The 115,343-nt window shown below is 49.3% G+C and carries 96 protein-coding genes and 1 tRNA gene (2 of these 97 cut by a window edge); 60 read left to right on the top strand and 37 right to left on the bottom strand.

Annotated features, from left to right (window positions below):
* On the top strand, positions 1-1,043 hold the 3' portion of the coding sequence (locus METLU_RS0111760) for an adenylosuccinate synthase (protein WP_027158382.1). 250 nt of this gene lie to the left of the window's left edge; 1,043 of the gene's 1,293 nt are visible here — the last part of the coding sequence; its start codon lies beyond the left edge, outside the window; its stop codon occupies positions 1,041-1,043.
* 1,200 nt (positions 1,044-2,243) lie between these two features.
* On the opposite strand, the gene METLU_RS0111750 is transcribed toward METLU_RS0111760, so the two are convergent.
* A tRNA-Leu gene (locus tag METLU_RS0111750) sits at positions 2,244-2,330 on the bottom strand.
* 363 nt (positions 2,331-2,693) lie between these two features.
* Between METLU_RS0111750 and rnr the strand changes: the two genes are divergently transcribed.
* From rnr to hemN, 13 genes are all read left to right on the top strand, one after another.
* A complete protein-coding gene (gene rnr / locus METLU_RS0111745) occupies positions 2,694-4,937 on the top strand; it encodes a ribonuclease R (RefSeq protein WP_027158380.1) in 2,244 nt (747 codons plus the stop codon).
* Entirely contained in the window at positions 4,934-5,674 is a 741-nt protein-coding gene (rlmB, locus tag METLU_RS0111740; RefSeq protein ID WP_027158379.1) for a 23S rRNA (guanosine(2251)-2'-O)-methyltransferase RlmB, read from the top strand. Before rnr ends, rlmB begins: the two co-directional genes overlap by 4 nt.
* 7 nt (positions 5,675-5,681) lie before the next feature.
* The gene (ccmA, locus tag METLU_RS0111735; RefSeq protein WP_027158378.1) at positions 5,682-6,305 is read left to right on the top strand and encodes a cytochrome c biogenesis heme-transporting ATPase CcmA; all 624 of its coding nucleotides are present in this window, start codon (positions 5,682-5,684) and stop codon (positions 6,303-6,305) included.
* Positions 6,305-6,979, top strand: coding sequence for a heme exporter protein CcmB (gene ccmB, locus METLU_RS0111730; protein WP_027158377.1), 675 nt, complete (start codon positions 6,305-6,307; stop codon positions 6,977-6,979). The genes ccmA and ccmB overlap by 1 nt, the downstream gene beginning before the upstream one ends.
* A 112-nt stretch (positions 6,980-7,091) precedes the next feature.
* Positions 7,092-7,253, top strand: coding sequence for a hypothetical protein (locus tag METLU_RS28665; protein WP_231383592.1), 162 nt, complete (start codon positions 7,092-7,094; stop codon positions 7,251-7,253).
* A 265-nt stretch (positions 7,254-7,518) separates the two neighbouring features.
* Positions 7,519-8,286 (top strand): heme ABC transporter permease, encoded by a 768-nt coding sequence (locus tag METLU_RS0111720; RefSeq protein ID WP_036243074.1) that lies wholly within the window; start codon positions 7,519-7,521, stop codon positions 8,284-8,286.
* Positions 8,283-8,450 (top strand): heme exporter protein CcmD, encoded by a 168-nt coding sequence (gene ccmD, locus METLU_RS0111715; protein ID WP_027158375.1) that lies wholly within the window; start codon positions 8,283-8,285, stop codon positions 8,448-8,450. The genes METLU_RS0111720 and ccmD overlap by 4 nt, the downstream gene beginning before the upstream one ends.
* On the top strand, positions 8,447-8,893 hold the full coding sequence (gene ccmE, locus METLU_RS0111710) for a cytochrome c maturation protein CcmE (protein ID WP_027158374.1): 447 nt from the start codon (positions 8,447-8,449) through the stop codon (positions 8,891-8,893). The genes ccmD and ccmE overlap by 4 nt, the downstream gene beginning before the upstream one ends.
* Positions 8,893-10,836, top strand: a complete 1,944-nt coding sequence (locus METLU_RS0111705) for a heme lyase CcmF/NrfE family subunit (protein WP_027158373.1) — start codon at positions 8,893-8,895, stop codon at positions 10,834-10,836. Before ccmE ends, METLU_RS0111705 begins: the two co-directional genes overlap by 1 nt.
* Positions 10,837-10,870: 34 nt before the next feature.
* Positions 10,871-11,404, top strand: coding sequence for a DsbE family thiol:disulfide interchange protein (locus tag METLU_RS0111700; protein WP_027158372.1), 534 nt, complete (start codon positions 10,871-10,873; stop codon positions 11,402-11,404).
* Positions 11,401-11,859, top strand: a complete 459-nt coding sequence (locus METLU_RS0111695) for a cytochrome c-type biogenesis protein (protein ID WP_027158371.1) — start codon at positions 11,401-11,403, stop codon at positions 11,857-11,859. The genes METLU_RS0111700 and METLU_RS0111695 overlap by 4 nt, the downstream gene beginning before the upstream one ends.
* Entirely contained in the window at positions 11,856-13,055 is a 1,200-nt protein-coding gene (ccmI, locus tag METLU_RS0111690) for a c-type cytochrome biogenesis protein CcmI (protein WP_027158370.1), read from the top strand. Before METLU_RS0111695 ends, ccmI begins: the two co-directional genes overlap by 4 nt.
* Positions 13,055-14,434 (top strand): oxygen-independent coproporphyrinogen III oxidase, encoded by a 1,380-nt coding sequence (hemN, locus tag METLU_RS0111685; RefSeq protein ID WP_027158369.1) that lies wholly within the window; start codon positions 13,055-13,057, stop codon positions 14,432-14,434. The genes ccmI and hemN overlap by 1 nt, the downstream gene beginning before the upstream one ends.
* Positions 14,435-14,664: 230 nt before the next feature.
* On the opposite strand, the gene METLU_RS0111680 is transcribed toward hemN, so the two are convergent.
* The 9 genes from METLU_RS0111680 to METLU_RS0111635 all read right to left on the bottom strand — a co-directional run bounded on the left by METLU_RS0111680 (position 14,665) and on the right by METLU_RS0111635 (position 23,688).
* Positions 14,665-15,789, bottom strand: coding sequence for an AI-2E family transporter (locus METLU_RS0111680; protein WP_027158368.1), 1,125 nt, complete (start codon positions 15,787-15,789; stop codon positions 14,665-14,667).
* A gap of 98 nt (positions 15,790-15,887) precedes the next feature.
* The gene (locus METLU_RS0111675; RefSeq protein ID WP_027158367.1) at positions 15,888-17,819 is read right to left on the bottom strand and encodes an aconitate hydratase; all 1,932 of its coding nucleotides are present in this window, start codon (positions 17,817-17,819) and stop codon (positions 15,888-15,890) included.
* A gap of 131 nt (positions 17,820-17,950) precedes the next feature.
* Positions 17,951-18,376 carry a YqaA family protein gene (locus METLU_RS0111670; protein ID WP_027158366.1) on the bottom strand — a complete coding sequence of 142 codons (426 nt, stop codon included), beginning with the start codon at positions 18,374-18,376 and terminating at the stop codon, positions 17,951-17,953.
* A gap of 3 nt (positions 18,377-18,379) precedes the next feature.
* Entirely contained in the window at positions 18,380-19,069 is a 690-nt protein-coding gene (locus METLU_RS0111665; protein WP_027158365.1) for a gamma-glutamyl-gamma-aminobutyrate hydrolase family protein, read from the bottom strand.
* Entirely contained in the window at positions 19,042-19,989 is a 948-nt protein-coding gene (locus tag METLU_RS0111660) for an amidoligase family protein (RefSeq protein WP_196806535.1), read from the bottom strand. The genes METLU_RS0111665 and METLU_RS0111660 overlap by 28 nt, the downstream gene beginning before the upstream one ends.
* Before the next feature lie 270 nt (positions 19,990-20,259).
* Positions 20,260-20,700, bottom strand: a complete 441-nt coding sequence (locus tag METLU_RS0111650) for a DUF1772 domain-containing protein (RefSeq protein WP_196806534.1) — start codon at positions 20,698-20,700, stop codon at positions 20,260-20,262.
* A 90-nt stretch (positions 20,701-20,790) separates the two neighbouring features.
* Positions 20,791-22,401 (bottom strand): di-heme oxidoredictase family protein, encoded by a 1,611-nt coding sequence (locus METLU_RS25220; protein WP_081679088.1) that lies wholly within the window; start codon positions 22,399-22,401, stop codon positions 20,791-20,793.
* Positions 22,402-22,846: 445 nt separating this feature from the next.
* Positions 22,847-23,233, bottom strand: a complete 387-nt coding sequence (locus METLU_RS0111640; protein WP_027158362.1) for a VOC family protein — start codon at positions 23,231-23,233, stop codon at positions 22,847-22,849.
* Positions 23,234-23,286: 53 nt separating this feature from the next.
* Positions 23,287-23,688, bottom strand: a complete 402-nt coding sequence (locus tag METLU_RS0111635) for a GNAT family N-acetyltransferase (RefSeq protein WP_027158361.1) — start codon at positions 23,686-23,688, stop codon at positions 23,287-23,289.
* A 716-nt stretch (positions 23,689-24,404) separates the two neighbouring features.
* Here METLU_RS0111635 and METLU_RS0111630 point away from each other — a divergent pair.
* The 4 genes from METLU_RS0111630 (at position 24,405) to METLU_RS0111615 (ending at position 26,706) form a co-directional block, all read left to right on the top strand.
* Positions 24,405-24,710 carry a hypothetical protein gene (locus METLU_RS0111630; protein WP_027158360.1) on the top strand — a complete coding sequence of 102 codons (306 nt, stop codon included), beginning with the start codon at positions 24,405-24,407 and terminating at the stop codon, positions 24,708-24,710.
* Between the two features lie 352 nt (positions 24,711-25,062).
* Positions 25,063-25,890, top strand: a complete 828-nt coding sequence (locus tag METLU_RS0111625) for a hypothetical protein (RefSeq protein ID WP_027158359.1) — start codon at positions 25,063-25,065, stop codon at positions 25,888-25,890.
* Positions 25,887-26,390: a siphovirus Gp157 family protein gene (locus METLU_RS0111620; RefSeq protein ID WP_027158358.1), complete on the top strand. Its 504-nt coding sequence runs from the start codon at positions 25,887-25,889 to the stop codon at positions 26,388-26,390. Before METLU_RS0111625 ends, METLU_RS0111620 begins: the two co-directional genes overlap by 4 nt.
* Before the next feature lie 100 nt (positions 26,391-26,490).
* The gene (locus tag METLU_RS0111615) at positions 26,491-26,706 is read left to right on the top strand and encodes a helix-turn-helix domain-containing protein (RefSeq protein WP_027158357.1); all 216 of its coding nucleotides are present in this window, start codon (positions 26,491-26,493) and stop codon (positions 26,704-26,706) included.
* 1,098 nt (positions 26,707-27,804) lie between these two features.
* On the opposite strand, the gene METLU_RS0111610 is transcribed toward METLU_RS0111615, so the two are convergent.
* Positions 27,805-30,447, bottom strand: coding sequence for a COG1470 family protein (locus tag METLU_RS0111610; protein ID WP_027158356.1), 2,643 nt, complete (start codon positions 30,445-30,447; stop codon positions 27,805-27,807).
* Positions 30,448-30,575: 128 nt separating this feature from the next.
* Between METLU_RS0111610 and METLU_RS0111605 the strand changes: the two genes are divergently transcribed.
* Positions 30,576-31,928, top strand: coding sequence for an IS1182 family transposase (locus METLU_RS0111605; protein WP_027158166.1), 1,353 nt, complete (start codon positions 30,576-30,578; stop codon positions 31,926-31,928).
* A 360-nt stretch (positions 31,929-32,288) separates the two neighbouring features.
* Here the strand turns inward: METLU_RS0111605 and METLU_RS0111600 are convergent, their stop codons facing one another.
* On the bottom strand, positions 32,289-33,689 hold the full coding sequence (locus METLU_RS0111600; RefSeq protein ID WP_027158355.1) for a hypothetical protein: 1,401 nt from the start codon (positions 33,687-33,689) through the stop codon (positions 32,289-32,291).
* A gap of 312 nt (positions 33,690-34,001) precedes the next feature.
* Between METLU_RS0111600 and METLU_RS0111595 the strand changes: the two genes are divergently transcribed.
* The 10 genes from METLU_RS0111595 to METLU_RS27330 all read left to right on the top strand — a co-directional run bounded on the left by METLU_RS0111595 (position 34,002) and on the right by METLU_RS27330 (position 46,274).
* On the top strand, positions 34,002-35,267 hold the full coding sequence (locus METLU_RS0111595) for an ABC transporter substrate-binding protein (protein WP_027158354.1): 1,266 nt from the start codon (positions 34,002-34,004) through the stop codon (positions 35,265-35,267).
* On the top strand, positions 35,264-36,139 hold the full coding sequence (locus METLU_RS0111590; protein WP_027158353.1) for a carbohydrate ABC transporter permease: 876 nt from the start codon (positions 35,264-35,266) through the stop codon (positions 36,137-36,139). Before METLU_RS0111595 ends, METLU_RS0111590 begins: the two co-directional genes overlap by 4 nt.
* Positions 36,140-36,141: 2 nt before the next feature.
* Positions 36,142-36,978 carry a carbohydrate ABC transporter permease gene (locus METLU_RS0111585; protein WP_036243068.1) on the top strand — a complete coding sequence of 279 codons (837 nt, stop codon included), beginning with the start codon at positions 36,142-36,144 and terminating at the stop codon, positions 36,976-36,978.
* Positions 36,979-36,986: 8 nt separating this feature from the next.
* Entirely contained in the window at positions 36,987-38,126 is a 1,140-nt protein-coding gene (locus METLU_RS0111580) for an ABC transporter ATP-binding protein (protein ID WP_027158351.1), read from the top strand.
* A 185-nt stretch (positions 38,127-38,311) separates the two neighbouring features.
* Positions 38,312-40,039 carry a circadian clock protein KaiC gene (kaiC, locus tag METLU_RS0111575; RefSeq protein WP_027158350.1) on the top strand — a complete coding sequence of 576 codons (1,728 nt, stop codon included), beginning with the start codon at positions 38,312-38,314 and terminating at the stop codon, positions 40,037-40,039.
* 15 nt (positions 40,040-40,054) lie between these two features.
* Entirely contained in the window at positions 40,055-40,390 is a 336-nt protein-coding gene (locus tag METLU_RS0111570) for a circadian clock KaiB family protein (protein ID WP_027158349.1), read from the top strand.
* Positions 40,387-40,791: a circadian clock KaiB family protein gene (locus METLU_RS0111565; protein WP_027158348.1), complete on the top strand. Its 405-nt coding sequence runs from the start codon at positions 40,387-40,389 to the stop codon at positions 40,789-40,791. The genes METLU_RS0111570 and METLU_RS0111565 overlap by 4 nt, the downstream gene beginning before the upstream one ends.
* On the top strand, positions 40,772-42,520 hold the full coding sequence (locus METLU_RS25215) for a hybrid sensor histidine kinase/response regulator (RefSeq protein ID WP_051299887.1): 1,749 nt from the start codon (positions 40,772-40,774) through the stop codon (positions 42,518-42,520). Before METLU_RS0111565 ends, METLU_RS25215 begins: the two co-directional genes overlap by 20 nt.
* A gap of 857 nt (positions 42,521-43,377) precedes the next feature.
* Positions 43,378-43,998, top strand: coding sequence for an MEDS domain-containing protein (locus METLU_RS0111555; RefSeq protein ID WP_027158347.1), 621 nt, complete (start codon positions 43,378-43,380; stop codon positions 43,996-43,998).
* Between the two features lie 98 nt (positions 43,999-44,096).
* The gene (locus tag METLU_RS27330; RefSeq protein ID WP_081679087.1) at positions 44,097-46,274 is read left to right on the top strand and encodes a hybrid sensor histidine kinase/response regulator; all 2,178 of its coding nucleotides are present in this window, start codon (positions 44,097-44,099) and stop codon (positions 46,272-46,274) included.
* Between the two features lie 375 nt (positions 46,275-46,649).
* On the opposite strand, the gene METLU_RS0111545 is transcribed toward METLU_RS27330, so the two are convergent.
* Positions 46,650-49,304 (bottom strand): PAS domain S-box protein, encoded by a 2,655-nt coding sequence (locus METLU_RS0111545; RefSeq protein ID WP_027158346.1) that lies wholly within the window; start codon positions 49,302-49,304, stop codon positions 46,650-46,652.
* Between the two features lie 324 nt (positions 49,305-49,628).
* Here METLU_RS0111545 and ssb point away from each other — a divergent pair, with 324 nt between their 5' ends.
* Together ssb and METLU_RS0111535 are read left to right on the top strand one after the other, a co-directional pair.
* Complete coding sequence (gene ssb, locus METLU_RS0111540; protein ID WP_027158345.1) at positions 49,629-50,105, top strand: single-stranded DNA-binding protein; 477 nt, start codon at positions 49,629-49,631, stop codon at positions 50,103-50,105.
* Between the two features lie 213 nt (positions 50,106-50,318).
* Positions 50,319-50,768, top strand: a complete 450-nt coding sequence (locus tag METLU_RS0111535) for a CBS domain-containing protein (protein WP_027158344.1) — start codon at positions 50,319-50,321, stop codon at positions 50,766-50,768.
* 3 nt (positions 50,769-50,771) lie between these two features.
* Here the strand turns inward: METLU_RS0111535 and METLU_RS0111530 are convergent, their stop codons facing one another.
* A complete protein-coding gene (locus METLU_RS0111530; RefSeq protein ID WP_027158343.1) occupies positions 50,772-52,151 on the bottom strand; it encodes a serine aminopeptidase domain-containing protein in 1,380 nt (459 codons plus the stop codon).
* Positions 52,152-52,235: 84 nt separating this feature from the next.
* Positions 52,236-52,805 (bottom strand): YbhB/YbcL family Raf kinase inhibitor-like protein, encoded by a 570-nt coding sequence (locus METLU_RS0111525; RefSeq protein ID WP_027158342.1) that lies wholly within the window; start codon positions 52,803-52,805, stop codon positions 52,236-52,238.
* Positions 52,806-52,974: 169 nt separating this feature from the next.
* Here METLU_RS0111525 and METLU_RS0111520 point away from each other — a divergent pair, with 169 nt between their 5' ends.
* Positions 52,975-54,591 (top strand): bifunctional aminoglycoside phosphotransferase/ATP-binding protein, encoded by a 1,617-nt coding sequence (locus tag METLU_RS0111520; RefSeq protein ID WP_036243724.1) that lies wholly within the window; start codon positions 52,975-52,977, stop codon positions 54,589-54,591.
* Positions 54,592-54,720: 129 nt separating this feature from the next.
* Complete coding sequence (locus METLU_RS0111515) at positions 54,721-55,824, top strand: AI-2E family transporter (protein ID WP_051299886.1); 1,104 nt, start codon at positions 54,721-54,723, stop codon at positions 55,822-55,824.
* A 57-nt stretch (positions 55,825-55,881) separates the two neighbouring features.
* Here METLU_RS0111515 and METLU_RS0111510 read toward each other — a convergent pair whose 3' ends face one another.
* Genes METLU_RS0111510 through METLU_RS0111500 form a run of 3 tightly spaced genes read right to left on the bottom strand, consistent with a single transcriptional unit; the run spans position 55,882 to position 58,309 of the window.
* Positions 55,882-57,297, bottom strand: coding sequence for a PhoH family protein (locus METLU_RS0111510; protein ID WP_027158339.1), 1,416 nt, complete (start codon positions 57,295-57,297; stop codon positions 55,882-55,884).
* Positions 57,294-57,776, bottom strand: coding sequence for a peroxiredoxin (locus tag METLU_RS0111505; protein WP_027158338.1), 483 nt, complete (start codon positions 57,774-57,776; stop codon positions 57,294-57,296). The genes METLU_RS0111510 and METLU_RS0111505 overlap by 4 nt, the downstream gene beginning before the upstream one ends.
* Before the next feature lie 8 nt (positions 57,777-57,784).
* Positions 57,785-58,309: a glycine cleavage system protein R gene (locus METLU_RS0111500; RefSeq protein ID WP_027158337.1), complete on the bottom strand. Its 525-nt coding sequence runs from the start codon at positions 58,307-58,309 to the stop codon at positions 57,785-57,787.
* Between the two features lie 164 nt (positions 58,310-58,473).
* Here METLU_RS0111500 and METLU_RS26735 point away from each other — a divergent pair, with 164 nt between their 5' ends.
* Complete coding sequence (locus METLU_RS26735) at positions 58,474-59,991, top strand: SPOR domain-containing protein (RefSeq protein WP_051299885.1); 1,518 nt, start codon at positions 58,474-58,476, stop codon at positions 59,989-59,991.
* A gap of 25 nt (positions 59,992-60,016) precedes the next feature.
* A complete protein-coding gene (locus METLU_RS0111485) occupies positions 60,017-60,919 on the top strand; it encodes a 5'-nucleotidase (RefSeq protein ID WP_027158336.1) in 903 nt (300 codons plus the stop codon).
* Positions 60,920-60,954: 35 nt separating this feature from the next.
* Here the strand turns inward: METLU_RS0111485 and epmB are convergent, their stop codons facing one another.
* Positions 60,955-61,986, bottom strand: a complete 1,032-nt coding sequence (gene epmB, locus METLU_RS0111480; protein ID WP_027158335.1) for an EF-P beta-lysylation protein EpmB — start codon at positions 61,984-61,986, stop codon at positions 60,955-60,957.
* Positions 61,987-62,073: 87 nt separating this feature from the next.
* Here epmB and efp point away from each other — a divergent pair, with 87 nt between their 5' ends.
* The 7 genes from efp (at position 62,074) to rnhB (ending at position 68,580) form a co-directional block, all read left to right on the top strand.
* Positions 62,074-62,643, top strand: coding sequence for an elongation factor P (gene efp, locus METLU_RS0111475; protein WP_027158334.1), 570 nt, complete (start codon positions 62,074-62,076; stop codon positions 62,641-62,643).
* Positions 62,643-63,623 (top strand): EF-P lysine aminoacylase EpmA, encoded by a 981-nt coding sequence (epmA, locus tag METLU_RS0111470; protein ID WP_027158333.1) that lies wholly within the window; start codon positions 62,643-62,645, stop codon positions 63,621-63,623. Before efp ends, epmA begins: the two co-directional genes overlap by 1 nt.
* A gap of 74 nt (positions 63,624-63,697) precedes the next feature.
* Positions 63,698-66,019, top strand: a complete 2,322-nt coding sequence (gene bamA, locus METLU_RS0111465) for an outer membrane protein assembly factor BamA (protein WP_027158332.1) — start codon at positions 63,698-63,700, stop codon at positions 66,017-66,019.
* Between the two features lie 102 nt (positions 66,020-66,121).
* Positions 66,122-66,622 (top strand): OmpH family outer membrane protein, encoded by a 501-nt coding sequence (locus METLU_RS0111460; protein WP_027158331.1) that lies wholly within the window; start codon positions 66,122-66,124, stop codon positions 66,620-66,622.
* A 56-nt stretch (positions 66,623-66,678) separates the two neighbouring features.
* Positions 66,679-67,125 carry a 3-hydroxyacyl-ACP dehydratase FabZ gene (fabZ, locus tag METLU_RS0111455; RefSeq protein ID WP_027158330.1) on the top strand — a complete coding sequence of 149 codons (447 nt, stop codon included), beginning with the start codon at positions 66,679-66,681 and terminating at the stop codon, positions 67,123-67,125.
* Positions 67,126-67,127: 2 nt separating this feature from the next.
* On the top strand, positions 67,128-67,898 hold the full coding sequence (gene lpxA, locus METLU_RS0111450) for an acyl-ACP--UDP-N-acetylglucosamine O-acyltransferase (RefSeq protein ID WP_027158329.1): 771 nt from the start codon (positions 67,128-67,130) through the stop codon (positions 67,896-67,898).
* Positions 67,899-67,968: 70 nt separating this feature from the next.
* Positions 67,969-68,580, top strand: coding sequence for a ribonuclease HII (gene rnhB / locus METLU_RS0111445; RefSeq protein WP_051299884.1), 612 nt, complete (start codon positions 67,969-67,971; stop codon positions 68,578-68,580).
* Between the two features lie 26 nt (positions 68,581-68,606).
* Here rnhB and METLU_RS0111440 read toward each other — a convergent pair whose 3' ends face one another.
* From METLU_RS0111440 to aceE, 5 genes are all read right to left on the bottom strand, one after another.
* A complete protein-coding gene (locus tag METLU_RS0111440) occupies positions 68,607-69,596 on the bottom strand; it encodes a serine/threonine protein kinase (protein WP_027158327.1) in 990 nt (329 codons plus the stop codon).
* 190 nt (positions 69,597-69,786) lie between these two features.
* Positions 69,787-72,417, bottom strand: coding sequence for a glycosyltransferase (locus tag METLU_RS0111435; RefSeq protein ID WP_027158326.1), 2,631 nt, complete (start codon positions 72,415-72,417; stop codon positions 69,787-69,789).
* A gap of 680 nt (positions 72,418-73,097) precedes the next feature.
* Positions 73,098-74,534: a dihydrolipoyl dehydrogenase gene (gene lpdA, locus METLU_RS0111420; protein ID WP_036243060.1), complete on the bottom strand. Its 1,437-nt coding sequence runs from the start codon at positions 74,532-74,534 to the stop codon at positions 73,098-73,100.
* A gap of 14 nt (positions 74,535-74,548) precedes the next feature.
* The gene (aceF, locus tag METLU_RS0111415) at positions 74,549-75,865 is read right to left on the bottom strand and encodes a dihydrolipoyllysine-residue acetyltransferase (RefSeq protein ID WP_027158322.1); all 1,317 of its coding nucleotides are present in this window, start codon (positions 75,863-75,865) and stop codon (positions 74,549-74,551) included.
* 14 nt (positions 75,866-75,879) lie between these two features.
* On the bottom strand, positions 75,880-78,564 hold the full coding sequence (gene aceE, locus METLU_RS0111410; RefSeq protein ID WP_027158321.1) for a pyruvate dehydrogenase (acetyl-transferring), homodimeric type: 2,685 nt from the start codon (positions 78,562-78,564) through the stop codon (positions 75,880-75,882).
* A gap of 538 nt (positions 78,565-79,102) precedes the next feature.
* On the opposite strand from aceE, the gene METLU_RS0111405 reads away from it, so the two are divergent.
* From METLU_RS0111405 to METLU_RS0111390, 4 genes are all read left to right on the top strand, one after another.
* A complete protein-coding gene (locus METLU_RS0111405; protein WP_027158320.1) occupies positions 79,103-80,377 on the top strand; it encodes an NAD(P)/FAD-dependent oxidoreductase in 1,275 nt (424 codons plus the stop codon).
* A gap of 10 nt (positions 80,378-80,387) precedes the next feature.
* A complete protein-coding gene (locus METLU_RS0111400) occupies positions 80,388-80,588 on the top strand; it encodes a YgaP family membrane protein (protein ID WP_027158319.1) in 201 nt (66 codons plus the stop codon).
* A gap of 113 nt (positions 80,589-80,701) precedes the next feature.
* On the top strand, positions 80,702-81,913 hold the full coding sequence (locus METLU_RS0111395) for an argininosuccinate synthase (RefSeq protein ID WP_027158318.1): 1,212 nt from the start codon (positions 80,702-80,704) through the stop codon (positions 81,911-81,913).
* Between the two features lie 213 nt (positions 81,914-82,126).
* On the top strand, positions 82,127-82,738 hold the full coding sequence (locus METLU_RS0111390) for a hypothetical protein (RefSeq protein ID WP_027158317.1): 612 nt from the start codon (positions 82,127-82,129) through the stop codon (positions 82,736-82,738).
* Positions 82,739-82,828: 90 nt separating this feature from the next.
* Here the strand turns inward: METLU_RS0111390 and METLU_RS0111385 are convergent, their stop codons facing one another.
* Positions 82,829-83,167, bottom strand: coding sequence for a c-type cytochrome (locus tag METLU_RS0111385; RefSeq protein ID WP_027158316.1), 339 nt, complete (start codon positions 83,165-83,167; stop codon positions 82,829-82,831).
* Positions 83,168-83,649: 482 nt separating this feature from the next.
* On the bottom strand, positions 83,650-85,041 hold the full coding sequence (cysG, locus tag METLU_RS0111380; protein WP_027158315.1) for a siroheme synthase CysG: 1,392 nt from the start codon (positions 85,039-85,041) through the stop codon (positions 83,650-83,652).
* An 82-nt stretch (positions 85,042-85,123) separates the two neighbouring features.
* Between cysG and METLU_RS0111375 the strand changes: the two genes are divergently transcribed.
* The 5 genes from METLU_RS0111375 to METLU_RS0111355 all read left to right on the top strand — a co-directional run bounded on the left by METLU_RS0111375 (position 85,124) and on the right by METLU_RS0111355 (position 93,727).
* Complete coding sequence (locus tag METLU_RS0111375; protein ID WP_027158314.1) at positions 85,124-85,354, top strand: sulfurtransferase TusA family protein; 231 nt, start codon at positions 85,124-85,126, stop codon at positions 85,352-85,354.
* A 237-nt stretch (positions 85,355-85,591) separates the two neighbouring features.
* On the top strand, positions 85,592-86,494 hold the full coding sequence (locus METLU_RS0111370) for a PhnD/SsuA/transferrin family substrate-binding protein (protein WP_081679086.1): 903 nt from the start codon (positions 85,592-85,594) through the stop codon (positions 86,492-86,494).
* Between the two features lies 1 nt (position 86,495).
* Positions 86,496-87,476 (top strand): ABC transporter substrate-binding protein, encoded by a 981-nt coding sequence (locus tag METLU_RS0111365; protein ID WP_051299883.1) that lies wholly within the window; start codon positions 86,496-86,498, stop codon positions 87,474-87,476.
* 32 nt (positions 87,477-87,508) lie between these two features.
* Positions 87,509-91,594, top strand: coding sequence for a response regulator (locus METLU_RS26730; protein WP_081679084.1), 4,086 nt, complete (start codon positions 87,509-87,511; stop codon positions 91,592-91,594).
* 45 nt (positions 91,595-91,639) lie between these two features.
* Entirely contained in the window at positions 91,640-93,727 is a 2,088-nt protein-coding gene (locus METLU_RS0111355) for a TonB-dependent receptor plug domain-containing protein (protein WP_081679083.1), read from the top strand.
* Between the two features lie 75 nt (positions 93,728-93,802).
* Here the strand turns inward: METLU_RS0111355 and METLU_RS0111350 are convergent, their stop codons facing one another.
* The gene (locus METLU_RS0111350) at positions 93,803-94,768 is read right to left on the bottom strand and encodes a hypothetical protein (RefSeq protein ID WP_027158310.1); all 966 of its coding nucleotides are present in this window, start codon (positions 94,766-94,768) and stop codon (positions 93,803-93,805) included.
* A gap of 553 nt (positions 94,769-95,321) precedes the next feature.
* Positions 95,322-96,008 (bottom strand): histidinol-phosphatase, encoded by a 687-nt coding sequence (locus tag METLU_RS0111345; protein WP_027158309.1) that lies wholly within the window; start codon positions 96,006-96,008, stop codon positions 95,322-95,324.
* Positions 96,009-96,168: 160 nt separating this feature from the next.
* On the opposite strand from METLU_RS0111345, the gene METLU_RS0111340 reads away from it, so the two are divergent.
* Positions 96,169-96,711, top strand: coding sequence for an RNA pyrophosphohydrolase (locus tag METLU_RS0111340; protein WP_027158308.1), 543 nt, complete (start codon positions 96,169-96,171; stop codon positions 96,709-96,711).
* Here the strand turns inward: METLU_RS0111340 and cpdA are convergent.
* From cpdA to METLU_RS0111310, 6 genes are all read right to left on the bottom strand, one after another.
* Positions 96,705-97,508 carry a 3',5'-cyclic-AMP phosphodiesterase gene (gene cpdA, locus METLU_RS0111335; protein WP_027158307.1) on the bottom strand — a complete coding sequence of 268 codons (804 nt, stop codon included), beginning with the start codon at positions 97,506-97,508 and terminating at the stop codon, positions 96,705-96,707. The genes METLU_RS0111340 and cpdA overlap by 7 nt on opposite strands.
* A gap of 10 nt (positions 97,509-97,518) precedes the next feature.
* Entirely contained in the window at positions 97,519-98,835 is a 1,317-nt protein-coding gene (gene argA / locus METLU_RS0111330) for an amino-acid N-acetyltransferase (protein ID WP_027158306.1), read from the bottom strand.
* 79 nt (positions 98,836-98,914) lie between these two features.
* Positions 98,915-100,612 carry a dihydroxy-acid dehydratase gene (gene ilvD / locus METLU_RS0111325; RefSeq protein ID WP_027158305.1) on the bottom strand — a complete coding sequence of 566 codons (1,698 nt, stop codon included), beginning with the start codon at positions 100,610-100,612 and terminating at the stop codon, positions 98,915-98,917.
* 66 nt (positions 100,613-100,678) lie between these two features.
* Positions 100,679-101,350 (bottom strand): TIGR04211 family SH3 domain-containing protein, encoded by a 672-nt coding sequence (locus tag METLU_RS0111320; RefSeq protein WP_027158304.1) that lies wholly within the window; start codon positions 101,348-101,350, stop codon positions 100,679-100,681.
* A 43-nt stretch (positions 101,351-101,393) separates the two neighbouring features.
* Positions 101,394-102,296: an ornithine carbamoyltransferase gene (argF, locus tag METLU_RS0111315; protein WP_027158303.1), complete on the bottom strand. Its 903-nt coding sequence runs from the start codon at positions 102,294-102,296 to the stop codon at positions 101,394-101,396.
* Complete coding sequence (locus METLU_RS0111310) at positions 102,293-103,474, bottom strand: acetylornithine transaminase (RefSeq protein ID WP_027158302.1); 1,182 nt, start codon at positions 103,472-103,474, stop codon at positions 102,293-102,295. The genes argF and METLU_RS0111310 overlap by 4 nt, the downstream gene beginning before the upstream one ends.
* Positions 103,475-103,647: 173 nt before the next feature.
* On the opposite strand from METLU_RS0111310, the gene grxD reads away from it, so the two are divergent.
* Positions 103,648-103,971, top strand: coding sequence for a Grx4 family monothiol glutaredoxin (gene grxD / locus METLU_RS0111305; RefSeq protein ID WP_027158301.1), 324 nt, complete (start codon positions 103,648-103,650; stop codon positions 103,969-103,971).
* Positions 103,972-104,018: 47 nt separating this feature from the next.
* Here grxD and rnt read toward each other — a convergent pair whose 3' ends face one another.
* Positions 104,019-104,645 (bottom strand): ribonuclease T, encoded by a 627-nt coding sequence (rnt, locus tag METLU_RS0111300; protein ID WP_027158300.1) that lies wholly within the window; start codon positions 104,643-104,645, stop codon positions 104,019-104,021.
* A 137-nt stretch (positions 104,646-104,782) separates the two neighbouring features.
* On the opposite strand from rnt, the gene METLU_RS0111295 reads away from it, so the two are divergent.
* Complete coding sequence (locus tag METLU_RS0111295; RefSeq protein WP_027158299.1) at positions 104,783-105,544, top strand: MlaA family lipoprotein; 762 nt, start codon at positions 104,783-104,785, stop codon at positions 105,542-105,544.
* A 57-nt stretch (positions 105,545-105,601) separates the two neighbouring features.
* Here METLU_RS0111295 and pyrC read toward each other — a convergent pair whose 3' ends face one another.
* Complete coding sequence (gene pyrC / locus METLU_RS0111290; protein WP_027158298.1) at positions 105,602-106,636, bottom strand: dihydroorotase; 1,035 nt, start codon at positions 106,634-106,636, stop codon at positions 105,602-105,604.
* A 109-nt stretch (positions 106,637-106,745) separates the two neighbouring features.
* Here pyrC and METLU_RS27325 point away from each other — a divergent pair, with 109 nt between their 5' ends.
* The 3 genes from METLU_RS27325 to nadA all read left to right on the top strand — a co-directional run bounded on the left by METLU_RS27325 (position 106,746) and on the right by nadA (position 110,117).
* Positions 106,746-107,024, top strand: coding sequence for an FmdB family zinc ribbon protein (locus tag METLU_RS27325; RefSeq protein WP_036243056.1), 279 nt, complete (start codon positions 106,746-106,748; stop codon positions 107,022-107,024).
* Positions 107,025-107,092: 68 nt separating this feature from the next.
* Positions 107,093-108,871, top strand: coding sequence for an aspartate--tRNA ligase (aspS, locus tag METLU_RS0111280; protein WP_027158296.1), 1,779 nt, complete (start codon positions 107,093-107,095; stop codon positions 108,869-108,871).
* Positions 108,872-109,019: 148 nt separating this feature from the next.
* Positions 109,020-110,117 carry a quinolinate synthase NadA gene (gene nadA, locus METLU_RS0111275; protein ID WP_027158295.1) on the top strand — a complete coding sequence of 366 codons (1,098 nt, stop codon included), beginning with the start codon at positions 109,020-109,022 and terminating at the stop codon, positions 110,115-110,117.
* A 270-nt stretch (positions 110,118-110,387) separates the two neighbouring features.
* On the opposite strand, the gene ylqF is transcribed toward nadA, so the two are convergent.
* Positions 110,388-111,308 carry a ribosome biogenesis GTPase YlqF gene (gene ylqF / locus METLU_RS0111270; RefSeq protein WP_027158294.1) on the bottom strand — a complete coding sequence of 307 codons (921 nt, stop codon included), beginning with the start codon at positions 111,306-111,308 and terminating at the stop codon, positions 110,388-110,390.
* A 140-nt stretch (positions 111,309-111,448) separates the two neighbouring features.
* Between ylqF and yfbR the strand changes: the two genes are divergently transcribed.
* The 3 genes in view from yfbR to METLU_RS0111255 are tightly spaced (at most 22 nt apart) and all read left to right on the top strand, a layout consistent with a single transcriptional unit that may run on beyond the window.
* The gene (gene yfbR / locus METLU_RS0111265; protein WP_036243720.1) at positions 111,449-112,063 is read left to right on the top strand and encodes a 5'-deoxynucleotidase; all 615 of its coding nucleotides are present in this window, start codon (positions 111,449-111,451) and stop codon (positions 112,061-112,063) included.
* A gap of 22 nt (positions 112,064-112,085) precedes the next feature.
* The gene (locus tag METLU_RS0111260) at positions 112,086-113,327 is read left to right on the top strand and encodes an exonuclease SbcCD subunit D C-terminal domain-containing protein (protein WP_027158292.1); all 1,242 of its coding nucleotides are present in this window, start codon (positions 112,086-112,088) and stop codon (positions 113,325-113,327) included.
* On the top strand, positions 113,327-115,343 hold the 5' portion of the coding sequence (locus tag METLU_RS0111255) for an AAA family ATPase (protein WP_027158291.1). Its footprint extends 1,721 nt past the window's final position; 2,017 of the gene's 3,738 nt are visible here — the first part of the coding sequence; the start codon lies at positions 113,327-113,329; its stop codon lies beyond the right edge, outside the window. The genes METLU_RS0111260 and METLU_RS0111255 overlap by 1 nt, the downstream gene beginning before the upstream one ends.

The raw sequence follows: 115,343 nt of genomic DNA, 5'->3' as shown, positions 1-115,343 counted from the left end.
TTGAGCTGCTTGAAAAAGCCGGTATCCCGGTTAGAAACCGTTTATTGATCAGTGAAGCTTGCACTCTGATTTTACCGGTACATGTCGCCATAGATCAGGCGCGTGAAAAAGCCCGCGGAAGTAAAGCGATTGGTACGACAGGGCGTGGCATTGGTCCTGCCTATGAGGACAAGGCGGCCCGAAGAGGGTTGCGTGCCGGCGATTTGCGTAATCCGAAGCGTTTTGCGGAAAAACTGAAAGAGTTGGTTGAATATCATAATTTCATGCTGACTAATTATTATCATGCTGATGCGGTAGATTATCAGCAGACACTCGATGAAGCGCTAAAGCTGGGTGAGCAAATCAAACCCATGTTGGCTGATGTGGGAGAGGAACTCTACAAATATCAGGCAGAAGGAAAGAATCTACTATTTGAAGGTGCCCAAGGTGCTTTGCTGGATATAGATCACGGTACTTTTCCTTATGTCACTTCGTCCAATACGACTGCGGGTGGAGCGGCTACAGGTACCGGTATTGGACCTCTGGATCTCCATTATGTGCTGGGTATTACCAAGGCCTATTCAACCCGCGTAGGAAATGGTCCTTTCCCGACTGAGTTACATGATGACAACGGTGACCATTTGGGCACGAAAGGTCATGAATTTGGCGCGACGACAGGACGTAAACGTCGTACTGGCTGGTTTGATGCGGTTTCTATGCGTAAATCAGCGAAAATGAACAGTTTGAGTGGTATTTGTTTAACCAAGCTGGATGTGCTTGATGGTTTGGAAAAAGTCGGTATCTGTACGGCTTATAAACTGAACGGGAAAATTACTGAAACGGCTCCTTTAGGCGCGGATCAATATGAAGAATGCCATGCCATTATCGAAGAGATGCCAGGCTGGAGCGAAACCACTGCAGGCATAACTGATTTTAATGCTTTGCCTGAGAATGCCAAGGCTTATATCAGGAAAATTGAAGAGCTTATAGGAGTTAAGGTGGCAATATTGTCAACAGGGCCGGATAGAGAAGAAACAATTATTCTGGAGCATCCGTTTGCATGAGCGAACAGCGCTGAGGAGAAGGTTTAAGATGAATGGATTCTTTTCAGAAAGCATAGGCGTTTTCTTGCCCGGCTACGCCGAAAGTCTAAATGCTATAGCAAAGCAAGATCATGCTGAAGTATTGCGTCATGCTTCTGGTACGCAAATGGGGTGGAGAACTGGATGCTATACTTTATTAACAATGCCTCATTTTTAAAGTACATAGATCAATCATAATGGATGGCTATGAAAAAGGCCGCTTACGCGGCCTTTTTCATAAGTTTGAGTCTTGATGGAAATTATTAATTTAAAAAAGTCGCTCTAATTCTCTCGACTTTACCGCTTCTGGTCTTGCGCTCAATTCTAAACTTGGAACCGATATCAGGCTTGATGGTAACTCTATCGGCGAAGCCCCATATCTTTGACGTGAATTTATCAAGTGAATAGACTTCCCATTTTGAATTATCCTCCATGACGATAATTTTTCCGGAATCTTTAACACTTTTAATGGTGTGTTTACCAATATGATTATACAACATATATGTTTCCTTATAGCAAGACAGTAATATATGCTTCCTTAATATAAGAATGATGGCGTCCAGCGACGAAATGTGTTTAGTGTATGCTAACACGCGGTTAATGATTTATCACAAGTCAGATGTTATGTCAATAGATAAGATTGAGGGAATCTATTTCGTTTCAATTTTACTCGGCCGCTGCTAGGGCTCTAGAAGTGGATGGCAAGTCAATATTCATTGCTAGAGATGTGGTCGGGTCTATTGTATCTGTTACGCTACAGAAAGTAGTTGCTTGCAAATCGCCATAGATTCGCGGAATCAAAATGATGAGTCGGGTACGGTAAATGACCGTCAGTCCAGAACGTGATATTTGCTATTCAATCATGGCTCTGGACTGCTCTCAGTTAAAGCATTTGAATGATAAATGGTTTCTGGGGTTCTGCTAGGCATCCATAAGATCGCTGCTTATGTTCGCAGTCAATCATTCGTAAATACTTTGAAAGTTGTTGGTGCCAGAGAAAAGACGGAGTTATTTCTTTGATAGCTCGAAAAAAACACGTAGAGATCCTCGAAGGAATCTTCGTGTGTCTATATTTTCCGGGAAAATAATGAAATTAATTGTAAAAATACATGCAACAGGCATGTGTGGGATAACTCAATAAGCTTATGAATAATTTATTGAATATGGAAAAACAATGTGTGATGGTGCCGAGGAGAGGACTTGAACCTCCACTGGGTTGCCCCAACTAGCACCTGAAGCTAGCGTGTCTACCAATTTCACCACCTCGGCTGAGGGATGCTGTATAAGCTAAGTGAGCGCGCATCATACTGGCTTATTTAATTTTTGTCAAACAAATTGTAAATTTTTTAGCATAAGGTTTATTTTCAAAGTTTAAGGAACTCTTAATAACCGATTCTCTCCAATGAGCGAGTAAGCTAGGCTTGTGAATCTTCCATATTAGTCATGCGGAAGATGAGTCAGACCGTGTCTAATAATTTCAGATATGAAAAATACTAATAACCTGGACAAATGGAGATTCATTTTTGTATAAATTCAAAAGTTTTTCTCTTTCCATGCTAATCGATATACTAAAGTAATGTATTATATGAATATTACTTATGGTATCCATCATCTTGCATTTCATTAAAATAAATGACAGCGAAGTCAAAAAAAGACGTTGATTTTAGTTCAACAACAGATCCATATGCTCAGCGCGAAGCTGAAAAATATGAGAATCCCATCCCCAGCCGCGAATTGATACTGCAGCTTATTGAGGAGATAGGGCGGCCTTTGCGGCGTAAAGAGATTGCCAAGACATTTTCGCTGGTGGAGGAAGACCAGTTGGAGGCGTTGCGACGTCGGTTGAGGGCTATGGAAAGGGATGGGCAATTGATCTTTAACCGGGCGCAGCAGTATTGCCTGGTCAATAGCAGGGATTTAATTGCCGGCCGCGTTATCGGTCATGCCGACGGTTTTGGTTTCATTAAGCCAGATGACGGCTCAGATGATCTGTTTCTGTCACCGCGGGAAATGGATCAATTGATGCATAACGACAGGGCGGTTGTACGGGTTTCTGGGATCGATAAAAAAGGTCGCAGGGAAGGCGCGGTTGTTGAAGTTCTTGAAAGGAATACGCATCAGGTTGTAGGGCGGCTTTACAGGGATAGAGGTTTCACTTATGTGGTGCCGGATAATAAGAATATCGCGCAAACCGTCCTGATTGAAAAAGGCGATGCAGGCAAGGCAAAAGTAGGACAGATAGTCGTTGCAGAAATCCTGGAGCAACCGACTAAGCTGCGGCAGCCTATCGGCAGAGTCGTTGAAGTGTTGGGCGATCACATGGCGCCAGGTATGGAAATCGAGATGGCTATTCGCTCCTACGAATTGCCTGATCAATGGCCCAATGAATTGCTGGAAGAAATTAAATCGCTGAAAAATGAAGTACCGGAATCGGCTAAGCAGAATCGGGTCGATTTACGGGCAACCCCGTTAGTCACTATTGACGGAGAGGATGCCCGCGATTTTGACGATGCGGTTTATTGCCAAAAAACCTCAACGGGTTGGAAATTACTGGTAGCAATCGCCGACGTTTCTCATTATGTGCAGATTAATACGTCTTTGGATAGAGAAGCGCAAAACCGCAGCACTTCTGTATATTTTCCGGAAAAGGTCATCCCGATGTTGCCGGAGATCTTATCGAACGGATTATGCTCGCTCAATCCCGACGTAGACCGTCTATGCATGGTCTGCGAACTCTACATAAACCAGCAAGGTAAAGTCATCAGGTCACGCTTTTTTGAAGCCGTGATGCGCTCGCATGCCAGGTTGACTTACACTAAAGTCGCCAAGATGCTCGTCGAAGGCGATAAAGAACTAGCCAAGCAATACGAGACATTGATGCCGCATTTGCAGAATTTATATGCGCTTTACAAAATTTTGCGCGTTAGTCGTGAACAACGCGGTGCGATGGATTTCGACACACAGGAAACGCGCATTATTTTCGGCTCAAATCGTAAAATTGAAAAAATAGTGCCCGTCGTACGCAATGATGCGCACAAGCTGATTGAAGAGTTCATGATCACTGCAAATATGGCGGCGGCTCGTTTTTTAAATCGTAGAAAAATGCCCAAGTTGCTGAGGATACACGATGGGCCAAGCCCCGATAAGCTGTTGAGCTTGAGGAGCTTTCTTGGCGAGCTGGGATTAAGATTAGGCGGTGGCGCCAAGCCGACGCCTTTGGACTATATGCATTTGATCGATTCGGTCAAAGACAGGCCCGATGCGCACTTGATACAGACCGTTCTATTGCGATCCATGTCGCAGGCAGTTTATAGTCCTGAATTAAAAGGTCATTTCGGCCTCGCGCTGGAAGCCTATGCCCACTTTACCTCACCTATTAGGCGTTACCCCGACCTGCTCGTCCATCGCGCTATCAGGCACTGCCTGCAGGGTAAGACCGTGCAGAATTTTCCTTACGGAATTCCTGACATGGAGAAGCTGGGTGAACATTGCTCCGCCAATGAGCGTCGTGCCGATGACGCGACGCGCGACGTAGTCAACTGGCTCAAGTGCGAATATATGATGGATAAGGTCGGTGAGGAATTCCCCGGCATTATTTCATCAGTCACTTCATTTGGTTTGTTCATTGAATTGACCGAAATTTATGTGGAAGGTTTGGTTCATATCAGCAATCTGGCTCAGGATTATTTTCATTTTGATCCGACTAGTCATCAGTTGCTCGGAGAAAAGACCGGCATCCGCTACCGTTTGGGCGATGGTGTCACAGTCAAGGTGGTTCGCGTCGATCTGGATGAAAAGAAGATTGACTTTGAACTGGTGCATAATCGGCCGGCGTTGAGCAAACCTAAGAAAAAGCGACGTAGAAGTAAAAAATGAAGTTAACCAAACTATTCGGTATTCATGCGGTGCAGGCCGCTCTGGATTACTCCCCCAAAAAAATCAACAAAGCCTGGATAGACACACAACGGCAAGACAAGCGCTTGATGCAGGTTATTGACGATTTATTGTCATTGGGCATAGAGCCTGAAAAAACCGATCGCAAAAAACTCGACCGATTTGCCGAAGGCAAGAATCACCAGGGTGTTGTGATCGAAGTGGAAATGCCAGGCGAGCTATCGGAAAGCGACTTAAAGCAGGCAGTAGAATCCTTAACAGGCACAGCCTTATTTCTGGTACTGGACAATGTTCAGGATCCGCACAATCTAGGCGCCTGCCTTCGAACGGCTGATGCAACTGGTGTGCAGGGTGTGATCATTACCAAGGACAATGCTACCGGCATCACCCCGACAGTTTGTAAAGTTGCCAGTGGTGCGGCCGAAACGGTACCCGTTTACCAAGTGACCAATCTGTCCAGAACCCTGCGCTGGCTCAAGGATCAAGGCATCTGGATCATGGGCGCCGCCGGCGCCGCAACGCAGACCGTCTATCAGACCGATTTAACCGTGCCGCTTGCCGTAGTGGTTGGTGCCGAAGGCAAAGGCTTAAGACGGTTGACGCAGGAGCAATGCGATTTTCTGGTTAAATTGCCTATGCTGGGACAAGTGGAAAGCCTTAATTTATCCGTCGCTACTGGTGTATTGTTGTATGAGGCTGTGCGGCAGCGTTCGAATTAAAAGCACGATGGAAATAAAGCAACAATTATCCCTTGAGGGCAGCGACCTGAGCTGTATACGCGACGACAGACTCCTGTTTGCAGGGCTAAATTTCGAGCTATATTCAGGTCAGGTTTTATTGCTGGAAGGCAAAAATGGCAGCGGCAAGACGTCGTTGTTACGCATTCTATGCGGATTTCGCGAGCCGGATGCCGGGGAGGTGCGCTGGTGCGGCGAAGCGGTAAACGATAGTCAGTTTTATGAACAGATGGCTTATATCGGTCATTTGGATGGCATCAAAAAAGAATTGACCGTGCTGGAAAATTTAAAAATGGCATTGGCGTTAAGCAAACCCGGGCGCTATTCCATTGAGGCGGCTCTGGATAAAGTGCATCTGGCCGGTTTCGATGATGCGCTCGTGCAGACCTTGTCGGCGGGACAAAAAAGAAGACTGTCATTGGCTCGTCTGCTGATTACGGACAACCAGCTGTGGATTCTTGACGAGCCTTTTACTTCGCTGGATAAACAGGGGATTGCCCTTATTGAAACTTTAATGATCGAGCACGCAGTCAAAGGCGGCATGATCATTCTGACTTCACATCATGACATCGATTTGCATGATGTGGATGTGCAACGTATTAATTTGTCCTGATGTCTTTATCACGTGCATTTTTCGCCATCATCCGGCGCGATCTTGTTCTGGCCTCGCGGCGCCGCTCGGAAATGGTCAATCCGTTGTTGTTTTTTGTCCTGGTGATTACGCTGTTTCCGTTAGGGATAGGCGCGCAACCAAACTTATTACAAGCGATTGCGCCAGGCATTATCTGGGTCTCGGCACTACTGGCGGCCATGCTTTCATTGGATAGTTTGTTCCGTTCGGATTTTGACGACGGATCTCTGGAGCAGATTTTATTGAGCCCGCACCCGACCTCGATTTTGGTCCTGGGCAAAATAATCGCGCATTGGCTGGTGACAGGCTTGCCGTTACTGCTTGTGGCGCCGCTGCTGGCTGTTTTCCTGGGCATGCCTGATTCGGCGCTAAGCGTTTTATTGCTGACCTTGCTGCTGGGAACGCCGGTACTGAGTTTGATAGGCGCAATCGGCGTCGCGCTGACGATAGGTCTGCGTCGGGGTGGTATGATTCTGTCTTTGCTGGTTTTGCCTCTGTATGTCCCAGTGCTGATTTTTGCCGGCAATGCAGTAGAGATGGCCGGCAGCGGCTTGCCCGTGGATGCTCAGATCAGTATTTTGATATCGATTTTATTGATGGCATTGGTATTGGCGCCGCTGCCGGTAGCGGCGGCATTAAAAATGAGTATTAGCTGATAATATTTCGTAAAATAAAAGATTCATATTATGAATCAGGACTAAAGAATTATAGGATCAGCATACGTTCTGTTTTTTCACCAGCCACGCGCCAGGAACGAAAGGAAAAACTTTGAAAATTGCCGGCAGTTTATTCAGCAGCGCAGTGGTGCATTTAGCCGAGGAGTTCGGCCATGTGCGCCTGTTTCATGAAATGTTGCGCACTTGCGGTCTCGATAAAATGGAATGGATGTCTTTAAGCCCTGTCAAAGAAAAAATTTTATTGGTCCGATAGGCATGAAGGTTTCAAAATTACTGGCCAAACCTTATTTATACGTTGTTCTTTAATGATATTCCTGAACTTGACCAATTGCTTGATGTTGATCGGATGATTAAAGATGGCATTGGATTTGATTTCAATGAGTTGCCTGAATATATGATTGAGCGTAGTTGGATACCGTCTTATTGCAAGGTATAAAAACCGGGCTGCAGGACAGCTAAAGCCGTCCTGTGGTCTTTCACTTTTCGGACTTGAACCGTTCACCTTTTATCTGTTCCTTATGTTTTTGATTCCAGACCCGGTCGTTAGATTCTTCCATCGCATGGCTTCTCCGCCGCATTTTTATGCTCTTACCGAGCGTTTGATGCCGTGGCTGACGGTTATTTTCCTGCTGCTGCTGACGGCAGGTTTATATGGCGGATTGTATCTGGCGCCGCCGGATTACCAACAAGGCGACAGCTATCGCATTATTTATATCCATGTGCCTAGCGCCTGGATGTCGTTGTTTATTTATGTCGTTATGGCTGTTGCGGGCGGCATAGGGTTGGTCTGGCGCATTAAACTGGCAGAGATTGTTGCCGTCAGCAGTGCACCGGTCGGCGCCGGCTTTACGTTTATTGCGTTAGTGACAGGCTCGCTGTGGGGCAAACCGATGTGGGGAACCTGGTGGGTCTGGGATGCGCGTTTAACCTCCGAGCTTATTTTGCTGTTTTTGTACCTTGGCGTTATTGGGCTTTATGGTGCGATAGATGACAAACGCACTGCCTCTAAGGCTGTTGCTATTCTGGCACTGGTCGGTGTGGTCAATATTCCGATCATTCATTATTCCGTGGAATGGTGGAACACTTTGCATCAAGGGCCAACCGTGACCAAAATGGACAAACCTTCCATTCATGTCAGCATGCTGATACCGTTGCTGCTGATGGCGGTCGCTTTTAAATTTTATTATCTGATTGCGATGCTGCAACGCGCACGCATCGAGTTGCTTTCGCGCGAGCGTAACGCGCAGTGGGTCAAGTCTATGGCAGCATTGGGAGTTGAGCGATGAACTGGCAGGAATTTTTCGCAATGGGCGGTTATGCCTTTTATGTATGGACCTCTTACGCGGTCACGTTCATTGTATTGCTGGCCAATATCATTATTCCCATTGTGCGACGCAGACAGTTCTTGCGTCAGCAAGCTTTAAAGCAAAAACGACAAGGTACGCTATGAAACCAGCCAGAAAACAACGCTTGATCCTGATAGCCTTGATGCTGATGGGCGCCGGTTTTGCCGCCGGTTTTGCATTGAAGTCATTTAATGAAAATCTCATGTATTTCTTTTCCACGACCGATGTGGTCGAAGGCAAGGCGCCTGAGGATGCCTTGTTCCGTTTGGGCGGCATGGTCGTCAAAGGCAGTGTCGAGCGGCCCGGCGACGGGCTGATGGTGCGCTTCAAGCTGACCGACTTCAGTAAAGACGTGACGGTCGAATACACCGGCATACTGCCGGATTTGTTTAGGGAAGGCCAGGGCATCGTAGCGCACGGTCGACTCAATGCCCAAGGCGTTTTCATCGCCGAGGAAGTGCTGGCCAAGCACGATGAAAACTATATGCCACCGGAAGTGGCCGGCAGTTTGAAAACCGGCACGAATCAAGCGACAGGACAAAAATAATGATTGCTGAACTTGGGCATTTCTCTTTGATCCTGGCGTTGTGCATGGCAGTCATTTTAGGCACACTGCCGATTATCGGCGCATCGCGCGCCATTGCCGGCTGGATTGCCGTGGCGAGGCCGGCGGCTTACGCACTGGTTTTATTCATGATTATCGCGTACGGTTGCCTGACATACGGTTTTCTGACGCATGATTTCTCAATCGCCTACGTGGCGACCAATTCGAACACGGCATTACCTGTGCTGTATCTGATTTCGGGGGTCTGGGGCGCCCACGAGGGCTCACTATTGCTCTGGGCGTTAGTGCTGTCGTGCTGGACGGCGCTGGTTGCGCTGTTCAGCCGAAACATTCCCGATACGACCGTGGCGCGGGTGCTGGGCGTCATGGGGCTGGTTGCAGTCGGCTTCATTCTGTTTCTGCTGCTGACATCCAATCCTTTCGAGCGCCTGTTCCCGGCGCCTGCAGAAGGGCGTGACTTGAATCCCCTGTTGCAGGACCCAGGTCTGGCGATACATCCGCCCATGCTGTATATGGGCTATGTCGGCTTTTCGGTCGCGTTCGCGTTCGCGATTGCCGCCTTGCTGGAAGGCCGATTGGATGCTGCCTGGGCACGCTGGTCGAGGCCCTGGACCAATATCGCCTGGATGTTTTTGACGCTAGGCATCGCCTTGGGTAGTTGGTGGGCGTATTACGAACTGGGTTGGGGCGGCTGGTGGTTCTGGGACCCGGTGGAGAATGCCTCGTTCATGCCCTGGCTGGTCGGGACCGCGCTGATTCACTCACTGGCGGCGACCGAAAAACGCGGCGTGTTCAAGACCTGGACGGTGCTGCTGGCGATTTTCGCATTCTCTCTGAGCTTGTTGGGCACGTTTCTGGTGCGGTCCGGCGTGTTGACGTCCGTGCATGCATTTGCCAGCGATCCAGCCAGAGGATTGTTCATCCTGATATTTCTGGCTGCCGTTGTGGGCGGTTCGCTGTTGCTGTATGCGGTCAGAGCACCTTACGTCAAGAGCAATGCGACCTTTGAACTGGTGTCCAGGGAATCCGTGATTTTGTTGAACAACGTCCTGCTCGTCGTAACAGCCGCCAGCATTCTGCTCGGCACCCTGTATCCGCTGATAATCGATGCATTGGGTCTGGGCAAAATTTCGGTCGGCCCGCCTTATTTCAATGCCGTGTTTATTCCATTGATGGCGCCGTTGTCGATTGCGGTAGGTCTGGGCGTGCTGCTTCGCTGGAAAAGAGACGATATCAAGACGGTTGCCTTGCGCGTGCGCTGGGCAATTCTGATCTGTGTGACCGGCGGTCTGCTGATTCCTTTCGCCATGCCTTTTTATTCCTGGGCGGCGGTGCTGGGCGTGACGCTGGCGTTATGGACCGCGGCTATTTCAATTCTGGCTTTCATGGATAGGGCAGGTGCCCGCGGCTTTTCATGGCAACGGTTACGAAGCGTGCCGGCCGGATTTTACGGCATGACTGTCGCGCATCTGGGTATCGCGGTTTTTGTCATCGGCATTACCTTTACCACGGTCTACAGCGTCGAGAAAGATGTCCGCATGGCGCCCGGCGAAACGCTGGACATGTCGGGCTATCTGTTTGAGTTTCATGGCGTGCGCCAATCCGAAGGGCCGAACTACCGTGCCGAGCAAGGTTTCGTCACGGTCAGCCACAAAGGTGCGCAAGTCGCCAGACTGGAACCGCAGAAACGGGTTTATCGCGTGCAGACCATGCCGATGACTGAGGCGGCGATCGATGCCGGCCTGTTTCGGGATTTATTCGTGGCCATAGGCGAACCGCTGGGCGATCAGGGGGCCTGGAGTCTTCGCATTTACTATAAATCGTTCATCCGCTGGATCTGGCTGGGCGCCGTATTCATGGCGGCGGGCGGCTTGTGTGCGGCCTTCGACAGGCGCTACCGGTACAGGATAAAAGAGGCACGATAAAAAACCTTTTGCGCCATAACCTTATTGATAAGACATGCTTAAATATATTATCCCGTTAGTCATCTTTATCATCATGGCCGTCTTTCTGGCCGTGGGTTTGAACCTGAATCCACGCGATATTCCTTCGCCGCTGATCGATAAGCCGGCGCCGGCGTTTTCGGCGCCCAAACTCGGCGCGTCTTCCGAAACACTAAGCCAGACCGATATGAAAGGAAAAGTCTGGCTGTTCAATGTCTGGGCTTCCTGGTGCGTATCATGCAGATCCGAGCATCCGATACTGAATCAGCTGGCGCAGCAGAAAGCCGCTGTCATTGTCGGTCTGAACTACAAGGATGAGCCGGATGCGGCGAAAAACTGGCTGACCCAACTAGGCAACCCTTACGACGTCAGCATCATGGACCAGGATGGCCGTATCGGCATAGACTGGGGTGTTTACGGCGTGCCGGAAACATTCGTTATCGACAAAAAAGGCGTGATCCGGTACAAGCATACGGGACCTGTGACCTCGCAAGACGTTCAGACCATCTTTCTCCCTCTGATCGCTAAATTACAGGCAGAAAACTCATGAAAATCTTAATGCTGGTCTTGCTGTTGACCCTGTCCGGTTTTGCCGGCGCCCGCGTTGAATATAAGGAATTTTCCAATGCCGAGCAGCAGCAGGCCTATGATGATTTGATATCGGAGTTGCGCTGTCTGGTTTGTCAAAACCAGACCATTGCCGATTCCAATGCCGATCTGGCCAAGGACTTGCGCCGGCAGGTCTATGAAATGCTTCAGCAGGGCAAGACGAAGCAGGATGTCGCCGATTTCATGACCCAGCGCTACGGCGATTTCGTTTTATATAATCCACCCTTCAAGGCCAAAACCGGTTTGCTGTGGATCGGTCCGGCCGTTTTTCTGATAATTGGCCTGATTACCGTATTTGTATTCGTCCGGCGCAACAGGACTCCTGCAACGGCCGAGATCAGCGCCGAGAAGCGGCAAAAGATACACAGCTTGCTGGAAAAAGGGGATAAATCTTGACTACGATATTTTGGATGCTGGCCGGCTTGTTGATCCTGGCCGCTTTTATGATTGTCCTGCCGCCGTTATGGCGCCCGCGCGAGATTGCAGCAGCCGATCAGGATCAGCGCAATATTGCCATTGCGCGGCAGCGTCTGTCCGAGCTTCAGGATCAATTACAGACAGGGGCATTAACCCGAATGCAATTTGAGGAACAGCGCGCCGAACTTGAAGTCGCGCTCAGTGATGACCTTGATATACCAGGCCAGGTAAAAGCATCCGGTACGAAAGGCCGGTGGATGGTTTTCGTACTGGTTTTGCTGGTGCCGCTGACGGCGCTTTCATTGTATGCAAGTCTGGGCAGTTATGCCTCACTGGATCGGCCTAGCGACGCTTCGGCGGCGCCTGGACCTGAGGATATCAGCCGCATGGTGGCCGGTTTGGCCGCTCGCATGAAGAGCAATCCCAATGATGCGCAGGGCTGGCTCATGCTGGGACGATCCTATAAATATCTGCAGCAATATCCGGAAGCCGCCGATGCCTTTGCACAAGCCTACCGTCTGCTGGGCGATCAGGCGGAAGTGCTGCTGTCTTATGCCGATGCGCTGGCTATGGCCAATGACGGACGACTCTCGGGAAAACCGGCCGAACTGGTATTCAAGGCACTGGCTCTGGAGCCAAATAATATGACCGGTCTGTGGCTGGGCGGCATGGCCAAGGCCGAAGCGGGCGATGTGACAGGCGCGGTTCAGCTATGGCGCAAGCTGGAAGCATCATTGCCGCCGGGTTCTGAAGCGCAGCAGGAAATTCAAACCTTAATGGCCAATGTCGAGAACCGGGTGCCCGAGGAACAACCGACTGAAAAGGCTCCGCAAGACATCGAGGTGGAGGTGAGTCTGGCGCCCGAGCTTCAGTCAAGGATCGGCCCCAAAGATACCGTTTTCATCTATGCCCAGGCACTATCCGGCCCGAAAATGCCGTTGGCGATTGTCCGCAAGCAGGTTTCGGATCTGCCGTTGACCGTGAATCTGAACGACAGCATGGCCATGATGCCGGAAATGAAATTATCGCGTTTCGATCAGGTTAAACTAATCGCGCGTATTTCAAAGTCCGGCAATGCAACTCAGCAGCCCGGGGATCTGATCGGTGTGATCGATTCAGTGGACTTGGCCGACCGCACCCGCAACATAATCGTGATTGATAGCGAAGTGAAATAATGGATCAATCTATTAAATTCGATCTGAATCTGATTAATCGTTATGACAAGGCAGGCCCGCGCTATACTTCTTACCCGACCGCTCTGGAACTGCACGAAGGCTTCGGCGACAAGGAATATCGTGAGCATATCGTAAAGTCCAATGCGGCAGGCGGACCCTTGTCGCTATATTTCCATATTCCATTTTGCGATACGGTCTGCTTTTACTGTGCCTGCAATAAAATCGTTACCAAAAACCGCGGCCATGCGCAGCCTTATTTGAACAATCTCTATAGAGAAATCGCCATGCAGGGTGACCTGTTCGACCGCAATCGGGTCGTCAACCAGCTGCACTGGGGCGGCGGTACGCCGACTTTCCTGAGCCATGAGCAAATGCAAAAGCTGATGCAGGTGACGCGCGAGCATTTCTCATTAAGGGACGATGATCAGGGTGAATATTCGATCGAAATCGATCCGCGCGAGACTGACGACCGGACCATTCACCAGCTCCGCCAGCTCGGATTTAACCGCATCAGCCTCGGCGTTCAGGATTTTGACCCGGCCGTGCAAAAGGCCGTCAATCGCCTGCAAAGCGAGGAACAAACCTTCGCGGTTCTGGCCTCGGCCCGGGCCGAGGGTTTTCGTTCGACCAATATCGATTTGATTTACGGCCTGCCGCTGCAAACGGTAGCGACATTTTCCAGAACGCTGGACAAGCTTCTGGCCGTTGCGCCGGACCGATTCTCGATCTTCAATTACGCGCACATGCCGGCGCGCTTTAAAACGCAGCGCCAGATCAACGATGCGGATCTGCCGACTGCCGACGTCAAGCTCGATATTCTGCAGATGGTCGGGCAACGGCTCACGGAGGCGGGTTATGTCTATATCGGCATGGACCATTTCGCCAAGCCCGATGACGAACTCGCCATCGCGCAGCGCGAAGGCAAACTGTACCGGAATTTCCAGGGCTATTCGACGCACTCGGATTGCGATCTGGTCGGCTTAGGCATTACCTCGATCGGCCGGGTAGGGGATGCCTATATCCAGAATGTCAAAGAGCTGGCCGAGTACGACCAGTTGATCGGACAAGGCAGGCTGCCGGTCTTCAAAGGCGTCGAGCTGAACGATGACGACAAATTGCGCCGCGCCGTCATCACGCAGTTGATCTGCCACTTCGATCTGGACTTTGCCGCTATTGAGAAAGCATTTGTCATCGATTTTCACGATTATTTCGCCGACGAACTGAAAGCCCTGGCTCCGATGCAGGCCGACGGCTTGCTGACCGTGTCGGAACAGACCATTCATGTGCTACCGGCAGGACGGTTGTTGATCCGCAATATCTGCATGGTATTCGACCGCTATCTGGCGCAGAAACAGCAGCAGTTTTCGAAAGTGATTTAAGCAAGCGCGAATAACTTCGCGCCGGCATCAATTTCCGAACTCTTCAATCAATAATCCCGTTTTGTTCATGCAAGGATGGCTTGATGACTGGATCACTAACTGCGCTCTAGGGTCGAATTAATTCGACCTGAAACGCACAGCGCTTTACAGAAGATTGTATGGTTATCGTTGAGTGCGAATGAATTCGCATCTACAATTTGCTGACTTATTTCATGCTCACTACCAAGCCGTCAATCAGCAGCCTCGTCCTGTTCAGGCAAGGGCGACTTGATGGCTGTATTACTAACCAGCAAAGATTCTTCCTCTTTCTGTTGATCCAGCCATTCCTGCCAGACGGCCCTCAACACCGCCAGTATGACTGGCCCCAAAAAAATACCTATCACGCCAAAAGCCGTCAATCCTCCAAAAACGCCAAACATTACGATGAGAAAAGGCACCCGACTGGCGCCACTGATTGCCAGCGGACGAACCACGTTGTCTACCGTACTGACTACCAGAACGCCCCAGATTATCAGCCCTATGCCGGCCCATACCTCATTCAAAAAAATGAGTCCGATGGCGATAGGCAGCCATATCAGCGGCGCGCCCATGGGTATCAGGGCGAACAAGGCGGTAAGTGCGCCAAATAATACCGGCGCCTGTACGCCAGCTACGGAAAAGCCGAGGCCAGCCAGAATGCCTTGTGCCAATGCCGCAAGCACCATCCCGAAAACGACTGCATTAGTCGTGTGGCCGGCAGCTTGCAGATAAACATGCTGGTGTTTACCCAGGAAACGGATCAGTCCTTGATGTAACTGCCTGACCGCTTCTTCGCCATCGCGAAAGCAGAAAAATACCGTGACCAGAACAATTGCCAGTTTTACCAGGTTGTTGCCGATATCACCTACAAACTTAGTTACATCGCCCAGCCAGTGTTGTGCCGTATTGGCAAATTGTTTCGCCATACCGGCTCTGTCTGTGTTCAAGCGCGTTATGCTGTCTTGCAGATAATCGCCTAATCCCGGTATGCGCTTGATGAACCCCGGTAATTGAAGGTTGCCTTGAGAAAAGCTGGCGCTTAAGGTCTGATAGGCTGCCCTCAATTCTTCCTGTAGCAAAGCGACCAGCCAGAAAACCGCCAGAAAGATGATCGCGGAGATGATTAATGTCATGACCAGCGCGCTGAGCGTTTTCTTGCCTTGCATCTGGCGGCGCAGCCACCGGTAAGCTGGCCAGGTGACATAGGCGATAATGAAGGCCCAGACCAGCGACAGCAGGAACTCGCGCAGCACCATATAGCTCAATACAAGGAGGCTGGCTAAAAGGATGCCCGGAATGATGTCCCGGTAGAGAGGTCTGTTTAAAAAATCATTCATAAACCTGAAAAGTATGTGTTCAATCGGCTGCCCTGTTTGCAACTATCTCATTTTGTCACGCCGGCAGCGATTAGCGCTTTAAAAAGGTTACTAGGTGCTTACTTGATTTTATATAAATTAATCACGCTGCCGGCCAGAATCATCTGGACCTGCCGCTGTGTCATCGTGTGCCGGGTCAAAAAGGTTTTGCTCCGGGTCTTGTTGATAACCGTGACCGTATCGCCCGCTTGAATTTCTTCCTTGGCGTTTGGCAGTTCAAGGCTATCGTTCAGTTCGATCGTATCGTAATCCTGCTCGTCGATAAAAACCAATGGCAGGATGCCGAAATTGCAGAGGTTCTGCCAGTGAATGCGGGCAAAGCTCTTGGCGATGACCGCTTTGACACCGAGGTGGCGGGGCGCCAATGCCGCATGCTCGCGGCTCGATCCCTGGCCGTAGTTGATGCCGCCGATGATCAGAGAGCCGCTCTGCCGATACGGCATGGCCCGGTCGTAGTACGACTCGTCGATCTGGGAAAAAGTGAATTTGCTGATCTCGGGAATATTGCTGCGATACGGCAGCACTTTCGCGCCGGCCGGCATGATCTCATCGGTCGAGATATTGTCGCCCACCTTCATCAGCACTGGTCCGGCCAGGCTTTGCGGCAATGGATCAAATACCGGTAGCGAGGCGATGTTCGGCCCCTTCACCAGCTCCTCCTTTGATCCGTCCTCAGGCGGCGGTGCCAGCGCCTCGGTATTGAGGACATAGGTTTTCGGCTCCTCAAATTTCGGATAATGCATGGGCAGCGTGCGCGGATCGGTGATGACGCCGGTGATGGCGGATGCGGCGGCCGTCTCGGGGCTGCAAAGATAGACCAGGTCTTCCTTCGTGCCCGAGCGCCCCGGAAAGTTGCGCGGCACGGTCCTCAGGCTGATACGGTGGGTGGCCGGCGCCTGTCCCATGCCGATGCAGCCGTCGCAGCCGGCCTGATGAATGCGCGCGCCCTGATGAATCAACGTGCCGAGATAGCTTAAGCGCGTCATGTTTTCAAGGATCTGCCGCGAGGTCGGATTGACATCGAGCGATACGTCTTCATGCACCGGGTGATCCTTCAGTATCATCGCGGGAATCGCGAAATCCCGAAGTCCAGGGTTCGCCGATGAGCCGATCATGCACTGGTAGACTTTTCTGCCGGCGACCTCGTTGACCGGCACGACATTGCCGGGACTGCTGGGGCAGGCGATCAGGGGCACGAGTTCCGTGAGGTTGACCTCGATATGCTCATCGTAGGTCGCACTCTCGTCGGCAAGCAGTTCGATCCAGTCGTTAGCGCGCGCCTGCGATTCCAGAAAGGCTTTCACGGCCTGGTCCGAAGGGAATACGCTGGTCGTCGCGCCGAGTTCGGCACCCATGTTGGCAATGACGTGCCGGTCCATTGCGCTGAGCTGGTCCAGGCCCGGCCCATAGTATTCGATGATCCTGCCGATGCCGCCCGATACGTCGAGACGACGCAACAGTTCCAGGATGATATCCTTGGCACTGACCCAGTCCGGCAGTTGCCCGGTCAGCTTGACGCCGACGATCTTCGGCATCTTCACATGAAACGGCTCGCCGGCTATCGTCAAGGCGACTTCGAGGCCGCCGGCGCCGATCGCCAGCATGCCTAAGGAGCCCGCGGCGCAGGTATGGCTGTCAGAACCGAGCAGCGTTTTGCCCGGTTTGCCGAAGCGTTCCATATGGACCGGATGGCTCACGCCGTTGCCGGGGCGGCTGAACCAGAGGCCGAATTTCCGGCAGGCGCTCTGCAGAAACAGATGATCGTCGGCATTCTTGAAGTCGGTTTCCAGCAGATTGTGATCGACATACTGGACGGAGACTTCGGTCCTGGCGCGATCGAGCTCCATGGCCTCAAGCTCCAGCATGACCATTGTGCCGGTCGCATCCTGCGTCAGGGTCTGGTCGATCTTCAGCGCAATTTCTTGCCCCGCAATCATGTCGCCCTCGACCAGATGGCTTTCAATCAATTTTTGCGTCACATTTTTAGGCATGGGTTTTCTCCTGCGGATGGAGTGGTAAGAACGCCAGCGCCGGTTTCCGCGTCTGCGGTTCTTCCAGTGCATTCGTCTCGGATTGAGTGAACTCCAAGCAATCTGATGTCGTCGGCCTTTCATAGCGGGCATCACAGAATTTGATCGGATAATGCGATGATCAGCGCATAGCGCAAGCCCTTGCCCACTGCTACCAGGATCAGAAAGACCGGAAGGCGCACCTTCATGATGCCGGCGATAAATGTCAAGGCATCGCCGCCGGCCGGCAGCCAGGACAATAATAAAGACCAGACGCCGAACCGCTGGTACCAACTCTGGTAGCGGTGCAGCTGCGAGATCTTGAACGGAAACCAGCGGCTGTATTCGAAATGCAGCAGATAACGGCCTAGAACCCAGTTTACGACGGCGCCCAGCGTATTGCCTGTCGAAGCAAACAGCCACAGCAGCCAGGGATCATGACCCGTAGCCAGTAAACCGACCAGCGCCACTTCCGAATAAAACGGAATCAGCGTGGCGGCCAGAAAACTCACCCCAAATAAGCTGAAATAGGCGCTCATGTTTTATCTTACTAGCCTCTGACGTGCGGATTTAACCAGCGTGTGAAAAAAGTTACGCTGGCGCGATAGATAGAGTAAGTATTCCGGATGCCATTGAACCCCCATCAGGAATAGTTTCGACGGGTCTTCTACCGCCTGCACAATATTATCCAGATCACGGCCGACGACCTTCAATCCGCTACCCAACTGATCGATGGCTTGCGTATGAAGGCTATTAATGCGACAACGCGTGGTTCCCAGCAGTTCCTTCATTCGACTGTCCGGTTCTACCAGCAGAGTTTTCAGCGGCAGTACCGTAAAACGATTGCGCGTATGGCGGCGCAGTTTGCGCAGATTCTGATGTAAATTGCCGCCCAGGTAGGTGTTGAGCAACTGCTCTCCGCGGCAAATGGCCAGCATGGGAATATCCTGTTTCAGGGATTTTTCGATATACATGAGCTCGAACAAATCCCGCTCTTTGTCATAACGCGTATTGGGCAGTTCCTCCGACTCGTAAAGCGTAGGATAGATATCATCGCCGCCGCCGATCACGATACCGTCCAATACCTCATTCAGATGCGAGTGCCTGGGTGTGAGCCTGAGTGGAGCGCCGCCAGCAGCGAGAATGGCATAGCGTGTGAAAAACCAGGCGCGATCCCCTCCTTTGCTGGGCCCTGTTACGCCGATTACGGGGCGCAATAGCGAGTCAGCCATGTTTCGACCGTATCTTTCCAGTTTTTGAACAAGTCGGCTAAAGGTCTGTCCAGAAATTGCATATAAGCCCGGCACATGGCATTCAGATACTCGGCATCGCAGGCCAGCTTTTCGACCATCAGCCAGTTGCGCCAGTCCATGTCAATACCCCAGCCAGGCTGGTCAATCCGGCAGTTGGGCAGCCGGTAATGCAGCGTGGGGCGGGGATGAATCCGATCATCATCGATGATCGACAGCGCCCGGGACTCATCGAGATAGGCGAATAGCGGCAGCATATCCAGGGCCCGGTTGCGCGTGGGATTGGCGACCAGGTAATCGTCGATTAACGCGTTTTGGCCGGGGTGGTAATTCACATCAATGACCTGCCGAATATAGTTGGTTGGAAACGGGGCAATATAACCGGTCATTGTTCGGGTCAGATCGATCTCGCTGTGATAAACCAGCCAGTCATAAAGGCAAAGAAAAGCCTTGAGGTAAGCGACGATGGTTTCGGGATCCAGATTGGGCAATTCCGGGTTGAAATGCAGGCCGAAGGCATACAGTGTGCCGCTGTCCGTGCCTTGGGCGCCCGATGCCCGCAAGTTCGTAATCAAAAGCTCCAGCTCACCGAGGCGGTCCATCGGAATAGGTGGTGAAACGATTTCAAAAGGCACAATCTGTTCGGCCGCTATGCGCACGATCTGCTCCGACCATTCATCGAGCAGGGCAAAAGGATCCTCGGGATCCAGCTTGTCGCGGCCTTTTTTCTTCAGATACTGGAAATCCAGCTCGACTCTGAAATCACCCAGACACGTGCCCGCGATGGTGTTCTCGTAAGCGCTGTTGGTCAATATGGTGCCGCCGAACTGCTCGCGGATCAGTCGGGCAATCTCTTTAATGGGGAGTCCTGCAAATTCCAGTTCCACACCCACTCGCCTCATGTCTCCCGACGTTGTGGTGCTGATGGGAGGAAGAAGGAATGTAGGAGCCTGATGCATAAATGCCTGTGTTTTTGGAGGTGCGGGTTGAGCCGGAACCGGGATGGCGCCAGGTCAGGATACGGCAATCGTAATCAATGAACCAGAACAGATCAAGCGCGAGCTGTTTTTGAAAAAGCTATCTCCATTATCCAGTCAGGTCAATAAAGATCAATAAGTCAAATTGCTTAAAGTGGGGCGGCGGCTTTGGGGCATTTTCGTTACAGCGCCGAGTTAGAAGTTCAATAAAAAAATCATCAAAGCCAACGTACTTAGAGCGCTCCGCACGGCATGAAGTCTATTCCATCTTTCCAAGAGTTGCCGCGCCTCTTCCGAGTTCTTATCGAGATCGGGCGACAAGAGGCGCTTGTTAACAGGCATAATCACGATAAAGGTGAATGGCACCACCAGACCTAACAGAACACCGCCGATAAGCCACTTCAGTCCAGCTCCGGCGAACCACGCAATGAGCGCGAATAAAAAACCGGATACGGCGAGCGGGGCTTGCATCCATGTGGCTCGTTTGTAGCTTGGCGCCCATTCGATAGCCGCCACCAAGGTGCCACACGACATTCTCGCTGGATGCTCAACAGCATTTATATAGATCGCCGCTCCGGCAAAGATGCCGCAAGCCAGAGTTGCTACAAATTGCATGCTTGCTTGTAAGGTTGGCACGGCGTTGTCCTGTTTATGTTTTTAACGTTTCAAGTTCACGAAGAAGCGCTTTTTGCGGCATCCTTCTCCAGTCGCCAGATGCGCCATATTTTATTCCTTTCCCTCTGCCGGGATCTGGAACAGTGCCCCCAGGTTGATACTGCCGTGTTCCGCAGGGTCTTGCAGGTTATCAGCTCCAGGATTGCCAGGGTTCAGGTTTGACGCCGTATCATCAGGCGGGAACAGCACCAGAGCAGCAAGAAACTCGAGAATCATCTGTTGTTTGTTATCATCAAGTTCGGCAAACGTTTCTTTTGATTCCTGTGCTTCGCCACCATGGCGCAGAATCACTTCTTTAAGGTTAATGCTGCGCCCGTCGTGACCATAGGGAGCTGTGCTGCCCACCCCCCAAAGTGGTTCGGTCATGAATTTTGTCATCAGGCTTCCGTCGTACTGTCTTTCGTAAAATGCCGGCCCGAGATCGTGGCGCTTGAAGTCTGCGAAGAAGTTTTTGACGAGAAAGTCGTTCCCCTTGGGAAGCAGCTTTGGAAACTCCTGGCCGTCGTCGACGGTATCGTAGAGCGTTGTGGCGGTTGCAAAAAGACGGTTAAAAATTCCCTTCTTCGGATCGAAGCGAGTCTCGACATCGGCGACACGGCGGTCATGTTCGATGCGCAGGCTTTCTACATGACAACCGGTACATCCGATTTTCTTCATCAACTTCAGACCGGATTTGGCGCGTGCAGTCATTTCGCCCGTACCAGGTTTAAAGTAGTTCAGCAGATAAAACTCCATATGGTCAATGATGGCGGGATCGATCTCATTGACTACACCATCACCATCGCCGTCCTCGTTGGCGTCACAAACAGGTGAGTGCTTGATTCTGTCCAAGGCTGGATCGAATATCATGCCAGTTGGGCTCGTGGTCTTGATTGGAAAATTTGGATCCGTAGCCTGACAGAGCACAGGGTCCGCAGACTCTAGCCCCATCTCGTCTTTGAAGGCGCCAACAGAGAATGCGCGCATGGAATACTCGCCGCCTTGGGCAAAGAAAGGGCGAACGCGGAGATCCGAATTTACACCTTCTACCATGGAAGTATCAATTTCCCCATCCGGCAATGCCTGAATAAATCCGTAGTGAATCTGCTTGCTCTCAAGCGGCAATTTGACGGGTTTTTTTGTTCTAACGGCAAGCTGCAGTGCTTTGTCCCTGATGGCGCGCAGATCGCTCGTGATTTCGTCCGCCAGCATCTCCACAAGGCCGAGACCGAAAAGATGAGGCGCATCACGGCTATCGGGCCGGGTGGCTACGTCGCCGCCAAATCCTGCTCCACCTTTCGGGCGGCCGTGACAGGCTGCGCAACTGTCCGTCATTCCGGCTCCCAGTGCTGGATTTTCATGAATATCCCCAGTCGAGTCATTGCTCACCCGCGGCCCCTGGCCTTGATCGTGCGTAAATTTACGTTGGAAGAGTTGGCGCCCGCGACGAACCGAGCGGGTTGGGTCGCGCTTTATCAGATAGATTGATGAGCCAGGCGTCAACTCGTCTCCTCGTCCTGCGCCAATCTGCTGCTCAAGTGATTTTTCGATAGCGCCGCCCGGCACATTAGGCGTCGTTTGGGTTACGTCGGTCAGTTCTGCTCGAACACCTGCAGCCATTAATAACAAAACTCCGCCACAGCATGATTTGAGTATAAATGTATGTACAGTTTTTGTAGTCATTCTGGTCTCCTATTTTGGATTGCCTTCGCCACTTGTCCGGTCAAAAACTGCTAGCGACACCAGAATTACCTCTCCTGATTTATACCAAGATATGGGGATTAACTTGTTACCATGGTGAGCTTGTTAATAATAATCATGCGAAATATTACTGGATATAGCGAATGGAGCGATCTAATATCAAAATTGAGTTGACTGGTTGCAAACGGTGTAAAACACCGCTTGTGGTTGCTCCACTGGAATGATTAACCCAAAAGAGGGTATACATTACGCTTAAATGGATAGCTAGAACTCTAGCAGCGCAATAGAATTCAAGACAATTATTTTGATGTATTTTTGATGTGCATTTTTGTCAGGGAAATGGCTGCCAGTCTTTTTTACGAGTAATTGGAGCTTTGAGAAGCTTCTGTATGCGCAGGTTGCGGGTATACAGCGCAAGTCAACCTTATCAGGGAGACATACGATTGGATAACTCAATCAGATTCATGTCAGGATCACGAAAATAAACAGACAGAATAGGCCCCGTCGCGCCTGTGCGCTGCACTGGGCCTTCTATTATTGTTACCCCATATGAATCAAGATGGTTTACCACGTCAGGCAGAGGCACGGAGGTGATAAAACATAAGTCGGCAGAGCCCGGTGTTGGCTGTTGGGCCTTTGGCTCAAACTCGTTGCCATGCTCATGCAAGTTGATCTTTTGCGAGCCGAATGACAACGCCTTGCGCCCGCCGCCGAAGATAATGACCTCCATGCCCAATGCTTTCGCATAAAAGGCGCAGGTCGTTTCAATGTTTTTGACGGTCAGTACCAGATGGTCGAGGCTATCTATTTTCATTGAGCAGGCACCACATTCGTCCTCTTCTGTTAAATGCCCGGTCAGGCTGAAAGTTAGCGATTGCGTTTGATGATGAAACCATTTTCGATTTCTTCGAAGCCGACCTTGGGGTAGTACGCCATGGCTTCAGGGGCCGATAACAGAATAAGCGCCACCTCATCACTGATAGCCGCGCGGATATGGGCAATAAGCTCACGCCCGATGCCATGTTTTTGATAGGCTTTGGCCACTGCAAGATCGGATAAATAGCAGCAATAACTGAAGTCAGTCAGCGCGCGGCATACTCCGACAAGCTTGCCGTCGTGCCAAGCAGACAGGCAGAGATCGGCATTAGTAAACATGCGCTCAATCCGCGCCAAATCATGGGTGGGGCGACGAATGCCGGAGGCATCAAAAACCGCAGCCACATCTGCGGCTGCAAGAGGAAAATTGTGGCGGTATTCAATTACTGACATGGCGCTAAAGTCTAGCCGTATGGCACAGCGACTTCATCCAACTCGTAGTGAGACGTCCCAAGAAGTGTCATACATTGCATTTATTGTTGATGTAAAAAGAGACTCGAACTCTAACACTGCATTAACGTCCAGGACAAGCGTTTTTGCTGTGCACTTTAATCAGTTAAGTGACCGCGCTACAGGTGTGCGGATATTCATTATCTCCGGAGAAAAGCGAGCTTACAACTGTGCAGGGCCTGTGCAGAAGCCAACAGATATAGTCTGAAAGTCTGCTGAGTAAAGCTATCGGCCTACATGGATGCCAAGGTATCGGCTGATTCTGAAGGGTGGTGTTTTCCCGCTTGTATCTGGCTTGCAGCAGCCTGAGTTTCCGCTAGGGTTTTACGGCGCAAAATCATCTGTTTTGATGATCGGTTTTAAAAGGTTTTCAGGTCATCCAAGAGGCTTTGAATGGCTGTAAAATTCAATAGAAATTTTCTGATAAATTATTAAAACTATTGTGTTTTTCTGGTAAAATATGAATATATTCATATAGATGAGTATAAATATCTGCTTGTTTTCAGCTACCGTCAGAGTACCTGAAAAACAGTAGAAAACGGGAGCGATTTTTTTCTATTAGCGAGTTTGCAGATGTGATCAATACACAGATAAGAAATCGGTTCAAATTATGAATATTTTTGTGATTTGAGGTTTCTAATCTTCCTTTGGGGAGTTTCATGCCAGTTGAATTAGCGGATAAACAACGGCGGGCGGTTAGCGTCGTAGAAACCGCTTTGCTTAATGTCGGCGTTAGCGGGCGTTCGGTGTGCGTTACTGTCGATAAGTGGGCGTTTAGCTATAGCTACTATAGCGGCGGCAACGCAAACGTCGGCGTGTTTGTTTCTGCTCCGGTCGGGACGGACGTCGAGCCGTATTTTGTAACGGGTAAAACCATTGTGGAGGCAGTGAAAAATATGATTGATTCAATCAAGGGCAGGACGAACGGCGCTGAACCGGACGTGTCCGAGTCAGCGCCGTTTTAAATGGGTGTTTCCTATGTGGGTCAGGGTAGCCGCCCTGGCTCACGTTTCCTAAATTCGCACATCAGGAGTTAAAAGGTTATGACAACTCAATCAATAAATCAAGCTAACTTGTTGTTTTACTTCGGGCCAGTCATTGGCAAGACAAGGCGTAATGGCTATTAGACCGCAATCAGGCACTTCGCTGCTGGCATTGTTAAGCCGCCGTCAGTGCGGCGATGGAGTTTGGGTAAATATCAAAGTCGATCGTTCAGTAACGGTCATTTTTAGTCGAGGAATATCAAGCAAATTGGCGGGGCTTGTAGCCGCTTGCTCCGCTGTATTATTTATTTCGCACAGTTAGGAATTGTATTTTATGTATTCATCAACCCAATTAGTTGACCAGGCAAAGCCGGTCAAAAACGAACATGCGCAATTGCCGGTCGTTTCCGCGAATCCGTTGGATCTGCCGGCCGATACTTTCAGGGAAGGCCTGGATCGGCGCAGGGCAAATCGCGCCGTGCTCATGGCATGGGTGCATGATGCTCTGGTGGAAGGTATCGATTACGGGAGAGTTCATGTTGTCAGCCGGAGCAAATGCCATGCCGGCAAGGATTGCAGAAACCCGGCGCATTTCAGCAAGCCTAGTCTGTTCAAGCCCGGTGCCGAGAAAATCTGCGGCATGCTGGGATTGACGGTGCGTTATCCGACCTTGCCGGATTATGAAAAGGCCGCGCTCACGGGCGCAAAACTGAGCCAGATCATTATCCGCTGCGAGATCCTGGAAGCATCCGGGCGCGTAGTGGCAGATGGGGTAGGGGCTCGTCTCCTCGCCCAGGACTACGGTGATATCAACAAGGCGCTGAAGATGGCCGAAAAATCGGCCCACATCGATGCTACGCTAAGAATGGCGGGTTTGTCCGAAGTCTTCACGCAGGACATCGAGGATATGATGGCACGTCGCGAATCCGAGAATATCCAGCAAGCCGAGATTGAGCCGGATACCGCCTCTCAGCGCATTACTGAAGACCAGCATCATCAGCTTGAGGCCCGGATAGAAGAACTCGGTCTGGACCGGGACAGGGTTAAAAACTGGATGATCAAGGCATCGAAGAAGCGCTTCGCCAGTTTCGAAGAGTTGGACCCTGAATTTTATCAGGTCCTTTACCGAAAGCTTGACCAGTTTGCGAGGGCAACGCAGTGAGCCGTTTGACTCTCTATCAATTGAGTGCCAATTACATTGAAGCGTTGGACGCCTTGACCGATCCGGAGGCCGATCTTCCGGCCGAAGTCATTAATGGCACGCTGGAAGCTTTAAGCGGCGAACTGGAAGATAAGGCGATCAACGTCGCCAAATTCCTGCGCAATATGGAAGCCACGGCCGAGGCGATCAAAAACGCCGAAGCCGACATGGGCAAGCGCCGGAGAATATTGGAAAGCCGCGTGAAATGGCTGAAAGATTACCTGAAGGGCAATATGGAGCACACCGGCATCAGCACAATTGAATGCACGTATTTCAAGCTGTCAATCCAGGATAATCCTTCGGCCATTCATATCGTCGACGAAGACGCGATCCCGGACCAGTTCATAGAACCGGTCACCACCTGGAGAATCAATAAAGCCGCGATCAGGGACGCGATCAAAGCCGGCGAAGCGGTGCCCGGCGCTGAACTGGTCAACAGCACGCGCCTGGCTATCCGATAATCATTTCTCATTGAAATCAGAGCCGCTTCGGCGGCTTTTTTTTGTCTTTCTTATGAATATATTCATATAATGCCGCGTTTCACTCAGGGTTGGAAATCCGATGCAAATAGGCGACATTATAAAACGTAAGCGACTTGAACTGGGCTTGATCCAAAAAGAGCTTGAGAACCGCTCAGGCGTAACCCAATCGATGATCAGCAAAGTTGAAGGCGGCAGCGCCGAAAATGTGTCTATCGACGTGCTCAGGAAACTGGCCAAAGCTTTAAACTGCACTTTGGTTGACTTGCTTCCCGAGGCTGATAAAAAGAGAGGATGATCTCCAAAAGGGAAGATAGAAGTCGGGTTTATATTTTTGACTTTATCATCTGGCAGAAATAAAGGCCTAGAACCAAGCTAGGATTGATCGGTAGCGGTTTCCAGTTATGGGTTAGGGCACGGAGTCATCAAATATTAATGATTAACTTTCTTCACCCAATCATCCAATCGCACTATAAAATAAACCTGTATTTTTTCTATCCTGCATAGTCAGAGCCTTTTAATTTTGTATTTTATTAACTTATGGCTTTTTTAACTTTATTAGAAATATTTATTGAATTAAAACGTTCAATGAAGATATGAACAGAAATAACTATAGTGTTCATAATGGTTAGAGCTGTATTTTGTTCGTGCTCTCTTATGATAGAGTCTAAGAAAAAATAATTAACAAAACTAAAATAATTATTACAACTTTATCTATATAAATTCCATTGTAGCAAAAGGATTGCCATGGAGAGGATAGCCTATACCATAAATCAATTGCTCTATTATTTTTGTATGCTCGTACTCATGATGGATAAAACTCAATATCAACATTTGATATCAAATACAAACTATCCATAACTCTGACTCTACACCCAGTGTATTCATAATTATCATATTTCATATGAATAGGTGATATCAATATGTCCTTCTGATTTGCTTTTTTGATAAATCGAAATTATTAAAAAATATGAGTTCAATCTAAAATAACCATGAAACCATTTTCATCAATAAATTTCTGATTATTCTGAACACTATTTTGAATATTGGGGTATATATCCATAATGCATAGTAAATAATTAATGTGCATATATATCCAATGTATTTAGTATTTTTCACCCATGCATAAAGCATCCAAAATGGAAATATCAATACTATGCACCATAATATAGTTAATATCTCTGTTCTGCCAGAAAAAAAATCTCCGCTTTCTATTACATTGAATAGTAATGTATAAATTAATAATAAAATAAGGAATATATAAAAAGATTTTGTTATCAATAGCAAAAGCTTTTTGGTTAACGTAAATAACTTTATATACTTTTCTATATTATAGGATTTAAGGTTGATCATAATAAAATAGGGCACGATTTAATAACATGCCCATACATTTAAATTACTTAGCTGGGGTTAGACTTATTGAGTCTACGCCTATAAAGCTAGCTCCGTTTAATAGAACTCCTTTAATTTCTGCTGGAATTGATAATGTATTTAAATTGAGTTCATCGGTATGAAAATGTATAAGTAAGTCCTTATCACCATCATTATCAATATCTTTAAAAGTACCAATGTTCCCACTGTTCCCATTTATTAAGACACTAGAACCCGATAAAGTTAAACTTGATAAATCGATTTGACTTACATCGAAATCATAGTCATCTCCGTCAGCTAACTTTGTAGTTAAAATAGCCACAGGGAAAATTCCATGAGATTTTAGATTAACATGATTGTTACTGTCTCCAGGCTTAATATCAATAACAGCGTGTATCAAATTTTCAACAGCCAATTGAACCACAGCAGTATTATTTATTTCTTTATTAGATAAACTTTGTACTTCTACAACTAAAGAACCCTTCTGGTCATTACCTACAGAAATTCCGTCAGGCATTGATAGACTAACTTCTACTGTAGCCGTTTCATTGGTAGCTAAAGTAACTGTTGATGGTTTAATGCTTGTTATCAATCCAATAGTCTCAGAAGATGAAAGAGAAAAATCACCAGCATTTCCAAAATTTGTTACGGTAAAATTGATTTTTACTAAACTATTTGGCTTCAATTCTATAAATGGAATTTCTGGTGTGATTTTCACTGTTTGAGCTACAAATACTCTGGGAAAAGCACGAGTATAAGCTTTCCCCGCATCATCTATGCCGTTAACATAAACGCGGAATGGTTCGATTGGCAGGGTAAGGGAACCAAAAAATTCATCCGTAGCAACCTCTCCCGTTCCTTTGTTTAAGTCAATCAATTGAATTAAATGATTGTCTTTTGCTCGTATTTCGAATGTTGCTGTTGATATGCCTCCCGTAATAAACGCTTTAGCAAGTGATGGCGAATCGCTTAGTATGGGCTTTCCTGAAATTGGAAATAACCCAGTATGACCTAACCGACCGCGTTCTTCGACAAAATCAAAATCATTTAAACTAATAGAACTATTTCCCAATACTGAAATTGAAAGGTCTCCAGAACCAGAAACAGACAAGTTCCAAGAGCCTATTTCAGGTGAAGCGACTCTGATAATTTTTCCATTAGATAATGTTGTAATTGTTACGTCTGAGTCATTGAGTAACGCTTCTTCACCAGAAGGACGAAACACTTTAGCTGTTGAAAGCACATCAGAAACAATTGAAAACGTAATTCCAGTAATAGTTGAGTCAACAGGAATGCTATATTTTTTTTCAGTAGAACTATTAGCGTCTTGCACAATTAGGATTGGCTCAAGATCGCCTTTTAAAGAAGGTTGAATAAGATTAAATAATTTATTCGTTTCAGTCGGATTAATTATAAAAACCTGACCTCCAGTCGCTTGGGCTACTTTTATATAGGCTGGATCAACAGGAGAACAAGAGCCTGTTATGGAATAGTTAATTACTGACTTCTTTTCCGATGCTAAAGACTCTACTTTACTCGAAAGGTCTGAGTCTTTTGAGGTCGCATCAGAAAAAAAATACAATTGGCTTTTTACTTCTGATTTATCTAAAGAACGTAACAACGCAGTTTGACCGAGTTCTGGACAGTCTCCTCCGCCGTTTGGTGAAATACTAAAGACTGAGTTTAACAACTCATCCGCTGTTTTACTAAGACTAGGCTCTCCAATATCAGGGTCGCCATAACGTTCAAAGAGGAAATTTGTAAAAGATATTTCTGGGTCAGTTTGAATTGCTGCAACTAGATTTGCAATAATATTTTGAACACCGGCTATTTCTGTACCCATGCTTCCTGTATCATCAATAACAACACCAAATGTTCCTATTGAATCCATAAACTCAGCGATAGCTAAGTCATTACCTTTAATGCCTTCCGCATCCAGAATTTCTTCTATAAATTTTCTAGTTGCCTCAACTGCAGTCTTTCTAGCTGCAGCATGGCCTATTTGTAAGGGAGAGTCTTTGTGTATGCCATCTGTTAGCAGAGGAAATCCATGAAGACATTTTCCTGCAGGCGCACTAATTCCATCAAGCGGAAAATAACCAGTTGTAAGACTAGAAAGACCAAAGCCATCTAAATTTGCTTGGGTACTGTCGCAAGTTATTTGGCTTGGTGATAATGCAGAAATCAGAGAGAGTCCTAAATCAGGGTTAGGTGAATCTCCACCGCTAATTTCAATCCAATTACTGTGAGAATAAAAATCTTGCAATGTGTGCAAGGCATGTCCTATTTCTCTTCTTGCTCCAGCACCATTTCGAGTAGCATCATTTTTAAGATTATCTATAACGGCTTTTTTAATGCTGTTTATTCTAAAAGTACAATCATGTAGTAATTCATCATCACAATGCGCAGCAGGATTTGTCAACAATTCTGATGTCAAGTCATCTACGCTTGCAGTGGATTCTCTTATTTCTTTAATTGCCCGTTCTGAAAATACTAATGTATTTCCTTTTGATGAAATCCTCTTAATGTCCTCAAGCGCGTCACGAACAATACCAACATGACCAAATTCTGCTGTAGGCTTAAATGCAAAACTTTGGTTAGGTAATGCAGTGGCTATCAGAAATAAACTTAAAATACGCACAATACTAAACGGATTGATTTTTTTCACTGTTTTTTCCCTTATTATAAAAATACATCCTAATTAAATGACTAGGAGTCTGTCGGACTTATCAGCATTTAAATCTCATCAGTTGTAAAATAGTGATGAGTTCAATCATTTTACCGCCATGATTTCTGATGAGTCGCTTTATTCAGTTTGATCGTAACCAACAGTATTTGCTTCCGCCGTCCGTGGACGAATGGTTGCCGGAAGACCACCTGGCACGCTTTATCGTCGAAGTGATCGATCAGCTCGATCTATCAAAACTGACAGGCCATTATTCTGGACGGGGTTCAGCGGCTTATCATCCGGCACTGCTGTTGGCCCTGCTGATCTATGGTTATGCGACCGGCACGTTCTCCAGTCGCAAGATCGAGCGGGCAACCTACGATTCAGTGGCGTTTCGGTTCATTGCTGCCAATCATCATCCCGATCATGACACCCTGGCTCATTTCCGCAAGACCTTTCTGGTGGAGTTGGAGGACTTGTTCGTACAAGTGCTGACACTGGCGCAGACGATGAAACTCGTCAAGCTGGGACAGATTTCGCTGGATGGTACCAAAATCAAGGCCAATGCCTCGAAGCACAAGGCCTTGTCCCATGGCCACATCGAAAAGCTGGAAGCGCAATTGCGTGAGGAAGTGCAGGCCCTGCTGAAAAAGGCAGCGGACGTTGATCAGGAAGAATTGGCCGACGGTATCGATTTGCCGGCGGAAGTCGCGCGTCGGGAAGATCGCTTGAAAGCCTTGGCGGAAGCCAAGGCCAAGATTGCCGAACGGGTTAAAGAACGGGACGAACAAGCCCAAAAAGACCACCAGGAGAGACTGGCTGACCGGGAGCGCCAGCGCCAGGCGGGCAAAAAACCCCGAGGCCAGGAGCCCAAGGCGCCCGAAACCGGCCCCCAAGCTAAGGACCAGATCAACCTGACCGACGAAGCATCGCGGATCATGCCGAGCAAGGACGGCTTCGTGCAGGGCTACAATGCCCAGGCGGCCGTCGATGTTGACAGCCTGCTGGTGGTTGCCGCCACGCTCAGCCAGCATACCAACGACAAGCGGCAAGTCGAGCCGATGCTGAAAGCGCTGAACGCCTTGCCGGACAGCCTCGGCAAGCCGGAAATGCTGCTGGCCGACAACGGCTACTTCAGCAAAGACAACATCCAGGCCTGTGTGGAGCAAAAAATTACACCCCTCATCGCGCTGGGCCGGGAAGCCCATCATCTGCCATTGGCGGAACGCCTGACGCCGGATGCACCGGAACCTGAAAGCGATGACCCGCTGGTCAAAATGGCCTGGAAACTCAAAACCCAGAGTGGCCGCACGCTTTATGGTAAACGCAAAAGCACGGTCGAGCCGGTATTTGGGATCATCAAACAGGTACTGGGCTTCCGCCAATTCTCGCTGAGAGGTCTTGATGCGGTAGCTGGTGAGTGGAAACTGGTGACTATGGCCTTCAATTTAAAGCGAATGCATGTGCTGGCGGCCGGATAACGGAAAAATAACCCGAAATAGCTCTTGGTTGGGCAGAACCGAAGACTCAATGCCGCCAATAATCCATATCGGTCAAATAAGAATCATAATACTGAACCCTGTCCGACAGACTCCTAGCGCCCAAGTTAAGCCGATCTGCGAAGCGGCTTCGACTTGTCCAACAATCGGTTAGATTGTGGTTCGCTTTGAACACACAATCTAACCTTATTCGTTAAGCGGCATCCGCTTGATAAGAACCATCCATCTTTGAGTTATCCGACTCAATATCAAAGATGCTATCAAACTCTTGCTTAAGCTCTAAAAACGGAGCGAAGATATAACTCTTGGTCTTTTGAGCTGGATGTTTAAACTTTAGAACGGCTAATCAACCATGCGCCAGTTCATTACGCGCTCTAGTGATCGGCCCGTTGCCAGATTTTTTAGACGAATGGTTACACCACTACTATTTTCAGGATAAAGCTGTAATCTGGCAGCATCTAAATCCCGGCATAGAAATTTGGTTTCAGTTTGCCCATAGAAACTTGGCGCAATTTCACATGGGATCAATAACGGTTCTGGCATTGAATTATTGAAGAATTCTACGGAGTCAGAGCCTGCCGGCGCGGTGACAAACACATCAAATTTCTGGCTTATATGCATAGTTCCATGTTCCGGCCAAACAGTGAATGGTATATTCACAATAGAAGTCACATCCGCATCAAATGAATATCCACTCGTAGCGACATGCAAGTGTCTCATCGCAAACTTGCTTAGATCAGGCGCTAACCACGGTGTATAAGTCTGATACTGAGAGCCGTCACTGCCAAGGCCAAAACCAATAAAATTAACGTCTGGAGCAGGATTGCCATCGCTTTCAAAAGGGCCGGGGCTTCCCACATGGTAGAACTGAATGCGGTTACCATTATTGGCATCTATGCCAATATGATGATCAACCATCGATTGCGACGCTGAGGTTTTAAGCGTTACATTTGACCAGCTAACCTCCATATTGCCTTCGTTTTGATTGAAGCTGTAGTGAATTGACCAACTGTCCTGATAGTCGGGAGATTTTTGGCTATCCAGAACATAAGTCATCGTGACCTCATCACCGATACGTGGTGGTGCGGGTAAAGCGCCGCTAAAGTTTTCGTATACATTCGTAACTCTTGCTGTGACTTTATAGTTCTGCGGAACAACCCAAGCCGATGGTTGACCTCCTTCCTTCACAATAGAGGTCACATTCGCACCAATCTGATATCTCTCCGCATCGATATGCAACTGTTTGTACGAAAATTTGTTCAAATCAGGCGTTGACCATGGCGTATAAATTTGATATGGGCTGTTACTGTCAAGATCAAGACGAATATTGTAAACGCCTTGGATAGGATTGCCCCAATCGTTTTCAAGAGGGCCAGAACTCCATACTCCGTAGTGTTGGATACCATTACCATTATTGGCGTCCACGCTGAGATGATGATGAACCATTGAATCAATCGCTCTGGTTTTAATCGTTGCATTTGGCCAAGCAACTTGAATACTGCCTTCAGTTGCACTGAAATTGTAGTCAATATTCCAATTATCCTGATAGTCAGGATTTTTTGCGTCATCCATGACATAAGTCATGGTGATTTCATCACCAATCTTCAGTGGTGCAGGTAAATCACCATATGCGGCTTCATATACTTGTGAGACTGTTGCTGTGACTTTATAGGTCTGGGGAGCGGCCCAGGCCGAAAACGAAGTCATAAAAATAATGAATGAAATAATGAAATTTTTAAACATATAACTCCCTTTTTTGCTTTATTGCTTTGATAAAAAAGTAAAATTGATAACTAACACTTATCCTCAGGTTTACGGGGGTGGTTGAGGGGGTAATGATTGCTCGATGGTGTGCGCCGGTTCTGTCACTACCTTTTGGCCGTTCTTTTTTAAGATAAATTTAAGGAAAATTTAAGGTTGGAAATTATAGGGAATTAAGCATTGCGTCAAATTGGGTGCAAAAAAATGTGATAGAGTTCACATACAAGAATCCAAACATCTGGCCGCCACTCTAACTAACTGCATGGGTTGCAGCCGCCATTGTTGAATGGAGAGATGATGCGATACCGTAGGCTGATGACTTGTCCTGATTCGAGACAGCTTCGAGCAGCCGCGCTGGTGTTTCTGTTAAGCGCCTGCTCCGGCCGTGAGGATACGGAACCGCCGATTTTGAACTGGTATGTGTTCGACGAGAAATCCGGCGCCTTTCAGGATGCCGTTCGGCACTGCACGGCATTATCGGATGGCCATTACCGGATCAGGATTACGCCACTGCCGGCCGATGCCGATCAGCAGCGCGAGCAGCTGGTCCGGCGGCTCGCGGCTCGGGATCGGGATATCGATATCATCGGCATGGATGTTATCTGGACGGCCGAATTCGCCCAGGCCGGCTGGATTCAGCCCTGGCATGAAACGCAAGCAGTAAGGGCGACGGCTGGCATGTTGCCGGCAGCCGTTGAGAGCGCGACTTATCAGGGCCGGCTTTGGGCCGTGCCTTTTACCAGCAATGCCCAGTTGCTCTGGTACCGGAAGGACCGGGTTGACGTGCCTGCCACCTGGGACGATTTGATCAGCGCAGCCGAGGCGTTGGATAGGCCAGGCGCGCTACAGGTGCAGGGGCAACGATACGAGGGGCTGACGGTTTTCTTTATCTCGCTGTTGGCGTCAGCAGGCGGCGCCGTACTAAACCCTGACGGTATCGGCGTCTCTCTGGAAGATGGGCCGACCCGCCGGGCGCTGGGCCTGTTGAAACGAATCGCCACTTCGCGCGCGGCCGATCCGGCACTTTCCACGTCACGGGAAGATCAAAGTCGCTTGACTTTCGAAACCGGCGGTCCTGTTTTCATGGTGAACTATTCCTATGTCTGGCCCAGCGCCCGGCAGAATGCACCGGCCATCGCCGAGCAGATGGGCTGGACGCGCTGGCCGGCCGTTATGGAAGGCCGGTCGGGCAGGGTGACGATTGGCGGCACCAACCTCGGGATCGGCGCCTATACGCATCATACCGACATGGCGTTCGAAGCTGCCGAGTGCCTGGCTTCAAAAACCAATCAGATCAATGCCGCGCGGAAAGGTGGCCTGCCTCCGACTATCGAGTCGCTGTACCGGACGCCCGAAGTCAGGCAACGCTTTCCCATGGCCGATACCTTGCTGGCAACCCTGCAGGATGCCGTGCAGCGGCCCCGGACGCCGTTTTACTATGATTTGTCTTTGGCGATCAGCCACACGCTGCACCCGCTCAAGGACATCGATCCCGAAGCCGATACGATCCGGCTGCGCGAAGCGGTAGCCCGGGCGCTGAAATCGGAGGGCCTGTTTTGAAGGCACAGGGCACTGCCGAACGCCGTCTGGCCTGGCTGTTGTGCGCGCCTGCTGTGACGGCCATGCTGCTGGTCACGGCCTATCCGATTCTGTATGCCTTCTGGTTGTCATTGTTCCGCTACGATCTGCGCTTCCCGCAGCATCGGCGGTTTGTCGGCCTGGACAATTACATCAGCGTGCTGACTTCCGAAGTCTGGTGGAAATCCCTGGTCAATACGCTGATCATCACGGCCGGTTCGGTTTCCGTGGAACTGGTGCTGGGCATGATGCTGGCGCTTTTGATGTTCAGGGCTACTTTGGGCCGCCGCACGATCCGGACTGTGATTCTGATTCCCTACGGCATGATCACGGTCGTGTCGGCGCTGGCCTGGAAATTCGCCTTCGATCCGACCACCGGCTTCGTCAACGCGCTGCTGAATCTCGATAACGCCTGGCTGACCGAGCGCTGGTCAGCCTTCTTCGTGATCATCTTCACCGAAATCTGGAAAACGACGCCGTTCATGGCATTGCTGCTGCTGGCCGGGCTGACGCTGATTCCGCGGGACCTGATCAGCGCGGCCCGCGTCGATGGCGCCTCGGCCTGGCAGCGGTTCGTGCACATCATGCTGCCGCTGATGAAGCCGACGATACTGGTCGCGCTGCTGTTTCGGGCCCTGGACGCCTTCCGCATTTTCGATACCGTATACGTGCAGACGCGCGGCGCCGAGAACACCGAAACCGTGTCCCTGGTCGGCTACAACGTGTTGATCGCAAGGCTCAATCTGGGCCTGGGTTCGGCCGTCTCGGTGCTGATATTTATCGGCGTACTGATCATCGCCTTGCTGTTCATCAAGGGTTTCGGCGCGCCATTGACGCGGCCGGAGGGAGACTGATCATGAGCAAAAGACAAGATCGGCTGGAGACTGTACTTTGGAGCGGCTGGGGGTTGCTGGTCGTGATTTACGCCCTGATTCCGGTATTATGGATTTTGTCGCTGTCGCTGAAGCAGCCCGCCGATCTGAACGATCAACGATTTTTCCCGGCCCGCATCAGCTTCGATAACTATCGGGCCGTGTTCGAGGATGCCCAGTTCCCGGCTGCATTGTGGAATTCCTTCGGCATCGCGCTGCTGGCGACCGGGCTGTCGATCGTGCTGGCGATGTTCGCTGCCTATGCCATCGTGCGCCTGCGGTTTGCCGGCAAAAGGCTCGTGCTGGCGGGCGTGCTGGCCATCTCGATGTTTCCGCCTGTTTCGATCATCGGACCCTTGTTCAACCTCTGGCGCATTATAGGGCTCTACGATACCTGGGCCGGCCTGATCATTCCGTACATGACCTTCACGTTGCCGCTGTCCATCTGGACGCTGTCGGCCTTTTTTCGCGAGATTCCCTGGGATCTGGACAAGGCCGCGCGCGTCGATGGCGCGACGCCGTTTCAGGCCTTCCTGCATGTCATTGCCCCGTTGGCGGCGCCGGGTGTGTTTACGGCGGCGATCCTGGTTTTCATCTTCGCCTGGAACGATTTCCTGTTCGCGACCTCGCTGACCTCCACAAATGATGCGCGCACGGTGCCGGCGGCCATCGCCTTTTTTACGGGCAGCTCGCAGTTCGAGCAGCCGACCGGCTCGATTGCCGCAGCCTCGGTCGTCGTGACCGTGCCGATCATCGTCATTGTGCTGCTGTTTCAACGGCGCATTGTCGCAGGGCTCACTGCCGGCGCGGTCAAGGGATAGGAGGAAAAATGGCCGAAATCGTTATCGACAATGTCTCCAAGCAATTTTCCGATGGCACGCAGGTTTTAAAGAATGCCAGTTTCACGGTCCACGATGGCGAGTTTTTTATCCTGGTCGGTCCGTCCGGTTGCGGTAAATCGACGCTGCTGAACATGATCGTCGGTCTGGACTCGATCAGTGCGGGGGAAATCCGTGTCGACGGCCGGATCATCAATGATCTGGACCCCAAGGACCGCAATATGGCGATGGTGTTCCAGAGCTATGCGATTTATCCGCACATGACGGTGGCTGACAATATCGGCTTCCCGCTGCGGCTGGCAGGGCTGCCTAAAGCGGAAATCAGCCGTAAAGTCCGGGAGGCTGCGGCGATTCTGGAATTGACCGCATTGCTGGAGCGCAAACCGGCCAGCCTGTCCGGCGGCCAGCGTCAGCGTGTGGCGATGGGGCGCGCACTGGTCCGCAATCCGGTGGCGTTCTTGCTGGATGAGCCGCTGTCTAATCTCGATGCGCGGCTGCGCGTGCAAATGCGCGCCGAAATCGGCCAACTGCAGAAACGGCTAGGCACCACGATGATTTATGTGACCCATGACCAGACCGAAGCGATGACGCTGGGCGACCGCGTAGCGGTTCTGAACCAGGGCGAGGTGCAGCAGATCGGCACACCCCGGCAACTTTACGAGATGCCGGCCAATCTGTTCGTCGCCGGCTTCATCGGCTCGCCGGGCATGAACTTCGTGCCGGCCAGACGGGAAGGGGAGCGGCTGGTGCTGCCGTTCGGAGAAATGGCGCTGCCGGAACGGTACGAAAGCCTGCCGGAAAACAGGCCTGTCATAGCCGGCTTCCGCCCCGAAGCCGTCCGTTGCGTCGGCGAGGAGAACCCGCATGAGCTGGCCTTTGAAGCGCGTATCGATGTGGTCGAATGGCTGGGGGCCGAGCTGTTCGTTTATTTCGAGATGGCCTGGCCGGAAGCATGGGATTTGATGTTGCTCCCGGGCGCAATGCCCGACAAAGGCGCCACGATGTTCGTAGGCCGCCTTGACCCGTCGGTTAAGGTGAGCAAAGGTCAACCGCTTAGGTTGCAGTTGAATAGTCGGGACATTCATCTTTTTGATGGCAGGACAGGGCGTAATCTGACTGTAACGTCATGATGCGACTGAAGCCAAGGTGAATCAAACTTCAAAAGAGTGCCGTGCGTATTCTGCTTGGTTCAAGAAAATCTTATATTTACTGATTGTGATATCCAGATCAGCCTGCATATCAGCTCTTTCTTGGAACTGCTTGACTAATATACGATCGTATTCGTATGTTTTTGGCATTTTAGAGAATGGTAGAAATGAGCCCGGAAGAAAAAGCAACAGACAGAGTCTCAAGAGAAATCCTTGCCAAGATTCCTTCTGGAATTCGAGGATTGGATGAGATTACCCATGGCGGCCTTCCCAAGGGGCGTACTGTGCTGGTGGCTGGCGGCCCGGGCTCGGGCAAAACACTGTTGGCCATGGAATTCCTGGTGCGCGGTGTCACCGACTACGGCGAGCCGGGCATCTTCGTTGCCTTCGAGGAAACCGCCCAGGAGTTGAGCAGCAACGTGGCTTCTCTCGGTTTTCGCGTGGAGGAGCTGGTTCAGGATGGGAAATTGCTCCTCGATCATGTACACCTGGAGAGTAGCGAGATAGAGGAGACGGGAGAGTACAATCTGGAGGGGCTGTTCGTCCGTCTGGGTTATGCCATTGATTCGATCGGTGCCAAACGCGTTGTGCTTGATACGCTTGAAACGCTCTTCGCCGGCTTCTCCAACGAAGGCATCCTGCGCGCGGAGTTGCGCCGTCTGTTCCGTTGGCTGAAGGCCCGTGGCGTCACCGCCATTATGACCGCCGAGCGAGGTAATGAGGCGCTGACCCGCTATGGCATGGAGGAGTATGTCTCAGACTGTGTCATCACGCTTGACCATCGCATCCACAACCAGATCTCCACACGCCGTCTGCGCGTGCTGAAGTATCGCGGCTCCCTTCATGGCACGAACGAATATCCGTTCCTGATCGAGGAGAATGGAATCTCTATTTTGCCAATCACTTCCATGAACCTCGACCATGCCGTCAGCACCGAGCGCATCTCCACTGGCATTGACCGTCTCGACAACATGCTCGGCGGCGCGGGGATGTTCCGGGGCAGCAGTGTGCTGCTCAGCGGTACGGCAGGCACGGGCAAGACCACTTTCGCGGCATTTTTCGCAGACGGGGCCTGCCGCCGGGGCGAACGCGTTCTCTACCTGCCGTTTGAAGAGGCGCCTCAACAGATCACCCGCAACATGCGCTCTGTGGGCCTCGATTTGGCGCTGTGGGTAGAGCAGGGCCTCTTGCAATTCCATGCGGTGCGGCCTACGGTCTACGGGCTGGAGATGCATCTGGCCAGCATCCATAAGCTGGTGGAAAATTTCCAGCCGAGCCTGGTGGTGATCGACCCGGCGACCAACTTGATATCCGCGGGAACCTTCTCCGAATCCGAGGCGATGCTCGCGCGCCTGATCGACTGGCTGAAAAGCCGGCAGATCAGTGCCGTCTTCACCAGCCTGACCGCGGGTGGAGCTCCGCTGGAGCAGTCCCAGGTGGGGGTCTCCTCCGTGATGGACACTTGGTTGATGCTCACCTCCATCGAGAGCAGCGGTGAGCGCAATCGGGACATTCAGATCGTGAAATCGCGAGGTATGGCGCATTCCAACCAGATACGCGAGTTTCTTATCGACGACCACGGCATCCATCTGCGCGATGTCTACGTCGGGCCGATGGGAGTGCTGACCGGCGCTGCCCGCTTCGCCCAGGAAGCAAAGGAAGAATCAGAACGCATCCTGCGCGAGCAGGAGATCAAACACCATCATTGCCAACTGGAGCGTAAGCGTACGGCTCTCGAAGCGCGGATTGCCGCTCTGCGTGCCCAATTCGAGACAGAGGAATCAGAGATCGAGCTGGCAATCGCGCAGGCGCAACATCTGAAGACCTCGCTGGCAAATGATCGTGACGAGATGGCCCGGTTACGCCACGGTGGCGCCGTATCGGACAACCAGTAGAGGAGAGACCGAACCATGTCAGACAACCACGAGCATACAGTAGAAGAGAAATCCGCGGATATCGAAGAGATGTGGAAACTGCGTCTCTACGTGGCAGGGCACACACCCAAGTCGCTGACGGCGTTCGCCAACCTGAAACGGATCTGCGAAGAGTATCTAAAAGGTCGTTATAGCGTCGAAGTGATCGACCTGCTGGAAAACCCGCAGTTGGCCGCAGGAGATCAGATACTGGCCATCCCGACGCTGGTGCGCAACTTGCCTGAGCCAATGCGCAAGATCATCGGAGATCTATCGAACACTGAGCGGGTACTGGTAGGCCTGGACCTGCGTCAACGGGGGACGTCAAGATGAATCGGCACGATAAAGAGCCGTCGAGCCAAGATCCGACGCAAATCAAGAACGCTACCAGCGTCTTCGATGACGCGGTTGAGCGCCAAGAACAGCAGTATCTGCTACGTCTCTACGTAGCCGGTACCAGCTCACTCTCGAGACAGGCCATCGCCAATATCCGACGGGTATGTGAGCAGGAACTGGCAGGCCGCTACGACCTGGAGGTGGTCGACATCTACCAGGCGCCGGAGCGCGCAAAAGAAGATAATATCGTTGCCGTCCCCACGCTTGTTAAGCAACTTCCCAGTCCGCTGCGCAAGCTAATTGGCACCCTGTCCGACCATGAGCGCATCCTCGTTGGCTTGGACTTGCGTTCGAAACCCATCATAAGAACGGAGGAGAATGGTGAGCCCCGGCAATGAAACGCATCAGGAGCTGTTGCTCAAAATCCATGACCTGACGCTGCGCCTGGAGGAGGCGCAGGAGACCCTGGATGCCATCCACGCTGCCACGGTGGACGCTGTGGTCGTGTACCATGACGGCAAACATCGCGTCTATACCTTGGAAGGGGTTGATACCATCTACAGGCGTCTGTTCGAGACGCTGAACGAGGGGGTTCTCGTCGCCACCGCCGATAGAACGATCCTTTATGCCAACCGGCGATTCGCAGACCTGGTAGGTGTTGAGCTAAGCAGAATCACGGGTGCGAGCGTCGAGCGTTTTGTGCCCCTGGCTCAGATGGCGGATTTTACGGCATTTCTGGAAAGGGCAGAGGAGATGCCGCACCGCGATGATTTGTCGCTGATCCGTGCCGATGGCGGTCTGGTGCCTGTGCTGGTTTCCATAAATCCCGCCCCTTTGGAGCGCTCCGAGACGGGATGCGCGATCATTGTCACTGACCTGACGGAGTTGCGGCAAGTGCAGGAAGCCCTGCGCAGAGCCAACGAGGAACTGGAGGAGCGGATTGAAGCACGAACGGCGGATCTCCTGTGCGCCAACGCCGCCCTTGAAACCGAGATCGCCGAACGTATGCGGGTCGAGGAGGCTCTTCGGAATGAAGACCGGCAAAAGGACGAGTTCCTGGCTATTTTGTCCCATGAGTTACGCAATCCTCTGACGCCGCTCCGTAATGCCACGCAAATTATGAAGAAGCCCGGTTTGGACGAAACGCGGCTGGCCTGGTGCCGCGATGTCATCGATCGTCAGGTCGAACACCTGGTGCGACTGGTGGACGACCTCCTGGACATTTCCCGCATCAGTCGCGGCAAGATCGAACTCAAGAAGGAAATCGTCGAATTGCGAGCTATCATCGACAGCGCCATCGAAAGCAGTCAGCCTTTCATTGAGGCCGCTGGCCACGAGTTGAAGGTTTCCTTCCCTGATGAGCCGCTGCCCCTCAACGCCGATCCGGTGCGACTCACGCAAGTGTTCGCCAACCTGCTCAACAATGCGGCAAAATACATGAAGGCGGGCGGGAAAATTTACCTCTCGGCCCGAAGACAAGAGGCTACTGCCATAGTAAGCGTTCGAGACACGGGTATCGGCATCCCTGCGGAGGCACTGATTTCCATATTTGATCTGTTCACCCAGGTTGACCGCAGCACCAACCATGGCCAGGGCGGCTTAGGCATCGGGCTGGCCCTGGTGCGCAGTCTGGTCCACCTGCACGGCGGCCAGGTCGAAGTCTATAGCGCCGGCCCCGACCAAGGCAGCGATTTTGTCGTTTATCTGCCGTTGGCGACCGAATGCCTCAACGACGTTACGCAGCCGAAGACCTCGGCTTCCATGCTTCAGTCCCCTCGGCGTATCCTGGTGGTGGATGATAATCACGATGTCGCCGACAGCCTCGGTATACTGCTCCAGTTTTTAGGCGCCGAAGTTCAAGTCGTTTATGACGGGGCGTCGGCGCTGGAGACTATCGAGGCCTTTAAACCCGATTTGATGATATTGGATCTCGGCATGCCGGGAATGGACGGCTACGAGGTCGCCCGGCAGATCCGGCAGAAGCCTGGCTTCCAAGATGTGATGCTGATTGCGCTGACCGGTTGGGGCCAAAAGAAGGATCGCGCCCGTACCCGCATGGAGGGATTCGATTACCATCTGGTCAAGCCGGTAGACATCGAAGCCCTGAAGACGTTATTGAGGTTGTAGTCCGAATCTTATCCCCTTGAGGCCAAGTTTTATAGCATTGATTTTCCAAAATAGATTGCTCACTGATGCCTGAGCGAATACCTGTCTTTCTGATGTATGCAGGATAAATCTCAGTATTTCATAATATGATTATGATTAGCGTAGATAATTTACCATGCCGGAAGAATAAATCTGTTACCGGAAATGGAGAATCATTTCCTTGACCACCTTCCGCGGTTTTAACCCGGCAGTGTCAAAACCGAACATTGCAACGGTTTTCAGTGGAGATGTGGTTTTTGATAATCTGTTCGGGTTCGCCTTTGCTGGTCAGGTTCGGGCTTTTTCTGATTAATCATTGATTCACGATCTTGGATGGACATAAGACTAGCAACAGTATTATTTCTGTCGCCAAAGTCCGATAAATCGGCATGATTACCCAAACTTTAAGGCCGGCTGCGGCGCTAAGGACAGCAAATACCGGCGACGTCCGCAGAATTCGAACGTTACATATTGCAATGGAATTTTTGAAGACTATCAGGGAACTTTCTGATTCCAGGGCATATCTTTAGACGAGTTACCGAAGCTGAGCCTGTGCAGTTAAGTTTTTATCGAAAATAAGCAAAACCTCGGATAAAAACCGTGCTTCGATTATCAAAAAATAGCGATATACAAAAAGCTAATAGTTGATACAATCGAATAATTCAGATTCCGGGCCTGAAGCTGAGAATTACCATTTCATGGGCGTTAAAAATATAAAAAGCATTAACTATGGAGCGGCAAATATCAAGCGAGTTTGAGTATTTGTCCTTATCCATTGATGAGCGCCGTATTTTTAAATAACTAGCCGATTTCAGATTTATGGTCATGTGGAGGTATTTATGTGTCAAGCCAGTCATCACGTTTCATTTGGTTTCAGTGATCAGAAATTTCCGGTAGGGTTGCACATCTGCTATTTGTACAATAATGAAAATGAGCGGCAGCATATGATCGCGGAATTTATCCAGAGCGGGCTGGCTGCCGGTGAAAAAGTAGGGTATCTTGCGGATATTCCTGAGACACCCTCCACGGACGAAATGGGCAAGTATCTCTCCCGCCTGGGCATTGCGCCTCCCCGCAAGCTGAAACCGGAACAACTTTTTCTGGCTCGGGCGGAAACATCCTATTGTCCCGATGGAACTTTCATGCCGGAGCGTATGATTGATTATTGGCGCACCTTTTATGCGCAGGCTCAGCATGAAAGTTTCGCAGGCGTCCGCCTGACCGGAGAAACGAACTGGTTGCGCAAGGGCATGCCCGGCGTTGAACGCTGGGTCGAGTACGAAGCGATGCTTAACAGTCTGGTGGCAGAGTTTCCTCTCCATGGCATTATTTGCCAGTATGACGTTAACAAAATAGATGGCGCGACTCTTTTTGATGTGCTGAATGTTCACCCGATGATGATCGTGGCCGGACAAGTTGTGCATAATCCTTATTTTCAACAACCTGAAAAACATAATTAATGGGCTAGCTTCACATTATAAAAATTGATTTTTAGGTTATTTCGGTTAGCTGACGGTATTTCCCATGTCACATCATTGCTTTATATCAGGCTTTACCCATGATGACTACTCAATGTAAAGCCGAAGCTCTTGGCAAATTATTTGTTATTCCCGGCACCTTGTGCATTCTTCCGGACCAGCAGAGCATTGTTGATTTTGTCAATAAGGCGCTAAACCAGATAGTGCCAGGACTTGCCTCAGTACATTTCTGTCTGGAAGGTACTGTAAGATCGACAACGTCAGAATCTTCTATTAGATGTCCCGACTGCAATACCAATTGGGACATGCCGTCCAACATTACCAGGATTTGTACAATGGATCTGGCAAGCACGCGCCGACTGCCGCTGCGTACTGCGTCGAAGCTGTATGGCTTTCTGATCTACTCGGTGAGGAGTCTTGAGGAATTTTTACCTTATGAGCCTTATGTTGCCAACCTTGCCAATGTTGTCGCGATAGAGCTGGAAAGGCGCTCGCTGGAACTGACCAGACGAGCCGTTCAGGACCAGCTTCATCAGGTATTGCAGGAACTGGAATCCGAAGTCGTCGATCGTACGGCTGAGTTGGCCCAGCGCAATGCCGAACTTGAGAAGGAAATTCAATCCAGAAACAGCCTGGAAAAAGCGTTGCGGCTCAGCGAAGAGCGCTACCGATCCCTGACTATTGCCACAACCCAGATCGTCTGGACTACCAATCCCCTGGGTGAGATCGTCGAGGATTTGCCCAGTTGGCGGGCATTTACAGGTCAAACCGAGGCCGAGATTAAAGGTCATGGATGGAACAATGCATTGCATCCTGACGATTGTTCGGAGGTAATGATGTGCTGGTTGCAGGCCGTGAAAACACGCACTGCCTATAATACAGAGTATCGCCTCTATCGACATGACGGTGAATATCGCCATGTCGCTGCTCGCGGCGTGCCGGTACTGGAAGTGGATGGAACGATCCGGGAATGGATAGGAACCTGTACGGATATTACCGAACAAAAATTGGCGGAAGAAGCGCTCCAGAAGTCTCATGAAGAGCTGGAAATTCGTGTGCGGGAGAGAACCTCGGAGCTTGCGCATACTAATGAAGCATTAAGCAGTGAGATTGCTGAAAGAAAGCGCATGGAACAGGCGCTACGCGAAACCGACCGTCACAAGGACGAATTTCTGGCCATGCTGGCCCACGAGCTGCGCAATCCGCTGGCGCCCATCCGCCATGCGCTGCACGTGTTAAAAAAGCAGAATCATCCAGATCCGACGCTTGAATGGGGACATATGTTGATCGATCGTCAAGTGACTCATATGGCGCGACTGCTCGATGACCTGCTCGATGTGGCGCGCATCATCCAGAACAAGATCCGCTTGAAAATGGAACGCTGCGATTTGACTGATATCATCGCGCATGCAGTGGAAGATTGCTTGCCCTTGATTGAGGAGCGAAAGCATCACCTCGTGCTTTCCCTGCCGGATGAGCCCCAGTGGGTGGAAGGCGATGCGACGCGACTGGAGCAGGTCATTACCAATCTGCTCAACAACGCCGCCAAGTATACAGAGGAAAACGGCAAAATCACGCTGACCGTCATGCAGACGGGCATTTACGCATTGATATGCGTGGAAGACACCGGTGTCGGCATCGCTCCGGATCTTCTGGCGCACGTCTTTGATCTTTTTACCCAGGCGGATCGTTCTCTGGCCCACTCCCAAGGCGGCCTTGGGCTTGGATTGACGCTGGTGCGTCAGCTGGTCGAGAAGCACGGCGGCACGGTCACGGCCTCGAGCGCCGGCATCGGCCAGGGCAGCAGCTTTACGGTACGGTTGCCACTTCTGCCGGTCAATCAATCTACTGACGATTCCATGAGTACTCATATGAATAATACATCTGCTTCTTTATTATCCGAGCGTCGTATTTTGGTCGTCGATGACTATGCCGATGCGGCCGAAAGCCTGACCATGCTGCTGCAAGCGGAAGGGCATGAAGTTGAAACCGCCGATTGCGGCATCAGGGCGATCGAGCAGGCGCAGGCGTTCCGGCCGCAGGTCGTGCTGCTCGACATCGGCCTGCCCGACCTGGACGGTTACGAGGTCGCCAGGCGCCTGCGCACTCTGCCTGAAACGCGCGATGCCGTGCTGATCGCGCTGACCGGCTACGGGCAGGCCGAGGATCGTAATCGCTCGCAGAGCGCGGGGTTCGACCACCATCTGCTCAAGCCGGTAAACTTCGAAAAGTTGTCGGGCTTGCTGGCTTCTGCATAACTGGCCGGTAATTAACTGATAGCAAGGAAAAGCCTGCCGGTTGCCGCTTGGCTCACTCGGCACAATTCGTGCCTCGTCCTTTATGTGCAAGACCTGCAAATCGGCTGTCCTGTCGATTTTTCCCGTGCTCCGCACTCTGTACTCAACGCGGTCAATAGGATTTAAAAGGTTGCCCGTGCATAATTCAATTATCTAAAGAATAAAGGCAATAAAGATGTCTCGGATCGAATACCCTATAGGAGCAAGTAAATTCGAATCTACCGCGCGCATTTGAGGATTCGCCAATTCACCACGTAGCCTCAGTTATAAACAGAGGATTCTTCAGAATAGGGTAGGGCATCGTTAGCAGCCCTGGCCGCCAAGCAACGAATAGATCTATGGAGCTGCCAGTAAGGCCGATAATTTATCGAAATTTACCGGCTTGAGCAGATGGTGGTTGAATCCGGCCGATTGCGAGCGTTCGCGGTCCTCGACCTGCCCGTAGCCGGTCAGCGCGATCAGCACGGCATCGCGCGTTTCGGGCAGAGTGCGCAGGCGCCTGGCGACCTCGTAACCGTCCAGGTCGGGCAGGCCGATGTCGAGCAGCACGATCTGCGGCCGGAACGCCCGCGCCTGCTCGATCGCCCTGATGCCGCAATCGGCGGTTTCAACTTCGTGCCCTTCCGCTTGCAGCAGCATGGTCAGGCTTTCGGCCGCATCGGCATAGTCATCGACAACCAAAATACGGAATTTGGGCATCGGTAATGCGGATTTTGCCCGCACGGATTCAGTATCGGAGGTTTCCATTGATAAAGCCGGCAATCGTACCGTAAAGCTGCTGCCCTGACCGATGCCGGCGCTCGAGGCCGTGACCGTGCCGCCATGTATTTCGACCAGCTCGCGCACCAGCGTCAGTCCAATGCCTAGCCCGCCCTGGGCATGGGCCAGGGAATGGTCGGCCTGGGTAAAAAGATCAAAGATTTGCGGCAGAATGTCAGGGGTTATGCCGATGCCCGTGTCCTTTACTTCGATGATGGCGTCAGAATTTTCCCGCATCACGCTCAGTGTGATTTTACCGCCTTCGCTGGTGTACTTGGCGGCATTGTTCAGCAGGTTAGACAGCACCTGCGCCAACCGGACGCGGTCGCCTTCGATCCATGGCGGCGTCGTGGTCTGTGAGATGATCAGTTCCTGGCCGCGCGACTCGATCAGAGGCCGGCTGGTTTCAACTGCATTATTCACAATCTCCGTAAGCTCGAACCGCTCCATATTGAGCCGAATTTTACCTTGCATGATACGTGCAACGTCGAGCAGGTCATCGAGCAGTCGCGCCATATGAGTCACTTGACGATCGATGACATTCCGGCTCCATGCCAGCTTGGGATCAGTGGGTTCCAGCATTTTCAGTAATTGCACGGCGTTGCGGATGGGCGCCAGCGGATTGCGCAGCTCGTGGGCCAGCATGGCCAGAAACTCGTCTTTGCGCCGGTCCGCCAGGCGCAACGCTTCCTCGGCGCGCTTGCGCTCGGTAATGTCCGTCGATACGCCTAGCAGCTTGTTGCAGCTATTGTCGTCGTCGAGCAGAGGGATCTTGACTGTGCTGTACCAGTGTACGGCGCCATCGGAGCATGTGACCTTTTCCTCCATGATGAATTTGGGTTTGCGGCCGCTTATTACTTCGAGGTCATCTTGATGGAATCGGGCCACTTCGTCCGCGTTGGAATTGAAGTCTTCATCGGTCAATCCGATCAAACCTTCAGGGCTTGTGCCATAGCACTGGGCTAAAGCGTTATTCCCTAAAATGAATCGCCCTTTCCGGTCCTTGACGAAAATCATGCTGGGTGCCGCATCAATGACTTGCTTGAGGAATGCTCGTTCATGTTGCAGGGCTTCCTGAGCATTTTTGATGTCGGTGATATCTTCAGTTGTGCCGAAAGCGCCCAACAGGGAGCCATGCTCGTCAAATTCCAGCTCAGCCAGTTCACGTACCCACTTGATGTTTTTGCCCACTATAACCCGATGCTCAATATCGTAGTGTTTGCCGGCAAGCGCTTCATTCCAGGCCTTATCGACTGATTCCCTGTCCGCGGGGTGAATAGCATCAAGAAATGACTGATAGGTCTGAGGCTTGCCTTTGATGACGCCAAAAATCCGGTAATTTTCGTCAGACCATTCCAGTATGTTTTTGCGGACATCCATGCGCCAACTGCCGACATGAGCAACCGCCTGGGCGCGATTCAGATCGATTTGACTTTCGCGCAACGCCTCCTCGACCTGCTTGCGATCGGTGATGTTCGTGCTTACCGTGGCCAAGCCGACTATTTTGTCGTTTAAGTCTTTAAGGGCGAAAACGTTGTAGATCATCCACAGTGCTTCGCCGGTTTTGAAGTGCCGGAAGCGGATTTCAATCACGCCACGGCCGTTCTTTAATACCTCGGGAAGAAACTCATCCATGATAAATGCCTGGTCTTCGGGAAAAAAGAATGCCTTGATCGATGTCTTGAGGCCCTGTTCGACGCTATCCAGTCCGACGAGACGCACTCCAGCATCGTTGATAAAAAAAGGCACGAATTCTGTATCGCACATGCCGATAAATTCGGTGCTGCTTTTGGCAAGTGAGATGTATACGTCTCGCTCCGCCCTTGTCTTGTTGCGTTCGGCGATTTCCTGCTGAAGTTGTTCCTCTCGTTCCATGACCTTATGCAACACCTGCTTTTCGCGCTTGTGTAAGAGCGAAACTATCAGGCTGAATATCGCCCCCACACTAACTAAAAGTATGAGGCGCAGTGTTTCGCTGGATTTGGCGACATGAAACGATTCGTAAGGGGCGATTAAAAAATAAGCGCTTGCCGCCGTGCTCAGCATCGCAGTGAAAAGCCCCGCTCTCAATCCTCCGCACCAGGCGGAGAAAGCGATCACAATTAAAAAGAGCAGCAGCGGTGGCGAGTCCTGGAAAATGAATTGGAGATCTTTCAAAATAACCAGGATGCACGCAATACCCAGTGTTGAAGCTGTATAGACGTTACTGAGAAAAGATTTAATATGAATCATTTTTATCTGTAGCGATCTATATAGTTGTTCATGGGTTCAATCCTTTTAATCCAATGCATGGGGCTTTAAAGAATAAAATAGACGAGATTTAAGTCAATAGCCTTTTAGCGTTAATAATGAAAATATTTACAAACTTATTAATAGAGGTAGATGAACATCTTTTTCCCTGCATAGAAAAGCCCATGGAAACATGCGATGATAGCCGGAATAATTTTTAAGACTGCATTTTTTATAGAATTTATAAAGTAGAGAATTTTTTAAGGCTCATAGTTCAACGATAAATAGCATAATCTTTGACCAAATACAGAAACCGCGGAGAAATTGATGCTCAATAAAGTGATATTGATAGGCAACCTAGGGGCAGACCCCGAAGTTCGATATATGCCGTCAGGTGGCGCTGTCACCAATATCAGCCTGGCCACTACAAGACGGTGGAAAGATAAACAGACTAATGAAAGGCGTGAGGCCACTGAATGGCATCGAGTGATATTTTTTAACCGTTTAGCTGAAGTAGCGGGCGAATATCTCAAGAAAGGCAGTCAGGTTTATGTTGAAGGTCGCCTGCAAACCAGAAAATGGCAAGGTCAGGATGGACAAGACCGTTATACGACTGAAATCATAGCGGAAGAAATGCATATGCTGGGCAGCCGCAGTGGCGGGACTTCCAGTTTTGGCGCGGATCAGCCTCAGTCAGGTTACGCTGCGTCGTCATCAAGACCTCAACCGTCTCAAGGCAATGCCCCGTCGATGCCGGCGCCACCGCCTGATTATGATGATTTTGATGACGATATTCCGTTCTAGTAGTCACCTCAGACTAATTCTGTAAAGAATATAAATAAGCCTCTGTTACAAGAGGCTTTTTTATTTTTAATTTCAAAGATGATCTGCATGTATTAGCTGGCCAAATGGATGCTTTCTTAATGAGTTGATCAAAATCATTATAAATTTTATCCAGTCGCTCATTATTACGATTAATGCCCTATCGCTCAGGCTTTTTTAAGTTTAGGAGGCGCTATGTCAGTAGGAACAATTTGTAATCGTGAAGTGGTCATTGCCGAAAAAGAATCCTCTGTCTCCGCGGCTGCAAAGCTTATGCGCGAGTATCATGTCGGTAATGTTATCGTCACCGAGAATCGTAATGGGTTGAATTATCCTATAGGTATGGTAACCGACAGAGATATTGTGGTTAAGCTCATTGCCAAGGATATAGATATCGATGTGGTTGATGTCGGCATCATCATGGCTGAGGATCTTGTCGTGGCCAGGGAGAACGACGATCTGATAGATACGGTCAAGAAAATGTGCAGCAAAGGCATTCGGCGTCTGCCTGTGGTCGATGCGGGAGGCGCGCTGATCGGCATTCTGGCCATGGACGACCTGATTGATCTGTTTGCAGAGCAACTAAGAGATCTGGCCGGTTTGATCAGAAAAGAATTGCTCTGTGAAAAAAATCTCAGGCCATAACCATCATTCCCGCATCAGGCGTTCTTGAAGCCAGCCATCTATAACGGACAGGATATGCTCGCGTAGCGGCGAGGATGAAAAAAGTTGCTCATGATGGCTGGCGCCGGCTAGCAGAACGAGTCGGCTATCGGGATGGTTCGACCGTGTCGCGGCTGCGAAATCGGTGCTTCCCCAGGCCGGTGTAATGGGATCGTTTTCGGAATAGATGAGCAAATAAGGGGCGTCGAACCGGTCCATGTGACGCCTGAACCGGATAATTTCCTTTTCAACCGCCAGCACATAGCGCAATACGGTCTGCCGTATCATATATTTATCCTTGGTCAATCGTTGTTTTTCCTCTTCGGAGTCAGTCAGATAGTCGCTGACCCAATCCGGGGCGGTCGGTGAAAACAGGTTGCGCATGCCTGGCAGAGATAGCAGCTCAATCATGCCGTCTTGCAGCGGCACGCTGATCAGGGCCAGTAGTTGATTGAACAGCATGACAGGCAATGCTTCGTCCTGCGGGTTCAGAAAATGTTCATGCGTATAAAAGGTGAAGCGGACTATCGGATTCTGAAACCAGCCTCGCCAGCCCGGCACTTCGGTCACGGAAAAGGCCGGGGCGCTGAACACGATGCCGTTCACTCGGTCTATTAATGCCTTATCCTCAGTCTCTAGCAGATAGGATGAGGCAACTAGCGAACCTAGGCTGTGGGACAGAATGAACAAAGGCAGCGGTTTATCGCCAGGGAGGGTGTGTATGTCGCAAGCCAGTCGGGAACTGGCGCGACAATCGCCAGGGAAGGCGTGTATGCCGCAGGCCAGTCGGGAACTGGCGCGGCAATCGCCAGGGAAGGCGTGTATGCCGCAGGCCAGTCGGGAACTGGCGCGGCAATCGCCAGGGAAGGTGTGTATGTCGCCAGTCTGTTGGGAACTGGCGCGGCTATGGCAATGATCGGACAGATAACGCAGAGCCGATGCGAGGTCGTCGCGCATCGGTTGCAGGTCGCGGAATTGGGCCTGCTCAAGATAAGCGTGACTGGCATCATAAGCTGTCGCACCGGCGGCAATGCTTTCATGGGCTTTTGACAGGACCGGATTGCTCAGACCGTGAGCTGTCAGGTCTATACCCAGGACTATGAAGCGGTCGGCGAAGTGTTCGGCTATACGCCCATAGCGGCCGATATGTTCGTTCATGCCGTGCACGATCAGCAGGCAGCCTTGAATCGCATCCGGCGATGCTGGTCTCAGAAATTGCATGCTTCGCCAGGCATCATTTTCCTCTACTTTCAGATAGGTCGGCTCGCCCCAGAGAGGATAAGGGGCTGTGACTGTCTGCTGACGCGAGCAGGCGCTGCAAAACAGCAGCCAAGCTGCGCAGCAGAAAAGTGCCGGCTTAATCATGGGCTTCCAGCAGGCTGGGTTTGTCAACACAGCCTACAGCTATAGCAGTTTTGATCGTTTCAACTATAGATCGGCACATTAGCCTTACGGTCGCTGATAAGTTCCGATCAATTCGGTCTGTCCGATGATGTGGCCGGCCATCGCCTTTTCGAGCTGGGCTTTATCAGGCCAATGCAAATCCGGTAGTTCTGTATCCAGGGCGTAGAGCTTATGAAAATAGCGGTGCCGGCCTTTGGGCGGGCAGGGGCCGCCGTAACCGGTGCGTTTCCAGTCGTTCTTGCCTTGTAGTGTATTGGGAGGCAAGTCACTCGGTGTTATGCCTTGCGGCAAGCCGGAGGCCGTCGGCGGAATGTTGTAAAGCACCCAATGAACCCAGGTCATTTTAGGCGCGGCCGGGTCGGGCGCATCGGGGTCATCGACGATTAATACCAGCGATTTGGCGCTTTGCGGAATGTCCGACCAGGTTAGCGCCGGCGAGACATCGGCGCCATCGCACGTGTATTGTTTGGGAATTTCGCCCTGGTGGGTAAAATCGGGAGATTTCAAAGTTATGGTCATGGACTGTCCTCCTTCAGCCGAAAAAGTCGGAATGGTATAAAAACAGCAAGCCAAAAAAATCGAGCATATAGAAACGGCTCTATTGATCGCCTTCATGGGGCACCTCATTTTCTGTTGATGGCATAGTATCGACGGGGCTGTTTAGTCGCCGCCATGAGGCGAATCAGTAAACCCGCCATTTCAGTCTATGGCAACTCTGGAGAGATTGAATACTCTTAAAATTATGGATAAATTTTTTGCCACATTAAAACGGCAGAGGTATAGCATGAACGATGCATCCACCGAACATAGCAATGATCCAACTGGAGGCGATGCTGTTCATCCGCCTCTGATTCAGGCATTGTGCAGGGCCGATGCCTACCCGCATGCGATCGTGTCGATCCGGGTGATTGAAACTCATATCTCCTGGTTATTGCTGACAGGCGAATATGTATACAAAATCAAAAAACCGGTTGATTTCGGCTTTCTGGATTTTTCAACGCTGGAGCGCCGGCGATTTTGCTGTGAAGAGGAGCTAAGGCTTAACCGGCGTCTGGCGCCGGATCTGTATCTTGATGTCGTGCCCATTACAGGAACACCGGCGCATCCGCAAATAGCCGGCACGGGGCAGGCCTTCGAATATGCCGTCAAGATGGTGCAGTTTCCTGCCGGGCAATTGCTGAGCGAGCGCGCTGAAGACGGGAGGCTGGAAGTCGATGAGATTGATCAGATAGCCAGGCTTATTGCCGAGTTTCATGAGTCCGTTGAACGGGCAGATGATGACTCTGTTTATGGCGATAGTGATGTGATTCAAAAATGGTTTATGGAGAATCTCGATACGGTCAAGCCGTTGCTGGCCGATGATCAGCAATTGCGCCAGCTTGAGTCCATTCAGGCATGGGGCGATGAGCAATGGCGCGGCAAGGCCGATCTGATGCAGTTGCGCAAGCGGCAGGGTTATGTGCGTGAATGCCACGGCGATCTGCACCTGAACAATATTACGCTTATCAACGGCAAGGTCACGCTGTTCGATTGTATCGAGTTCAATCCGACACTACGCTGGATCGACGTCATTAGCGAGATAGCCTTTCTGTTCATCGATTTGCTGCATGCCGGTCATGAACGCCTGGCCTATCGTTTTCTCAACCATTATCTGCATTATACGGGTGATTATTTCGGTCTGGCTTTGTTGCGCTATTATCTGGTCTATCGTGCCATGGTGCGCGCTAAAGTGACGATGCTGCGTATGGCGCAGCAGCGCAATGATGAGGCCATATGCATGCGGGCACGCGCCGAGTATGCCGTCTATGCGAATCTTGCCGAACGCTTTACTAAAGAAGGCAAAGGCGCATTGCTCATTACGCACGGTTATTCCGCGTCCGGCAAGTCCACCCTGGCCAGTCAATTGGTTGAACGGCTGGGCGCGATACAGATCCGTTCCGATGTCGAGCGCAAAAGGCTGTTCGGTTACCGGATGCTGGAGGCAACTCAGAGTGGCATTGATCAGGGGCTTTACACGCAAGAGGCGGGGCGCCAGACTTTCCTGCGTTTGGCCGAACTGGCTAAAGCCGTGATCGAAGCCGGTTTTACAGTGATTGTCGATGCGACCTTTATTGCCGCCGCACTGCGCAAGCAATTTCGAAAATTGGCAAGCGAGTGCGGCGTGCCATTTCTGATCATCGATTTTAAAGCATCCGAGCAGGAGTTATACAGACGCATAGAGCAGCGGCAGCAATTGAAAAATGATGCGTCCGAAGCCACTTTGGACATACTGAAACAGCAGCTTGCATCGGCGCAACCGTTGTCTGCCGATGAACTGAATTGCACGATAACCGTGGATACCGAGATGAGTAATGCGCTGGATCAGCTATTTGATGAGGTAAATAACATTCTGGTGCCTTGAGAGCGGGCACTTCAGGAGAACGGCTTTAGCTTTTTATAAACACCTCGTCGCCAAAATCGTCATAGGTCTAAAGATTTATTAGATGTAGAATATGAGGCAGATAATTATTATAAAAATGCGTCGTTATTTATGACAACCCAACCCCCATTTGTGAATTCAAGTTTCTTTCGAGACAGTTTCAAGCGTTTTCTGCCTAATGCTCAAGCTGTTGCATTAGCAGTTATTTTAATCGTCAGTTTTTTGCTGATTTATTCATTGTCCGGTTTGTTGATGCCGGTTTTCGCTTCCATTGTATTGGCATATTTGCTTGAAGGACTGGTCAGCAAGGCTGAGAGTATGCATGTGTCACGGCTGCCGGCAGTCTATCTGGTGTTTTCAGGATTTATGGCATGTCTGGGATTTTTGCTGTTCTATTTAATGCCGATTGTGTCTCAGCAGGCCGTAGAGCTTGTTCAACATATTCCACTGATCATCAATCAAATACAAGATGGCATCATGCGCTTGCCTGAAAGGTATCCGCAATTCATCTCGGAGCATAAAGTCAGGGAAATGATGTTTGCCGTTCAGCGGGAGTTGTTGACGTATGGCCAGAGTATGCTGTCGGTCTCGGCGGCTTCTGTAATGAGCCTGGTAAGCGCCATGGTTTATCTGTTTCTGGTGCCGCTGATGATTTTTTTCTTTTTAAAGGATAAAAAAGCGCTGGTGGACTGGCTATTGCAGTTCATGCCCAGGGATCGGCATTTGACCGTGCGCGTCTGGGAGGAGGTCGATGTACAGATAGGCAATTACGTACGTGGAAAATTCGCCGAAGTTTTTATTCTGTGGTCAATCAGTTATGTTACGTTTTCTACGGTGCTGGGGTTGAATTACGCGATGTTGCTGTCCGTGCTGATGGGCTTATCGGTCATTATTCCTTATGTCGGTGCAACCTTAGTGACTTTTCCGGTTTTGGGCGTGGCCTATTTTCAATGGGGGCTGGCCGGAGATGACTTTATGTATGCCGTGATAGCCTATTCAGTCATTCAGGCATTGGATGGTGTGTTTCTTGTGCCGCTTTTATTTTCCGAAGCGGTTAATTTACATCCGATAGCGATTATTGTGGCTATCCTGTTTTTTGGCGGATTATGGGGCTTTTGGGGCGTATTCTTCGCTATTCCGCTGGCGACAGTTGTTAAAGCCGTGCTGACGGCCTGGCCGCGCCTCGGGGACAACATCGACAATATGATTTATTAAAATTCGGGATCAAGGCGAAAGGTGGTTTTTGTTGTTCGCCTTGATCCTTTGCCAGCTTTACAGTATATCCGATGCGTAATCGGCCAGGCGTGAGCGTTCGCCCCGGCGCAGAGTAATGTGCGCGCCATGCGGCCAGGTTTTGAAGCGGTCTACAACATAGGTTAAGCCGGACGTGGTTGCGGTTAAATAAGGGGTGTCTATTTGCCCCAGATTGCCGATACACACGATTTTTGTGCCGGGGCCTGCACGCGTTATGAGGGTTTTCATTTGCTTGGAGGTCAGGTTCTGCGCTTCATCAATAATCAGGAAACGGTTCAGGAAGGTCCGGCCGCGCATGAAATTAAGCGACCTGATCTTGACGCGGTTCATGATCATATTCGTGGATGCGCCTTGTTCCCAATCGCTTTGCCCGGAGCGACTGCCGAGCAGTTCAAGGTTATCGATTAACGCCCCCATCCACGGCGCCATCTTTTCTTCTTCGGTGCCGGGCAAGAAGCCGATATCTTCGCCGACCGGAATCGTTTCGCGCGTCATGACGATTTCATGATAGGCCTTGTGCTCTATGGTCATGGTCAGGCCCGCGGCTAAAGCTAGCAGGGTTTTTCCGGTGCCCGCCGTACCCAGCAAAGTGACAAAATCGATTTCCGGATCCAGCAGCACATTAAGGGCGAAGTTCTGTTCGCGGTTTCTTGCCGTGATGCCCCAGACATTATTGTGCTTGGAACGATAGTCTCTCGCCAGTTCCAGTACGGCCACCTGGCCTTCAATTGATCTAACGATGGCTTCAAAATTAGATTCGTCTTCTATATACAAATACTGATTGGGGTACCATTCGGCGACCAGCGGATCTTCCAGCTTGTAAAAAGTGCGGTCTTTTTCCTGCCAGGAGTCCATTTTGCTGCCGTGCAGTTCCCAGAAATTGCTGTCCAATGCTTTGACACCGCTGTATAACAGGTCGATGTCTTCCAGCGTCTGGTCATTGTGATAATCCTCGGCGGGAAGTTCCAGCGTCGCTGCCTTGATGCGCATGTTGATATCTTTGGACACCAGAATGACTTTAGTACCGGGCAGTTCTTTCGTGAGCGCCAGAACAATGCGCAGGATAGAGTTATCGGCAATATTGCCGGGCATGCTTTCCGGCAACAGTGCCGTCATGGCGCTGGTTTGAAAGTACAGGCGTCCCTGACTTTCGACGCCTTCCGCCAGGCCGTGTTCGATGCGTGATAAAGGCAGGCCGTCGTTGATGGTTTGCGGGCTGGCATCGCGGATCAGTTCATCCAGGAACCGGCTGACTTGTCTGACGTTGCGGGCGACTTCGGTCAGGCCTTTTTTGGAATGGTCCAACTCTTCCAGTACGATCATCGGGATAAAAATATCGTGTTCCTGAAAGCGAAAGATGGCGGCCGGATCGTGCATCAGCACATTCGTATCTAAAACAAATAACTTTTTGTCAGGTGGTGTTTGAATATTCATTTCTGATTTCCTGTAAGTTCCATCAATGCTTGCAGCACTTCTTGTATGTGAGTTTTGACTTTCACTTTGCGCCATTCACGTGCAAGCAGTCCTTGCGGATCAATAAGGAAAGTGCTGCGTTCGATGCCGCGAACCTGTTTGCCGTATAGGGTTTTCATTTTTATGACATCAAATAACCGGCATAGTGCTTCATCATGATCCGATAGCAGATCAAAAGGAAATGCCTGTTTACATTTAAAACCTTCATGGACGCGGACGGTATCGCGAGATATGCCGAATACGACCGCATTCAAGGCGGTAAATTTTTCAATATTGTCGCGGAAATGCTGGCCTTCCTGTGTACAGCCTGGCGTGTTGTCCTTGGGATAAAAATAAAGGACAGCGTATTTACCGCGATAGTCCGATAATTGGAAGATTTTTTCGCCGGTTGACTGAGCCTCAAAATCAGGCACAGGGCTGCCTATGCTGGGTGTTGTCATTACTGGACCTATCGTTTTATGGGTTCAAGGATCGAATCAATGTTCAGCTGATCGCAGAAATCCAGAAATTCCTCGCGCAGTGACAGCAGATGGAGATGCGGCGGGATTAATATGATAAATTTAGTGGAGAATACAGGCGTTTGAATATAGGGCGCCTGATAACAGCTGCCGGATATTTCTTCAACGCCGATATCGCGGTCAAAAAGGAAAGTCGTGATGGATTCCATTACATTGTCGCGATCCAGTGAAATGGTCTCTAACGAATAGGGTACATAATCACAGTTTTTTTCTTTGTGCTCCAGACGTAATTTATGAATTTGAATCTCAAGCCGTTTCTGGATGACATCTAAAGAACTTTCGAGTTTGGCAATGTAATTCCAGTTGCCTTGAATAAGCAGATAGGCGGCTGTAGACTGAGCCAGGCGGGAAGATCTTATTTCAAGAATATTGCATTTACAGTCGCGTATGGCGGGTAATATTTCTGCAATAAAATTAATCTGGTTGTCGCCTAAAGCAGTGATAGCTAGTTGCATATTGTTCTTAATAAGTTTTTATTTGAAAGTTTAACATCAAATGAGCGAAACTTTGTGAACATTAAGTTTTATTGACTTTAAAATAAAGAAATTTTTTTCGAGTCGGCAAGCGCTGATACTAATTCGGATTTTAAGGTTATTTTTTCTCACCAAAGGATGTGAGTATGACAGATTCAGCAAATAATAATCCCAAGAACAATCTAAATGATTTCAATGATGAGCTAGACGCCATGCTGGATAAAGTAAAGTCTTCCCTGGATTCGTCATATGACCGGGAAGATGATGAGGATGCCCTTGATAGATTGCTTCTGGCTGAGGAGCTTGATGCGGAGGAGTCGTATCAGGCAGACGGCAGTAGAGATCACGAGATTGATGATATCGATTTGTCAGACGAATTTGACGATGACTTCGAGGAAATGAGGTTCGATGAGGAGCGGGAAGAAGAATTTGACCCGTTTGTCGATGCCGTCAGTGACGATGAGACAAACTCTTCAGATGATGAGATGCCAAGTGGAATCGAGGGTTTTTTTGAAATCAATGATTTTGATGAGCAGGAGTCTGAAGCGCCCAATCTTCAGAAGGTTGATTCTGTAGATCAAAACAGGCAAACGGAAGCATTATTTGAAGACTATCAAGATAATAATTTTTTTGCTGATTTTAATGCGCCCTCCGATTGGGATATTTTGGATGATATGGGGCTAAAAAATCAGCCTGACATTGATGAAGCTCGTCCTGCTCAGGACACAGCCATTCCGGAAGAAAAGCCTGAAACTGTACTGTCGTCGATTTCAATGCCAGCTCTGGATGAATTTATGGCCAGAATAAGGCCGAGACGATCTAGAGAGGACCGGCTTGAGTTTGACAATGCTGACATGGCGGCATCGAATCGGTCCAATCCCGATCAGGAATCCATTAGCCCGCTTCCGAAAGCACTGAGTGCTGAATTTGAAAACAAAACCAAAAATCCAGGATTCTTCGCTTATATTGCCATTGGTTTGGGAAGCGCCGCATTGATTGCTGCAATCGGTTTCGGTTTAATGGCTTATAGTGCGAAAAAAGAGGTATCAAGACTAAGCGAACGCGTTAACACGCTTGAAGTAGCGGCTGCAGGAAATGGCTCCGTACAAAGTTCAGATACGGAACTGGACGATATCAAGGCAGCCATTGAGCAATTGAACCAGCGAGTAGACGGTATCATGGAGCAGTTGTCAAACAAGGCTCCGTTATCAGCGGAAGCAGAGATAAATGAGCCGATAGAAGGCGTAGCGGGAATAGAAATAGAATTGGATCGGCTTAAAGACTTGCAGGCCAGACTGAATGTCTTGGAAAGCAAAGCACTGACGGAGGATGCCCCCAAATCGGCAGATACAAAGCAGGCAACTGCCTATGCAAAAATGAAAGAATCCAAGCCTCAGGGCGTTTCTGGAAAGACTAATACGACAGCCGACTGGTTTGTCAATTTGATCGCCTACAGACAGCAATGGTATGCCAAAAGCAAAGCGGCTGAATTTGAACAAAAGGGCATCCCTGTTGAAGTGGTTGATGTCAAAGTAAATAATGTTACCTGGTATCGGCTAAGGGTAGGAGGCTTTAAAAACAGGAGTGAGGCGGCCTCGTATGCAACAAAAGTTAAAAAAACCCTTAAACTGACTTCGGTCTGGGTAGGCAATATCCAGGGTTAAAGTCCAGAATATCGATTAAGAGAGCATGAGCAAGCAAAAACTTGTTGTCGCGGTTTCATCCAGAGCCCTATTTAATCTGGATGATTCCCATGCGATATTCCAGACGCAGGGTAAGGAAGCTTTCTGCCGCTATCAGGTCGAGCATGAGGAGGAAGTCCTAGACCCCGGTTACGGATTTTCTCTGGTCCAGAAACTTCTGACCATCAATGAAAGTTGCCTTGATGAACCGCTCGTTGAAATTATTTTGGTATCGCAAAACAGCGCCGATACGGGGTTGAGGATCTTCAATTCGATTGCCCATCACGGATTGAATATCACCCGTGCCGCATTTACCAGCGGTGTTTCGCCTTACAACTATATCTCGGCATTCGGTGCTCATCTGTTTTTATCGGCCAATTCCGACGATGTGGCTAAGGCGCTCGATGCCGGTTTTGCTGCCGCTACGATACTTTGCGGCTCGTCATTGACTAATCCCTCCAGCCAGCTGCGCATTGCGTTTGACGGCGATTCTGTCATATTTTCGGATGAATCGGAGCGTATTTATCAACAGCAGGGGCTGCAAGTATTTGCCGAGAATGAACGCAAAGCAGCCAAAACGCCTTTGCCGGGCGGGCCTTTTAAAGATTTCCTTGCCGCGCTGCATCATATTCAGTCGCAGTTCGATCCGCAATCGTCGCCGATCAGAACGGCTCTGGTGACCGCGCGTTCGGCGCCAGCCCATGAACGTGTGGTCAGAACCTTGAGAGCCTGGGGCATACGTATCGACGAAGCGTTATTTTTGGGTGGCATGGCGAAAGGACCTTTTCTGAAAGCCTTCGGAGCTGACATTTTCTTCGATGATCAGAAAACACATTGCGAATCCGCAGCCCAGCATGTGGCCGCGGCGCATGTGCCGCATGGCATTGCCAATCAATCGGTAGAGGATTAGCACCGGCTTGGATGGCGATGCGATAAGGGGCGATTTTAACGGTAGCTGTTCGTGTCATTAAAAACGTATTGTTTGGACGCCATGCCGGCCACTTCCTTAACCAGTTTAGGCACAAGATAGCCGGGCAGAGTGGCCTGAACTTGCCTCATTAGCGCCAGCGCATCCTGTTCGGAGACCTCAAAGTGCCCCGTCCCCGTCGCTTTATCGAGCAAATGCAGGTAATAAGGGATGATGCCGTGGCTGAATAAACGCTCGCTCAGCTCACATAGCTGTTCTGCCGTATCATTGATGCCTTTTAACAATACCGATTGATTAAACAGCGTAATGCCATTATTTTTGAGTGTTTTGCAGGCAGCAATCACTCGCTCATTGATTTCATTGGCATGATTGCAATGTACGACCAGGATAATCTGCGCCGGACATTGCGCCAGTGTATTGATCAACTCATCGGTTATGCGGGCGGGAAGGACGACAGGTATTCGGCTGTGTATCCGGATGCGTTTTAAATGCTTGATTCGGCCCAGATGCTGAACGAGTCGGGTTAATCGGGCGTCATTGAGCACTAATGGATCACCGCCGCTTAAAATCACTTCCGAAATGCCGGAGTCTTTGTCTATATACCGGACGGCGGCATCTTCTTTCTGTTTGCTGAGTTGCAGGTCGGCATAGGGAAAGTTCCTGCGGAAGCAATACCTGCAATTGATGGCGCAACTGCCGGTATTGATAAGCAAGACGCGGCCTTGATACTTGTGAAGTACGCTGGATTCGGTTGCAGCCCGAAGATCGCCTACCGGATCATTGCTGAAGCCCGGGTAGGCAAACAGTTCGTCGTTGACCGGCAATACCTGCCTGAGTAAAGGGTCATGAGGATTGCCTTTTTCCATGCTGGCAGCAAAGTTGAGGGGAACGCGCAAGGGAAAGCTCTTACTAGCCGCTGATGAAACCGGCAGTTCACTCGGCGATAAATGTAGATAATGGCATAAATCTTCAATGCTATTAAAGGCTTCGGCAAGTTGTTGCTGCCAACTTAGATCAAAGTGCTCTGTTTCGGTTTGTCGTTCTAACATGAAATGGCTTATTTAGAGTTTCTATCGGTAGTGGCCATCTATTATAATGGTTTGGTTTTAATTATTGTTTGTAGTCTCGAGGATAAAATGGCTAGTTATAGTACCAATGAATTTAAAGCCGGGTTAAAAGTCATGCTGGATAATGATCCCTGTGCGATTATTGAAAATGAATTTGTCAAACCGGGAAAGGGTCAGGCTTTTAACCGGGTTAAGATCAGAAATCTGAAAACTGGCCGTGTGATCGAAAGAACATTTAAATCCGGCGAGTCTCTGGAAGGGGCTGACGTTGTCGATGTCGAAATGCAATACCTGTATAACGACGGCGAATTTCGCCATTTCATGGTGCCGGATACATTTGAACAGTATCAGGCTGATGAAAAAGCCGTCGGTGAAGCTAAAAACTGGCTCAAGGATCAGGATCTTTGCACCGTAACTTTATGGAATGATTCACCTCTGTCTGTAACACCGGCTAACTTTGTCGAATTGGCCATTACCGAAACCGATCCAGGCGTGCGCGGTGATACTTCGGGTGGCGGCGGTAAACCGGCTACACTGGAAACAGGCGCCGTAGTCAGAGTGCCTCTGTTTGTACAAATCGGCGAAGTCGTCAAGGTCGATACTCGTACCGGCGAATATGTCTCACGCGTCAAAGACTAGTGCTAAGTGATTGGCGACCGACGTGTTCCGTAGAGCATTTGCGCCTGAGAGCGCAAGTGCTCGCTGAGATACGTGGATTCTTTGCTGAAAGATCTGTGCTCGAGGTGGAAACGCCTCTGTTGAGTCATGGGATCGGAACTGATCCGCAGCTGGAATTTTTTACTACTGAATATTGTTTAGCCCCTCAGAAGCAGACGCTGTTTCTGCAAACTTCGCCCGAGTTCGCCATGAAACGGCTGCTTGCGGCCGGTAGCGGTTCCATCTATCAAATAACCAAAGCTTTCAGGAATGGTGAGTCTGGACGATTCCATAACCCTGAATTCACATTGCTTGAATGGTATCACGTCGGTTTTAAATTGCCGGAATTGATGGATGAGTGCGCCGATCTGATCGCTTTGTTGTTTGATCATCGGAAGCCGCTGATGGAAACACAAAGATTCCGTTATCAGGAAATATTTCAACGTTATACCGGGCTGAATCCGCTTGAGTTTTCATATCGGCAGTATTGCGCCTATGCGCTGGATAATCAATTACCGGAGGCCATCAGCATCTGCGGATACGATCATGCCATTTGGCTGGATTTTATATTCAGCCATAAGGTTCAGCCTTTTTTAGGTCAGAATGCTTTACGCATGGTGTATGGCTACCCTGCCTGCCAGTCATCATTGGCGAGAATCAATGAACATAATCCACAGATTACTGATCGGGTCGAACTGTTTATTAACGGCGTTGAATTGGGCAACGGTTATTTTGAATTGACGAATGCCAAAGAGCAGGGCGAGCGCTTTGACAAAGAACTGAACATCAGGCGGCAAAGAAACGCGCCCGCTTCAGTCAAGGATGAGCGTCTTGTTGCTGCATTACAGGCCGGTTTGCCCGAATGTTCGGGCATGGCCATAGGTTTGGATCGCTTGCTGATGCTATTGTCGGATAGCGCATCAATTGATGATGTGCTTGGTTTTCCTATCGACAGGGCTTAACTCGTTTATAACTGTTACTGTGCTATAATCCGGCGAGTTTTAATATCGGACAATATGTTTTATTAGACGTTTACATGAGATCAAATACTTTTTCACGCTTGCTGTTGCTATTACTACTCGTTTCCCAAGCGGTTAAAGGTGACGAAGAATTCGTTGTTGAGAATATTCAGGTCAAAGGTCTTCAGCGCATCTCTGTAGGCACGGTTTATAATTATCTGCCCGTCAATGTGGGCGAACGGTTTTCTCTGGACAATGCCGGAGCGGCAATCAAGGCATTATTCAAGACCGGATTTTTTAAAGATATTTCGTTGGAAAGGGACGGTTCTACGCTGATTGTTAATGTCGTGGAGCGTCCATCGATAGCAAAAATCATTTTTGAGGGCAACAAAGACCTGAGCAAGGATGATTTGACGAAAGCTTTAAATAAAATCGGTCTATCCGAAGGCAAGGTATTCGATCCGCAGGTGCTCGATAAAGTTGAGCAGGAGTTGAGTCGCCAATATTTCAGCCATGGTAAGTATGGTTTAAAAATCGATACGGAAGTATCAGATCTGACCAGAAACAGGGTCGGCATCCATATTAAAATCTCCGAAGGCCGAGTGGCCAAAATCAAACAGATCAATATCGTCGGCAATAACGTTTTCGATGATGAAACGCTACTGAGCAAGTTTGAATTAAGCACGACAAATCTTATATCTTTCTATACCAAAAACGACCAGTATTCCAAACAGAAATTATCGGCAGACTTAGAGAAATTACGTTCTTATTATCTTGACCGTGGCTACATCAATTTTTCAGTGGAATCCACGCAGGTGGCGATTACGCCTGATAAGAAAGATATCTATGTGACCATCAACGTCAAGGAAGGTGACGTCTATACGCTTGAAAAAGTAAAACTGGCCGGTAACCTGGTCGTTAAGCCTGAAGAGCTTATAAAACTCGTCAAAGTCGGGCCGAAGGAAATATTTTCCAGAAAAAATGCGACGGAGACTTCGAAAGCGATTTCCGACCGTTTGGGCGATGAAGGTTATGCGTTTGCAAACGTTAACATGGTGCCAGAAATTAATGAAGCCGCTAAAACGGTTGATATGACCTTTTTTGTCGATCCGGGCAAACGGGTCTATGTAAGACGAATCAATATGAAGGGTAATACTAAAACTCGCGATGAAGTCTTGCGCCGGGAAATGCGGCAAATGGAATCGAGCTGGGCATCAAGCTCAAAAATTGAACGATCGAAAACGCGTCTGGAACGTTTAGGCTACTTTGAAGAAGTTAATGTTGAAACGCCACCTGTTCCCGGAACTTCTGATCAGATCGATGTGAATTATTCGGTGGTAGAGAAGCCCTCCGGTAACTTGATGGCCGGTATAGGATTTTCTCAAACGCAAGGGATCGTCTTGAATGCCAATATTTCCCAGGACAATGTTTTTGGTTCGGGCAAGCGAGTGAATCTGTCCTTTAACAACAGTGATTACCTCACGCAGTATGAATTCGGTTTTTTTAATCCTTATTTTACCTTGGATGGTGTCAGCTTTGGTTATGACCTTGGCTATGTAACGAGAGATGCAACGCAAATCAACCTTGCCAATTATTCGACTGACGTTATTCACACCGGCGTGAATTTCGGTATTCCATTAAGTGAATTTGACCGGTTACAATTTAATACGGATTTAAAACAGACAAAACTGAAAGATACGGATTTTTCATCCAGAGAAATTCAGGACTTTCTAGAGACAGAACAAGACAATCCGTATCTGACCTTGACACCGTCGTTGGGCTGGACACACGACACGCTTAACCGGGCAATATTTCCTGACAGAGGCGGACAGCAACGATTCTCCGCTTTGGGTACAATTCCAGGCATCAGTGATCTTCAATATTACAAGGTCAGTTATAAACAGCAACATTATTTCCCTTTGGCCAAGGATTTTACCCTACGCCTGCATGGCGAAGTCGCTTACGGGGAAGGCTACGGCAAGACCGAAAAATTGCCTTTCTTCGAAAATTATTTTGCAGGCGGCTGGGGATCAGTGCGTGGTTATGATACCAACACATTGGGTCCACGGGATTCCAGGGCTCGACCTTTTGGTGGTTCAAGTAAGATAGTCGGTAATGCCGAGTTGTTTTTCCCTGTGCCTTTTATGCCGGAAACAAAATCAATTCGGTTAGGGACTTTCTTTGATGCCGGAACCGTCAGCGACGGTTTTGAAATAGACAACCTGAGATATTCAGCAGGCCTTTCAGGCGAGTGGCTGTCACCATTTGGCGCGCTATCTGTCAGTATTGCAATGCCGTTAAACGCGGGTACAACTACGTATCAAGATAATAATGGTATCAATCAGGATCAACGAGATGACAAAAAATACTTTCAATTTAACTTTGGACAAAACTTTTAGAAGAAATTTTAGTTTAGTTAGCTTATCCCCTATAATTTAACTAATACATTAACAATTTTTATCAGCTATTTATTTTAACTAGAACCGGAGATAGGTTTGACAATGAAAACAAAAATTGCTTTATTTTTAGGATTATTACTGACTGCGAATGTGAGTTTTGCTGATTTAAAGGTAGGCTTTGTTAATATACCCGCCGTTCTTGAAAAAGCTCCTCAAGCCGAAAAAGCTAAAAAACGTCTGGAAAAGGAATTTTCGCCTCGGGATAAGCAATTGGTTGCCCAACAAAAAGAAATTCAAAATCTGGAAGAAAAAATGGCTAGAGACTCTTCCGTCATGGGCGAGTCAGAAAGAAGAAACCTGGAAAAAGATATTTTAAACAAAAAGAGAGACGCAAAAAGAGCCCAGCAGGAATTCAGTGAAGATTTCAATCTTCGTCGCAATGATGAATTAGGTAAATTGCAACGCCGTATTGTTGAGGCCATTCGTGAAATAGCCAAGGATCAAAATTTCGATTTATTGCTGACAGATGGCGTGATCTATGCCAGTGAACAAATCGATGTCACCAGTCAAGTTCAAGAAAAGCTGTCAAGATTGCCAGAATAAATTCCTCAGATTTTTTACGCACATAATTATAACTCTTTAGAGAAGCACTCACAGCTATGTCTGTTAAGTTAGATATTTTACAAATTCAAGAATTTTTACCGCATCGTTACCCTTTTTTATTGGTTGACAAGGTCATTGAGTGCAAACCCGGAGTAAGATTAGTCGGCGTCAAAAACGTTACTTATAACGAACCGTTTTTTCAAGGTCATTTTCCGCAAAAGCCCATTATGCCTGGTGTACTGATTCTGGAAGCTTTAGCGCAAGCTACCGGATTGCTGGCATCAGAAACCGCGCCCGATGTGCTGGGAAAGGGCATGATCTATTATCTGGTCGGTATTGATAAGGCAAAATTTAAACGCCCTGTTGTACCTGGTGATCAATTGATGCTGGAAGCAAAATTTATTAAAAGTAAACGTAATATCTGGGCTTTCGAATGTTGCGCTGAGGTTGACGGCGAGTTTGTCGCGAGTGCTGAAATCAGATGTGCGGCCGTGGTGGAATAGTCTTGATTGATCCAACGGCCATTATTGATGTTAAAGCTGAGTTGGCGGAAGATGTAACGGTAGGTCCTTTCTCCGTTATAGGACCTGATGTCAAGATTGATTCCGGCACAGTCATCGGTCCTCATGTAGTTATCAAGGGACCTACGTCAATAGGCAAGCAGAATCGCATCTACCAGTTTACATCAATAGGTGAAGATCCTCAGGATAAGAAATATGCGTCCGAGGTAACCCGGCTTCAAATTGGCGATAGGAACACGATTCGGGAATTTACTTCCATGCACAGGGGCACCAAGCAGGATAAGGGCGTGACTCAGATCGGGAATGACAATCTGTTCATGGCTTACACGCACGTGGCTCATGATTGCATTATCGGCGATCATGTCATTATGGCGAATGGTGCCTCGTTAGCCGGACATGTGCATCTAAATAGTCATGCCATCCTGGGTGGATTCACGTTGGTGCATCAGTTCACCCAAATAGGGCAGTACAGCTTTGCCGCCATGGGTAGTGCTATCACACAAGATATTCCCCCGTTTGTCATGGTTGGCGGCAAGCCAACCCGGCCGCATGGTATAAACTCAGTCGGCATGGAACGCAGCGGTATTTCTCCGGAAGACATTCGATTGATCAGAAAGGCTTATAAAATTATTTATAAAATGAATTTGCGCCTGGAAGATGCAATTGAACAAATGGAAGACATGGCTGGGGATAGTAAACAATTGTCCGATATGGTCAGCTTTCTGCGCAATGTGACTAGGGGCATTTTGCGCTAACTGCGTAAATGTACCTCTGCAACAATCCTGCTGCAGCTTTAATCTTTTAATTTCATTTACTTATCCTGTTATGGATGACCACTATCTAATAAAGCGCTCTTTCGATTTCAATATTGCTGGCGTTGATGAGGCTGGTCGAGGGCCGCTTGCGGGTCCTGTTGTAGCGGCAGCCGTCATTCTGGATCCGGCGCGGCCTATCGACGGATTAGCCGATTCAAAAAAGCTGAGTGAAAGCAAACGGGACAGTCTGTGCAAGATCATCAAGGAAGTCGCTTTAGGTTGGGCAGTGGCTGAAGCCAGTGTTGAAGAGATTGATGAACTGAATATTCTTCAGGCGACGCTACTGGCTATGCAGCGGGCCATAAATGGATTGCCTGTACGGCCGGATGAGGTTCTGATAGACGGCAATCAACTCCCCGATTTATCTATGCCCGCTCAGGCTATTGTCAAAGGCGACAGCAAAGTGAAATCCATCAGCGCAGCTTCTATCCTGGCAAAAGTTGAGCGGGATAAGATCATGTATGACTATCACAACAAATATCCTGATTTTTCGTTTCATCTGCACAAGGCTTACGGCACTAAACAACATCTCGCCGAGATCGAGCGATTTGGTTATTTAAGCGTGCATAGAAGATCATTTAATCCGGTAAAAACCATGATTAGCCGACTGGGGATGAAATAGATGCCAACCTGCCAGGTCTTTTTCAGTTAAACCGCTTCCAGAGGTTCTTCATTCATAAGTGCTATCTGTTCGCGCAGTTCAATGATACGGTCCTGCCAATAACGGGGTGTATTGAACCAGGGAAACGCCAAAGGAAACGCCGGATCATCCCAGCGTCGTGCAATCCAGGCAGAATAATGAATTAAACGTAACGTACGCAGGGCTTCTATGAGATGTAACTCCCCGACGTTAAAATCATAAAAAGTTCTATAACCGGTGAGCAGGTGCTTTAATTGCACGGTCATATCGGCACGATCTCCCGCCAATAACATCCACAAGTCCTGAACAGCGGGTCCCATCCGGCTATCATCAAAATCAACGAAATGCGGGCCGTCGTCGGTCCATAGAATATTGCCCGGATAACAATCGCCATGCAGTCGCAAGGTTTTCAGCTTTCCGGCACGTTCGAAACAGCGTTCTACAGCATCGAGCGCATGGGCTGAAACACTACTGTAAGCATCAATCAAATCAGGCGGGATAAAATCATTTCCCAATAAATAGGATCTGGGTTCATGGCCGAAACTGCTGATGTTCAGAATCGGGCGCGCCTTAAAAGGTTTTAAGGCGCCAATGGCGTGTATGCGGCCGATAAAACGTCCCATCCATTCGAGTTTTTCAGGGTCTTCCAATTCAGGAACGCGGCCGCCTTGTCGGGCAAAAACGGAAAAACGAAAGCCGCCTATTTGGTGTAATGACTTGTTCTCCTCGAATGTCATTGCCGGCACAACGGGGATTTCATGTTGTACCAATTCTTTTACGAAAGCGTGTTCCTCAAGAATAGCCGCATCGCTCCAGCGGTTAGGCCTGTAAAACTTCGCGACAACGGCCGGACCACCTTCTATGCCGACCTGGTAGACACGATTTTCATAACTGTTGAGCGCGAGCAGGCGGCCGTCACTGTGCAAACCAATGTGATCGAGCGCATTTAAAATAATATCGGGAGTGAGTGCCGAAAACGGTGAGAGACTAGTATTCATAAGTGCATTATAACTTGGAATGCTATCCCTTGCTGTGAACCGGTGCAATAACGGTCGTGCGCCCGGTGAGAATGCCTAGTATTTTATAGGATAATTACTAGAGGAAAAATAGCGTTGCGGTAAATTAGAGTTTGAGAAAAGCAGCCATGCCCCTGGTATTTTAAGAGGCATGACTGCTGGTGCGAATCTGCTAAATTGCGTCGTCCAGTTCCTCGCTGGATTGCAAGGCTTTTTTCGATCTATAACTTGGCGCTATGCTGATCAGTAGCGTCACTAGAGTTGCCGCATAGGGGACAGCCTGGACTGATAAAACAGCCGTCCACAGTCTGCCGCTCAGATTATCGAAATGATCCAAAGACAGCATTAAAGTGATAGCCGCACCTAATAAAATCAGCAATATCAGTTCATGACGTATCGTCATTAAACCTTCGAATAATGGGCCCTGTTTTTCGTACTTGGGCGTGCGCATAAACGGCTTGTTGGAGGTAAATAAGCCCTGGATCGTGCCTTTGGCGACCGTATGTGTCAAGGCCAATCCGGATAAAGCCGCTCCAAGCGAGTGCCACACCGAACACGGGACACGCGCCTGGTACAGCCATAAGCCGCGCAGGACTTTAAAGCTGAATATACCGATCGTCGGCAACAGGAAGGCATTAACCGGCAGCTCGCTATGAGTTGGATCCAGTGCAATAAAGCCGGTCAGTATCAGACTGGCTGTGGTGAACAATAAGGCTAATGCATCCGAAAACCAAGGTAACCAGCCAGCCACAAAATAATACCGTTGCGCGGAAGTCAGTGGCGATTTTTTTGTAGGGAGGAAGCTGCGCCAATGGGCTTTAATAATTTGCATCGCGCCATATACCCAGCGATAACGCTGCGTCATATAACCGGACATGGTGTCGGGCATCAAGCCGCGTCCGAACGAATCCTTGACGTAGACTGAATCGTAGCCAGCTTCATATAGACGCAGACCCAATTCACTGTCTTCGCAAATACACCACTCGGCCCAGTTACCCACTTTTTCCATTGCTGATTTTCGGATCATGGTCATTGTGCCGTGCTGAATAATGGCATTGTATTCGTTTCTTTGGACCATGCCGATATTGAAGAAACCGGCGTACTCCCAATAACAGAACGCTTTAAACGTGCTCACATGCAGGTCGCGGTAGTCCTGGGGTGATTGTACGAAGCCGACATTTTCATTATCGAAATAGGGCACCATACATTTGAGCCAGTCAGGCGAAAGAATATAATCGCTGTCGATAACGGCGATGATCTCCGCATCTTCGGCAGTCTGTTCAAGAGCATGATTGATTGCGCCGGCTTTAAAGCCAGGCCAGTTCTCTAAATGGAAGAAACGGAATCTCGGGCCCAAACGTTCGCAGTCATCACGCACTGGCTCCCAAACAGCGGGATCTTTGGTGTTGTTATCCATGACAAGCACTTCCAGATTGGGATAATCGACTACCGCCAATGCTTCAAGCGTTTTACGCACCATGGCCGGCGGTTCGTTGTGAATAGGCAAATGCAGCGATACTTTCGGATATCTGAAATCAGGCCCCGGCGTCAGCGGCTCAAAAGTTCTGGCGGTTTTTTTATGCCATACCACTTCTGCGATTTCCAAGCTTTCAATCATCAGGATAATCACAGCCAATATCTGCATCAATATCAGTATGACCCAGAAGGCAATGGTGATGGGCGAGTGATATTGTTGGGCGCCTATTGACGCGGACCAGAAAATTGCCGATGCCGCAAGGTTGGCCATGACGCCGAAAAACACCATGCCGGGCAGTTTTATGCTGCGGCGAGTAAACAGGAAGATAGCCATTAACACTACGCTGAAAATAGCCGCGCCTACAGCCCAGTGTTTCCAGGCCGGTAAGGCCAGTACATCGCCACCTAACGGGAATTTCGGTTTGCGGTCGGCATCAAACACGCCCCAATAAGCACCTGCTGAGCCTTCAAGGGCCATTTTCCACGGCTGGTCAAAAGCTTCAACTATGTAATAAGCGAGTTTTTCCTCTGTAGCGCGATTAAGGAATTCACGCAGGAATTTTGCCTGGTTGGACAGCGATGCCGTTGCGTGTTTGAATGGTTGTCCATTGGAAGGCCAGCCCACCTCGGTAATGACGATAGGTTTATTCGGATAGTGCTGTTGCAGTTCATGATAACGATAAAAAACATAATCAACTGCTTCATCGATATCGATTCCTTCCCAATAAGGCAGGATATGGACCGCGATGTAATCTACTTCGTTGACCAGATCCGGATGTTTAAGCCATAGATCCCAGGTTTCAGCAGTGCTGACCGGCCGCCAGGTGCGTTTGCGTACTTCGCGCAGATATTCAATCAACTGTTGCTTGGCTTGCAACTGTTGTTCCTCGTTCTTCTGGTGGCGAAGCAGAAACTCGTTGCCGACCATGAGTCTGACGATTTTCGGATTGTCCTGGCGACTGACTTGAATCAGGGTTTCGATTTCCTGTCGATTCGCTTCCAAATCATCATCAATCCAGGCACCGACCGATACATTCAGTTTGTGTTTGGCAGCGAGTTCGGGAATTTTGTCCTGCCCTCTTAGTACGCTGTAAGTACGGACGGCGTGCACTTTACCGGAAAGCAGAGCCAAGTCTTCTTCAATTTCGGTTGTCGTGGGGAATTGATTGTTTTCCGGTGAGTGGTTTTTCCGCCGGGGATCAAAGGTCACCCCCATCATAGGCTTGTTCCATGACTTTAACTGTAGCGGGTTGTTGGTATAGCTCCAGATACTGAAGTTTATGACGACCAGCAAGGCGAGAGCAATTACGGTAACTATTTTTTTCATTCAGTTGCTCGAAAATTAACGCTAAAGCGAAAAGATTTTTTGGGTTTGAGGGCTGTGTAGGGTATAGGGCTATTATTTACTCAAGCTTAACTATGAACCGAAACAAGGCGTCTATATCCATCGCAAGATGGAAAATGACTATTGTTAATGGTTTTTAAACCTGTTGAATATATCAAAGCCGACTAAACACTATTTTATTCTGTTCTAAAGCTGACAAGAATTTCTTTGATGGACCGAAGTATTATAAATCCTGCTTCACGTCAGGCTTTAAATTAGGCCAATGGCTGAAGGCAAAAACCCAGACCATTATAATGTTAATGACTGGGACCAACAGGCAAAAAACCCAGGCTTTATGTAAGCCCGCTTTATCCAGTATTTTGGACCCCAGCCATAAAACAAAAACAACAAATACGGCTATCAGAAAAGCTTCCATTATAGACCCATTTTATTATCTTTATGATTGGGCCAGGGCACAAAGGCAAGCTGCAAAAATATCAATAACAGACCAAAGCCGGGCAAGAATACCAATGATGCCCATGCCGGATGAAAGCCTGCTTTTCTGTATATCAGGCTAACCGGCAGAAATATTACTAAGCCGACTATAATGACGTGAGCTATCTCCGGAAACATATTTTCAGCAGGCAAGATGAATACAAGATGAATAACATCTTTCCCGAATCTTAATCCTTTTTTATATAAAGGTCAGTGATCGTGCCAGCAATCATTTCGGCGGCAAAAGCAAAAGTTTCAGATAGCGTAGGATGAGAATGTATTGTTAAGCTGATGTCTTCCGCATCGGCGCCCATTTCCAAAGCCAGTACCGCCTCGGCTATTAATTCTCCAGCGTTGGTGCCTACTATGCCAGCTCCGAGAATTCTGCCCGTCTCTTTCTCGCAGATTATTTTGGTTAAGCCTTCCTTACGTCCCAAACTTAAGGAACGGCCACTGGCCGCCCATGGGAAGGCCGCTCTGTCATAGTCAATGCCTTGCTCTTTAGCCTGGTTTTCAGTGAGTCCCATCCAGGCTACTTCAGGATCTGTATAGGCAACGGCCGGGATAGTTAAGGCATCAAAACCGGCTTTATGGCCGGCCGCCACTTCCGCGGCAATTTTGCCTTCATGACTCGCTTTATGAGCCAGCATGGGGTTGCCGACTATATCGCCTATGGCAAAGATGTGCGGGACATTGGTACGCTGTTGTTTGTCAACGGCGATAAATCCCATATCGTCGACATTGACTCCAGCTTGCTCAGCACCGATCGATTTGCCGTTCGGTCTGCGGCCTACGGCTACCAGAACTGCATCGAACAGATCCGAATCCGGCGCGCCCTCGCCTTCAAAGGAGACTTTCAGACCTTCTTTAAGCGCTTCAATTGAAGCCACGCGCGTTTCCAGCCAAATGTTTTTATATTGTTTTTTAATGCGCCGGTATAAAGGCGTAACCAGATCATTATCACAGCCTGGTATGATTTGATCCATCAGCTCAACAACGCTGATTTCGGATCCTAGAGCATGGTAAACCGTAGCCATTTCCAGCCCGATTATACCTCCACCGACGATCAGCAGTTTTTTAGGAATTTCCTTTAATGCCAGGGCATCGGTCGAATCCCATAAACGCGGGTCATCGGTAGGGAAGGTCGGTATTTTGGTCGCGTGTGATCCTGCGGCTATGATAGCCTGATCAAATCGAATGGTTTGCACGCCGGATTCGGCTTGTACCTCGAGCGTGTTGGATGAAGTGAATTTTCCGATGCCCTGTATCACGTTGACTTTTCGCTGTTTTGCCAGTCGAGCCAGTCCATCGTTTAAAGCGCCTGACACGCTCTCTTTCCATGCGCGAATCTTGTCGATATCGAACGTTGGCTTTCCGAAGTGGACGCCATGGTGTTCGAATTCTTCCGCTTCATGGACGATTTGTGCAATGTGCAGCAAGGCCTTGGATGGAATGCAGCCGACATTCAGGCAAACCCCGCCCAAAACGGCATGTCGCTCGACCAGTACCACCTGTTTACCTAAATCAGCCGCGCGGAAGGCAGCTGTATAGCCGCCCGGTCCGCCGCCCAGCACCAGAACTTCTGCGTGCAGCGTCGATTCATTAATCGCCGGATTAGCATCCATATTATTTCCCCTGATTAAAGTAGCAAGCGGCGAATATCGCCCAAATATTGTTTGATAACAGCCATGAAACGTGCACCTTCCGCACCGTCAATCACGCGGTGATCATAAGTCAGATCCAAGGGCAACATCAGACGCGGCACAAACTCGCGCCCATCCCACACGGGTTGCATTTTGGATCGGGTAACGCCGAGAATAGCCACTTCCGGAGCATTAACAATCGGTGTGAAAGCCGTGCCGCCGATACCGCCCAAGCTGGAAACAGTGATGCAGCCACCTTGCATGTCGGCCGGCATAAGCTTGCCTTGACGTGCTTTAGCGCTTTTCTCAGCCAGTTCGGCCGTCAGTTCATTGATGCCTTTCGTGTCGACATTACGAAGAACAGGCACAACCAAACCATTAGGCGTGTCAACCGCAATACCGATATTGATATATTTCTTATAGATCAGCTTTTCGCCATCGGCCGACAAAGAGGCATTGAACTGGGGAAATTGCTGCATGGCAGCAACCATGGCCTTGATAATAAACACCAGTCCGGTGATTTTTGTGTCGCCGGCTGCTTTTTCGGCATTAAGCGTATTGCGGAACGCTTCCATTTCAGTAATATCGACCTCTTCATGATACGTAACCATCGGCAGATTCAGCCAGGCGCGGCTCAGGTTTTGCCCGGTCAAGCGTTTGATTTTGCTGAGCTTCTGTTCTTCAATGGTGCCAAACTGAGAGAAATCGACTGCAGGTATTGCCGGAATTCCAGCACCACCTTGGGCAAAGCCTGCCGTCATTATCTGTTTGACGAAATTTTTTACGTCGTCCTTTAATATGCGTCCTTTCCGGCCACTGCCATTAGTGATTTTGCTGATGTCGACGCCCAGTTCGCGCGCAAAAAGCCGGACAGCCGGCGTGGCATGTGCGGCTCTGGCAGCGGTTTGCTGTGCGATTGGTTCAGGCGCGGATACAGGCTCTGGAGTTGGTGCCAGCGCTGGTGCTGGTGCAGGTTGGGGTGCAGGTTGAACAGGCTGTTCAGGCGCCTTTTTTTCCGGCGCAGCTTCTTTTTGTTCGGGCTGCTCCGGTTTCTCAGCGGCAGCTTGATCCGTGCTTGCTGACACAGTAGCGATTAATGATCCTTCAGAGACTTTATCGCCGACCTTGATAAATACTTCTTGTACGGTACCTGCGGCACTGGCAGGCAGGTCCATGCTGGCCTTGTCGGTTTCCAGTACCGCCAGAGTCTGATCCAGTTGAATGACATCACCTGATTTGACCAAGACATCAATGACATCGATATCAGAGAAGTTGCCAACATCAGGCACTTTTATTTCGATTAGAGAAGCCATTTTAATTCCTTTTCTCAAGATAACCAGGGCGGCGTAACGTCAGGGGATATGCCGTACTTGGCGATGGCCACATCCACTTTTGCCGGGTCAAATTGTCCCAGATTCGCTAGGCTCTTTAGTGCTGCAACAGCGACATGGTAGCGATCGACTTCAAAGAAGCGGCGCAGTTGCTCGCGCGTATCGGAACGGCCAAAACCGTCAGTGCCAAGCACAGTATAAGGCGCTTTGATATAAGCCCGAATTTGATCGGCAAATGCGCGGTTATAATCACTGGCAGCAATAATAGGTCCTTGTGCATTGCCGAGACAGTGATCTACATGAGATTGTCTTGGTGTTTCGGTCGGATGCAGTCGGTTCCAGCGCTCACAGAATCGACCGTCTCTCGCCAGTTCGGTAAAGCTTGGGCAACTCCACAGGTCGGATTCGACGCCCCAATCATTGCGTAGTAATTCAGCGGCAAATTCGACTTCACGGAAAATGACCCCTGAGCCTAGTAGTTGCACCCGTGGGGTCTTTTTCTTTTGATCGGCGCCACGGCGGAAGCAGTACATGCCTTTGATAATATCCTGTTCTATGCCTTTGGGCATGGCTGGATGTGTATAGTTTTCATTCATCACGGTAACGTAATAGAACACATTTTCCTGCTCGACATACATGCGTCGCAGACCGTCTTGAATGATTACGGCTATCTCATAGGCATAAGTCGGGTCATAGGAGACACAGTTGGGGACAGTCGCTGCAATCAGATGGCTGTGTCCGTCTTCATGCTGCAGGCCTTCGCCATTCAATGTCGTTCTCCCGGCCGTGCCACCCATCAGAAAACCTCGGGTACACTGGTCGGCGCCAGCCCAGATCAGGTCGCCGACACGTTGAAAACCGAACATGGAGTAGTAGATGAAAAACGGAATCATTGGCACGCCATGGGTCGAATAGGAGGTGCCTGCAGCAATCCAGTCACAGAGACCACCGGCTTCATTAATACCTTCCTGCAGTACCTGGCCATGCTTGTCTTCTTTATAGAACATGAGCTGGTCAGCATCCTGCGGCGTATATAATTGGCCAACTTGTGACCAGATGCCCAGTTGTCTGAACATGCCTTCCATGCCAAAAGTGCGCGATTCGTCAGGTACGATAGGAACGACGCGCTTGCCGATATTCTTATCCTTGATCAATATGTTGAGCAGGCGTACGAAAGCCATGGTTGTCGAGAATTCCCGCCCTTCGCCGCTGGCTTCCAGCAATGGCTTGAAATCTGCCAGTACTGGCACATCCAGAGCATAGGATTTAGTTCTTCTGTACGGTAAATGCCCGCCTAAATCGGCGCGGCGCTGCTTCATGTATTCCAGCTCTTTCGAGCCTTCAGGAAAAGTCAGATAAGGCAGATCATTCAGTTGTTCATCAGTGACAGGCAGGTCATAGCGATCACGGAAACGGCTAAGCGAACTTACACTCATTTTCTTCTGTTGGTGAGTGATGTTCTGTGCTTGGCCGGACTCACCCATGCCATAGCCTTTAATAGTTTTAGCCAGAATGACGGTTGGCTGCCCTTTATGATTAGCTGCAGCGTTGAAAGCTGCATAAATTTTAATCGGATCATGGCCGCCGCGATTTAATTCCCAAATATCGCGGTCAGACCAATCGGCGACCATGGCTTTCAGCTCGGGCGTGTTAAAGAAATGCTCACGTACATAAGCGCCATCTTTAGCTTTAAAAGTCTGATAGTCGCCGTCGACGCATTCCATCATGCGTGCTACCAGCAGGCCGTCTTTGTCACGCGCTAACAGTGCGTCCCAACGGTGACCCCAGATCAGCTTGATCACGTTCCAGCCGGCACCGCGGAATTCACCTTCCAATTCCTGAATGATTTTACCATTGCCGCGTACCGGGCCATCAAGCCGTTGCAGATTGCAGTTGATGACAAAAATAAGATTGTCCAGCTTTTCACGGCCGGCCATGCCAATCTCGCCCAATGATTCAGGCTCGTCCGTCTCGCCATCGCCGAGGAAAGCCCAGACTTTACGTCCTTCCGTATTAGCCAAACCACGATCTTGCAGGTAGCGCATGAAGCGAGCCTGATAAATGGCCATAATGGGGCCTAAGCCCATTGATACAGTCGGGAACTGCCAGAAGTCGGACATCAGCCAGGGGTGCGGGTACGAAGATAAACCGTTGCCGTTGACTTCCTGACGGTAATTGTCCAATTGTTCTTCAGTGAATCGTCCCAGCAGGAATGCACGGGAGTAATCGCCTGGAGCCGAGTGGCCCTGAGTAAAAATCAGGTCACCATCGTGCTTATCGGAAGGAGCATGCCAAAAATGGTTGTAGCCGATATCGTATAGAGTTGATGCTGATGCAAAACTGGCGATATGGCCGCCAACATTAGTATGTTTATTGGCTCTTAACACCATCATCATCGCGTTCCAGCGCACATAGGAACGAATTTTATATTCTATTGTGGTATTGCCGGGGAACTGTGGCTGCTGGGCGACGGGAATGGTATTGATATAAGCGGTGTTGGCACTGAAAGGGATATCCAGTCCTGCATGGCGGGTCGCAGCGACTAATTGCTCAATAAGAAAATGTGCACGAGCACCGCCTTCCCGCTCTAATACTGCTTGCAGAGCTTCAAGCCATTCTTTGGTTTCTGCCGGATCGACATCATCCTGCCCGGTAATCTCTGGAATTAAAGTTTTATTCATGTCTGATCCTAATTGGAGCGGGTATGCATGCTTATTAAAATTATTATTGAAAATGTATTCATTGATTTCGGCGCGATTTAGCAGACTTAAACTGACGAGTCAAAAAATGACATGACTGTAAATAAGGCCAAAATGTGCTGGCGATGGCTATTAAGGAGCGACACGTCAGCTATTAAGCGGAATAAAATAGCATTTTTAGTACTAAAATTAAATAGTGAATAATCTATATGGCTATTTTCAGATCACTGAATCGCTATATTGTTTACAAAATAGTTTATGTCTGCTACTAACTGATCAGGCGTCTATTAAACTCCGTAGACATCTTATGAAATCAAAGTGGAGCTCCAGTTAGATGCATTAGGAGATACGAAAATTCTTGCTTAAAAAAGAGGTGAGGACTCGATACAAAATTGTAATGAAAATTAGAATATGCTAATATACTTTTAAATATTGTTCTTGCGATTAGACAGGCGCAATATATCTTTAAGTGATGTTGGATCATTTAAATAAAACAAAGCAATCAATAAGAGGGTGTAACATGGCTCGTATAGTGATTTTAGGTGCCGGCATTGGCGGTGTCCCCATGGCTTATGAAATGAAAGAGACAGTAGGGAAAAAACATGATGTGATTGTGATTTCCGATACGCCTACGTTTCATTTTGTGCCATCCAATCCTTGGATTCCACCACGGTGGCGCAAGCCGGAAGAGTTGAAGATTGAATTGGCGCCGGTTATGAAAAAGAAAGGCATAGAATTTATTCAAAAAGCGGCGTCAAAAGTAGATCCTGTAAACAATCAGGTGCAACTGGAAGATGGCTCCGCCGTTCCTTACGATTTCTTGGTCATCGCGACCGGTCCTCGTTTGGCATTCGATGAAGTGCCCGGTTTAGGTCCAGAAGGCTATACGTCATCGGTTTGTCATGTTGACCATGCTGAAGTCGCGGCTCGGGATTGGGACAAATTCATGGAGAATCCGGGGCCTATCGTTATCGGCGCAGTTCAGGGAGCATCCTGCTACGGCCCTGCGTACGAATATTTAATGATTATTGAAACGGAACTGCGTAAACGCAAGATCCGTGACAAAGTGCCAATGACTTTTGTAACGGCGGAGCCCTATATCGGCCATTTAGGCTTAGGCGGTGTAGGCGATACCAAAGGATTACTGGAAAGTGCATTGCGTGACAAGAGCATTAAGTGGATAACCAATGCCAAAGTCGAAAAGATTGAGTCCGGCATGATGTATGTCACGGAAGTTGATGACGAGGGCAAGGAAAAGAAAAAGCATGAGTTGCCGTTTAAGCATTCGATGATGTTGCCGGCTTTTACCGGTGTTGATGCCGTGCGCAAAGTTGATGTGGCAGGGTTGGTGAATCCGCGCGGTTTTGTCTTGGTGGATGAGCATCAGCGCAATCCGACCTTCAAAAACATCTATTCGGTCGGGGTTTGTATCGCGATTCCACCGGTTGAGCCAACGCCGGTGCCTGTGGGTGCACCAAAAACCGGCTATATGATTGAGTCCATGGTAACGGCTACGGCTCATAATATTGCCAGTGAATTGGAAGGTAAGGAGCCTACTTATGTGGCTACTTGGAATGCTTTATGCTTGGCTGACTTTGGTGATTCCGGTGTCGCATTTATGGCCAAACCGCAAATTCCACCGCGCAATGTGACCTGGTCATCGGAAGGCAAATGGGTGCATCTGGCGAAAATCGGTTTCGAAAAATATTTTATGCGCAAGATCAGGAAAGGCATCAGCGAACCGTTTTATGAAAGATTGATGCTTAAATTGATGGGTGTCGTACGCTTGAAATAGAGGAGGGCAGATGACTATCGATCGCATGGTGTTTGCTGTAGCAGGCAGTTTTATTCTGATCAGTCTGTTGCTGGCGCATTATCATTCTGAAAACTGGTTATGGTTTACCGCGTTTGTGGGAGCGAATTTATTGCAATCCGCTTTCACTGGTTTTTGTCCAATGGCCATGATCTTGAAAAAGCTGGGCATTAAGCCCGGCAGTGCTTTTTAAGCATTGCGATTGCAGAAACGTAACGGCATATAAATCTTCGCTTGTTACGTTTCTGCCGCAAACTTTATTTTCCGGTATAATTCGCCTATTTTTTAACACAAGGTTAAGGCGTTATGTCGGAAATCAATAAAGTAGTACTGGCTTATTCCGGAGGTTTGGATACTTCCGTCATTCTCAAATGGTTGCAGGATGTCTATTCTTGTGAAGTTGTCACTTTCACTGCCGATTTAGGTCAGGGCGAAGAGGTTGAGCCGGCCCGGGCCAAAGCGCACGCGCTGGGCATTAAGGAAATCTATATTGAAGATCTGCGTGAAGATTTCGCGCGTGACTATGTTTTTCCGATGTTCAGAGCCAATACGGTTTATGAAGGCGAATACCTGCTTGGCACGTCGATTGCCCGTCCTTTAATCGCTAAACGACTCATTGAAATTGCCAATGAAACCGGCGCCAAGGCGATTGCTCACGGCGCAACCGGCAAAGGTAACGATCAGGTGCGTTTCGAACTGGGCGCTTATGCTCTGCGTCCTGATATTCAGGTCATTGCACCTTGGCGCGAATGGGATTTAACCTCTCGGCAAAAGCTGCTGGCTTATGCTGAGCAGCATGGCATTCCTGTTGAAATGAAGAAAGGCAAGGCATCGCCTTATTCGATGGATGCCAATCTGCTGCATATTTCCTATGAAGGCCGTATTCTGGAAAATCCCTGGACCGAGCCTGAGGAAGATATGTGGCGCTGGACCGTATCCCCTGAGGCAGCTCCTGACAAACCGACTTACATCGAGTTGACTTATCGTCAGGGCGATATTGTTGCGATTGATGATGTTCCCCATACGCCTGCAGAAGTCCTGCAAAAATTAAACAAAATAGCTGGTGAAAACGGTATTGGCCGGCTCGATATCGTTGAAAACCGTTATGTCGGTATGAAATCGCGCGGTTGCTATGAGACACCGGCCGGCACGGTCATGCTGAAAGCGCATCGTGCAATTGAATCATTAACACTGGATCGCGAAGTGGCGCATTTAAAGGATGAGTTAATGCCGCGCTATGCCTCGTTGATCTATAACGGTTACTGGTGGAGTCCTGAGCGCAAAATGTTGCAGCTAATGATCGATGCGTCTCAGGAACATGTTAACGGCAAAGTCAGGCTGAAACTCTACAAGGGCAATGTGATCGTAGTCGGTCGTCTATCTGAGACAGACAGTCTGTTTGATGAAAGTATTGCCACGTTCGAAGAAGACGGCGGCGCTTATAATCAGAAAGATGCCGAGGGCTTCATCAAACTGAATGCATTGAGAATGAGAATAGCAGCTAAAAGAAAGCGCTAATCATTAAATGCAGTCGTATGATCTTTGGATTGTACGACTGTATTTTGCAGTTTGTGATGGCGGGATTGTCTTATAAAACACACGACAAATTTCATCAAACTTGTATAATTGTCTAATTACCTAAACAGGTAGTGGCGCTGCCAATTATAAAAATAATATTTTTTCAGCCGGGGTGTAGCTTTTCATGGATTTCTGGTTGAGGGGAAGTGAATAATGAGCGATATGCGAGAGATAAATTCAGAGATTGTTGATGCTCAAGGGGGGCGCTCTGTAATTCTGCAAACAATACCGTCGCACCAGGGATTAATGAAAATTAACAAGTTGTTGCTGACTGCAGTGTTTTTCTTGATGACTGTCGTTTTGATATTAGGCTTTTTGTTATTTCCGACGCATGATGTTGTGCCTAATTATAGAAAAGCCACGCCATCCGAGGTTTATGCCTCTGAAATGAATTCAGTGTTATCTGCTGAAGTTAATACTCTGAAAGGGCAGCTTATCGGTTTAGTCAGTGGTTCAATTGAAAGTAAATTAAGAACTCTGGAAGAAAGCATACGCCTGGGCGCTGTTTCCAGTTCTCTCGGCACGATAGAAGATTTAAAGAATGACGTTAAAGTGCTGCGCTCCTATTCAGATCCTGCTCAAAAAGAGCAAGTGTCTATTGATAGTGAGCAACTCATGTTGGAAATGTCGCAATTAAAAAATCTTATTTACCTTACCCTCGCTTCTTGTGGATTGATGTTGGCTGCGTTGGCCGGCATCTGGATCAAAAACCGCAATCGGTTACCTTATAAAGAAATCAAAAGAAGTTATTTAGGCAAAAATTAAGCATTTTTCTTCCATTCTTTTTGCACACTAAAAAGCCGCCCTAATCTGTGATTAGGGCGGCTTTTTTATATCGGTCTAGCGTAGAAAAACTTATTTGCTGCCCAGATATGCGTATAAAGCGTCAAGCGCTTGATCTTCGCCATAACCCGCTTTTTTGACAGGGCCAACAGCCATGATAGCTTCCATGGCTTTTGGCATGCCGCCTTTGCCTTCTTTAATGACAGTTTCGAATTTTGATCTGTCCAGTTTGCCGGATTTAACTAAATCGAACAGTTGTGGGTTTGATGAGATGTCATGGCAAGTACCGCAGCCGCGACCGAAAGCGCGCTCATAGATTTTTTGACCGATTTCGATATCTTCTGAAGCGAATGCTTGTGAGCTTAAAGCGATTAAAGCAACGCCCGCTAATGAACCTAATGATTTTTTCATATTGACCTCTCTTGGTGATTAAAAAAGACTGCAGTCGGTTTTTAAGCAAATACAGCCCAATTAAAAGTAAAACCCGCAAAGGATAGGAAATTTAGCCGTAAAATTCAATCCTTTTATTTAATTTATATACTTATTACTTACTTGAAATCTATTATTAATAAACTATGTGAACAATAACTGAATTGTTCAGATTATTTCTTTCCATCACTGCAAAAAAACTATTAGCTGAACTCTTACAGGTATTACTTTGCATTATCTGTAAGAACTAAAATTTAAGAATTGGACGAGTTTTCCTATTTGTGCTCATAAAAGGCGATGCACTAGGGCAATTCGCTAATCAAGAAGATAGTTTCTATTAACTAATAAAGGCATGCCATAACTTTGTGACAGTTTTGGGATATTTCAGATAGCCAAAATTGGCTTCTTAAAGATTGTTTCGTACACATTATCATGCCCGCATCGTTTTTGGATCAGGTAATAATCTACGAAAGCTCCGTATGAAACCAATCCAGCTTGTCATGTAGTGTGACGACAGTGCCGATAATAACTAGTGTTGGCGGTTTGATATCCTGATCGGCCACTATGCCGGGCAAGGATTCCAGTGTACCGGTAATAACCCGCTGATTGATGGTGGTGCCCTGCTGCACTAAGGCGGCAGGTAAATCTTTGGGACTGCCGTGTTCAATTAAAGACTGGCAGATTTTTTCCAGCCCGACCAGTCCCATATAAATGACAATGGTTTGGTTGGGAGCTGCCAGCTGTTTCCAGTTTAGATTGATGGAATTGTCTTTTAGATGGCCAGTCACGAAGGTACAGGACTGGGCGTGATCTCGATGCGTCAGCGGAATACCGGCATAAGTTGCACAGCCTGAAGCAGCTGTAATTCCAGGCACAACCTGAAAATTGATACCCTGTTGCATAAGGGTTTCGATTTCTTCACCACCACGGCCGAAAATAAAAGGGTCGCCGCCTTTTAGTCGGACCACGCGTTTCCCCGCTTTAGCTAGGTCCGCCAGCAGAATGTTGATGGATTCTTGCGGCAGGGCATGGTTGTATCGTTGTTTGCCGACATAGATTTTTTCCGAATCCCGACGAGCTAAATCGAGAATCTCGGGCGAGACCAGCCGGTCGTAGACGACCACATCAGCCTGTTGCATTAACCTCAGTGCGCGAAAAGTCAATAAGTCGGCTGCACCGGGTCCGGCTCCGACCAGATAAACTTCGCCGACATTAATGTTTCCTTTCTGATTAATGAGCATCTGTTCGAGTTTCTGTTCTGCTTCCTGTTCTTTGCCTGAGAAAATCAGTTCAGCAATGGAACCCTGCAATACATTTTCCCAAAAAATCCTACGCTGAGCCGGCTCTTTAATGACTTCCTTAACGCGCGATCTGAATTTTTCGGCGATGTGGGCCAGTCGGCCATAGGCCGGCGGAATCAGGCTCTCTATTTTAGCCCGAAGCAGTCTGGCTAAAACTGGCGAAGCGCCGCCAGACGATACCGCGGCAACGACGGGCGAGCGATCTATAATGGCCGGAAAGATGAAAGTGCAAAGTTCGGGGTTATCAACAACGTTCACCGGGATGTTTTGTTCAGTTGCTGTCTTGGCAACCAATTTATTCGTATCGGCATCATCAGTTGCCGATACGACCAGCCTGAACCCATGCAAGTCGGTCGAGGAAAAAGTTTTCTTCAGTATATTCAGGCTATGGAGCGCCTTTAGATTGGAAACAGCGGTGCTTATTTCACTGGCGATGACAGTGATTTTTGCATCGGCCCGAGCTAATAATTCAATTTTGCGGGCAGCGACTTCGCCTGCACCGACAACGAGACAATTTTGATTTTTAAGTTGTACAAAAATTGGAAAATAATCCATTGTATTACTATGATTCGCGGATTAAATAGAGAATGCTATTATAAACATTCTGAAGTAAGTTAAGAACCTTTAAAACCAAGCAATGATTGAATTTAACTTTGAACTAGACGCCAGCGGTTTAAATTGCCCCCTGCCTTTATTGCGCCTGAAAAAAGCATTGATGGAAATGTCCAGCGGCGATATTGTCAAGGTAATCGCGACAGATCCTGCGGCACATTTGGATTTTGGCGTTTATTCAGACCAGACGGGTCATCAAATTATTGAATTTATAAAAGAATCGGGAAGGCAGATTTTTTATATTAAAAAGAAATGATCGGCTTGATGGTAGATATCGCAGGCTGCCTGATATCGGACCTGCAATTATAAAGAATAATAAAAAATGGCGAACTATAAATGATGGAAATAGTGAACAAATTCGGCTTTTTTCGGATGTGCCCCAGCGGTGCCCGCTTTTAGTGCTCAACAGCACTTCTCCTTTGCATACAAACATAGACATCTCTAATGCTATAAGATTCAGGCGAATTTGTATGATTCGATGGCATGATTTTTCATGTATATAGCCAATTCCATATATTGTAAGCCTTATGAGAAATTCGGAATATCCGGAATTTTCACGGTGTATCCATGCATCAGGTTATTAGCGCTTATCATTTTTACATTATTGCTGATTCGCAGTCCGATCAGTTATGCCGAGTCCGAAGCTAATGCCACTTTAAATAGCGACACGCTGTATTTTTATAATTCGGAAACAAATATTAATAATTATGTTTCACTGAAGATCGCGTTTGATACCTATCTTTCAAAATTTGGAACATTTCGTTTTCAGCCGTTTAGCGACAAGGAAATTTTTGAGAAAACTCTCGTAGAGAAACAAGACGGGGGATTCTTACTTTCCAGTTGGCACTATCGTATTTTACAAAAAAAAGTGCCGATAACGCCGGTTCTGGTGGGAGTCTCTCATGGTAAATCGACTCAGCGTAAAGTTCTCTCAGCAAAAAAACAGATTAATGAAGTTGAACTATTAAAGGGCGGAAAAATTGCATCGGCTTCTAACGAAGCCTATACCCGAACCATTCTTAACCAGATTCTGGGCAAAAAAAGTGCAGAAATTCTTGCACAGGTAAAATTGATTCTGGTTCCGAAAGATATCGATGCCCTGATGGCAGTGGGCTTCGGTATGGCTGATGCAGCTTTAACAACTGAAGACAGTCTTGATGATCTCGCGAAAATTAATCAAAAACAGTTCAGCATGTTGACTCGTTTGGGGGCTAGCGAGAAGCAGTTTCTCACATTAGTCGTGGTACCGAAAAAAACAACTGTGAATACCGCTGTCTTGCTTGAAATATTAGAGGGCATGAGTAAAGCCCCTGAAGGAGAAAGTAGGTTGAGAATGCTTGGCCTTAATGGCTGGCGGAAGCTTACTCAGTCTGAACTCAAGGAGCTTGATCCCTAGTATGATAGTGAATGTGGCAAGCATTATTACAGACTATTTTTTGATCTGGCAAACGCTAATTGTCAGAGCAGTAAGTGCGCTATTGTTTGTCTCAGTGCTGGCATTATTTCAGGCAGGCGAGGCGACGGCTGAAGAAAATAGAGGCATACTGGTCATTAATTCAAATACAGCGGTAAAAAATTATGAATTGGCACAAGCGGCGTTTACGGCAAATTCAGCAGAGATAAAGGCAAAAATAAATCTTGGAGATAGTTCAGTCGATATCGATACAGTCAAAAAACAGATTCGACAAGTTAACCCTGATGCTATATATGCGATTGGTTCAAAAGCTTATTTGTTGGCACACGATATTGCGGAAGACAGGAAAATAATTTTTTCATCCGTGCTGAATTGGCAGCGTTTGCCGATAAGCGAGAATTCCTACGGTATATCCAATGAGCTATCGTCGGGCATGCAGTTGATGACTTATCGTTATCTTTTTCCGAAGCTAAAAAAGATCGGTTTAATTTATAGCGAGAAGTTTAATAAAGAATGGTTATCGGGAGCTGTTGAAACCGCAACAGATGTGGGTATGGAAATTGTTAGCATGCCCATTGCCGAATCAGCCGAGCTGACGTCGGCCTTGGAAAAACTTTTGCCGGAAGTGGATGTTCTATGGCTTATTTCCGATCCAATCGTTCTTGCCGACCAAGAGTCAGCTCTTGAAATCTTTAGCCAGAGCGCGGCGATGAAAAAACCCGTCATTGCTTATGCTGAAATATTTTCTACATTAGGCGCAACGCTGGTGATATCGGCTGATATTGCCACGATGGGTCTGCAAGCAGCAAGTCTGTCGAAAGATTTGCTGGAGCATAAAAAAGTCTTACAACCCGTGGCTGATCCTGCCGGTTCTTATATTATGCTTAATATGAAAAAAGTGAAGGAATACGGATTAGATTTGAATAACGAAGCCTTGGGTTCGGTTAATCAAATTATTGAATAATCTTTGATAAATCAATCTGAGAAATATAACAAATGGTTAAACGGAGTATTTTTAAAAAGCTTCTCGTTACGATGGTGGGTTTAATTATCGCCTTATTGACCATGCTGACTTTTGTTCAAATCAAGTTTCAAAAAGATGTGTTTGAAAAGGAGCTGGAGAAACGCATCGCGCTGATGAAAGGAAAGTTGATCGACAGAGGGCAAATTCTATCCGATAGCTTATCCGACCAAGTTAAAAATGGCATTGCTTCCGTTAATCTTTCACACGTTTCCGATCTGTTAAGGAATGCGGTGCATGACAATGAGGAGCTTCATTATATTATTCTGATGAAATCCTCCGGTAAAGCACATATCCACACCTTAAAACCGCAGTTGGAGCAGGAGATCCTATCCGAGAAAGAAGACTTGTTCGCGGCTAGCCAAAATGCCGCAACGGTTAATGAGTATGTCAGTAACGGTAAATCCTTTATGGAGTTTATCATGCCGATTCAGGTGAGTGCGGAACCTTGGGGAGTGCTCAGGCTAGGCTTTTCACTCGATCTTCTTAATCAGGAAATCACTAATTCGCAAAAGGAAAGTGCCGAGCAAATTCGTGAAATGATAGCGCGGCTATTAATAATCACGGTCATCTTCATTCTGATGGGCGCCGGTATCGTGTTATTCATATCCGAACGCCTGTCCAGACCTCTGTTGCACTTAACTCGCTTGGCAAACCAACTGGCCCAGGGCGATTTTGAAGTCAGCGATAATATCAACGCTCACCCGGAGGGAGAAATCGGTGCTTTAACGACAGCATTTGCTCAAATGGCCAGGAACCTAAAGGCTTCTTACGATAAGCTTGAAGAATACAGCCGAACGTTAGAGCAGAAAGTCATGGAACGCACATCTGAATTGGATGAAGCAAGAGATCAAGCGATTGCCGCTAACAAAAGCAAGTCGGAGTTTCTGTCAATCATGAGTCATGAGATTCGAACACCGATGAATGCCATTATTGGCATGACTCGGTTGGCGCTGCAGACGGAAGTGACGGCCAAGCAGCGTGATTATTTGACAAAAGTCCAAGCCTCCTCTCATACATTGCTCGGGATCATTAACGATATTCTGGATTTTTCCAAAATCGAAGCAGGAAAACTGGAATTAGAAACCATCGCATTTAATCTGAATGATGTGCTGAATAATCTTTCCAGTTTGATGAGCGCCAAAGCGGAAGAAAAAGGTCTTCAGATACATTTTACTACCGGCTGTGACGTGCCTTTGTATCTGATAGGCGATCCGCTCAGATTAGGCCAGGTTCTGCTTAACTTGGTCAATAACGCTGTAAAATTTACTCAATACGGGGGAATCATCGTTGATATTGCGCTGGCCGAAGATGACGAGTCAGTAAAAAGAAATGGTCAGGTGATGCTTGAGTTTTCAGTCAAGGATACCGGTATAGGTTTAACACAAGAACAAATAAGCGGATTGTTCGAATCTTTTAGCCAGGCCGATAAATCCACTACTCGTAAATACGGCGGGACAGGCCTGGGGTTGGCAATCTGTAAGCGGATGGTGGATATGATGGGAGGGAGCATCAACGTTACCAGTGAAGTAGGGAAGGGCAGTACCTTTTCTTTTACCGCCATCTTTACGCAATACCAGGGGATTGATCAAAAATATACTGCCGCGCTTGAGGCTTTTCAGGGCATGAGAGCGTTAGTAGTGGATGATAATGCTACATCCCGGAATGTTTTACGTTCTTGCCTGGAGTCATTTTCTTTTCAAGTATCTCAAGCCAATACGGGCGAACAAGCGATTCAGATGTTGGAAAACGCACCCGTTGAAGATCCCTTTCGGCTTGTTCTCATGGACTGGAAATTGCCCAAAATAGACGGTATCTCAGCGGCACGTCATATTAAGAATAGTCTCAAGATTACCCATATTCCTCACATTATCATGATAACTGCCTATAGCAGGGAAGATATTATTCAGCAGTCGAATGATGTCAATCTGGACGGGTTTCTTATTAAGCCGGTGCACCCGTCGGTGTTGCTTAATGCGATTATTGATGTCTTCGACCAAAATCGTTTTGGCGAAAATCCTAGTCCGCAATCTCTTGGCAGGGCAATGGGTGATGAAAGATTACATAAAATTAAAGGATTAAAGCTGCTGTTGGTGGAGGATAATGACATTAATCAGCAGGTTGCGAAAGAGATACTGGAGCAGGAAGGCTTTGACGTCGACATTGCTACGAATGGACTGGAAGCCGTACAAAAAATACGAAAAAACTGCTTTGATGCCGTATTGATGGATTTGCAAATGCCGATAATGGACGGTTATGAAGCCACACGCATTATACGTTCCGAACTGCAGTTTGATGATTTGCCGATTATTGCTATGACGGCTCATGCCATGACGGATGTCAAGGAAAAGTGTTTAAGTGTCGGTATGAATGGGTATGTGGTCAAACCCATAGATGTTGAAGAGTTAGTGGCAAGCCTATTTGACTTTATCAAACCGGAAGTGGGGGAAATACCGGGCTCTGCTTTGGCGTCAGCAGATAAACAAGAAAAAATGTTACCGGCATTGCTGCCCGGCATTGATAAGCAGTTGGGAATAAAGAATGTTGCAGGAAATGCTCAATTATTCCATGAGCTAGTGGTGAAATTTCATGAAGACTTTAGCGATGCAGCGGTTCGACTGGATACATTCCTGCAAGCAGGCGACAGAGGGGCCGCTTTGACATTACTGCATTCGTTAAAAGGCGTGGCGGGCAATCTTGCCATGTCCGAATTGAACGATAGCATAGGTGCATTGGAACAAGCCATTAGCAAGCAACAGACATGTGTCCCCGAATTGTTAATGGAATTTTCGAGAGCTCAACATGAAGTGCTTGAGTCAATTGGGCGATTACAAGCAATTGAGTCTACAAAGCCACTGGATTGCAATACTAATGCTGTTGGATCCGAGCTATTGCTAGTTGAGTCTTTATTGGATGATCTGTTTGATGCTCTGAATGGAAGTCGCCTGGATGCGGATTATCACTTCAAAGAACTGAAAAAGATTATCCGAAGCTCATGGCACGGTGATAAGGTCAAGCTGCTTGAGCAGGCGATCAATGCATTTGATTTTGCTGCTGCCCAATCTATTTTACAGGACGTTGCGCTGACTTTATTTGATAAGAAGTTAACGCAAGCGCCCGTATCTTCAGAAGCTGATGCCAGGCAAAAAATATTGATTGTCGATGACATGCCTACAAATATCAGGGCCTTAGGAGAAGTCTTAAGGTCCCGCTACGATATTGTTGTAGCTATAAATGGAGAAACGGCCTTGCTTATGGCACAGTCAGACCAGCCACCTGATCTGATTCTGCTGGATATTGAAATGCCGGACATGGATGGATGGCGGGTTTGCAGGCGTTTGAAAAGTCATGAAAAAACGCGCGATATTCCGGTGATCTTTATTACGGGTCATTATGAGGTATCGGAAGTAATGGCGGGCTTTGAGTCGGGCGCAGTTGATTACATCAGCAAGCCGTTCAATATATCGGTCGTTCAGGCCAGGGTTCAAATCCATCTGGAGCTTAAAAAACAACGGGACTTATTAGAACAGTTGGCGAGTGTTGACGCATTGACAGGTATTCCTAATCGCCGCATGTTTGACGAGTATTTTGCCAGAGAATGGCGTCGCTCCATGCGTTCGGCATCACCCATATCGCTCATCTTCATGGATGTCGACTTCTTCAAAACTTTTAATGATAACTACGGTCATGCGGAAGGAGATCGCTGTTTGGAGAATATTGCCGCTATCCTGAAGGATACGCTTAAGCGGGTAACTGATTTTGTGGCTCGTTATGGAGGAGAAGAGTTTGTTGCTGTATTACCGGAAATGAATCTGGATGAAGCGGTAGAAATGGCTGAAAGCATGCGTAAAAATGTCGTCAATTCCAATATTCCGCATGCATATTCCGGAGTAGCTGATCGGGTAACGTTGAGTCTCGGCGTGAGCAGTGTGATACCTGCTGCAGGCGTATCGCCCGAAGATCTGATAAAGACAGCCGATGCAGCGCTTTATATAGCGAAAGAAAATGGCCGGAATCAGGTTAGCGCAGCAAAACTGACCGGGGATAAAGATGAAATATAAAAGGTATGGTAAATTCCTACCCCTTATTCCTGTGCCGGAGCAGCGGTGCGATTCCCGGCTTTTTGGCTGTCTAAAGTAGCGATCATGAACCTCATGGCTATGAGAAAAGAATTTCCTATTCTGTTCGTGTCCGCGGTTTCAATGCTTCAAATACTCCCGGCTTTTGCCGCGGCACCCTCTATGATGTCCCAGGAAAATATAGCGGCCTCGTTAGATGAAGAGATCGGCTGGCTACAGGAGGAATCCGTCATTTTTTCAGCATCCCGGCGCGAGCAAAAAGTTTCGGCGACATCCGCTGCTGTATTTGTTATTAACAATGACGATCTTCGACGCTCCGGCGTTACTTCCATTCCTGATGCATTGCGGATGGTTCCAGGGCTTCAGGTTGCGCAATTGAATGCTAATACCTGGGCAATTACAGCGCGTGGATTTAACAGAGAGAGTGCGAATAAGCTGCTGGTGATGATTGACGGCAGGACGGTTTATCATCCTACATTTTCGGGAACGCTCTGGAGAACAAAAGACGTATTGCTTGAAGATGTGGAAAGGATTGAAATCATCAGGGGGCCAGGTGCAGCCATGTGGGGCGCCAATGCTGTGAATGGTGTCATCAATGTAATCACTAAAAGTGCAAACAACAGTCAAGGTTTGTTGGTTACGGCCGGAGGAGGAACTGAAGATAAAGGCTTGGGCGCTATTCGTTACGGCGGAAAAATAACGGATAATCTGCATTACCGGACGTATATTAAATATGCTGATAGGGATGATTTAGAATTGGCGGCGGGCGGCAACGCTGGAGACAACTGGGAAAAGTTTCAGGGTGGTTTCAGAATCGACGGCGACTTGACACAACATGATTCACTGACTTTGCAAGGCGATCTGTATACAGGCAATGGCGGCAGTTTGAAGGATATTACGACACCAATAGAGCCAGTTACTTCTCGGAGTAACGTGGGAGAAGATTTTTCCGGCGGCAATATTTTGAGCCGGTGGCGGCACCGGTTCTCCGATACATCGGATTTGTCGCTACAGCTCTACTTTGACCGGACCCAGGATAAGACTACTTATTCCGCGATTAATGACTCATCGGAAGCTGTTATAAATACGTACGATGCGGACCTGCAGCACTATTTCCAGCTTGGCGATCGCCAGGAAGTGACTTGGGGGCTGGGTTTTCGGTATATAGAGGATGATCAGGATAACGCCATCAATTTTTCGTTTGCGCCTGCGAGTCGCGATTATCTGTTATACAGCGCATTTATACAGGATCAGGTGGTGCTGGTTCCTGATACGATAAAATTCCTGTTTGGTTCAAAGTTCGAACATAATGATTTTAGCGGTTTTCAAATTCAGCCTAATGCTCGTTTCATTTATACGCCCGATAATCAACAGACATTATGGACGGCTGTTTCTCGTGCAGTCCGGACGCCTAATCGCTTAGACCATGACACAAGTCTGCTCTATTTTAGCCAGTTAGGCCCCAATGCTTTTGCCGCCTTGCAAGGCAATCAGGACTTTGAGTCGGAAGAACTCATAGCTTATGAATTAGGCTATCGGATAGCGCCTGAAGAAAATATCTCCATTGACGTTGCGGCTTTTTACAATGTTTATGACAAACTGAGCAGTGTGGAAGCCGGGACTCTTTTTATTGAAATGGCCAATGCCGCTCCTCATTTTATTTTTCCCGTGTCATCTGGAAACAATGCTCGTGGCGAAACCTACGGATTGGAGACGGCAGTGCAATGGCAGGCGTTAGAATGGTGGCGTCTGCAGACAAGTTACTCTTATTTGCAAATTCAGCTTCATACTGACGAGACTTCACTGCTGCGAGATGTCGAAGAAGGGCAATCGCCGCATCATCAATTCAATTTCAGATCATCGATGGACTTGCCGCACAATGTGCAGCTGGATGCTTTTTTACGTTATGTGGACAATCTTCCTGAGCGGGAAATCGACAGTTATCTGGAAATGGATGTGCGCCTGGGATGGAAGCCTGTGAAATATATGGAATTTTCTCTTGCCGGCAGGAATCTGTTAGACAGTAGCCATGCCGAGTTCCGAGCCGTAGGGATAGGAATGCCCGTCATAGAAGTACAGCGCAGCATATTCGGGCAGGTAAGCCTGAGCTTTTGAAAGCCGGGCTAATCAACTTCAATGTTAAAATTGGTATGTACGCACCTTGCCGAGCGCAGGCGATGTAAATGGCTGTCAATCTGTTCCCAGGAAGGCTTTCTTAATGCCTTTGCCGGAAGATAACCAGATTTTAATCGCCTCATAGACAATGACCGTTGTAAAGGTAACGGCCATCCATACTAATACAGCTTCAATGGGCAGAGATGCCCAGGCGCCGATTGTTATGCCCAGCATTTGATCGTGATTGTATCCCCACCATTGATACGGCGAGGCTAATGTCGCTTCCCATAGAAGACTGATTAATAAAATGAAAAAGAAAGTGGAACTGAAAGCGCGCCAATTGATAAATCGGTAAGTCGTCTTAAAGAAGGCAACGGAAGGAATAAAACTGGCGATGACAAGAAAGATAAAATAGCCTGGAAATCCGCCTTGATAGGGATGAATAAAAAAATTCTTATAAATAATACTGCATAGAATCAATACCAGTCCGATGGCGAGCGATTTCGGATGAAAAATCATAATTTTCTCTATCTCTTTACTCTCCGCAGAATAGTCAGGCACATTATAGGCGGCAAGCCAGTATTCATCGCACCAGATATAGATTAATAGAACCGTAACAAATCCTGTGAGATAAAAAACGAATTCTTCGATCGGCAATGCCGCTCGCCATGTCATCTGGTTGAAATCAAAGCCTGGCAGGTAGATCTGGAGTGTGGCTTCATGGTTTGCAAAAGTAAAAAAGCTAAGCCCGAAAAAAATATCCAGAATAAAGCCCAAAGGTATGAGTACGGTTAAGGCCAGCCAAAAAGATTTACGGATAAATTTCTCATCATGATTAATAAAAAGCCACGTAATGATCGTCAGTGCCGGAACAATAAAAAGTAACAGGCTCCAGGTATATCCCAATGGGGAAATACCAGTCACAGGATCAACAACATTTTGAGCTTTTTCAATAGTCAGCAGCGTTAATGTTGCCGGCAAGGTCAAGACGGCGATCATGATAAAAAATATTTTAAAATCCTTTATTGACGTAGAATTCATTTTTCCCTCTTAGGGTATTTATTATCTATTGGGAATGCTTATCAAACGACCATAATTCATAGCAGCTTCAGCGACTGAATGGCTCATCAGTTGCGTCCAAATCATGTTCTTCATGGGATCAGTGATGGCAATGGATGAGTTATTTTAAAGTTAGCACAAGCTTTGAATATTGTCAGTATCAATAATGCAAATGCCAAGCTTGGGCTTAGCAGTACAGGTAGCGGAAGTGACTCAAGCGTTATCAGGTACGCCATTTATTTCACCGGTTTGAGCATGACGGCGCAACAATTAATATTTTTACTCTTTTTTCCGTGGGCTCTAGTCAATAGGGTAAGTTGCCTGTGTCTCCATGAGTTGAAAATCCGGGATTGAACGTTTTTATTTCAGGGATCTTCCGTTTCACCTAATGATTTTCTCCGGTATATTTTATAAAAGATCTAAACGACTTCAGCGCTTTCTCATTGAGGGAGACAATTTTAGGTTGAGAACAGCCAAGGCGTATCATATAGATAGTATTATCAGGATACACCTTGGTATTCGGCTAGAAGATAGGCTATTTATGGAAATGATGTGTCGGGCATTCACCATTTCTTAAGCTAATAATCGGCCATTGGGCAGCCTTGGCAAACTGGCGCAGTTTTTCATCCGGATCAACCGCGACTGGGTTATCGACCAGTTTAAGCAATGGCAGATCGTTATGTGAATCGCTATAAAACCAACTGTCCTGCATGGTTTCCGTTGAGTCTTTTAGCCATGCTTCCAGCAATCTTACTTTGCCTTCCTGGAAGCAGGGAATGCCGTCAAAGCCGCCAGTATATTGGCCCTCTTTAAACGACGGTGTGGTCGCCAGCAAGTTATCAATGCCATACAGTTTGACTATCGGTTCGGTAACGAAACGGTTGGTGGCGGTAATGACCAGCAAAGTATCGCCCCGATCCCTGTGTTTGGCAATCAACTGCTGCGCCGACTTCAATAACAACGGCTTAATGGTTTCTTCTATAAATTGTGCCCGCCACTGGTAAAGTTGCTCGGGATGGTTATCGGCTAAAGGCCGCAGGGAAAATCGCAGGAATGCCTCTATATCCAGCGTACCTTGCTTGTAATCTTCATAGAATTTAGCGTTAGCGCTTGCATATTGATCTTTATCGACAATGCCTTGTTCGACAAGAAACTGTCCCCACAAGTAATCACTGTCATCGGCAATCAAAGTATTATCTAAATCAAAAATCGCTAAACTCACGGTTAAACCTGTCTGAAATAATTAAAAAAATCATGCCCTATGGCGTCTGTACTTTTTTTGTGGAACAATGGAGGCAATTAATTTATTACCTGACCTATTTTTGCAATTCTACCACATGCAAGATTAAACATAGGAAAGGGCAAGACAGCAGGTTTTAAACATGATTGACTCTAAAGGATATCGGCCCAATGTCGGAATCATCCTTTGCAATGACGAGGGTCGCGTGTTTTGGGCAAAACGGATGGGCGTGAACTCATGGCAGTTCCCGCAAGGCGGAATTCATCAGAATGAAGATCCTGAAACAGCGATGTATCGAGAATTGTGGGAAGAAACGGGGCTGCAACAACAGCATGTACAGGTACTTGGGCGTACGCGCTATTGGCTGAGGTATCAGCTGCCTGAGCGCTATATACGCAAGAACTCACTGCCTGTCTGCATAGGGCAAAAGCAGATTTGGTTTATTTTGCGGTTGATAACGCAGGAGTCCAATGTGCGTTTTGATCGTTGTGCCAAGCCGGAGTTTGATGGTTGGCGCTGGGTTGATTATTGGGATCCGCTTAAAGACGTCGTATATTTCAAGCGCAAAGTGTATCAGAAAGCGATGACCGAGTTGGGCGCGCTTCTGACTGTTGATTCCGTTCCTGTTAATGCGGAAGGGTATCTATCGAAAGAAAAAAGATACAATGGAGCTAAGCATCAATAGCCCTGCGTATCTGTTTGCAGTCCGGTTAGCGGCTTGGGCAAGCGGTGAACCTCTGATTCGAGCGAGCCGTCAGCAAACAGTTGAATCAAGCGATAACCCGGAGGCGTATCTACGACAGTGAGTTGTTTGCTTTCAGGCTGAAACTGGAAACAGGTTGAAGGAGCTCCCCATACGCGAACCGAGCCCGCTTCAAGCGCTGCGGCCTGATGAATATGGCCGAACGTGACGGCTTTAACCTTTGGATGTTGGTTGATTAGCGCAAACAGTTCCTGCGCGTTTTCTACCATCATAGTGTCCATCCAGGGGCTGTTGACGGACAGGCAATGGTGATGCATGGCAATCAACGCATAGTGGTTCGGATGACTGCTCAGGCACTGTTCAAGAAATGCCAGTTCCTGGTCTGACAGGCGACCTTCGGGCGTGCCGGGAACCTGGCTGTTCAAACTGATGATTTGCCAGTTGCCTAAAAAAACCTGCTTGCGGCAGCTGACTAGCTCCGTGTTCAATATCTCCTGCATCAGCTTATAATCATCGTGATTGCCGGGCAGGCAGATGCACGGAGTTTTATATGCTTCAAGTGTGTTCAGAATGCGTTGGTAATTTGATCGACCGGGATGCTGGCCCAGATCTCCTGTGAATAGAATTAAATCAAAAGGCGAGTGCGATGCAAAAGCCTGCTCAAGAACGGCCTGGAAATAGTAATCTGTGTCAATTCCCAGCAATGTCTCTCCGGGTTCAGGAAGAATATGCGAATCGGATATTTGCAGTATGGATAGACAACTGGAGTTATGCGCCATGACCATCACCTCACTCGATATTCTTGCTCAGAATTTTGGAGTTCCTCTGCGGATTGTATAACGCCTTGAGCGGGTCGGGAAGGCTATTGATATCCGACGGCAAGAAGCCCCGCTCGATAAACCAGTGCATGGTTTGCGTCGACAGCACGAATAATTTTTTCAGACCCAGCCCACTTGCTCTGCGGTAGGCATATTCCAGCATGCGATTGCCCCGGGCGGAACCTTGATAGTCCACATGCACGGCCATGCAGGCGATGACACCGGATTTCTCCTGCACATCCGGGTGCAATGCTGTGCAGCCTATGATCAAACCGTCTCTCTCAATCACAATGTAGTCGGCGATTTCCATCTCAACTTTTTCCCTGGAACGCTTGGTCAATTTACCTTGTTGCTCCAGAGGCTTTATCAGTTCCAGTATGCCGCCTATGTCGTTTAGCGTGGCGGGACGCAATTCTTCAAACGGCGTCGAGCTGATCAATGTGCCGATGCCGTCTCGGGTAAAAAGCTCAAGCAGCAGGGCGCCATTATGGTTGCGGTTGATCAGATGAACGCGCTCAATGCCCGACTGACAGCTTTGGATAGCCGCTTTCAGAGGTAGGCTGACCGTGTCGGCAAGGTCAGGGTGCTGTTCCAGAAAAGTTGTGGCTTCAGTGGTAGTCATTTGCTGAATTTGCGCGCCATTATTGGGACGGCAGCAGTCTTGCTCGGTCAATAGAATGAGCTTTTCGGCTTTCAATGCGATCGAGACGGCCGTCGCGACTTGCTCGGCGGACAGATTGAAAATTTCCCCGCTCGGCGAGTAGCCGATAGGCGAAATCAGCACGACATTGTCCTGGTCCAGCTGCTGGTGAATTGCCGCGCTGTCGATGCGCCGGACTTCTCCGGTATGGCAGTAATCGATGCCATCAATGACGCCTATCGGTTTGGCGGTCACAAAATTGCCGGAAGCCACCTTGATTTTAGCGCCGGCCATCGGCGAGTTGGCAAGGCCCATCGACAGGAGCGCTTCAATTTCCACGCGTACCAGGCCGGCTGCCTCTTTCACGCACTGAAGCGCCAGATCGTCGGTAATGCGTAAGTGTTTGTGAAAGCGGGGCGGCGGCGTGGTGTTGTTCAGGCGCTGGTCCACCTGCGGACGTATGCCGTGAACCAGTACCAGACGTATCCCTAAGCTGTTCAGTAACGCAAAATCATGAACGTGACTGGCGAAGTCATCGTCAAGAACCGCTTCGCCGCCGAACGAAATCACAAACGTCTTGTTGCGATGAGCGTGTATATACGGTGATGAGTTTCTGAACCAGCTGACAAATGAGTGATGCGATTCCATAATAGCGTTTATAGAATTTCTTGCTCATGAAAGAGCGGAGAGCCTGGGTGCCGGAACACCCAGGCCATGGGGATGGAAATTAATCCAAATTGTCGGTAACGGCGCCCAACGAAGCCGAGCTGACCAATTTGGCATATTTTGCCAGCACGCCGCGCGTATAACGCGGAGCGGGCTGTTTCCATTTGTCGAAACGACGCGCAATTTCGTGTTCATCGACATGCAATGTCAGTTTGTTGTTTTCCGCATCGATTGTGATCGTGTCGCCATTTTCAACAATCGCCAACGCGCCGCCGACATAGGCTTCCGGCGTGATATGGCCGACTACGAAACCATGCGTGCCGCCGGAGAACCGGCCGTCGGTAATCAATGCCACGTCTTTACCCAGGCCTTTGCCCATGACGGCGGAAGTAGGGGACAGCATTTCGCGCATGCCGGGACCTCCTTTAGGGCCTTCGTAGCGGATAACGATTACATCGCCTTTGACGATGTCGCCGTTCAGGATGCTTTGCAGTGCCTGTTCTTCGGCCTCGAATACCTTGGCCTGGCCGGTAAAGCAGAGGCCTTCCTTGCCGGTAATCTTGGCGACTGCGCCTTCAGAAGCCAGGTTGCCGTATAAAACTACCAGATGGCTGTCTTTTTTGATCGGATTATCCAGCGGACGGATCATATCCTGACCTTCCGGATAGGATTTGACGTCAGTCAGGTTTTCAGCCAGGGTTTTTCCGGTTACGGTCAGGCAGTCGCCGTGCAATAAGCCCCGGTCCAGCAGTTCTTTCATCAGCGGTTGAATGCCGCCTATCTCGATCAGTTCGGCCATTTGGTAGTGGCCGCTAGGTTTCAGATCGGCGACCATGGGCACATGTTTGCCGATGCGCGTAAAATCATCCAGAGTAATGTCAACGCCCACAGCATTGGCCATGGCCAGAATATGCAATACCGCATTGGTCGAGCCGCCGAGAGCAATGACGACCGTAATCGCATTCTCGAATGCTTCCTTAGTCATGATGTCGCGCGGCTTGATGTCTTTTTTCAGCAATTCCAGTACGGCAGCGCCTGCGCGTTCGCAATCCAGGCGTTTGTCTTCGGAGACGGCAGCCTGCGCGGAACTGTTGGGCAGACTCATACCCAAGGCTTCAATAGCCGATGCCATGGTGTTGGCCGTATACATACCGCCGCATGAGCCGGCGCCGGGGATGGCCTTGGCTTCAATCTCGGCAAGCTCGGCATCATCGATTTTATTGTTGGCTCTGGCACCGACAGCCTCGAACACGGACACGACATCGAGTTTTTTATCTTTGTGGCAGCCTGGCAGAATGGTGCCTCCGTAAACGAAGATGGCCGGACGGTTCAAACGGGCCAGGGCGATCATGCAACCGGGCATGTTCTTGTCACAGCCGCCGATGGCAACAACGCCGTCGAAGCCCTGGCAACCGACCACGGTTTCAATGGAATCGGCAATGACTTCGCGCGATACCAGCGAATATTTCATGCCTTCCGTGCCCATGGATATGCCGTCTGAGATCGTGATGGTATTGAAGATAACGGCTTTTCCGTTGGCATTGTCCACGCCGCGTGCGGCATCATCGGCCAGTCTGTTGATGTGCATGTTGCAAGGCGTCACCATGCTCCAGGTCGACGCGATACCAATTTGCGGTTTGCTGAAATCTTCGTTCTTAAAGCCAACGGCATGCAGCATTGCGCGGCTTGGCGCGCGTTCCATGCCATCAACAACTTGAGAAGAGTAGGTGCGGGTTTTTTTGTCACCTGAATTAGCCATGTAAGCGATTCCCGAAAGTTATGTGTTTAAAATGTAGGATACGAAAAGGCAAGGGCCTGTCTGGTCTCAGTAAGTATCCCAACTACTGCTTCTGCGGCGCCAGCCTAATTTGGGCAGGATGAATCCCAGTATGACTCCGATCAGGGACAGCATGCCGCCGTATAAAAACCAGTCCTGTCTGCTGCTGTCTCCCAGCGCCTTATTTTCCAGTTTAAGCTGTTCCAGTTCTCGTTCAACATTAACCACGCGTTCCTGAAGTTCATCGCGTTGGTTTCTTAATGCCACGGCGCTGGAAGCGGTTTGTTTAAGCTCGCTGAGTTCCCGGGCCAAATGATCGCGTTCCGTTGCCAGAGACTGCTCGAGAGATGTTCCAGGTGTTAGTGAGGTTTTCAGTGAATCAAGTTCGGCTTTAAGTGTCGTGTTTTCTTTTTCCAATAACGTCAGCTTTTTATTGCTGGTGTCCAGTTGAAAATGGCTGGACGGCTCTTTCATAGTGTAGCGGGCCAGAATATAGCCTTCCGTGCCGTTATCGAGACGCGCATGGATGAAGCCGGTTTCTTTGTTTTGACTGATCACCGTCAGAGGTGTGCCCGGGTGGAGTAATTTTATAATTTTACCGCGCGTGTTTTCTTCACTTCTGAATGCCAGATCCAGATTGTCGGTTACATAAACTGTTGTGGCCTGTGCTGAACCGAAAGTTAGCATTAAGATAAAAAACGAACTTAATATTTTTTTCACTTGAATCTCTGCTTTTGATCGTCCGAAAAGATAAATTTTAGCGTTATTTACGACACATGAGAAATTCGAGCAGTGCTTTTTGAGCATGCAGACGGTTTTCGGCTTCATCGAAGATAACGCTCTGCGGACCATCTATAACCTCGGCAGAGACTTCTTCGCCGCGATGCGCGGGCAGGCAATGCATAAACAGGGCATCATGATTTGCTGCTTTCATGATATCCGAGTTGATCTGATAATCTTGAAAGGCCATTTCGCGTTGTTTCTGTTCTTCTTCCTGGCCCATGCTGGCCCAGACGTCGGTGACGAGCAAATCCGCGCCTTTGGCTGCATCCAGTGGCGTGGAGAAAAAACGGACACGTTCGCCAGCCGCCTCGACAATGGATTTCACAGGTTCATAACCGGGCGGACAGGCAATATTTAACTTAAAGTCCAATAGGGTTGCAGCATCAATATAGGAATGGCACATGTTATTGCCATCGCCTATCCAGGTGACTGTCTTGTCCTGAATGTCGCCGCGATGCTCAAAATAAGTCTGCATGTCCGCCAGTAATTGGCACGGGTGCTGCAGATCGGTTAAGCCGTTGATCACGGGTACTCGCGAATGCTCGGCGAATGTGCTTACCGTTTCATGCTTGTTGGTTCTGAGCATGATGCAGTCAACCATGCTGGAGATAACCTTGGCGCTATCCTGCAACGGCTCGCCGCGTCCTAGTTGTGTATCTCTGGGTGACAGAAACAATGCGCTGCCGCCAAAATGGCTCATGCCCGCTTCAAATGAAATACGCGTGCGCGTCGACGATTTTTCGAAAATCATTGCCAGCACTTGGCCTTTCAAAGGCTGGTAATCAGGATCGCGGTGATTTTTCAGCTCTATGGCTCTGCTGATCAAACGACGAAATTCTTCGCTTGATAAGTCAAACAGGCTGATAAAGTGTCTGGGATTCATAGGCATTGTCTTGTGTGCTCTTGGATAAGAGCGGATAAGGTTTCTACGAGTTGATTGATTTGCTGGTCATCAATGATCAAAGGCGGCAGCAGACGGATGGTTTTCTCGCTGGTGACATTGATCAGTAAACCTTGCTCCAAGGCCGATTGAACAAGTTCCGCGCAAGGCGCGTCGAGTTCGATGCCGATCATGAGCCCTTTGTGGCGAACGTCGACAACATGCGGATTGCCAGCCAATTGCTTGCTGAAGCCGTCGCTGATAGCTGAGCCTTTTTGTTCGGCTTGCTCGATCAGGTTTTCACTGTCCAGTGCTTCTAATACAGCCAATGCCGCGCTGCACGCCAGAGGATTGCCGCCAAATGTAGAACCGTGCGAGCCTGTGGTAAACAGTTGGGCTGCTTTGCCGCGGGCAAGACAGGCTCCTATCGGCACGCCGTTGCCCAACGCTTTGGCCAGCGTGCAAACATCGGGCATGATTGCATTGTGCTGATAGGCAAGAAATTTTCCGGTGCGGCCTATGCCAGTCTGGATTTCGTCCAGCATCATCAGCAGGTCGTATTGGTCGCAGAGGCTGCGGATCCGGTTCAGATAATCGCTAGCCGGAATGTTGACGCCGCCTTCACCCTGAATCGGTTCAACCAATACGGCAACGATATTGTCATGATGTTTGATCGCCTGTTCGATGGCGCTGACGTCATTGTAAGGCACGCGCACAAAGCCCTCGACCAGCGGCGCAAAGCCCTGCTGTACTTTCGTGTTGCCGGTGGCGCTTAATGTGGCGAGTGTACGGCCGTGAAAGCTCTTTTCCATGACGATGATGGCCGGATTTTTTATATTCCGCTGATGGGCATATAGACGAGCCAGTTTGATGGCGGCTTCATTGGCCTCAGCCCCGGAATTGCAGAAAAAAACGTTGTCCATGCCGCTTTTTTCAATCAATCTGTCGGCCAGACGTTCCTGGGCGGCGACGCCGTATACGTTTGACGTATGCAGCAAGGCTTCGCTTTGTTTGCAGATGGCCCTGTGCACTGCCGGGTGCGCGTGACCCAGATTGCATACGGCTATGCCTGACAGGGCATCCAGATAACGTTTATTGTTAGTGTCCCACAACCATGCACCGGCGCCGCGCTCGAAAGTCACGGGTAAGCGTCCGTAGGTTGGCATAATATGGCTGGTCATTGATTCTGCCTGTAAACAAAAGTAGCGGAAAGTCGGTCGCCCGTTGGAAAAATGTTCGATTATAGTTTTCAAACAGCTCTCAGGCAAGCGCGGGCTTGCAAGATTTGCTTTTTTAACGCCATAAATGTTGATAAAATTAGTCGGTTTTATTTCTTCAGTGAGTAACTGCTACTATGAATGTTATCGAAAGAATCAAAGACCAGATTGAAAATAATCCGGTGGTTTTATACATGAAAGGCACGCCCGATTTCCCTCAATGCGGCTTTTCAGGCCAGGCTGTTCAGGTATTGGATGCCTGTCATGCGAAATACATGTATGTCAATATTTTCGAAGATCCTGAGATTCGCGAGGCGTTGAAGGACTATTCAAATTGGCCGACTTATCCGCAGCTTTACATCGGCGGTGAACTCGTAGGCGGCTGCGACATCATGATTGACTTGTATAACAAGGGCGAGTTGAGCAGGATGCTGGCAGCGGTCGACGCCATAGCAGAATAATTTGCTGTGATTATCATACCCGCAATGCGGGTATGATAGCGTTTGTGTTATGCATCAAGTGATTCAAGCCGTTTCCAGCGGTTGACTATCTTGCAGAACAGCTCGGCTGTTTTCTCGGCATCATATAGCGCGGAATGCGCTTTTTCATTATCCCATTCCAGGCCAGCCGTCTTGGCGATTTTTGCCAGCACGGTTTGTTGATAGGCCAGTCCACCCAGCGTAGCCGTGTCAAATGTGCTGAACGGATGAAACGGGCTTCTTTTTATTTGCGTACGATGAATGGCCGCGTTCAGAAAATTGATGTCGAAAGCCGGATTATGGCCGACCAGAATCGCCCGCGTGCAGTTGTTGCGCTTTACTGCTTCCTTAATGGGCTTGAACAGCATGTCAAGCGCTTCTTTCTCATCCACAGCCATCCGGAAAGGGTGATGGGGGTCAATGCCGTTGAATTTGAGGGCGGCTTCATCGAATTCGGCATTTTTAAACGGAATCACATGCGTTGAGTAGCGCTCGGTGATTTCCAGGTCGTGCTTGCTGTTAAGTTCGACAATCACGGCGGCGATTTCCAGCAGGGCATGCTTTTTAGGGTTAAAGCCGGTTGTTTCTATGTCGATAATGACAGGAAGATAGCCTCTAAAACGTTTGTCTAAAGGAGTAGTTGCAGGTATATCCATTAATTTTGAGTGGAATCAGGGGCCATGGAAAGAATTAGGGAGCCTAATGGCGGATGTCGATGGTTATGGCCTTTTATGCTATGTTACGCGAAATTTAATGCATTATAAAAAATAATAGCGAAATTAAAGGCAAATCAATGCACAAGAACAGATCAATAACGCAATTGGCAGGTCTTATATTATTGGGCATGATGGCAGGATGCGCAACCAGTACAAAAGATGCCAGGGATCCATTGGAAAACTGGAACAGAGGTGTGCAGTCATTCAATGACAGTCTTGACGATTATGTGATGAAGCCCGTCGCCACAGGCTATCAGTGGATCATGCCTTCATTTGCCGACCGTGGTGTAACTAATTTTTTCAGCAATATTGATGATATCGGTGTCACGATAAACGATTTGTTGCAGTTCAAGTTATCGCAGACCGGCATGGATGGATCTCGTTTCATCGTCAACACGGTGGCTGGCATTGGAGGATTCATCGATGTCGCGGAGATGATTAATCTGCCCAAGCACAACGAGGATTTTGACCAGACGCTAGGCGTTTGGGGCGTGCCGGCAGGACCTTATCTGGTATTGCCGTTTTTCGGACCCAGTTCTCCACGCGGCGTAGGCGGCCTGATCGGCGATGCAGCCATGAACCCTATCAGCTATCTTGACAGCGGCATCATTACCGGCTCGTTATTCGCAACGAATGCGACCGATTTGCGCGCGGACAATTTAGGCACCGAAAAAGTGGCGACTGAAGCTGCTCTGGATCGGTATGAGTTTCTTAGGGATTCGTATTTACAACGGCGCAATTATCTGGTTAATGACGGTAATGTGCCGGAAGGAGAGGAGGAACTGGATCTGGATTTAGAGCTTGATGAAGATAGTCTATCGCCCGTTAATCCTTATTAATCCGCATTTGCACTGCAGACAGGCGGGAGATACCGCCTGTCTACAGTGTGATTGAGTCTATTGCTGTAGCTGCCAAGTCAACTCTTCACTGGCTTTCAGCGGGGTGATCGAGAGCGAGTCCTCACCGTAAGCGGCCGGTACTCTCCAGGTAGTTTTTTCCAGAGTGACCGTACCCGAGTTTCTTGGTAAACGGTAAAAGTCGGAGCCGTGGAAACTCGCGAACCCTTCCAGCTTGTCCAGCGCGCCAGCCCGCTCGAAGACTTCCGCGTACAGTTCTAGCGCTGCATGGGCGCTGTAACAACCGGCGCATCCGCAGGCGGCTTCCTTCAATGAAGTCAGGTGCGGGGCGCTGTCCGTGCCCAGAAAGAATTTCGGATTGCCGCTGGTGGCGGCGGTAACCAAAGCCTGGCGATGGTGTTCGCGCTTGATGATCGGCAGACAGTAATGATGCGGGCGTATGCCGCCGGCCAGGATGGCATTGCGGTTGAACATCAGGTGCTGCGGCGTAATGGTGGCGGCAATGCGCGCGCCGGCGGACTGGACAAACTGCACGGCTTCCGTCGTTGTCACGTGTTCGACCACGATGCGCAGTGCCGGGAAGTTTCTGGCGATGTCGGTCAGGCTGGTATCGACGAATACCCGTTCCCGGTCAAAAATATCGCAAGACTCGTCGGTGACTTCGCCATGGATCAGCAAAGGTATGTCGTGCTTTTCCATGGCCGCGAGCAGCGGGTAAGCGGCTCTGATATCGCTAATTCCGGAATCGGAATGGGTAGTAGCGCCGGCCGGATAAAGTTTGAATGCCTGAATATGTTCGCATTCCGCGGCTTTCCTGATTTCATCCACCGTCGTCGAGCCGGTCAGGTAAAGCGTCATTAGCGGCGTGAAATCCAGGCCCGCAGGAACAGCCTGCAGAATTTCCTCGCGGTAGGACAGGGCCTGTGCCACGGTCGTCACGGGTGGCCTCAGATTGGGCATGATGATGGCGCGAGCGAATTGCCGTGTGGTATGAGGCATGACGGTTTTTAAAATCGCGCCGGTTCTGACATGCAAATGCCAGTCATCGGGGCGTGTGATGGTTAATTTTTTCATTATGCAGGGTAATCTTCTGTAAAATAGATGACTATTTTATAGGAAGGACCTTGAAAAACTAATACAGTCCCCTATTTTGGGTATTATTTTTTTGTTATCGGAGGGGCTAATGCCAATTTACGAATACCAATGTCAAGCATGCGGTCATGAACATGAAGCTTTGCAAAAACTCAGCGACGCGCCATTAATCCACTGTCCGGCCTGCAGCCAGCCGGAGCTGATTAAAAAGATTTCGGCGGCAGGATTCAGATTAAAAGGCGGCGGCTGGTATGAAACCGATTTTAAAAGCGGCGCCAAGAAAAACGTAGCAGGCGAGAGCAGCAGTTCCAGTTCCAGCGCTCCAAGTCCAGCGAGTTGCTGCGGCGGAGGCTGCAAGAGCAGCCATTAGGACTGACTTGCAACGGCTGGTTTAAGCACGTAATATCGACAAATTTTTTGGATTAACAGAGAAAACTTATGCGTACCCACAAGTGTGGAGAATTAAACAAAGAACATTTAGGCGAAGCGGTTGAATTATGCGGCTGGGTTCACCGTCGCCGGGACCATGGCGGGGTCATTTTCATTGATCTGAGAGACCGTGCCGGTCTGGTGCAAGTCGTATTTGATCCTGATTCTCCCGAAACCTTCGCGGTAGCCGAAAGTGTACGCAGCGAATATGTTTTAAAAGTCGAAGGGATCGTGCGCGATCGTCCCGAAGGCACGATTAATCCAAACATGCAAACCGGTGAAGTAGAGGTACTGGTCAGCAATGTGGAAGTGTTGAACGAATCCGAAACGCCGCCTTTCCCGATCGAAAGCGACATTGAAGTCAACGAGGAAATGCGCCTGCGTTATCGCTACATCGATTTGCGCCGTACGTCCATGCAGGAAAAAATGCGCGTGCGCCGCGATGTCACCCGCACGCTGCGCAATTTCCTCGATGATCACGAGTTTTTCGAGATCGAAACGCCTTATCTGACCAAAGCCACGCCGGAAGGCGCGCGTGATTACATCGTGCCCAGCCGCACGCATGAAAACGCCTTCTTTGCCTTGCCGCAGTCGCCCCAGCTTTACAAACAAATTCTGATGGTCTCCGGCATGGACCGCTATTATCAGGTCGTGCGCTGTTTCCGCGACGAGGATCTGCGCGCCGATAGACAGCCCGAATTTACGCAGCTCGATATCGAAACGTCTTTCATGGATGAAAACGAGATCATGGAGATCATGGAAGAGATGATTCGTCAGCTGTTCGCGGAAATCATCAATGTGCAGCTCGATGCCACTTTCTCGCGCATGACCTATCAGGAAGCGATGTCCCGGTTCGGCGTTGACCGTCCCGATCTGCGGATCCCGCTGGAACTGGTCGATATCGCCGATGAAATGAAAGCTGTCGATTTCAAAGTCTTCTCGGGTCCTGCCAATGATCCTAATGGCCGCGTCGTGGCCATGCGCCTGCCTAACGGCGGTGACCTAAGCCGCAAGGATATCGAGGACCTGACCAAATTCGTCGGCATCTATGGCGCCAAAGGCTTGGCTTATATCAAAGTCAATGACCGCAATGGCGGCATCGACGGCTTGCAGTCGCCGATCGTTAAGTTCGCACCGGCCGAAGTCTGGGAAAAAGTGCTGACCAAAACTGAAGCCCAGACCGGCGACCTGATTTTCTTCGGCGCCGACAAGGCGCACGTCGTCAACGAAGCGATGGGCGCGTTGCGCGTCAAGCTTGGGCACGACCTTAATCTGCTGGAAGGCGACTGGAAGCCGGTTTGGGTTGTCGATTTCCCGATGTTCGACTGGGACGACAAGAGTCAGCGCTGGAATGCCATTCACCATCCGTTTACGGCGCCGAGCTGCTCGGTCGAAGACTTGCTGGCCAACCCCGGCGCGGCGTTATCTCGCGCCTATGACCTGGTGTTGAACGGCACTGAAGTCGGCGGCGGCTCGATTCGTATCAACCGCTCATCGATGCAGCAAACCGTACTAAAGATTTTAGGTATTGAAGAGGATGAAGCCAAGGAAAAATTCGGATTCCTGCTCGAGGCTCTGAAATACGGCGCGCCGCCGCACGGCGGTATGGCGTTCGGACTCGATCGCCTGGTCATGCTGATGACCGGATCGCACTCGATCCGCGATGTGATTGCCTTTCCTAAAACGCAATCAGCGGCCTGTCCTTTAGTCAGTGCACCGGCTCCCGTTGATGATGCGCAGTTGCGCGAATTGGGCATCCGATTGCTGAAACCTACCAAGGCATCATAACCAGCCTTATCCTGTTTGCTCCGCCGCAAAATAATGCGGCGGAGTCAAAACTTATAGCGGGAAAGAAGGGTCTTATATAATTGAACACTTCGTTCCCTCGTGTTCGTGGTGAATTACCAAGTTATTCTCTATTAAGGGTTATCTTTTAATGACCGATACCGCATTACCGATTCAAGATTATGCATTGCTCAGCGACGAGGAATGTGATGCGCGCATTGTCGCGGCCAAGGCAAAGCTAGGCAAACGCTGCGTTATTCTCGGCCATCATTATCAGCGCGATGAAGTCTTCAAGCATGCCGATCTGACCGGCGACTCATTGAAGCTGTCCAAGGAAGCGGCCCAGTCCGATGCCGAATACATCGTTTTCTGCGGCGTGCATTTCATGGCCGAAGTCGCCGATATTCTGTCCAGGCCCGAGCAGATCGCCATCCTGCCGGATATGGCGGCAGGCTGTTCCATGGCCGATATGGCCAATCTGGTCAAGGTGCAGAAATGCTGGAAAGAGCTGGCGGAAATTCTGGATGTGGAATCCCAAGTTACGCCCGTGACCTACATCAATTCGGCAGCCGATCTGAAAGCCTTCTGCGGCCAGCATGGCGGTATTGTCTGCACGTCCTCGAATGCCCAGAAAATCCTGGAATGGAGTTTTGCGCGTCGCGAGAAAATCCTGTTTTTCCCCGATCAGCATCTAGGCCGCAATACCGGCTACCGGATGGGCATTCCGCTGGAGGAAATGGTCGTCTGGGATTTCACCAAGCCCATGGGCGGGCTGACGGTTGAGCAAATCCGCAACGCCAAAATGATTCTGTGGAAGGGCTATTGCTCCGTGCACCAGGCATTTCAGCCTGAACATATCGATAACTTCCTGCAGCGTTATCCCGAAACGAAGGTGATCTCGCATCCGGAAGCCTGCTTCGAGGTCTGCCAGAAATCCGATTACATCGGCTCTACCGAATACATCCTCAAGACCGTGCGCGAGGCCGAGCCGAACACGCGCTGGCTGGTGGCGACGGAATTGAACCTGGTCAATCGCCTGCAGGAGGAATGCAAAGCGCAGGGTAAAAACGTGCATTTCATGTCGCCCATGCTGTGCATGTGCTCAACCATGTTCAGAACCGATCCGCAGCATTTGGCCTGGGTCCTGGAAAATCTGGTGGCCGGCCATGTCGTCAACCAGATCTCCGTGCCGGCCGACATCGCCAGATCGGCCAAGAAGGCGCTGGATGACATGCTGGCTATAAAATAACCGTTCTCTGATCAACAAAAAAAGCCGATAAACGTTTCGCGTTTATCGGCCTTTTTGCGTCTGTGTGTGGGGGAGAGGAGACTTCGTTTTGTTGAGTGCGAATTAATTCGCACCTACGTACAGAAACGTGCAGCAAGTGTAGGCTGGGTTGGAGCTTTAGCGGAAACCCGGCACGGGCGGCCTCGAATGCTGGGTTTATCAACCCAGCCTACCCTGGTTAACAGCGTCCGGCAAACGGCAAAAAAATCTGTCAGTGCGTAACATCAGTAACTACTTCGAATCTTTCCACTTCTGCATCCTGGACAGTTTCTTTGCCGCTTTCTGTTCACGGATCACAGCCAGTTCGGCCAGCTCCTGTTCCATCATGGCCGGCGTTTCCAGGCTGATCCGGCCGATCGTGCCGGCGCGCAGTTCGGACAATAGCAGTTTAGAGACCTTATCCATGTCCACGCGTCCGCCCGAACGCAGACAGCCGCGATTTCTGCCGATAGTTTCCATAAGTTCCTGTTCGCTGTCCGGCAGTTGCTCGATCTGAAAACGGGCCTTCAGCAAATCGGGATAATGCCTTAACAGATAATCGGCCGCAAAGAAGGCGATATGCTCGTGATTGATGGCCGTATCCTTGATCGCGCCCGTGGTCGCCAGCCGGTAGCCGCTGTTTCTGTTTTCGACATTCGGCCAGAGCACGCCGGGCGTGTCCCACAGGACGATACCGTTGCCGATGTTGATGCGTTGCTGCGTTTTGGTGATGGCCGGTTCGTTGCCGGTCTTGGCTATGATTCGGCCGGCCAGTATATTGATCAGCGTGGACTTGCCGACATTCGGTATGCCTACGATCAGGGCCTGTATCAGCCGGCCGCTGCTCTCCTTGCCGGGCAGCATTTTGTGGCACAGGTCGGCGATCTGGCGCATTTTTTCGGGCTGTTCGATGGTCAACGCCAGAGTCTTGACACCTTTTTCCTGCTCCAGATAGGTTTGCCAGTGCTGCGTCATGTCCGGGTCGGCGAGGTCGCTTTTGCTGAGCACCTTGATGCAGGGCTTGTCGCCTCGCAGCGTTTTCAGCATCGGATTCTCGCTGCTGAACGGAATGCGCGCATCCAGAATTTCAATGATCAGGTCAACCTGTGGCAGGATGTGCTTGATCTCTTTGCTGGCCTTGTGCATATGGCCGGGATACCACTGAATAAGCATGATGTTTTTCAAATAGTTAGAATGCGGGTCAGGCGGCATTATAGCAGTTATCGAGTGGCGCCGCCCCGATGACAGTGCAGCAAAAGTAGCTCATATTCAGTATCATGTGTGACAAAACACCGATTGCTATGACCATCCGTATGAAAACAATAAAAGAAACAACGATAACAAGCAGTTTTTACGCCTATCTATCAAGGCTGCGCTGGATCAAGCGCTGGGGGCTCAAACGCAACGCGCATGATGAGAACGTCATGGAGCACAGCTGGGAAGTCTCCGTCATCGCGCATACGCTGGCCTTGATCAAAAACCGCTATTACGGCGGCCAAATCGATGCCAATGCCGTCGCTGCCGCGGCCCTGTACCACGATATCACCGAAGTGATCACGGGCGATCTGCCGACACCGATCAAATATCATTCCGAGGAAATCAGCACGGCTTACAAGCAGATTGAAAAACAGGCCGAGAAGGAACTGCTGAATCTGTTGCCGGCAGAGCTGCAGGCCGATTTTCAGGCGTTGATTCATCACGACCACATGCCGGAAGAGCATGTGCGCATCATCAAGGCGGCGGACAAGATCTCGGCCTACCTCAAATGCCAGGCCGAACTGAAAGCCGGCAATGCCGAATTCGAGATGGCCGCCGAGCAGTTGGCCAAAACGATCGGCGAATCCGAGCAGCCCGAAGTCGCGTTTTTTATGCAGGCGTTCGTGCCCAGTTGCGGCCTGACGCTGGACGGGCTCATGAAAACCTACTGAGCCGGCACTATCAGGGACATATATGTTAAGACTCTTCCACACGGCGGACTGGCATCTCGGCCACCATCTGCACGGCGTATCGCGGCACTTCGAACATCAGCAGTTCCTGACCTGGCTGCTGCAGACCCTGCAGGACAGACAGGCCGACGCGCTGATCGTCGCCGGCGACATCTTCGATACGGCCAATCCCTCGGCAGCCGCACAGGCGCAGCTTTATGAATTCCTGGTCAAAGCCAGAACGCAACAGCCCCGTCTGGATATCGTGCTGATCGGCGGCAATCACGACTCGGCCAGCCGGCTCGATGCGCCTTCACCGATACTGAAAGCGCTGGGCGTGCATGTTGTCGGCGGTCTGGTGCGCAAGCAAGACGGCAAAATCGATTGGGAGCGCCTGATCGTGCCGCTGACCGATGTCCATGGCGCTGTCAAAGCCTGGTGCGGCGCCATGCCGTTTCTGCGCAATGCCGATCTGCCAGGCAATGACGAGGCCGGTGATCCGTTGATTGCCGGCGTTAAAAACCTGTATAACCAATTATCCGAAAAGATTCAGCAAAAGGCCGGCAATGGCGAGAGCCTGATCCTGACCGGGCATTGCTATATGGTCAACGGCTGCGTGTCGGAACTGAGCGAGCGCAAGATCCTGGGCGGCAACCAGCACGCGCTGCCGGCCGATATATTCCCCGGCGACATCGCCTATGTCGCCCTGGGTCATCTGCATCTGGCGCAAAAAGTCGGCCAGAACGAGCATATCCGCTACAGCGGCTCGCCGATACCGCTGTCCTTCGACGAAGCCGGTTATCGGCATCAAGTGTTGCAGATCGAGATCGAGGCCGGTCAAGTTGAAACGAGCGCCATTCAAATTCCGCGCAGCGTCGAGATGATCCGGATTCCCGACGGCAACGACTTCGCAGCGCTGACCGACGTGATCGCGCAACTGAAAAATCTGGATCTCGACCACAATCTGCCGGTTGAACAAACCCCGTTCGTGGAGCTCAGAATCCGGCTCGACAGACCGGAACCGGGCCTGCGTCAGCAGATTGAGGAAGCCATCGCCGGATTGCCGTTGCGTCTGCTGAAAATATCGACCGCCTACCGAGGCAGCCAGCAAAGCCTGGCCGATATCGACATCGAACAGCGACTGGAAGAACTGCAACCGCTCGACGTTTTTCAGCGCTGCTATCAGACCCGCTACGACCAGGATGCGCCGGAAGCCATGACGGCTCTGTTCAACGAACTGGTCGAAAGCGTGCAGGGAGGCGACTGATGCGTATTCTGGCGATTCGCGGCAAAAATCTGGCCAGCCTGGCCGACGAGTTTGAAATTTCACTGGACGGCGGCCCGCTCGCGCCGGTCGGCCTGTTCGCCATTACCGGTCAGACCGGCGCCGGCAAAAGCACGATACTCGATGCCTTGTGCCTGGCGTTGTATGACAAAATACCGCGCCTGCCGGACGGGCACGGGTTTGCGGTCGGGCACAGGGACGAGGATGAAAACCTGCGCGTGACCAGCAACGACGTGCGCTCGATCCTGCGGCGCGGCACGGCCTCGGGGTTTGCCGAAGTCGATTTTATCGGCAAGGACAAACAGGCCTACCGGGCGCGCTGGGAAGTCAGCAAGGCGCGCGGCAAGGCGACCGGTCGGCTACAGGCGCAGGACATCACGCTGACCCATATCGCCAGCGGCCAGCGCATAGGCCAGGGCAAAAAGAGCACACTGGAAGCGATCAGCGAAAAAATCGACCTTAATTTCGACCAGTTCCGGCGCTCGGTCCTGCTGGCGCAGGGCGATTTCGCAGCCTTCCTGAAAGCCAAAAAAGACGACCGTTCCAATCTGCTCGAGCGCATCACCGGCACCGATATTTATTCCGAACTGTCGATCGCGGCTTTCGAGCGCGCCAAGCAGGAAAAGGAGGCACTCAAGCGCATCGAAGAGCAGCTGCAGGATCAAATACCGCTGGCCGAGCCCGACCGTCAAGCACTGGAACAGGAACGCGATCAATGTATCGCGCTGCTGGCTGACCTCGAAAAAGCCATCAATACCAATCAGCAAACCCTCGACTGGTACACGGCGCTGAACAACCTAAAAGCGGCCGAGCAGGCAGCCGGCGCCACCTTCGAAACAAATCAGCAGGCCTGGCACGACGCCGAACCCGAGCGCCAGTTGATCGAAAAAGTCGAGGCTGCGCAACCGCTTAAACCACTGCTTACGCAGTATAAGGCGGCCACGGCCGAAGTCCGAGACGCAGAGCAAAAGCTGAAAACCAGCGGGGAATTGCAGGAAGCCGCCGAGCTTAGGCTGAACACGGCCAGGCAACGGGTGACGGTTGCCTCCGGTATCCTGCTGGCTGCCGAGAAAAGCCAGCAGGATGCGCAACCGTTGTTAACCAAAGCCCGCGATCTGGACACGCGCATCGAGGTCATGCAGGACGACATTAATGCCCTAAATTCCGAACAAACCCGGCTGCGAGAGCAGCTGGCTGACGCGCAAGCGCATCATCAGGACTTGCTGGCGCAGCAGGCCGAGAAAACAGACCGGCTGCAACAGCTCAACACCTGGCTGGATGAAAATCAGGCGCTGAAACCCGTCGCGGTCGAGTGGAGCCGCTGGCAAGGCGAACTGGAACGCTATCAGGTGCTAACAGCGCGCAAGGCCGAAAGCGAGAACAAGCTCAAGGTCTGCAAAGACTTAGTCGATGGCGATGAATGCCTGATGGCCGGGATCAGGAAAACCATCATCGAAAGCCGGCAGGAACAGGACAAACAGCTGGCAACACTGGAGCCGCTCAAACAGCAGGCCGGCCAATACTCGCTTGAGAGCCTGAATCGCGTTAAAGACGATCTGGAAATCAAGCGCGGGCAAGTCAATGCCGCCCTGAAGCTGGCCCAGGACGCGCTGACTTTGCAACAGGCCCTGACGCAGGACAGCGACAAACTGGCCGCCACCGGGCAGGCGCTGACCGATGCGGCCGGGCAACTAGAAACGGCAACCCGCCAACAGGCAACCAACGGCACCGCGCTCGAAGAGGCCAGAAAATCCCTGGCCCTGATCCAGGCCATTACGCATAAAAACGCCCAGGAGTTCCGCGATCTGCTGCAGCCGGATCAGCCCTGTCCCGTTTGCGGCGCGCTCGAGCATCCCTGGCGCGATCACGATGGCGTCGGTACGCCGCTGGAGGGCGCGCAGCAGGCCAGAGTCAAGGAGCTGGAAAGCGAAAAAGTGGCCCTGATCAAATCGGTCGCAGGGCTGCAAAAATTGATCGACCAGAAACAGGAACAAAAGG

It is taken from the genome of Methylobacter luteus IMV-B-3098 (genome assembly GCF_000427625.1).
Taxonomy (GTDB): domain Bacteria; phylum Pseudomonadota; class Gammaproteobacteria; order Methylococcales; family Methylomonadaceae; genus Methylobacter; species Methylobacter luteus.
The sequence above is the reverse complement of the archived record's forward strand: the minus strand, read 5'-3'. Positions and strand labels throughout refer to the sequence as shown.

Coding starts and splice junctions, on each gene's coding strand:
- rnr (WP_027158380.1), top strand. CDS start 2,694: ATGACAGCGAAGTCAAAAAAAGACGTTGATTTTAGTTCAACAACAGAT.
- rlmB (WP_027158379.1), top strand. CDS start 4,934: ATGAAGTTAACCAAACTATTCGGTATTCATGCGGTGCAGGCCGCTCTG.
- ccmA (WP_027158378.1), top strand. CDS start 5,682: ATGGAAATAAAGCAACAATTATCCCTTGAGGGCAGCGACCTGAGCTGT.
- ccmB (WP_027158377.1), top strand. CDS start 6,305: ATGTCTTTATCACGTGCATTTTTCGCCATCATCCGGCGCGATCTTGTT.
- METLU_RS0111720 (WP_036243074.1), top strand. CDS start 7,519: ATGTTTTTGATTCCAGACCCGGTCGTTAGATTCTTCCATCGCATGGCT.
- ccmD (WP_027158375.1), top strand. CDS start 8,283: ATGAACTGGCAGGAATTTTTCGCAATGGGCGGTTATGCCTTTTATGTA.
- ccmE (WP_027158374.1), top strand. CDS start 8,447: ATGAAACCAGCCAGAAAACAACGCTTGATCCTGATAGCCTTGATGCTG.
- METLU_RS0111705 (WP_027158373.1), top strand. CDS start 8,893: ATGATTGCTGAACTTGGGCATTTCTCTTTGATCCTGGCGTTGTGCATG.
- METLU_RS0111700 (WP_027158372.1), top strand. CDS start 10,871: ATGCTTAAATATATTATCCCGTTAGTCATCTTTATCATCATGGCCGTC.
- METLU_RS0111695 (WP_027158371.1), top strand. CDS start 11,401: ATGAAAATCTTAATGCTGGTCTTGCTGTTGACCCTGTCCGGTTTTGCC.
- hemN (WP_027158369.1), top strand. CDS start 13,055: ATGGATCAATCTATTAAATTCGATCTGAATCTGATTAATCGTTATGAC.
- METLU_RS0111680 (WP_027158368.1), bottom strand. CDS start 15,789: ATGAATGATTTTTTAAACAGACCTCTCTACCGGGACATCATTCCGGGC.
- METLU_RS0111675 (WP_027158367.1), bottom strand. CDS start 17,819: ATGCCTAAAAATGTGACGCAAAAATTGATTGAAAGCCATCTGGTCGAG.
- METLU_RS0111670 (WP_027158366.1), bottom strand. CDS start 18,376: ATGAGCGCCTATTTCAGCTTATTTGGGGTGAGTTTTCTGGCCGCCACG.
- METLU_RS0111665 (WP_027158365.1), bottom strand. CDS start 19,069: ATGGCTGACTCGCTATTGCGCCCCGTAATCGGCGTAACAGGGCCCAGC.
- METLU_RS0111660 (WP_196806535.1), bottom strand. CDS start 19,989: ATGAGGCGAGTGGGTGTGGAACTGGAATTTGCAGGACTCCCCATTAAA.
- METLU_RS25220 (WP_081679088.1), bottom strand. CDS start 22,401: ATGACTACAAAAACTGTACATACATTTATACTCAAATCATGCTGTGGC.
- METLU_RS0111640 (WP_027158362.1), bottom strand. CDS start 23,233: ATGAAAATAGATAGCCTCGACCATCTGGTACTGACCGTCAAAAACATT.
- METLU_RS0111635 (WP_027158361.1), bottom strand. CDS start 23,688: ATGTCAGTAATTGAATACCGCCACAATTTTCCTCTTGCAGCCGCAGAT.
- METLU_RS0111630 (WP_027158360.1), top strand. CDS start 24,405: ATGCCAGTTGAATTAGCGGATAAACAACGGCGGGCGGTTAGCGTCGTA.
- METLU_RS0111625 (WP_027158359.1), top strand. CDS start 25,063: ATGTATTCATCAACCCAATTAGTTGACCAGGCAAAGCCGGTCAAAAAC.
- METLU_RS0111615 (WP_027158357.1), top strand. CDS start 26,491: ATGCAAATAGGCGACATTATAAAACGTAAGCGACTTGAACTGGGCTTG.
- METLU_RS0111605 (WP_027158166.1), top strand. CDS start 30,576: ATGAGTCGCTTTATTCAGTTTGATCGTAACCAACAGTATTTGCTTCCG.
- METLU_RS0111600 (WP_027158355.1), bottom strand. CDS start 33,689: ATGTTTAAAAATTTCATTATTTCATTCATTATTTTTATGACTTCGTTT.
- METLU_RS0111595 (WP_027158354.1), top strand. CDS start 34,002: ATGATGCGATACCGTAGGCTGATGACTTGTCCTGATTCGAGACAGCTT.
- METLU_RS0111585 (WP_036243068.1), top strand. CDS start 36,142: ATGAGCAAAAGACAAGATCGGCTGGAGACTGTACTTTGGAGCGGCTGG.
- METLU_RS0111580 (WP_027158351.1), top strand. CDS start 36,987: ATGGCCGAAATCGTTATCGACAATGTCTCCAAGCAATTTTCCGATGGC.
- kaiC (WP_027158350.1), top strand. CDS start 38,312: ATGAGCCCGGAAGAAAAAGCAACAGACAGAGTCTCAAGAGAAATCCTT.
- METLU_RS0111570 (WP_027158349.1), top strand. CDS start 40,055: ATGTCAGACAACCACGAGCATACAGTAGAAGAGAAATCCGCGGATATC.
- METLU_RS0111565 (WP_027158348.1), top strand. CDS start 40,387: ATGAATCGGCACGATAAAGAGCCGTCGAGCCAAGATCCGACGCAAATC.
- METLU_RS25215 (WP_051299887.1), top strand. CDS start 40,772: ATGGTGAGCCCCGGCAATGAAACGCATCAGGAGCTGTTGCTCAAAATC.
- METLU_RS0111555 (WP_027158347.1), top strand. CDS start 43,378: ATGTGTCAAGCCAGTCATCACGTTTCATTTGGTTTCAGTGATCAGAAA.
- METLU_RS27330 (WP_081679087.1), top strand. CDS start 44,097: ATGATGACTACTCAATGTAAAGCCGAAGCTCTTGGCAAATTATTTGTT.
- METLU_RS0111545 (WP_027158346.1), bottom strand. CDS start 49,304: ATGATTCATATTAAATCTTTTCTCAGTAACGTCTATACAGCTTCAACA.
- ssb (WP_027158345.1), top strand. CDS start 49,629: ATGCTCAATAAAGTGATATTGATAGGCAACCTAGGGGCAGACCCCGAA.
- METLU_RS0111535 (WP_027158344.1), top strand. CDS start 50,319: ATGTCAGTAGGAACAATTTGTAATCGTGAAGTGGTCATTGCCGAAAAA.
- METLU_RS0111530 (WP_027158343.1), bottom strand. CDS start 52,151: ATGATTAAGCCGGCACTTTTCTGCTGCGCAGCTTGGCTGCTGTTTTGC.
- METLU_RS0111525 (WP_027158342.1), bottom strand. CDS start 52,805: ATGAAGGCGATCAATAGAGCCGTTTCTATATGCTCGATTTTTTTGGCT.
- METLU_RS0111520 (WP_036243724.1), top strand. CDS start 52,975: ATGAACGATGCATCCACCGAACATAGCAATGATCCAACTGGAGGCGAT.
- METLU_RS0111515 (WP_051299886.1), top strand. CDS start 54,721: ATGACAACCCAACCCCCATTTGTGAATTCAAGTTTCTTTCGAGACAGT.
- METLU_RS0111510 (WP_027158339.1), bottom strand. CDS start 57,297: ATGAATATTCAAACACCACCTGACAAAAAGTTATTTGTTTTAGATACG.
- METLU_RS0111505 (WP_027158338.1), bottom strand. CDS start 57,776: ATGACAACACCCAGCATAGGCAGCCCTGTGCCTGATTTTGAGGCTCAG.
- METLU_RS0111500 (WP_027158337.1), bottom strand. CDS start 58,309: ATGCAACTAGCTATCACTGCTTTAGGCGACAACCAGATTAATTTTATT.
- METLU_RS26735 (WP_051299885.1), top strand. CDS start 58,474: ATGACAGATTCAGCAAATAATAATCCCAAGAACAATCTAAATGATTTC.
- METLU_RS0111485 (WP_027158336.1), top strand. CDS start 60,017: ATGAGCAAGCAAAAACTTGTTGTCGCGGTTTCATCCAGAGCCCTATTT.
- epmB (WP_027158335.1), bottom strand. CDS start 61,986: ATGTTAGAACGACAAACCGAAACAGAGCACTTTGATCTAAGTTGGCAG.
- efp (WP_027158334.1), top strand. CDS start 62,074: ATGGCTAGTTATAGTACCAATGAATTTAAAGCCGGGTTAAAAGTCATG.
- bamA (WP_027158332.1), top strand. CDS start 63,698: ATGAGATCAAATACTTTTTCACGCTTGCTGTTGCTATTACTACTCGTT.
- METLU_RS0111460 (WP_027158331.1), top strand. CDS start 66,122: ATGAAAACAAAAATTGCTTTATTTTTAGGATTATTACTGACTGCGAAT.
- fabZ (WP_027158330.1), top strand. CDS start 66,679: ATGTCTGTTAAGTTAGATATTTTACAAATTCAAGAATTTTTACCGCAT.
- rnhB (WP_051299884.1), top strand. CDS start 67,969: ATGGATGACCACTATCTAATAAAGCGCTCTTTCGATTTCAATATTGCT.
- METLU_RS0111440 (WP_027158327.1), bottom strand. CDS start 69,596: ATGAATACTAGTCTCTCACCGTTTTCGGCACTCACTCCCGATATTATT.
- METLU_RS0111435 (WP_027158326.1), bottom strand. CDS start 72,417: ATGAAAAAAATAGTTACCGTAATTGCTCTCGCCTTGCTGGTCGTCATA.
- lpdA (WP_036243060.1), bottom strand. CDS start 74,534: ATGGATGCTAATCCGGCGATTAATGAATCGACGCTGCACGCAGAAGTT.
- aceF (WP_027158322.1), bottom strand. CDS start 75,865: ATGGCTTCTCTAATCGAAATAAAAGTGCCTGATGTTGGCAACTTCTCT.
- aceE (WP_027158321.1), bottom strand. CDS start 78,564: ATGAATAAAACTTTAATTCCAGAGATTACCGGGCAGGATGATGTCGAT.
- METLU_RS0111405 (WP_027158320.1), top strand. CDS start 79,103: ATGGCTCGTATAGTGATTTTAGGTGCCGGCATTGGCGGTGTCCCCATG.
- METLU_RS0111400 (WP_027158319.1), top strand. CDS start 80,388: ATGACTATCGATCGCATGGTGTTTGCTGTAGCAGGCAGTTTTATTCTG.
- METLU_RS0111395 (WP_027158318.1), top strand. CDS start 80,702: ATGTCGGAAATCAATAAAGTAGTACTGGCTTATTCCGGAGGTTTGGAT.
- METLU_RS0111390 (WP_027158317.1), top strand. CDS start 82,127: ATGAGCGATATGCGAGAGATAAATTCAGAGATTGTTGATGCTCAAGGG.
- METLU_RS0111385 (WP_027158316.1), bottom strand. CDS start 83,167: ATGAAAAAATCATTAGGTTCATTAGCGGGCGTTGCTTTAATCGCTTTA.
- cysG (WP_027158315.1), bottom strand. CDS start 85,041: ATGGATTATTTTCCAATTTTTGTACAACTTAAAAATCAAAATTGTCTC.
- METLU_RS0111375 (WP_027158314.1), top strand. CDS start 85,124: ATGATTGAATTTAACTTTGAACTAGACGCCAGCGGTTTAAATTGCCCC.
- METLU_RS0111370 (WP_081679086.1), top strand. CDS start 85,592: ATGTATATAGCCAATTCCATATATTGTAAGCCTTATGAGAAATTCGGA.
- METLU_RS0111365 (WP_051299883.1), top strand. CDS start 86,496: ATGATAGTGAATGTGGCAAGCATTATTACAGACTATTTTTTGATCTGG.
- METLU_RS26730 (WP_081679084.1), top strand. CDS start 87,509: ATGGTTAAACGGAGTATTTTTAAAAAGCTTCTCGTTACGATGGTGGGT.
- METLU_RS0111350 (WP_027158310.1), bottom strand. CDS start 94,768: ATGAATTCTACGTCAATAAAGGATTTTAAAATATTTTTTATCATGATC.
- METLU_RS0111340 (WP_027158308.1), top strand. CDS start 96,169: ATGATTGACTCTAAAGGATATCGGCCCAATGTCGGAATCATCCTTTGC.
- cpdA (WP_027158307.1), bottom strand. CDS start 97,508: ATGGCGCATAACTCCAGTTGTCTATCCATACTGCAAATATCCGATTCG.
- argA (WP_027158306.1), bottom strand. CDS start 98,835: ATGGAATCGCATCACTCATTTGTCAGCTGGTTCAGAAACTCATCACCG.
- ilvD (WP_027158305.1), bottom strand. CDS start 100,612: ATGGCTAATTCAGGTGACAAAAAAACCCGCACCTACTCTTCTCAAGTT.
- argF (WP_027158303.1), bottom strand. CDS start 102,296: ATGAATCCCAGACACTTTATCAGCCTGTTTGACTTATCAAGCGAAGAA.
- METLU_RS0111310 (WP_027158302.1), bottom strand. CDS start 103,474: ATGACCAGCCATATTATGCCAACCTACGGACGCTTACCCGTGACTTTC.
- grxD (WP_027158301.1), top strand. CDS start 103,648: ATGAATGTTATCGAAAGAATCAAAGACCAGATTGAAAATAATCCGGTG.
- rnt (WP_027158300.1), bottom strand. CDS start 104,645: ATGGATATACCTGCAACTACTCCTTTAGACAAACGTTTTAGAGGCTAT.
- METLU_RS0111295 (WP_027158299.1), top strand. CDS start 104,783: ATGCACAAGAACAGATCAATAACGCAATTGGCAGGTCTTATATTATTG.
- pyrC (WP_027158298.1), bottom strand. CDS start 106,636: ATGAAAAAATTAACCATCACACGCCCCGATGACTGGCATTTGCATGTC.
- METLU_RS27325 (WP_036243056.1), top strand. CDS start 106,746: ATGCCAATTTACGAATACCAATGTCAAGCATGCGGTCATGAACATGAA.
- aspS (WP_027158296.1), top strand. CDS start 107,093: ATGCGTACCCACAAGTGTGGAGAATTAAACAAAGAACATTTAGGCGAA.
- nadA (WP_027158295.1), top strand. CDS start 109,020: ATGACCGATACCGCATTACCGATTCAAGATTATGCATTGCTCAGCGAC.
- ylqF (WP_027158294.1), bottom strand. CDS start 111,308: ATGCTTATTCAGTGGTATCCCGGCCATATGCACAAGGCCAGCAAAGAG.
- yfbR (WP_036243720.1), top strand. CDS start 111,449: ATGAAAACAATAAAAGAAACAACGATAACAAGCAGTTTTTACGCCTAT.
- METLU_RS0111260 (WP_027158292.1), top strand. CDS start 112,086: ATGTTAAGACTCTTCCACACGGCGGACTGGCATCTCGGCCACCATCTG.